Origin of the sequence: Burkholderia pseudomultivorans (assembly GCF_902499075.1) — a bacterium.
Taxonomy (GTDB): Bacteria; Pseudomonadota; Gammaproteobacteria; order Burkholderiales; family Burkholderiaceae; genus Burkholderia; species Burkholderia pseudomultivorans.
Window position 1 is genome coordinate 1 of the sequence record NZ_CABVPP010000028.1, and the last position, 86,212, is coordinate 86,212.

At 67.4% G+C, this 86,212-nt stretch carries 80 protein-coding genes and 2 pseudogenes; 32 read left to right on the plus strand and 50 right to left on the minus strand.

Annotation, left to right across the window (positions count from 1 at the left end; genetic code table 11):
• From BST28156_RS18830 to BST28156_RS18850, 5 genes and pseudogenes are all read left to right on the plus strand, one after another.
• Positions 1 to 206: pseudogene (locus BST28156_RS18830) on the plus strand (urea transporter); the annotation flags it as partial.
• Positions 181 to 957 (plus strand): class II aldolase/adducin family protein, encoded by a 777-nt coding sequence (locus BST28156_RS18835; protein ID WP_174903052.1) that lies wholly within the window; start codon positions 181 to 183, stop codon positions 955 to 957. The pseudogene BST28156_RS18830 and the gene BST28156_RS18835, both read left to right, overlap by 26 nt.
• A 60-nt stretch (positions 958 to 1,017) precedes the next feature.
• Complete coding sequence (locus tag BST28156_RS18840) at positions 1,018 to 1,206, plus strand: 4-oxalocrotonate tautomerase (RefSeq protein WP_048804610.1); 189 nt, start codon at positions 1,018 to 1,020, stop codon at positions 1,204 to 1,206.
• A gap of 455 nt (positions 1,207 to 1,661) precedes the next feature.
• Entirely contained in the window at positions 1,662 to 1,883 is a 222-nt protein-coding gene (locus BST28156_RS35085; protein WP_174903105.1) for a hypothetical protein, read from the plus strand.
• A gap of 195 nt (positions 1,884 to 2,078) precedes the next feature.
• Positions 2,079 to 6,920, plus strand: coding sequence for an NAD-glutamate dehydrogenase (locus BST28156_RS18850; RefSeq protein ID WP_174903053.1), 4,842 nt, complete (start codon positions 2,079 to 2,081; stop codon positions 6,918 to 6,920).
• A 10-nt stretch (positions 6,921 to 6,930) separates the two neighbouring features.
• Here the strand turns inward: BST28156_RS18850 and BST28156_RS18855 are convergent, their stop codons facing one another.
• The 6 genes from BST28156_RS18855 to BST28156_RS18880 form a co-directional block, all read right to left on the minus strand.
• A complete protein-coding gene (locus BST28156_RS18855; RefSeq protein ID WP_174903054.1) occupies positions 6,931 to 7,806 on the minus strand; it encodes a class I SAM-dependent methyltransferase in 876 nt (291 codons plus the stop codon).
• A 7-nt stretch (positions 7,807 to 7,813) separates the two neighbouring features.
• Positions 7,814 to 8,164: a VOC family protein gene (locus BST28156_RS18860; protein WP_174903055.1), complete on the minus strand. Its 351-nt coding sequence runs from the start codon at positions 8,162 to 8,164 to the stop codon at positions 7,814 to 7,816.
• Between the two features lies 1 nt (position 8,165).
• A complete protein-coding gene (locus BST28156_RS18865; RefSeq protein ID WP_060236987.1) occupies positions 8,166 to 8,342 on the minus strand; it encodes a ribbon-helix-helix domain-containing protein in 177 nt (58 codons plus the stop codon).
• Positions 8,343 to 8,456: 114 nt separating this feature from the next.
• Positions 8,457 to 9,287: an arylamine N-acetyltransferase family protein gene (locus BST28156_RS18870; protein ID WP_174903056.1), complete on the minus strand. Its 831-nt coding sequence runs from the start codon at positions 9,285 to 9,287 to the stop codon at positions 8,457 to 8,459.
• A gap of 127 nt (positions 9,288 to 9,414) precedes the next feature.
• A complete protein-coding gene (locus BST28156_RS18875) occupies positions 9,415 to 10,101 on the minus strand; it encodes a hypothetical protein (RefSeq protein ID WP_174903057.1) in 687 nt (228 codons plus the stop codon).
• A gap of 225 nt (positions 10,102 to 10,326) precedes the next feature.
• Complete coding sequence (locus BST28156_RS18880) at positions 10,327 to 11,811, minus strand: amidase (RefSeq protein WP_174903058.1); 1,485 nt, start codon at positions 11,809 to 11,811, stop codon at positions 10,327 to 10,329.
• A gap of 391 nt (positions 11,812 to 12,202) precedes the next feature.
• On the opposite strand from BST28156_RS18880, the gene BST28156_RS18885 reads away from it, so the two are divergent.
• Positions 12,203 to 12,637, plus strand: coding sequence for a universal stress protein (locus tag BST28156_RS18885; protein WP_060236975.1), 435 nt, complete (start codon positions 12,203 to 12,205; stop codon positions 12,635 to 12,637).
• Between the two features lie 657 nt (positions 12,638 to 13,294).
• Positions 13,295 to 13,543 carry an adhesin gene (locus BST28156_RS18890; protein ID WP_174903106.1) on the plus strand — a complete coding sequence of 83 codons (249 nt, stop codon included), beginning with the start codon at positions 13,295 to 13,297 and terminating at the stop codon, positions 13,541 to 13,543.
• Between the two features lie 18 nt (positions 13,544 to 13,561).
• Here BST28156_RS18890 and BST28156_RS18895 read toward each other — a convergent pair whose 3' ends face one another.
• Entirely contained in the window at positions 13,562 to 13,699 is a 138-nt protein-coding gene (locus BST28156_RS18895) for a hypothetical protein (protein WP_174903059.1), read from the minus strand.
• A 108-nt stretch (positions 13,700 to 13,807) separates the two neighbouring features.
• Positions 13,808 to 14,221, minus strand: coding sequence for a PPC domain-containing DNA-binding protein (locus tag BST28156_RS18900; RefSeq protein WP_174903060.1), 414 nt, complete (start codon positions 14,219 to 14,221; stop codon positions 13,808 to 13,810).
• A 374-nt stretch (positions 14,222 to 14,595) separates the two neighbouring features.
• Here BST28156_RS18900 and BST28156_RS18905 point away from each other — a divergent pair, with 374 nt between their 5' ends.
• Positions 14,596 to 15,522, plus strand: coding sequence for an ADP-ribosylglycohydrolase family protein (locus BST28156_RS18905; protein WP_174903061.1), 927 nt, complete (start codon positions 14,596 to 14,598; stop codon positions 15,520 to 15,522).
• A 121-nt stretch (positions 15,523 to 15,643) separates the two neighbouring features.
• Here BST28156_RS18905 and BST28156_RS18910 read toward each other — a convergent pair whose 3' ends face one another.
• The 14 genes from BST28156_RS18910 to BST28156_RS18975 form a co-directional block, all read right to left on the minus strand.
• A complete protein-coding gene (locus BST28156_RS18910) occupies positions 15,644 to 17,044 on the minus strand; it encodes an MFS transporter (RefSeq protein ID WP_174903062.1) in 1,401 nt (466 codons plus the stop codon).
• Positions 17,045 to 17,071: 27 nt separating this feature from the next.
• The gene (locus BST28156_RS18915) at positions 17,072 to 18,316 is read right to left on the minus strand and encodes an NAD(P)/FAD-dependent oxidoreductase (RefSeq protein ID WP_174903063.1); all 1,245 of its coding nucleotides are present in this window, start codon (positions 18,314 to 18,316) and stop codon (positions 17,072 to 17,074) included.
• Entirely contained in the window at positions 18,313 to 19,275 is a 963-nt protein-coding gene (locus tag BST28156_RS18920) for a VOC family protein (RefSeq protein ID WP_174903064.1), read from the minus strand. The genes BST28156_RS18915 and BST28156_RS18920 overlap by 4 nt, the downstream gene beginning before the upstream one ends.
• An 18-nt stretch (positions 19,276 to 19,293) precedes the next feature.
• Complete coding sequence (locus BST28156_RS18925; RefSeq protein ID WP_174903065.1) at positions 19,294 to 20,784, minus strand: aldehyde dehydrogenase; 1,491 nt, start codon at positions 20,782 to 20,784, stop codon at positions 19,294 to 19,296.
• Between the two features lie 78 nt (positions 20,785 to 20,862).
• The gene (locus tag BST28156_RS18930; RefSeq protein ID WP_060236926.1) at positions 20,863 to 21,690 is read right to left on the minus strand and encodes an aspartate dehydrogenase; all 828 of its coding nucleotides are present in this window, start codon (positions 21,688 to 21,690) and stop codon (positions 20,863 to 20,865) included.
• Positions 21,683 to 23,350, minus strand: a complete 1,668-nt coding sequence (locus BST28156_RS18935; protein WP_174903066.1) for a thiamine pyrophosphate-binding protein — start codon at positions 23,348 to 23,350, stop codon at positions 21,683 to 21,685. Before BST28156_RS18935 ends, BST28156_RS18930 begins: the two co-directional genes overlap by 8 nt.
• Positions 23,343 to 24,140: an SDR family oxidoreductase gene (locus tag BST28156_RS18940; RefSeq protein ID WP_174903067.1), complete on the minus strand. Its 798-nt coding sequence runs from the start codon at positions 24,138 to 24,140 to the stop codon at positions 23,343 to 23,345. Before BST28156_RS18940 ends, BST28156_RS18935 begins: the two co-directional genes overlap by 8 nt.
• Positions 24,137 to 24,991 carry an IclR family transcriptional regulator gene (locus tag BST28156_RS18945; protein ID WP_060236916.1) on the minus strand — a complete coding sequence of 285 codons (855 nt, stop codon included), beginning with the start codon at positions 24,989 to 24,991 and terminating at the stop codon, positions 24,137 to 24,139. Before BST28156_RS18945 ends, BST28156_RS18940 begins: the two co-directional genes overlap by 4 nt.
• Entirely contained in the window at positions 24,988 to 25,875 is an 888-nt protein-coding gene (locus tag BST28156_RS18950) for an alpha/beta fold hydrolase (RefSeq protein WP_174903068.1), read from the minus strand. The genes BST28156_RS18945 and BST28156_RS18950 overlap by 4 nt, the downstream gene beginning before the upstream one ends.
• Before the next feature lie 18 nt (positions 25,876 to 25,893).
• Positions 25,894 to 26,421, minus strand: a complete 528-nt coding sequence (locus tag BST28156_RS18955) for a cupin domain-containing protein (RefSeq protein WP_009692519.1) — start codon at positions 26,419 to 26,421, stop codon at positions 25,894 to 25,896.
• A 28-nt stretch (positions 26,422 to 26,449) separates the two neighbouring features.
• On the minus strand, positions 26,450 to 27,220 hold the full coding sequence (locus tag BST28156_RS18960) for an SDR family oxidoreductase (protein ID WP_174903069.1): 771 nt from the start codon (positions 27,218 to 27,220) through the stop codon (positions 26,450 to 26,452).
• Complete coding sequence (locus tag BST28156_RS18965) at positions 27,213 to 28,283, minus strand: aromatic ring-hydroxylating dioxygenase subunit alpha (RefSeq protein WP_060236908.1); 1,071 nt, start codon at positions 28,281 to 28,283, stop codon at positions 27,213 to 27,215. Before BST28156_RS18965 ends, BST28156_RS18960 begins: the two co-directional genes overlap by 8 nt.
• 46 nt (positions 28,284 to 28,329) lie before the next feature.
• Positions 28,330 to 28,641, minus strand: coding sequence for a recombinase-like helix-turn-helix domain-containing protein (locus BST28156_RS18970; RefSeq protein WP_009692515.1), 312 nt, complete (start codon positions 28,639 to 28,641; stop codon positions 28,330 to 28,332).
• 1 nt (position 28,642) lies between these two features.
• Positions 28,643 to 28,960, minus strand: a complete 318-nt coding sequence (locus tag BST28156_RS18975; RefSeq protein WP_011354710.1) for a non-heme iron oxygenase ferredoxin subunit — start codon at positions 28,958 to 28,960, stop codon at positions 28,643 to 28,645.
• A 434-nt stretch (positions 28,961 to 29,394) separates the two neighbouring features.
• Between BST28156_RS18975 and BST28156_RS18980 the strand changes: the two genes are divergently transcribed.
• The gene (locus BST28156_RS18980; RefSeq protein WP_174903070.1) at positions 29,395 to 30,474 is read left to right on the plus strand and encodes a porin; all 1,080 of its coding nucleotides are present in this window, start codon (positions 29,395 to 29,397) and stop codon (positions 30,472 to 30,474) included.
• A 221-nt stretch (positions 30,475 to 30,695) separates the two neighbouring features.
• Here the strand turns inward: BST28156_RS18980 and BST28156_RS18985 are convergent, their stop codons facing one another.
• From BST28156_RS18985 to BST28156_RS18995, 3 genes are all read right to left on the minus strand, one after another.
• Positions 30,696 to 31,637, minus strand: coding sequence for an IclR family transcriptional regulator (locus BST28156_RS18985; protein ID WP_060236901.1), 942 nt, complete (start codon positions 31,635 to 31,637; stop codon positions 30,696 to 30,698).
• A 316-nt stretch (positions 31,638 to 31,953) separates the two neighbouring features.
• Positions 31,954 to 32,160 (minus strand): hypothetical protein, encoded by a 207-nt coding sequence (locus tag BST28156_RS18990; RefSeq protein ID WP_060236898.1) that lies wholly within the window; start codon positions 32,158 to 32,160, stop codon positions 31,954 to 31,956.
• Positions 32,161 to 32,473: 313 nt separating this feature from the next.
• Positions 32,474 to 33,079 (minus strand): alpha-ketoglutarate-dependent dioxygenase AlkB family protein, encoded by a 606-nt coding sequence (locus tag BST28156_RS18995; protein ID WP_174903071.1) that lies wholly within the window; start codon positions 33,077 to 33,079, stop codon positions 32,474 to 32,476.
• Between the two features lie 245 nt (positions 33,080 to 33,324).
• Here BST28156_RS18995 and BST28156_RS19000 point away from each other — a divergent pair, with 245 nt between their 5' ends.
• The gene (locus tag BST28156_RS19000) at positions 33,325 to 33,909 is read left to right on the plus strand and encodes a malonic semialdehyde reductase (protein WP_174903072.1); all 585 of its coding nucleotides are present in this window, start codon (positions 33,325 to 33,327) and stop codon (positions 33,907 to 33,909) included.
• 8 nt (positions 33,910 to 33,917) lie between these two features.
• Here the strand turns inward: BST28156_RS19000 and BST28156_RS19005 are convergent, their stop codons facing one another.
• Positions 33,918 to 35,066 (minus strand): metallophosphoesterase, encoded by a 1,149-nt coding sequence (locus tag BST28156_RS19005; RefSeq protein WP_174903073.1) that lies wholly within the window; start codon positions 35,064 to 35,066, stop codon positions 33,918 to 33,920.
• A 549-nt stretch (positions 35,067 to 35,615) separates the two neighbouring features.
• Between BST28156_RS19005 and BST28156_RS19010 the strand changes: the two genes are divergently transcribed.
• From BST28156_RS19010 to BST28156_RS19030, 5 genes are all read left to right on the plus strand, one after another.
• Positions 35,616 to 35,900 (plus strand): hypothetical protein, encoded by a 285-nt coding sequence (locus tag BST28156_RS19010; protein ID WP_174903074.1) that lies wholly within the window; start codon positions 35,616 to 35,618, stop codon positions 35,898 to 35,900.
• Positions 35,897 to 36,946, plus strand: a complete 1,050-nt coding sequence (gene mdtN, locus BST28156_RS19015) for a multidrug transporter subunit MdtN (RefSeq protein WP_174903075.1) — start codon at positions 35,897 to 35,899, stop codon at positions 36,944 to 36,946. The genes BST28156_RS19010 and mdtN overlap by 4 nt, the downstream gene beginning before the upstream one ends.
• Positions 36,927 to 39,053 (plus strand): FUSC family protein, encoded by a 2,127-nt coding sequence (locus BST28156_RS19020; protein WP_174903076.1) that lies wholly within the window; start codon positions 36,927 to 36,929, stop codon positions 39,051 to 39,053. The genes mdtN and BST28156_RS19020 overlap by 20 nt, the downstream gene beginning before the upstream one ends.
• Positions 39,040 to 40,581: a TolC family protein gene (locus BST28156_RS19025; RefSeq protein ID WP_174903077.1), complete on the plus strand. Its 1,542-nt coding sequence runs from the start codon at positions 39,040 to 39,042 to the stop codon at positions 40,579 to 40,581. Before BST28156_RS19020 ends, BST28156_RS19025 begins: the two co-directional genes overlap by 14 nt.
• Positions 40,582 to 40,915: 334 nt before the next feature.
• Complete coding sequence (locus tag BST28156_RS19030) at positions 40,916 to 41,623, plus strand: MgtC/SapB family protein (RefSeq protein ID WP_060236863.1); 708 nt, start codon at positions 40,916 to 40,918, stop codon at positions 41,621 to 41,623.
• 100 nt (positions 41,624 to 41,723) lie between these two features.
• Here the strand turns inward: BST28156_RS19030 and BST28156_RS19035 are convergent, their stop codons facing one another.
• A complete protein-coding gene (locus BST28156_RS19035; RefSeq protein WP_174903078.1) occupies positions 41,724 to 42,443 on the minus strand; it encodes an autoinducer binding domain-containing protein in 720 nt (239 codons plus the stop codon).
• A gap of 73 nt (positions 42,444 to 42,516) precedes the next feature.
• Here BST28156_RS19035 and BST28156_RS19040 point away from each other — a divergent pair, with 73 nt between their 5' ends.
• The 3 genes from BST28156_RS19040 to BST28156_RS19050 all read left to right on the plus strand — a co-directional run bounded on the left by BST28156_RS19040 (position 42,517) and on the right by BST28156_RS19050 (position 44,599).
• Positions 42,517 to 42,960 (plus strand): DUF4902 domain-containing protein, encoded by a 444-nt coding sequence (locus tag BST28156_RS19040; protein WP_174903079.1) that lies wholly within the window; start codon positions 42,517 to 42,519, stop codon positions 42,958 to 42,960.
• Positions 42,961 to 43,171: 211 nt separating this feature from the next.
• Entirely contained in the window at positions 43,172 to 43,780 is a 609-nt protein-coding gene (locus BST28156_RS19045) for an acyl-homoserine-lactone synthase (protein WP_174903080.1), read from the plus strand.
• 51 nt (positions 43,781 to 43,831) lie between these two features.
• On the plus strand, positions 43,832 to 44,599 hold the full coding sequence (locus BST28156_RS19050) for a hypothetical protein (RefSeq protein WP_060236856.1): 768 nt from the start codon (positions 43,832 to 43,834) through the stop codon (positions 44,597 to 44,599).
• 223 nt (positions 44,600 to 44,822) lie between these two features.
• Here the strand turns inward: BST28156_RS19050 and BST28156_RS19055 are convergent, their stop codons facing one another.
• The 3 genes from BST28156_RS19055 to BST28156_RS19065 all read right to left on the minus strand — a co-directional run bounded on the left by BST28156_RS19055 (position 44,823) and on the right by BST28156_RS19065 (position 47,506).
• Entirely contained in the window at positions 44,823 to 45,113 is a 291-nt protein-coding gene (locus tag BST28156_RS19055; protein WP_174903081.1) for a hypothetical protein, read from the minus strand.
• A 276-nt stretch (positions 45,114 to 45,389) separates the two neighbouring features.
• A complete protein-coding gene (locus tag BST28156_RS19060) occupies positions 45,390 to 46,286 on the minus strand; it encodes an oxidoreductase (RefSeq protein ID WP_174903082.1) in 897 nt (298 codons plus the stop codon).
• Positions 46,283 to 47,506 (minus strand): MFS transporter, encoded by a 1,224-nt coding sequence (locus BST28156_RS19065; protein WP_174903083.1) that lies wholly within the window; start codon positions 47,504 to 47,506, stop codon positions 46,283 to 46,285. The genes BST28156_RS19060 and BST28156_RS19065 overlap by 4 nt, the downstream gene beginning before the upstream one ends.
• Before the next feature lie 138 nt (positions 47,507 to 47,644).
• On the opposite strand from BST28156_RS19065, the gene BST28156_RS19070 reads away from it, so the two are divergent.
• Positions 47,645 to 48,577, plus strand: a complete 933-nt coding sequence (locus BST28156_RS19070; protein WP_174903084.1) for a LysR substrate-binding domain-containing protein — start codon at positions 47,645 to 47,647, stop codon at positions 48,575 to 48,577.
• 297 nt (positions 48,578 to 48,874) lie between these two features.
• On the opposite strand, the gene ribA is transcribed toward BST28156_RS19070, so the two are convergent.
• Positions 48,875 to 49,525: a GTP cyclohydrolase II gene (gene ribA, locus BST28156_RS19075; protein ID WP_060236834.1), complete on the minus strand. Its 651-nt coding sequence runs from the start codon at positions 49,523 to 49,525 to the stop codon at positions 48,875 to 48,877.
• Between the two features lie 176 nt (positions 49,526 to 49,701).
• Between ribA and BST28156_RS19080 the strand changes: the two genes are divergently transcribed.
• Positions 49,702 to 50,163: a CBS domain-containing protein gene (locus tag BST28156_RS19080; protein WP_060236831.1), complete on the plus strand. Its 462-nt coding sequence runs from the start codon at positions 49,702 to 49,704 to the stop codon at positions 50,161 to 50,163.
• Between the two features lie 155 nt (positions 50,164 to 50,318).
• Here the strand turns inward: BST28156_RS19080 and BST28156_RS19085 are convergent, their stop codons facing one another.
• A complete protein-coding gene (locus BST28156_RS19085; RefSeq protein WP_174903085.1) occupies positions 50,319 to 50,648 on the minus strand; it encodes a DUF4148 domain-containing protein in 330 nt (109 codons plus the stop codon).
• A 510-nt stretch (positions 50,649 to 51,158) separates the two neighbouring features.
• Between BST28156_RS19085 and BST28156_RS19090 the strand changes: the two genes are divergently transcribed.
• Positions 51,159 to 51,557 (plus strand): GreA/GreB family elongation factor, encoded by a 399-nt coding sequence (locus tag BST28156_RS19090; RefSeq protein WP_174903086.1) that lies wholly within the window; start codon positions 51,159 to 51,161, stop codon positions 51,555 to 51,557.
• A gap of 186 nt (positions 51,558 to 51,743) precedes the next feature.
• Here the strand turns inward: BST28156_RS19090 and BST28156_RS19095 are convergent, their stop codons facing one another.
• Positions 51,744 to 52,847, minus strand: a complete 1,104-nt coding sequence (locus BST28156_RS19095) for a porin (protein ID WP_174903087.1) — start codon at positions 52,845 to 52,847, stop codon at positions 51,744 to 51,746.
• A gap of 590 nt (positions 52,848 to 53,437) precedes the next feature.
• On the opposite strand from BST28156_RS19095, the gene BST28156_RS19100 reads away from it, so the two are divergent.
• Positions 53,438 to 53,812 carry a YXWGXW repeat-containing protein gene (locus tag BST28156_RS19100; protein ID WP_060236821.1) on the plus strand — a complete coding sequence of 125 codons (375 nt, stop codon included), beginning with the start codon at positions 53,438 to 53,440 and terminating at the stop codon, positions 53,810 to 53,812.
• A 516-nt stretch (positions 53,813 to 54,328) separates the two neighbouring features.
• Here the strand turns inward: BST28156_RS19100 and BST28156_RS19105 are convergent.
• Entirely contained in the window at positions 54,329 to 54,715 is a 387-nt protein-coding gene (locus BST28156_RS19105; RefSeq protein WP_060236816.1) for a winged helix-turn-helix transcriptional regulator, read from the minus strand.
• A gap of 305 nt (positions 54,716 to 55,020) precedes the next feature.
• On the opposite strand from BST28156_RS19105, the gene BST28156_RS19110 reads away from it, so the two are divergent.
• From BST28156_RS19110 to BST28156_RS19120, 3 genes are all read left to right on the plus strand, one after another.
• Complete coding sequence (locus BST28156_RS19110; protein WP_174903088.1) at positions 55,021 to 55,497, plus strand: nuclear transport factor 2 family protein; 477 nt, start codon at positions 55,021 to 55,023, stop codon at positions 55,495 to 55,497.
• A gap of 273 nt (positions 55,498 to 55,770) precedes the next feature.
• Positions 55,771 to 56,583 (plus strand): helix-turn-helix transcriptional regulator, encoded by an 813-nt coding sequence (locus BST28156_RS19115; protein WP_254596395.1) that lies wholly within the window; start codon positions 55,771 to 55,773, stop codon positions 56,581 to 56,583.
• A gap of 400 nt (positions 56,584 to 56,983) precedes the next feature.
• A complete protein-coding gene (locus BST28156_RS19120; RefSeq protein ID WP_174903090.1) occupies positions 56,984 to 58,609 on the plus strand; it encodes an amidohydrolase in 1,626 nt (541 codons plus the stop codon).
• Positions 58,610 to 58,665: 56 nt separating this feature from the next.
• Here BST28156_RS19120 and BST28156_RS19125 read toward each other — a convergent pair whose 3' ends face one another.
• The 3 genes from BST28156_RS19125 to BST28156_RS19135 form a co-directional block, all read right to left on the minus strand.
• Positions 58,666 to 59,277 carry a cysteine hydrolase family protein gene (locus BST28156_RS19125; RefSeq protein ID WP_060236803.1) on the minus strand — a complete coding sequence of 204 codons (612 nt, stop codon included), beginning with the start codon at positions 59,275 to 59,277 and terminating at the stop codon, positions 58,666 to 58,668.
• An 80-nt stretch (positions 59,278 to 59,357) separates the two neighbouring features.
• The gene (locus BST28156_RS19130) at positions 59,358 to 59,585 is read right to left on the minus strand and encodes a hypothetical protein (protein WP_174903091.1); all 228 of its coding nucleotides are present in this window, start codon (positions 59,583 to 59,585) and stop codon (positions 59,358 to 59,360) included.
• 65 nt (positions 59,586 to 59,650) lie between these two features.
• Complete coding sequence (locus tag BST28156_RS19135) at positions 59,651 to 60,994, minus strand: MFS transporter (RefSeq protein ID WP_437341297.1); 1,344 nt, start codon at positions 60,992 to 60,994, stop codon at positions 59,651 to 59,653.
• 311 nt (positions 60,995 to 61,305) lie between these two features.
• Between BST28156_RS19135 and BST28156_RS19140 the strand changes: the two genes are divergently transcribed.
• The 3 genes from BST28156_RS19140 to BST28156_RS19150 all read left to right on the plus strand — a co-directional run bounded on the left by BST28156_RS19140 (position 61,306) and on the right by BST28156_RS19150 (position 63,404).
• A complete protein-coding gene (locus BST28156_RS19140) occupies positions 61,306 to 62,223 on the plus strand; it encodes a LysR family transcriptional regulator (protein WP_174903092.1) in 918 nt (305 codons plus the stop codon).
• A gap of 241 nt (positions 62,224 to 62,464) precedes the next feature.
• Positions 62,465 to 62,602 carry a hypothetical protein gene (locus tag BST28156_RS34780; RefSeq protein ID WP_254596396.1) on the plus strand — a complete coding sequence of 46 codons (138 nt, stop codon included), beginning with the start codon at positions 62,465 to 62,467 and terminating at the stop codon, positions 62,600 to 62,602.
• Between the two features lie 43 nt (positions 62,603 to 62,645).
• Complete coding sequence (locus BST28156_RS19150; RefSeq protein WP_174903094.1) at positions 62,646 to 63,404, plus strand: glucose 1-dehydrogenase; 759 nt, start codon at positions 62,646 to 62,648, stop codon at positions 63,402 to 63,404.
• 83 nt (positions 63,405 to 63,487) lie between these two features.
• Here BST28156_RS19150 and BST28156_RS19155 read toward each other — a convergent pair whose 3' ends face one another.
• The 4 genes from BST28156_RS19155 to BST28156_RS19170 form a co-directional block, all read right to left on the minus strand.
• Positions 63,488 to 65,005, minus strand: a complete 1,518-nt coding sequence (locus tag BST28156_RS19155; protein WP_174903095.1) for a purine-cytosine permease family protein — start codon at positions 65,003 to 65,005, stop codon at positions 63,488 to 63,490.
• 342 nt (positions 65,006 to 65,347) lie between these two features.
• Positions 65,348 to 66,820 carry an efflux transporter outer membrane subunit gene (locus tag BST28156_RS19160; RefSeq protein ID WP_174903096.1) on the minus strand — a complete coding sequence of 491 codons (1,473 nt, stop codon included), beginning with the start codon at positions 66,818 to 66,820 and terminating at the stop codon, positions 65,348 to 65,350.
• Positions 66,817 to 69,990 (minus strand): efflux RND transporter permease subunit, encoded by a 3,174-nt coding sequence (locus BST28156_RS19165; RefSeq protein WP_174903097.1) that lies wholly within the window; start codon positions 69,988 to 69,990, stop codon positions 66,817 to 66,819. Before BST28156_RS19165 ends, BST28156_RS19160 begins: the two co-directional genes overlap by 4 nt.
• Before the next feature lie 13 nt (positions 69,991 to 70,003).
• Positions 70,004 to 71,206, minus strand: a complete 1,203-nt coding sequence (locus tag BST28156_RS19170) for an efflux RND transporter periplasmic adaptor subunit (RefSeq protein WP_174903098.1) — start codon at positions 71,204 to 71,206, stop codon at positions 70,004 to 70,006.
• Between the two features lie 79 nt (positions 71,207 to 71,285).
• On the opposite strand from BST28156_RS19170, the gene soxR reads away from it, so the two are divergent.
• On the plus strand, positions 71,286 to 71,765 hold the full coding sequence (gene soxR / locus BST28156_RS19175) for a redox-sensitive transcriptional activator SoxR (protein WP_009695655.1): 480 nt from the start codon (positions 71,286 to 71,288) through the stop codon (positions 71,763 to 71,765).
• Between the two features lie 27 nt (positions 71,766 to 71,792).
• On the opposite strand, the gene BST28156_RS19180 is transcribed toward soxR, so the two are convergent.
• Positions 71,793 to 72,554 carry an SDR family NAD(P)-dependent oxidoreductase gene (locus tag BST28156_RS19180; protein WP_174903099.1) on the minus strand — a complete coding sequence of 254 codons (762 nt, stop codon included), beginning with the start codon at positions 72,552 to 72,554 and terminating at the stop codon, positions 71,793 to 71,795.
• 108 nt (positions 72,555 to 72,662) lie between these two features.
• Here BST28156_RS19180 and BST28156_RS19185 point away from each other — a divergent pair, with 108 nt between their 5' ends.
• Positions 72,663 to 73,574, plus strand: coding sequence for a LysR family transcriptional regulator (locus BST28156_RS19185; RefSeq protein ID WP_060236778.1), 912 nt, complete (start codon positions 72,663 to 72,665; stop codon positions 73,572 to 73,574).
• Positions 73,575 to 73,598: 24 nt separating this feature from the next.
• Here BST28156_RS19185 and BST28156_RS19190 read toward each other — a convergent pair whose 3' ends face one another.
• Positions 73,599 to 74,252, minus strand: coding sequence for a TetR/AcrR family transcriptional regulator (locus BST28156_RS19190; protein ID WP_060236776.1), 654 nt, complete (start codon positions 74,250 to 74,252; stop codon positions 73,599 to 73,601).
• Between the two features lie 149 nt (positions 74,253 to 74,401).
• Between BST28156_RS19190 and BST28156_RS19195 the strand changes: the two genes are divergently transcribed.
• Positions 74,402 to 75,694: an NAD(P)/FAD-dependent oxidoreductase gene (locus BST28156_RS19195; protein WP_060236772.1), complete on the plus strand. Its 1,293-nt coding sequence runs from the start codon at positions 74,402 to 74,404 to the stop codon at positions 75,692 to 75,694.
• A gap of 45 nt (positions 75,695 to 75,739) precedes the next feature.
• Positions 75,740 to 76,138, plus strand: a complete 399-nt coding sequence (locus tag BST28156_RS19200) for a DUF3331 domain-containing protein (protein WP_174903100.1) — start codon at positions 75,740 to 75,742, stop codon at positions 76,136 to 76,138.
• 291 nt (positions 76,139 to 76,429) lie between these two features.
• Here the strand turns inward: BST28156_RS19200 and icmH are convergent, their stop codons facing one another.
• The 7 genes and pseudogenes from icmH to BST28156_RS35090 all read right to left on the minus strand — a co-directional run.
• On the minus strand, positions 76,430 to 77,647 hold the full coding sequence (gene icmH / locus BST28156_RS19205; protein ID WP_174903101.1) for a type IVB secretion system protein IcmH/DotU: 1,218 nt from the start codon (positions 77,645 to 77,647) through the stop codon (positions 76,430 to 76,432).
• Positions 77,648 to 77,666: 19 nt separating this feature from the next.
• A complete protein-coding gene (gene tssM, locus BST28156_RS19210; protein WP_174903102.1) occupies positions 77,667 to 81,767 on the minus strand; it encodes a type VI secretion system membrane subunit TssM in 4,101 nt (1,366 codons plus the stop codon).
• 25 nt (positions 81,768 to 81,792) lie between these two features.
• Positions 81,793 to 83,097, minus strand: a complete 1,305-nt coding sequence (tssL, locus tag BST28156_RS19215; RefSeq protein ID WP_174903103.1) for a type VI secretion system protein TssL, long form — start codon at positions 83,095 to 83,097, stop codon at positions 81,793 to 81,795.
• A gap of 2 nt (positions 83,098 to 83,099) precedes the next feature.
• On the minus strand, positions 83,100 to 83,381 hold the full coding sequence (locus BST28156_RS19220; protein WP_105757250.1) for a PAAR domain-containing protein: 282 nt from the start codon (positions 83,379 to 83,381) through the stop codon (positions 83,100 to 83,102).
• Positions 83,382 to 83,405: 24 nt separating this feature from the next.
• Positions 83,406 to 85,781: a T6SS phospholipase effector Tle1-like catalytic domain-containing protein gene (locus BST28156_RS19225; protein ID WP_174903104.1), complete on the minus strand. Its 2,376-nt coding sequence runs from the start codon at positions 85,779 to 85,781 to the stop codon at positions 83,406 to 83,408.
• The gene (locus BST28156_RS19230; RefSeq protein ID WP_367651233.1) at positions 85,759 to 86,076 is read right to left on the minus strand and encodes a DUF3304 domain-containing protein; all 318 of its coding nucleotides are present in this window, start codon (positions 86,074 to 86,076) and stop codon (positions 85,759 to 85,761) included. Before BST28156_RS19230 ends, BST28156_RS19225 begins: the two co-directional genes overlap by 23 nt.
• A pseudogene (locus BST28156_RS35090) lies at positions 85,994 to 86,212 on the minus strand (hypothetical protein); the annotation flags it as partial. The pseudogene BST28156_RS35090 and the gene BST28156_RS19230, both read right to left, overlap by 83 nt.

Consider the following 86,212-nt stretch of genomic DNA (forward strand, 5'->3'; position numbering starts at 1 on the left):
CGCTCGCCGCCCTCGCGCTGCTGCCGCGCGGCACGCGCGCGGCGCTCGCGGCCGCCGCGCTGGCCGCGCTGATCCAGTGGCTCGCGATGCGCGCCGGCCTCACCGCACTCACCGCGCCGTTCGCGCTCGCGTCGTGGATCACGGTGGCCGTCGCGCGGCGCTTTACTCTCGGAGAACCCGATGTCGTCATTCGCACACCGTCCTGATGCCGTGAAGCCCGGCGGCCCGATCTCGGACGCCGAACGCCGGCTGCGCGTCGATCTCGCCGCCGCGTACCGGCTCGTCGCGCTGAACGGCTGGGACGACCTGATCTATACGCACCTGTCCGCGACCGTGCCGGGCGAGCCCGGCCATTTCCTGATCAACCCGTTCGGTCTGACGTTCGACGAAGTCTGCGCGTCGAATCTCGTGAAGATCGACCTCGCCGGCAACCGGATCGGCGACGGCGAGCACGCGGTCAACGTGACCGGTTTCGCGCTGCACGCGGCAGTTCATGCCGCGAGGCCCGACGCCGTCTGCGTGATGCACCTGCACAACACGGCCGGCATCGCCGTGTCGATCCAGCGCGACGGGCTGCTGCCCGCATCGCAGCATGCGCTGCGGTTTCACGGCGACCTCGCCTACCACGACTACGAAGCGCTCGCGTTCTCGCCGGCCGAAGGCGCGCGGCTGACCGCGAGCCTCGGCGCGAAATCCGCGATGCTGCTGCGCAACCACGGGACGCTGACGGTCGGCCGCACGGTCGCCGAGGCGTATGTGCTGATGGACACGCTGATCAAGGCCTGCGACATCCAGGTGCGCGCGCAGGCGGGCGGCGGCCCGCTCGTGCTGCCGGAGCCGGCCGTCGCGGACCGTACCGCCGAGCAGTTGCGCGACGGCGGCGCGATCGAAGGCGAACTCGAATGGCCGGCGCTGCTGCGCCGGCTCGACCGGATCGACCGGTCGTATCGCGACTGAGCGCCGCCGCACCGGCATCCCGCCGAATCGATTTTTCCAAACCAACCCGGAGGTTTTGTCATGCCGACTTTCAATATCCAGTTGTTCGAAGGCCGCACCGTCGAGCAGAAACGCCAGTTCGTCGAAGCGATCACGCGTGTGACGTGCGAAACGCTCGGCTGCGAGCCGGGCTCCGTGGATATCATCCTGACCGACGTGAAAAAGGAAAACTGGGCGACGGGCGGCAAGCTGTGGAGTGAAGCGCGCTGAGCAGTGCTCCGGGATCTGCGTGTGTCCAGTCCCTTGGACACACGCTACCCGGATACCCGTTTTTCCTCTCGGAAATGTCACCGGCAATTCGAATAGGCTGAGGTCAGCAGCTATCTCGATATATTCCCGTTGACAACTAATCTCTCAGCAATTAGCTTTCTTAAGCGTTTGCGCATCCACGTTCTTTCGGTCATAAATTTGCATAACGAATCGAATGCGCCGCATCGGAATCCGCAAGAATTCAGCCAGCTGATCACCGTCTCTTGGTGCCAACGCCAGCAATGAAGTCCGGCAAGCAGAACCATGCCGACATTCCACTCATCATTGCAAATGGCCGCCATGAAACTCAAAAGCTATTTTGTCACCCTGCTGCTTTTCTTGATCTCCTTCTCGAGCGCCGGTTTCGGCAATCCACTGTCGACGAAAACCGTGTCGGCATGGGAAGCCGCGAACAAATGATCTCCGACAAGCAAATCGCAAGTGCTCTGAACGATATGATCCTGCACATGGGAGCCGAACTGGATCGGTCCCTTTTGATGGTCAAGGCGTCATGTCCAGATTCGGAATTCGTCGCGTATCGCGAATTCGTGTCGCAAATATTGACCACGATGCTGGTCGACTTCATGAACCCGCTCTACGCGCGGCACCCCGACCTCAAGCCACCGGACCTGGCGTGATTTTCGCTGGCCTGCCGCCCACCGCCGCGCGCAAGAAATCGAAAGCATGCCCACCCTGCGTGACGCCGGCACGATCGCCCCCGTCCGCCATATGCCTGGCGCCCCGTTGTGCACCCGCACATCGCACCGTCACGCAATCGGCGCATAATGCCGGACAGACGCAGCAGCCGATGGCCACCCGACGAGGAAACCGCCATGGAAGCGAAGAACGAAGAAGTCGTCGCACACCTGCTCTCCGATGTCGTCGAATTCGCGCGCGCGCGGCTGCCCGAGGCGACCTTCCGGATCGTCGAACCGTTCCTGCACCACTACTACGATTTCGTCGACGCCGACGACCTGCAAAGCCGCGGCATCGCCGACCTGTACGGCGCCGCGATGGCGCACTGGCAGACCGCGCAGAAATTCGTGCCGGGTAGCGAGCGGCTGCGCGTGTACAACCCGATCCTCGAACAGCACGGCTGGCACTCGGACCACACGGTCATCGAGATCGTCAACGACGACATGCCGTTCCTGGTCGATTCGGTGACGATGGCCGTCAACCGGCTCGGGCTGGCGCTGCATTCGGCGCTGCATCCGGTATTCCGCATCTGGCGCGGCGGCGACGGCACAATCGAGCGCGTCGACGCCGGCGGCGCGACGCCCGACGACGGCCATTCGCAGCTCGCATCGTTCATCCATTTCGAAGTCGATCGCTGCGGCGACGCGGCGCTGCTGCATACGCTGCGCGACGACATCGCGCGCGTGCTCGGCGACGTGCGCGCGTCCGTCGAGGACTGGCCGAAGATCGTCGACATCGCGCGCGCGACGATCAAGGAAATGAAGGCGCGCGAATCGACCGCCGAGGACATCGAGGCGCGCGCATTCCTCGAATGGATGGTCGCCGACCACTTCACGTTCCTCGGCCATCGCGACTACGCGCTCGTGTCGGACGGCTCGGCCTTCGGGCTGCGCGGCATCGCGGGCTCGGGTGCCGGCATCCTGCGCGAATCGCTGCGCGCGCCCGGCACGCCGGACGTGACGCCGCTGCCGCCCGCCGCCGCCGAGATCATCACGGGCCCCTGGCCGATCTTCCTGACCAAGGCGAATTCGCGCGCGACCGTGCACCGGCCCGGCTATCTCGACTATGTCGGCGTGAAGCTGGTCGGCGCCGACGGCAAGGTGACCGGCGAGCGGCGCTTCATCGGGCTCTACACGTCGACCGCGTACATGGTGTCGAGCGCCGAGATTCCGATCGTGCGCCGCAAGTGCGCGAACATCGTGCGGCGCGCCGGCTTCTTGCCGAAAGGCCATCTCGGCAAGTCGCTCGTGACGGTGCTCGAAACCTATCCGCGCGACGAACTGTTCCAGGCCGACGAAGACCAGCTCTACGACATCGCGCTCGGCATCCTGCGGCTGCAGGAACACCAGCGCACGCGGCTGTTCGTGCGGCGCGACCGCTTCGACCGCTTCGTGTCGTGCCTCGCGTTCGTGCCGCGCGACAAGTACAACACCGACCTGCGCCGGCGCATCGCGAAACTGCTCGTCGATGCCTACAACGGCGTGAACGTCGAATTCACGCCGCTGCTGTCCGAATCGGCGATCGCGCGCATTCATTTCGTCGTGCACGCCGAGCCCGGCACGATGCCCGACGTCGATACGCGCGAGCTGGAAGCGCGGCTCGTGCAGGTCACGCGCCGCTGGCAGGACGATCTCGCCGACGCGCTGCTCGATGCGTTCGGCGAGGAACAAGGCAATCGCCTGCTGCAGCGCTACGCGGACTCGTTCCCGGCCGGCTATCGCGACGACTACCCGGCGCGCACCGCCGTGCGCGACATCGAGCTGATCGAACGCGTGAAGGACTCCGGCCAGCTCGCGATGAACCTGTACCGGCCGATCGAGGCCGCGCCGCGCGCGTTCCGCTTCAAGGTCTATCGCGCGGGCGAGCCGATCGCGCTGTCGCGCAGCCTGCCGATGCTCGAGCATCTCGGCGTGCGCGTCGACGAGGAACGGCCGTACCGGATCCAGACGCAGGGCGCCGCGCCCGCGTGGGTGCACGACTTCGGACTCGAACTCGCGGACGATGCGGAATTCGACATCGAGCGCGTGAAAGGCCTGTTCGAGGACGCGTTCGACCGGATCTGGAACGGCCGGATCGAGAACGACGATTTCAACCGGCTCGTGCTGCGTGCGCACCTGAGCGCGCGCGAAGTCACGATCCTGCGTGCGTATGCGAAATATCTGCGGCAGGTCGGCTCCACCTTCAGCGACGCGTATATCGAACGCGCGCTGACCGGCAATCCGGCCATCGCGCGGCAGCTCGTCGAACTGTTCGTCGTGCGCTTCGATCCGCGCATCGGAGATGTGCGCGACGTGCAGGCGGAGCACCTGCTGAAGGGCATCGAGACCGCACTCGACCAGGTCCCGAACCTCGACGAAGACCGCATCCTGCGCCAGTTCCTCGGCGTGATCAATGCGACCGAGCGCACCAACTACTTCCTGCACGACGCGAACGGCGAGCCGAAGCCGTACCTGTCGTTCAAGTTCAATCCGTCGAAGGTGCCCGGCCTGCCCGAGCCGAAGCCGATGTTCGAGATCTGGGTGTATTCGCCGCGCGTCGAGGGCGTGCACCTGCGCGGCGGGCGCGTCGCGCGCGGCGGGCTGCGCTGGTCCGACCGGCGCGAGGATTTCCGCACCGAGGTGCTCGGGCTGATGAAGGCGCAGATGGTCAAGAACGTCGTCATCGTGCCGGTCGGCTCGAAGGGCGGCTTCGTCGTGAAGAACCCGCCGCCGCCGAGCGATCGCGAAGCATGGATGCGCGAAGGCATCGCGTGCTACCAGACCTTCCTGCGCGGGCTGCTCGACCTGACCGACAACCGCGTCGGCAACGCGATCGTGCCGCCGCGCGACGTCGTGCGGCACGACGCCGACGATCCGTATCTGGTCGTCGCGGCCGACAAGGGGACGGCCACCTTCTCCGACTACGCGAACGCGATCTCGCACGAATACGGCTTCTGGCTCGACGACGCGTTCGCGTCCGGCGGCTCGGTCGGCTACGACCACAAGAAGATGGCGATTACCGCGCGCGGTGCGTGGGAGTCGGTGAAGCGGCACTTCCGCGAGATGGGCGTCGATACGCAGACGACCGACTTCACGGTGGTCGGCATCGGCGACATGTCGGGCGACGTGTTCGGCAACGGCATGCTGCTGTCGCCGCATATCCGGCTCGTCGCCGCGTTCGACCACCGGCACGTGTTCCTCGATCCGAACCCCGACCCTGCCACGAGCTTCGCGGAGCGCCAGCGCCTGTTCGCGCTCGAACGCTCAAGCTGGGCCGACTACGATACGAGCGCGATCTCGCCGGGCGGCGGCGTCTATCCGCGCACCGCGAAGACGATCCCGCTGTCGCCGGCCGCGCAGGCCGCGCTCGGCGTCGACGCGCACGCGCTGCCGCCGACCGAGCTGATCCGCGCGATCCTGCAGGCGCCGGTCGACCTGCTGTACAACGGCGGCATCGGCACCTACGTGAAGGCCGCGCACGAAACCCACCAGCAGGTCGGCGACCGCGCCAACGACGCGGTGCGCGTCAATGGCGCGGACCTGCGCTGCAAGGTCGTCGGCGAAGGCGGCAATCTCGGCTGCACGCAGTTCGGGCGCATCGAGTTCGCGCAGCGCGGCGGCCGCATCAACACCGACGCGATCGACAACTCGGCCGGCGTCGATTGTTCGGATCACGAAGTCAATATCAAGATCCTGCTCGGGCTCGTCGTCGCCGACGGCGAGATGACCGAGAAGCAGCGCAACGCGTTGCTCGCGGAGATGACCGACGAAGTCGGGCTGCTCGTGCTGCGCGACAACTACTACCAGACGCAGGCGCTGTCGATCGCGGGCCGCTACAGCGTCGAGCTGCTCGACGCGGAGGCGCGGCTGATGCGCTGGCTCGAACGCGCGGGCCGCCTGAACCGCGTGATCGAATTCCTGCCGACCGACGACGAGATCGCCGAGCGCCACGCCGCAAAGCTCGGGCTCACGTCGCCGGAGCGCGCGGTGCTGCTCGCGTACAGCAAGATGTGGCTGTACGACGCGCTGCTCGAATCCGACGTGCCGGAAGACCCGCTGGTCGCCGCGATGCTCGTCGACTATTTTCCGAAGCCGCTGCAACAGCGCTTCAACGAGCCGATGCGCCGCCATCCGCTGCGTCGCGAGATTCTTGCGACACACCTGACCAACGCGCTCGTGAACCGCGTCGGCTGCGCATTCGTGCATCGGCTGATGGAGGAGACCGACGCCAGGCCGGGCGACATCGTGCGCGCATGCCTCATCGCGCGCGACGTGTTCGGCCTCGACGCGGTATGGCGCGACATCGACGCGCTCGACAATCGCGTCGCCGACGACGTGCAGGCGCGCATGTTCGTCGACGTCGCGCGGCTGCTAGAACGCGCGGCGCTGTGGTTCCTGCGACATCTGCAGGCCGGCGCGGTGGCCGACGGCGGCGTCGCCGGGCTGCTCGCGCGCTGCCGCGACGCGGTCGAACGGCTCGCGCCGCAACTGCCCGCGCTGCTGCCGGCCGACGATCTCGATGCGCTGTCTGCACGGCAGCGCGTGCTGGTCGACGCCGGCGTCGACAGCGCGCTCGCGGTGCGCGTCGCGAGCGGCGAGATCTCGGCCGCGCTGCTCGATATCGCCGAGGTGGCCGCGACCTGCAACCGCAGCCTCGAACTCGTCGCGGGCGTCTACTTCTCGCTCGGCACGCTGCTCAACTATGGATGGATCGGCGAGCGCGCGGCGACGCTGCCGACGCCCACGCACTGGGACATGATGGCGCGCGCCGCCGCGCTCGCGGAAGTCGCGCGGCTCAAGCGCACGCTCGCGACGAGCGCGCTCGCGGAGTCGCCGGATTCGACGACGCCCGAAACGATCGTCGCCGCGTGGCGCGAACGCCGCGAGGCCGCGCTCGAACGGTATGCGCAACTGCTCGCGGACCTGCGCGCGTCGGGCGGCGCAAGCCTCGCGGTGCTGCTCGTGGTGGTGCGCGAGATGGCCGTGCTCGAACGGTCGTGACGGCCCGGGTTCAGACCGTCGCGACCAGCAGTTCCTCGGCGTTGCGCGGCGGCCTGAGGCCGTCCGTGCGATCGGCGAAGTAGCGCCGCGTCAATTCGGCAGCCGACACATGCTCGGCCTTCGAAAAACCGGCTTCTTTCGCGAGCGCCTGCATCTGCGCCGGCATGAAGAAGCTGATGAACGGCGTACCGCTCGCGCGTGCGCCCTTCTCGGCCATGTCGAGTCCCGGGCGCACGTCGGGGTCGGCCTGCTCCAGCGGCAGCAGGAACGTCATCGCGAGCGTCGAGCCCGGCGCGAGCGACGCGACTTCGCGCAGCGCGGCCGCGTTCGCTGCGCGCGTCAGGTACATGCTGACGCCCGTCGATACGACCACGGCCGGCTTGCCCGCGTCGAAACCGGCGCCGACCAGCGCATCGCGCCACGATCCGCCCGCCTCGAAATCGACCGGCACGAACCGCAGCCAGTCGGGCACGCCGAAGCCGAGTTCGACGAGCCGGCGCTGCTTCCACGCCTGCGGCGCCGGCTGGTCGACTTCGAAGACCGTCACGCGCGACGCCATCTCCGGGCGGCGCTGCACGAAGCTGTCGAGTCCCGCGCCGAGGATCACGTACTGGCTCACGCCGCACGCAGCCTGCTCGACGACAAGATCCTCGATGAAACGCGCACGCGCGACGATCGACGCGCGAAACGGCCGCGTGAACTGCGGATCCATGTCGCCGCGCTGCTGCCAGCCGGGCGCCGGCGCGAGCAGTCGCAGCCCGATTTCGTCGGCGAGCACGTGCGGCGGTGCATCGAGTTCGACGTGCAGCGCGCGCCACAGCGCGACGCGCGCGGCGGTGCTGTCCGGGCCGGCTTCGGACGTATCGGGCGTCTCGGTCGTCGTCATGCCGACCTCACGCGTTCGACTTGCCGGGTGCCTGCAATCGCCACACGCGCCCGTCCGGATCGCGCACGGTCATTTCGCGCGTGCCCCAGTGCGTATCCTCGAACGGCGCGACGACATCGACGATCGGCTGCGGCCGCACCGCATGCTCGTCCGCGACCTTCAGCACGACCTGCATGTCCGGCGTCTCGCCGGGCGGCACTTCCGCGATGAACAGATACGGGCCGTCGCCTTTGCGCAACTGGCCCGAGTGGTGGTCGGTTTCGAATTCCAGCGTGAAGCCCAGCGCCTGGAAGAACTTCGCCGACTTGCCCCAGTTGTGCGTCGTCAGGAACACGGCTTCGATTCGCTCGGATGACATGTCATTCCTCCTTGGTGGAAGCGCCCTGCCCGGACGGCGGCATGGCGAGGTACGCGCGCAGCGCATCGGCGACCAGCGCGGACAGCGATTGCTCCGTTTCGATCGCACGATGCTTGACCTGCCGGATCAGGCTCAGCGGCAGGTAGATGTTGAACTGCTTGACTTCTTCGTCGCTCATGAGCGCTAGTATGCTAGCAAAATAGCAAATGTCAATCTGCGGGATCGCGGGCTGAATCGAATGTGCGCGAGGCGCGAAGGTTGGCGGCCGATGCGGGCGACCGCCCGCCGCACGCTACCGTTCCGGCCGCGCCGCCACCTGCGCAAACAGCGCGTCGAGATCGAACCCGGTCGTATCGATGCCGATCGTGTCGCGCAGACACGCGCCCCAGTCGGCCGCATTGTCGAGCGTGACGGTGCGCCCCGCGCCGCTCGCGTCGCGCAGCGTCAACGCGGTGTTGAACAGCGCCGCGCGGCTGCCGGGCAGCACGCGGCACGCGATCAGGTCGTTCACGAAGATCGACTCGGGATAGGTCGACGTGAACCAGTTCGCGGCCTCGTAATCGATCCATTCGGCCGGCTTCAGCGAGAAGCGGTAGGTCGTCAGCCAGCCGTCGGGCGCCTCGCACTGCATGTCGAATTCGTCCGCGACGGGCGCGGCGACCACGCGGAACGCGCCGTGCGGCGTCAGTTGCCGCTCGCCCGGTGCGAAGCGCAGCGGCGCGGTCAGCGTCGCGCTGCCGAAGCCGATGTCGGCGAGCCAGACCGCGCCGTCGAGATCGATGCGCAGCAGCATGTGCGTCTGCGCGGTGACGACCTCCGGCGGACGCATCCAGCGCACGCGCGCAATCAGCGGCGTCACGCGGAAGCCGATCCGCGTGAGCGCGACGTAGAACAGCTTGTTCAGTTCGAAGCAGTAGCCGCCGCGCCGCCGCGCGACCAGCTTGTCGACGACGGCGGGCAGATCGAGCGCGACGCGCGCGCCGGTCAGCGGATTGAGGTTTTCGAATGGAATCGCCTGCGGATGCAGCAGATGCAGCCGGCGCAGCACGTCGAGGGTCGGCTCGGCCGGGCCGTCGTAGCCGATGCGGGCGAAATAGCGCGAGAGGTCGAACGAATCAGTCATGAAGCGGCACCATTACGGGGATACGCGACGATAGCATCGGGCGAAATCCCCATGTTGCGCGAGACGATCGTCCGGCGTGTCGCGCGGAAAGCGGACACCGCATCCCGCGCGGCGCGTTCGCGCACTGCTACGGCAGCAGTTTCAGCGCCGACGACGCGACCGGCGGCACCGAAATGCCCTGGCGCGTCGCGAACTGCACGGCCTGGCCGAGCGTCGACGCGAGCGACTGCAGCTGGCCGGGCGCGCTCTGCGCGATATACGACGCGGCCTGCAGGTTCTGCGGATTCAGGCCCGATTGCAGCAGCGACGCGGGGCTCGCCGAACCGAGGCTGCCGAGCCCCGATTGCAGTTGCGTGTACTGCGTGAGCCCCTGGCCGAGCGATGCGAGGCCGTTGCTGAACGCCTGCTTGTCGACCGGACCCTGCGTGGCGCCGCCGCTCGCGAACGCCTGGTCGAGCGCCTGCGACACCGACTGTTGCGCGCCGCCCATCTGCGACAGCGTCGCCGGCGACAGTGCATCGCCGCCGCCCAGCATGCTCGCCGCCTGCTGCGCCTGCCCGGCCGCGCCGGTGAGCCCCATCGCCGACGCCAGCGACGACTGGCCGGCCAGCACCTGCTGATTCGCGCCCACATAGGCCTGCAGCAACTGCGCGGCGCCGCCCTGCGCGGGCGCGGACGACGATTGCGCGCCGCCGAGCAGCGACGAACCGATCGTCTGGAGATCGAGTTGCGCATGGGCAGCGCCGCTCAGCAGGACGCCGAACGCGATGCCCGCCGCGGCCACGCGCTTGCCCGTCGCGCGAATGTGCTTCATCTGTGTTCCCCCGTGCCGGAATGGTGAGCCGGGTATTGTCGAAGCGCGTCGCGCGCCGCCGCAACGACTGAAACACATCGATACGAAATCGCCCGGCGCCGTCGCTTGCCATCCCGCCGGATTCACGGCCCGCCACGCGCATTCGCGTGCATCGACGATGCGATCGCGCGCGGGCGCGTCAATTCTTTCCGCGGCGGCGTCAATCGCCGGACGCGCGCGGGCGCGTCACGCCGCCATCCACGCCGGCGTGCGCCGGCCGACCCAGTCGGCCGCCCGCTCGTAACCGCGCGCCAGTTGCAACACGTCCAGATCCGCGCGCGGACGGCCGATCAGTTGCATCCCCATCGGCAGCCCCGCTTCGTTGAACCCGACCGGCACGCTGATCACCGGGCAGCCGGCGAGCGTCCACGGCACGACCGTCTCCATCCAACGGTGATAGGTGTCCATCGGACGGCCCGCGATCTCCTTCGGCCAGCGCTGCTCGACGTCGAACGGGAACACCTGCGCGGTCGGCGCTGCGATGAAGTCGTAGCGGTCGAAGAAACTCAGCACGGCCTGATGCCATGCGGTGCGTTCGACGCTCGCATCGAACACCGCGTCGCCCGTCATCGCGAGCAGCCCCTCGATCTCGTAGATCGCCTCGGGCTTCAGCAGCGCGCGGCGCGCCGGGTCGCGATAGTGCGCGAGCAGCCCGCCGCCGGACAGCAGGTGCCGGTGCGTGAGCCACAAGCGCCAGATCCGCTCGGGCGCGAACGCCGGCAGCGCGGCATCGACGTCGCAGCCGATCTCGCGCAGCGTCGCGAGCCCCTTCTCGCACTGCGCGAGCACGCCCGGCTCGGTCGCCAGGTAGCCGTTCCAGTCGCCGACCCACGCGATGCGCGTGCCGCGCAGGTCGGTGTCGAGCGGCTGCGCGAACACGGCCGGATCTTCGGCGAGCGACAGCGGATCGTTCGGATCGTAGCCGGCCTGGATCGCCAGCAGCTGCGCGACGTCGCCGACCGTGCGCCCCATCGGCCCCTCGATGCCGAGCTGCTGGACGAACACGTCGACGCCCGGCCAGCGCGGCACGCGCCCCTGCGACGGCCGGAAGCCGTAGATGTTGCAGAACGCGGCCGGATTGCGCAGCGAGCCGCCGAAGTCGCTGCCGTCCGCGACCGGCAGCATCCGCGCGGCAAGCGCCGCCGCCGTGCCGCCGCTGCTGCCGCCCGCGCTCTTCGTCAGGTCGTAGGGGTTGCGGGTCGCGCCGTACACCTCGTTGAACGTGTGCGAGCCGAGGCCGAACTCCGGCGTATTGGTCTTGCCGATGAAGATCGCGCCCGCCGCGCGCATCCGCGCGACGCCGACCGAATCGGCCTGCGGCACGTTATCGCGGAAGATCGGCGAGCCGTAGGTCGTGCGCAGCCCCTTCGTCATCGCGAGATCCTTCGGCGCCTGCGGGATCCCGTGCAGCCAGCCGTGATACTCGCCGCGCGCAAGCGCCGCGTCCTTTTCGGCGGCTTCGGCGAGCAGCGTGTCGCGGTCGCGCAGCACGACGATCGCATTGATCGAACCGTTCACGCGCTCGATGTGATCGAGATACGCGCGCATCGTCTCGACGCAGGACACGGCCTTCGAGCGGATCGCCGACGCCAGTTCGCCCGCCGGCAGGCGCACGATCGGATCGACGGGAATGGAAGCGGGAGCGAGAAGCGACGGGGCGCCGTGCGACATGCGGGGTCTCCTGGAAAACGCGATGGAATGGCGGGCCGCGCGCGGACGGCGATCGGTTCCGACCTTGCCGGGAAGCATCGTGCGGCGCGCCGATGCTCTACTCTACGCGACGCCGCTCGGGCGACCTCCGATATTTTCCGGCGCGATTCATTGCGGATTCGACTAAATCGGACGCGCGGGATGCAACGACGCGGATGCGCGCCCATCGCGGCCCGGCGCACCGGGCGATGAAATCGTTTATGCGCATAAACTTAAAATTCTTATATTTTTTATCGACGCGCTTCGACAAGATGCGCGTTAACGACTTTTTTACGCGGACGCCCGATCTCTTTAGGGCATTCGGCCCGGCCGCGCGCTACGCTTCAGGCATCTCGTTCCTGGGACATCGTCCATGCTCAAGCTGCTGGTTCCGGTCGGTCACTCGCCCCGCTCGCTCCAGGCGGTTCGCCACGCGACATTCCTGTATCGCGAACGCTGCGCGTCCGAGATCGTGCTGATCAATGTGCAGGCGCCGCTCGAATCGACGCGACTCGAGGCGTATCACCCGCTATCGCGGCTACGCTCGATCGAGGACAAGTTCGCGTGCGACGACCTGGCGACCGCCGAACGGATTCTGCAGGAAGCCGGCGTCGAGTACAGCGTCGTGAAGAAGGTCGGGCCGGTGGCCGATACGATCGCGGCAGCGGCGGCGGAGATCGGCTGCGACGAGATCGTCGTGGCCGCGCCGAGGCATGATCCGCTGCACGCGCTGCTGTCGATGTTCCGGCGCGGCGTGATGGACCGGCTGGTGCGGATTTCGAATGTGCCGGTGACGGCGGTGCAATAGACGACGCAGTACACCGCGTTACCGTTCAGGCATGCGTACGCGCCGGCATCGACCGGCGCTTGCGCGTGCTTACTTGAGCACCTTGCGCCAGAACACGAGATAGGCGGCGACGGAAGATGCGACCAGCAGGATCGCCCACATCGGAGCCAGACTGACGAGCACGGCGGAGACGGGTAACATTTGGATTCCTCACGACTTGGGTAGCGATTTCGATACGTGGCTGTTTCGTCCGGAACCGAAGATCCAACCGCACTTCGTGTTCCGACGAAAGATGTACTCATGCTATCGCCCCGAGCCGCGGCGCAACCGCGGCCGCCCTCGCGTCTCCTGACATTCGTCAAACTCGCGTCAATCACGTCATCCGGCGAGCATTCGTCGTGCGGTTGCCACGCCGGCAAACGCGTTCCGGTCGCGTCTTGCACGCCGCCATTCGCGTACCGCCCCGCCCGGTTCTTGCGTGCCGGCTGTCAGGAAATAGCCGAAGAAATAGCCGGCCACACGCGTTCGAACCCCGTTTCCCTTTGCCGTCTGCGCAAAAAAAACAGGGCAGGACTAACCTGCCGCGCACCCATTTCAGCAGACGTTTACCGGGGGAAGCCCCAAGTGCTTCGCGAAACCCGTCCGCGATACGCTAGGGCAACGAGGAGACGAACCATGATGAGACGCACCGTACATATCGCCGTTTTCGCGCTGCTGGCCTATCTGATCGCCGATCGCGCGATCCTGCACGCGCAGGGCCGCGACACCAGCCCGCTCGCGTGCGAGCAGGGTGCGCAGCGCGTGAAATACGACGCGCTGAGCCGCGGCTTCGGCGAAGCCGCCGCCGGCAGCCAGAGCGAGGCGTTCATGTCCGGTTGCCTGGTGACGGGCCGCGGCGACGCCGACGTATCGCTCGCGAAGAACTAACGCGGAACGGCAGGCGCTTCATCGGGGCTGCGCCAGCGCCGCCTCGAGCAGCGCGCGGGCTTCCCGAAGCGACGCGTCGTACGCACCCGGCTTCGTCATCGCCTGAATGACGAGCGCCTTCGCCGACGCGATGCGCATGTCGTTCCGATCGGTCATATCTCGCTCGCTGGCCGTCTCGTGACGCGTTGAAGGCGCACGGTCTGGCCGAATCATCCGTTGATCGCGCCGTAGTCCGGCGAACGCGCGCCGCCATCGTCGCGTCGCTCATGTCGCATCGGCGCCCGGTTCAGGGCGAATCACCAGCTCGTCGAATCCGGTGGCCGCGTCGAACTCGCGGGAAAAGCGATGGGCGGGAAGCAGCGCGAGCAGGATTTCGGCGGTCGTGCGCACCTCGCAGCCTCGCGCGACGTGACCGCCCGACACGCGCCCGTGCGCGTCGGACACCGACATATGCAGATGCGCGCCATTCGGCGACACCGAACCGGCCAGCGTCAGGATTTCGAGGTCGCCGCGCAACGTGGTCGGCGCGTCCACCCCGGCAAACCGCAGCTCGGCAACACGAAGACTCCCGATCCCCTGAATGACGAACGCCGCGCGCCAGCCGTGCCGGCGCAGCGCGTCCTCGATCGACGCGCGCAGGTCATCGCCGGGGGAAAGGCGCAGAGGATGGGCTTGCATGATCGATCACCTGTTGGCGGGCCGTTGTATCGGCAAAGAGTACGGTCGGCCATGGCATACGGCAAGCCCGGTCGTCGCACGCGTGCGTGCCGGGCGGAGTTAATCGGCAGCGAAATCGCAGAATACGGGCATGCCCGCGCGAGGCGGCGCCCTATCGGGGCACGCAACGTCGTTGTTGAAACAACTTGTCGCGACAACCCATGCGCACCCGCCTCCCGCTGCCGTTGCATCGCCCCCGGCGGGCTCCAGTTCACGACCACACGCCATCGACCCGGAACGCTGCCGTCCTAACCTGCCGCCCATCAGCTAGGCACGCGCAGTCGATTGCTCTAGTCTTCATGCTGATCCATACCGCAAGCCACGCCCCGCATCCGATGACCACCCTTCCGAACCGAACGACCCGCCTGCGCGGCGGCCTGCTTGGCCTGCTGATCGGCGACGCGCTTGGCGTCCCGTACGAATTCCACGACGCCGCGTCGATTCCGCCGTCCGCGCTGATCGACATGATGCCGCCGCCGGGCTTCGCCCGCGCGCACGCGGGCGTGCCGGCCGGCACGTGGAGCGACGACGGCGCGCAGGCGCTCGCACTGCTCGACGCGCTGCTGCACGACCGCGAACTGAATCTCGACACGTTCGCCCGCAACCTGCTGGACTGGTTTCATCGCGGCGCATTCACGCCGGACGGCCGGGTGTTCGACGTCGGCCTGCAGACCCGCCGCGCCTTCGACGCACTCGCGGCCGGCGCCGCGCCGGCGGCGGCCGGCCCCGCCGGCGAGCGCGACAACGGCAACGGCGCGCTGATGCGCTGCTTTCCGGTGGTCATGATCGCCGCGTCACGCGACGATGCGATCCGCATCGCGCGCAAGCAGAACCTCGTCACACACGGCCATGTGCGTTCGCAACTCTGCTGCGCGCTCTATGCGCTGACGGCGATGGGCATCCTCGAAGGCCAGTCCGCGCCCGACGCCGTGCGCGCCGCCGAAGACGAACTGCTGGCCCGCCATGAAGGCACGGCCGACCTCCTCGAATTGAAGATCGTACTGGACGGCCGCTTCGATGCGCCGCGGGGATCAGGGTATGTGGTCGACAGCTTCTGGTCGGCGATCCATTGCCTGCTGTCGACCGGCAGCTACGAGGACTGCGTGAAGCGCGCGGTCGCACTCGGAAACGATACGGACACGACCGCGGCGATCGCCGGCAGCCTCGCCGGCGTGCTGTATGGCGAATCCGCGTTGCCCGCACGCTGGGTCGCGGCCCTGCACGGCAAAGCGATGGTCGAAGACCTGCTCGCGACATGCTGAACGGCGGGCCGCCCGCGCCCCCTGCACTGGCGCAGTCAGCGGCCCTCGCCGCTTCCCGTCGCGCGCCGGTCGCTGCCGGGCAGTCCGTACAGCACGCTGCCCGACACGCCGTCGCCGACGCTCAAGCCTCCAGCGCCTCCAACACCTTGCCCTTCGTCTCGATCCCGACCCAGTGCACGGTCACGGCCGCGATCAGCGGCACGACGCCGATCAGGTAGAACGCCGGCGCGAGATTCCCGCCGATGATTGCGTGCGGCACGACCATCGGCGCGACGAACGACGCGATCTTCAGCCATGCGCTGCCGAGCCCGCAGCCCAGCGCGCGGATGCTCGTCGGATACTGCTCGGGCGTATACACATACGCGGTGATGAACCCCGACGCCATCAAGCCGAGCGACAGCGAGCAGAAGATCGACACGACGTACACCGATTCCGCGTGATAGATGCCCGCGAGCAGCAGCGATACCGCGCACAACACGAACGACCACACGATCACCGGCTTGCGGCCGAGCTTGTCGACCAGCAGCGCGGACGCCAGCGACCCGAGCACGCCCATCACCGAGCCGATCACCGCGAGGTTCAGCGCAAGCTGCAGCGGTGCGTGATAGAAGTTCTTGTAGAGCGTCGGCAGCCACGTCGACAACCCGTACTGGATGAACCCGCAGGTCGCCCACAGCGTCGCGACGGCGATCGTGCGCTTGCGATACGCGACGCTGAACAGGTCGCGCATCCTGCGCTTCGGATGCTGGCGCACCATCTCGTCGAACGCGGCCGTCTGCGTGACGGGCGGCAGTTCGCCGCGCACCGACGCTTCGAACTCGCCCACCGCACGACCGGCTTCCGCGAGCCGCCCGCGCGACGCGAGCCAGCGCGGCGATTCCGGCACGAGACGCGTGAGCACCAGCGCGAGCAGCAGCGGCAAGCCGCCGACGAAGTACATGATCTCCCAGCCGAAACGCGGCACCAGCCATGCGCCGAGCGCCATCGACACGAGCAGGCCGATCGGGAACACGACTTCGTACAGCAGCACGAACCGGCCGCGACCATGCGCGCGCGTGATCTCGTTGATGTACGTCGCCGCCACCGGCAGCTCGCCGCCGAGCCCGAGCCCCTGCAGGATGCGCAGCAGCACGAAGATCTCGAAGGTCGGTGCGAAGCCGCACGCGATGCTCGTGATGCCGATCACGGCCGAGCTCCATGCGATCGACTTCACGCGGCCGTGCTTTTCCGACAGCGCGGGAAACAGGAACGCGCCGATCAGCTGGCCGATCGCGCCGGACGCGATCAGCATGCCGATCTGCGTCGGCGACAGCCCCCACTTGTGAATCAGCAACGGCAGCGTCGCCGCGATCGTGATCACGTCGAAGCCGTCGAAGAACGTCGCGGTGCCGATCAGCACGCGCGCGCGAATCTGCATCCCATTGGCCGGAAGCCGCTCGAGCCGCGCGATGATCGCGCCGGGCGTGGAGGCGGCAGCTTCCATCGTGGCCCGACCGGCCACGACGTTGTCGAAAGTGCTCATGCGGGGTGTCTCCTGGTCAGTCGCCGGTCAGGCCAGCGCTTTGCTCGTGTCTGCCAGGGCTTCCGTATCCACCGCCCGGCCCTGGTTCATCCACTTGCGCGCGAGCTTCAGCTCGCGCGCGTTGTTGATGGCGATCACACCTCTCACATGCGCATCGCCAACGAAAAACAGCGTCGCGCGTCGCGCGGCGAGATCGCCGCGCACGACGAGCCGCGCATCGGCCGGCAGATCGCCGAGGATCTGCAGGTTCACGTCGTACTGATCGGACCAGAACCACGGAATCTCCGCATACGGCGCGCGCACGCCGAGCACCGCCCTGGCGGCCGCGATCGCCTGGTTCTGCGCGTTCGCCCACGATTCGAGCCGCACGCGCCGCTTCAGCCAGCCGTTGTGATGGTTCGCGACGTCGCCGCACGCGAAGATCGCCGGGTCGCTCGTCGCACCGAATTCGTCGACGACGATGCCGTCGTCGACGGCCAGCCCCGCATCGCTCGCGAGCGACGCGTTCAGCGCGAGACCGATCCCCGCCACCGCGAAATCGGCGTCGATCGTCGTGCCGTCGGCGAGCGTCGCGCGCACCTTCGACGCGTCGTCCGGCTGCGCATCGAGCGACGCAAGCGCCGCGCCGAGCCGCACGTCGACGCCGTTCGCGCGATGCAGGTCGAGCAGGAAATCCGACACGATCTGCGGCACCGACCGCCCGCACAGCCGCGGCGCGCCTTCGACGACCACCGCCTCGACGCCGAGCTTGCGCGCGGTCGCCGCGACTTCGAGCCCGATCCAGCCGCCGCCGATCACGAGCACGCGCCGGCTGGCGCGCAGCTTCTCGCCGAGCGCGGCCGCCTCGTCGAGCGTGCGCAGGTAATGCAGGTTCGGCGTGTTGACGATCGCATCGGGCAAGCGGCGCGACGTGCCGCCGGTCGCGATCACGAGCCGGTCGTATTCGATCTCGCGGCCGCTCGCGGTCTTCACCACGCGGCGCGCGCGATCGATCGACGCTGCGCGTTCCGGCTGCCATGCCTCGACGTTCAGCGCATCGAATTCGTCGGGACGCACCACGCGCACGGTCTCGATGTCGGCGTCGCCGGCCAGCACGGCCTTCGACAGCGGCGGACGCTCGTACGGCAGATGCGGCTCGTCGGCGATCATCACGAGGCGGCCCGCGTAGCCTTCCGCGCGCAGCGTCTTCAGCACCCAGCCGGCGGCCTGCCCGCCGCCGATCACGACGACCGTGCCCGGTACGGCCGGTTCCTGCGGGTTCGCGTCACTCATGATTTGCGCTCCGTCATGAACTTGCCTTCCGGCGCCTTCGCTTGCTTCTGCCGGCGCGTGTTGCCGTCGAGGCCGCCGTCTACCGCCCATTCGGCGAACACGGTCGGGCCCGGCTCGAATTCGCGCGGCTGCCAGTCGGGCGTCAGCACGTCTTCGTCCGCGTAGTACTCGATCAGGCCGCCGGCCGGATTCTGGAAGTACCAGAAGTACGCGGACGACACCGGATGACGGCCCGGGCCGAGCTGCGTTTCCCAGCCGCAGCGGTCGATATGCAGGCCGCCGCCGAATACCTCGTGGATATCGCGCACGGTGAACGCGACGTGGTTCAGGCCGCGCTTGCCGTTCGGCAGCGCGAGCAGGAACAGGTCGTGATGGCCGCCGTGCGGCGCGCAGCGCATGAACGCGCCGCGGCCCGGGTAACGATCCGACGTCTCGAAGCCGAGCAGGTCGTGATAGAAGCGTTCCTGCGCGTCGAGGCAATTCGTGAAGAACACCACGTGGCCGACCTCGACCGGTTCCGCGCGCGGATAGATCGGGCTCGGCTGGTCGACGCGCAGCGTGCGACCCCACACGTTCGACGGCGAGCCGGTGATGTCGAGCGCGCGCTTGCGCGTGACTTCGATGCGGATCGCCATTCCGTTCGGATCGATGCAGCCGAGCGCGTCGTCGTGTGCGTAATAGCCGGGCTGGCCGGCGAGCTTGTCGCGCAGCGCGTCGAGCTCCTGCTGCGTGGCGACGCCCCACGTCACTTCGCGCAGCGTCGGGCCCGCTTCGAACGCGGGCGGCAGCGCCGGATCGTCGGCCTTGACGACCAGCACGGTGCAGCCGTTCATCGTCTCGAAGCGCGCGCGCGTGTCGTCGTGCGCGACTTCCTTCAAGCCCCAGTCGGCGAAAAAGCGCCGGCACGTGTCAAGATCGTCGACGCCGTACGTGATCTGCTCGATACCCAAAATGCTCATTGCGTGATTCCCCTTCGCTCAGTTCGCCCACGGCAGCGGCGCGTCGTTCAAGCCCCAGTAGAGGCTCTTCTGCTGCATGTATTCGCGGATGCCGAGACGGCCCTTCTCGCGGCCCATCCCGCTCTCCTTCCAGCCCGAGAACGGCGTGGAGATCGAGAACAGCTTGTAGGTGTTGATCCACACGGTGCCGGTTTCGAGCGCGCGCGCGGTGCGCCATGCGCGCTTGTAGTCGCGCGTCCAGATGCCGGCGGCCAGGCCGAACACGCTGTCGTTCGCCTGCGCGATCAGCGACGCTTCGTCGTCGAACGGCATCGCGACCAGCACCGGCCCGAAGATCTCTTCCTGGCAGATGCGCGCGCTGTTCGGCAAGCCTTCGAGTATCGTCGGCTGGTAGAAGAAGCCGTGCTCGCGCCCGTCGCCCGACGGCCGCTCGCCGCCGCACAGCAGCCGGCCGCCTTCCTCGAGGCCGAGCGCCACGTAGCGCTCCACCGATTCGCGATGCTTCGCGGTGATCAGCGGCCCCATCTGCGTGTCGGGCCGCGACGGGTCGCCCACGCGCAGCCGGCGCGCACCTTCGACGAGACGCTGCATGAACGCGTCGTAGATCGAGCGCTGCACGAACAACCGCGAACCCGCGATGCAGGCCTCGCCCGACGAGCTGAAGATGCCGTACAGCACGCCGTTGACCGCGTGGTCGAGATCGGCGTCGTCGAACACGATCGTCGGCGACTTGCCGCCGAGTTCGAGCGACACCGGCATCAGCTTCTCCGCCGCGATGCGCGCGATGCCGCGGCCTACTTCGGTGCCGCCCGTAAACGACACCTTCTTCACGCGCGGATGGCGCACCAGCACGTCGCCGATCACCGAGCCCTTGCCCGGCAGCACGCTGAGCACGCCCTTCGGCACGCCGGCTTCCTCGCAGATGCGCGCGAGCGCGAGCGACGCGAGCGGCGTGACTTCGGCCGGCTTCAGCACCACCGCGTTGCCGCCCGCGAGCGCCGGCGCAAGCTTCTGCGCGTCGGACGCGATCGGCGAATTCCACGGCGTGATCGCGGCGATCACGCCGATCGGCTCGTACACGCTCATCGTCAGATAGTCGCCGCGCGACGGCGTCAGGTCTTCGTCGAGCGTTTCGAGGCACGCCGCGTAATAGCGGAACGTGTTCGCCGCGCTCGCCACCAGCACGCGCGTCTCGCCGATCGGCTTGCCGTTGTCGCGGCGCTGCAGGTTCGCGAGCGCCTCGTGGCGCTGCATGATCAGATCGGCGATGCGGTACAGCACCAGCGCGCGCTGATGCGGCTTCAGCCCAGCCCAGTCGGCGCGGCGCCACGCGGCATCGGCCGCCTCGACGGCTTCGGCCGCGTCCTGCGCGTCGGCCGTCGACACTTCCATGTTCAGCGACTGGTCGGCCGGATAAACGCTCGCGTAAGGCGCGCCACGGCCGCGCCGCCACTCGCCGCCGATCAGGATGTCGCCGTTGGGCACGAGGCTCGTATCGAATGGAGTCATTTCACAAGTCCCACAAGTCTGTCTGTGCGCACCCGCCGTCGCCGTGGCGAGGACGGAGCGCGCGGTTCGATCGCCCGGTCAGATCACGCAGCGGGCCGCGCGGTTGCGCAGCGCGCGGATCGCGCTGAACGCGGTCAGCGCGGACGTCTTCGGGTTGTCCGGCAGCGGCTTGCCGCTCATTTCGAGCGACATCTCGCCGAACGCGCCGCGCGCGGCGATGCGGTGCACGTTGCGCGTGACGGCCGGATCGGCGATCAGGCGCACGCGCGTCGCATCGAGGCCGACGCCCGCGAGCGCGACGGTCGCCGCGACGTTCGCGTTCTTCGGATACAGCCGCGCGGCGTCGCGCGCGGTGCCTTCGAAGATCACCTTCTCTTCGGTCATCGCGCGCAGGTCGCACAGTTCTTCGGCCGGCGTGCCGAGCCAGCCGAGCGGCGGCTTGCGGCCGACGTACAGCACCTCGTCGAGGCCGCCCTGCCGCGCGGCGGCCAGCGCGTCGATGCCGCCGATCGCGCCGGACAGCAGCGTCACCGTCGCGTCGCCTTCGTCGGCGGCCTGCGACAGCGCGTCGAGCAGCGCGAGATCGGACAGCGCGCCGATCGACGCGACCGCGCAATCGGTGCCGGCCTTCAGCAGCGGCACGACGTGGTCGACCAGCGCGCCGTGGCCCGCGCATTCGAGCGCGAACTCGGGACGGCGGGCCAGCGCGTCGACCGACGACACGACCTCCACCGCCTCGCCCAGCTCGCGCTGCACGGCGCTGCGCTGGTGTTCGGGCACGATCACGTGCGCGACGCGCAGCGACGCGTCGTGCTCGACCGCCCGGTACACGGCCGCGCCGATCGCGCCGAAGCCGATCATCGCGACGTCGACGGGCGCATGCCCGTGTGCGTGTCCGTTACGCATACTGGCGCTCCTCGGGCGCTTCCTTCTTGACCGGCGGGCCCGCGAACGCGGACGCGAACGAGCCGACCGACAGCATGTCGACTTCGACCATCACCGGGCCTTCCTTCGCAAGACCTTCGCGCACGATCTGCTCGGCCTGGTCGAGCGACGTGATCCGGTAGTGCGTGAGACCGAAGCTCGCGCAGAACTGCGCGAAATCGGGCTGGTGCAGCTGCACGAAGCAGCGGCGGCCGCCGTATTGCGCGTCCTGAATGTTGCGGATCACGCCGTAGCACTGATCGTTCATCAGCACGATCATCACGTTCGCGTTTTCCTGCACGGCCGTCACGAGCTCGCCGACGTTGACCATCAGGCCGCCGTCGCCGACCAGGCAGACCGTCTTCGCCGCCGCGCCCGCGAGCGCCGCGCCGATACCCATCTGCATCCCCTGGCCGATGCCGCCGCCGAGCGCATGCACGCCCGCGCGCGGTTCGAAGATCCTCAGCAGGCGGTTGCCCCACGTGCTGTTCGAGATCGTCACGTCGCGCACCCAGTTGTAGTCGCGGCCGACGGCGGCCTGCAGCGTGTCGACCAGCGTCTTGTACGGACCGAGGCCTTCCGCCACGTCGGCGACGGCCTGCTCGCGCGCGGCGGCCAGGTCGGCCGCGAACTGCGGATCGACCGACAGGCGGCCTTCGAGGCGGTCGGCCAGCTCGGCCAGCACACGCTTCGAATCGCCATGCACGAACAGTTCGTTGCGATAGCCGCGGTTATCGGCGAGTGCGTCGGCATCGACGCGGAACAGCGGCTGCGGCAGCGCGAGCTTGTACTTCAGCGTTTCGTTGCCGCGCAGACGCGAGCCGACCACGACCAGCGCGTCGCAGGTCTTGTAGAACGCTTCGACCGCCGCATGCACGTTGAATGCGCCGAGCGTCGCCGGATGATCTTCGGGCAGCACGCCGCGGCCCTGCACGCTGGTCACGACGCCGAAGCCGAGCTTGACGAGGCGTTCGACTTCGGCGCGCGCGTGGCGCGCGCCGCCGCCGAGCCACAGCAGCGGGCGGCGCTTCGCGGCCAGCGCGTCGGCGAGCTTCGCGACGCGTGCGCTGTCGTGCTCGCGCACCGCGACGTGCGCGGGCGCCAGGTCTTCCGGCCATTCGATTTCGGCCGCCTGGATGTCGATCGGGATCTCGACCGACACGGGGCCGGTCGGCGCGGTCTGCGCGACGCGCACCGCTTCGCGAATCGTCGGCAGCACGGTCTCGACCGTACGCACGCGGAACGCGGCCTTCGAGATCGCGTCGAGCATCGTCAGCTGGTCCGGCGCTTCGTGGATGTACGCGAGATCCTGGTCGAGGTACGGCGTCTCGATCTGGCCGGTGATGTGCAGCAGCGCGGTGCCGGCGGTCAGCGCCTCGACCATCGCGCCGGCCGCGTTGCCCGCCGCCGTGCCGGTGCTCGTGAACGCGACGCCGAGGCCGCCCGACACGCGGGCCAGCCCGTCGGCCATGTTGACCGCGCCCGCTTCGCCGCGCGCGCCGACGTAGCGGATATTGCCGCGCGAGTTGATCGCGTCGAGGATCGGCATGTTGTGAATCGAGATGACGCCGAATGCGGTCTTCACGCCGCACTGCTCGAGAAAGGCGGCAATCAGCTCGCCAACCGTGGTTTTTTTAGACATGGCGTGCAAAGCCTCCAGAAACGTCGATATGGCTGCCCGTCGTATAGGACGACAGATGCGTTGCGAGATAAAAGAGCGCCCAGGCGGCCTCGTCGGGCCGGCCGAAGCGGTTCAGCGGTATGTTCTTGTTGCGCGCGAGCGCGCCCGTCCAGTCCTCCCAGCTTTCGCCGGGCTGCGCCTGCGCCTCGTAGCGACGGCGCCACTGCCCCGACTCGACGATGCCGATCAGGATCGAGTTCACGCGGATGCGCTGCGGCGCGAGTTCGTTCGCGAGCGACTTCACGAGGCTCAGCACGCCGGCGCGCGCCGACGATGTCGCGACCATGTGCGGTTCCGGCTGCAGCGCGAGCAGCGAGTTCACGCAGGTGATCGTCGGCGCGGCCGCGTCGCGCAGCATCGGCAGGAACGCGCGCGTCGGCCGGATGATGCTGAAGTACTTCAGCTCCAGCTCGTCGCGCCATGCGTCGTCGGTCGTGTCGGCGAAGGTCGACACGCGGCCCTGGCCGGCGTTGTTGACCAGCATGTCGGTGCGGCCGAAGCGCGCCGACACGGCCTGCGCGAACGCGGCGACATCGGCTTCGTCGAGCACGTTGCAGCGCACCGCGAGCAGCGGCGCGCCCGGATATTTCTCGCCGAGCATCGCCTCGGCGCGTGCGAGACGTTCGCCGTCGCGGCCGCAGATCGCGACCGACGCGCCCGCCTGCAGAAAGCGTTCGGCGGTCGCGAGGCCGATCCCGGACGAGCCGCCCGTCACCACCGCCACCTGCCCGCTCAGATCGATCTGGATCATCGGAGTCCTAAAGCCTTGAGAAACGTGTGCTCGTCATCCGAGCGATAATTGAGCCTTCGCGACAGTTCCGCCGCCGCGCGCTGCACCTTGTCGATCAATCCGTCCGCGATCAGCGCGTCGTCGATCTCCGGACGCGGCACCGTCACCGTGATGCACGCGACGATCTTCTGCGTGTCGTTGCGCACCGGCGCCGTGACGACCGAGATGCCGCGCTCGAACGACGAATTGCTGACGCCGTAGCCGCGCAGCGCATCCTCGCGGATCACTTCGTACAGCGCGTCGACCGTTTCGGGCGTCGCGCTCGTCATCCGCGGCAGCATGCCTTCCGGATACAGCGCGCGCAGTTCCTTCAGCGACAGGTCGCCCATCAGCACGTGCCCGTGCGTCGTCGCATGCGCGGGCAGCCGCGTGCCGACGTTCACGCGAATCGAGCTGAACACCGCCGCCTGGCTCTGCGCCTTTGCGACGAACACCACGTCGCGGCCGTCGCGGATCACGATATGCGTCGTGAAGCCGGTCGCGTCGCGCAGGCTTTCGAGCACCGGCAGGCCGAGATCGGTCAGCTCCAGCGAGCTCAGGTATTCGAAGCCGAGCCGCAGCACCGCGATGCCGAGCTTGTAGTTGCGATCCTTGTCCGCGCGTTCGAGAAAGCCGAGCGATTCCAGCGTCTGCAACAGACGGAACACCGTCGTGCGCGGAATGCCGAGCCGCCTCGACAGTTCCGGCGCGCCGAGCACCGGCTCGCGCGGCGAGAATTCGGCGAGGATCCGCAAGCCGCGCTCGAGGCCCGGCACCACGTAGTTGGCTTCGCTCTTCGCGCCTTCCGCTTCCTTTTGCAGCGGTTCGCTCATGCCAGCCCCCACTGCCGGTAGCACTGACGACAGAACGCGTCGATCAGCGCCGAATAGACGGCCGGCGCTTCCACATAGCCGGCGTGGCCGGCCTGCGGAATCACCTGCAGGCCGACCCGCGCGGCCGCGGCGATCCGCTCGCACGCGGCGGGCGGCGTGATCGCGTCGTTCGCGCCGACGGCCACCGCCGTGCGGCCGCGAAAGCCGGCGAGATCGGTCGCGAGATCCGCGTTCGCGAGCAGGTGCGTGGCCTGCGCATAGCCGGCCGGCACGATGCGCGCCATGTTCCAGCGCACCCATGCACGTGCATCCTCGCTCGCGAAGCCCGACAGCATGTTGCCGCTGCGCTGCGCTGCAAGCCCTTCCGGGCCGAGCTCCGCGAGCATCGCGAGGCGCGCGTCGCGGCGCGATTCGCGCGTTTCGGCGGGCGCGCTGCCGTAACCGCCCGCGGGCGAGATCAGCAGCAGGCCCGCGATCCGCGCGGGCATCGCGCGGGCCAGGCCGCCCGCGACGATCGCGCCGAGTGAATGCCCGACCAGCACGCAGCGTTCGATGCCGAGTGCGTCGAGCCACGCGTTCAGCGACGCCGCGTAGTCGGCGGCGGCCGGCGACGCGCCGTTCACGGGCGTCGATACGCCGTAGCCGGGCGCATCCCACGCGAGCACGCGGCGCGACGCGCCGAGCGCATCGAGCTGGCACACCCACGACGCGGCGCCCGAGCCGATCCCGTGCAGCAGCACGACCGGCAGCGTGCGGCCGGCCTGTTGCGCGCCGGCCTCGCGGTATCCGATCGTGCCCGCCGCGCCGGCCGCGCAGCGCTGCTCGGGAAACTGCCCGAGCAGCGCTGCGAACCGGTCGCGTTCACGTTTTTCGACGACACTCATCGCTTCGCTCGCTCCGTGTCAACGCTTGATCTTCGCGAGCGGCGAATCCGGCGGATAGGTCGGCGTGATCGGCTTCGGCGAGCCGAGCATCACGCACATCAGCGCATCTTCCTCGCCGATGTTGATCTCCGTGCGGTACACGCCCGGCGGCACCGAAATCAGGTCGCGCTCGCCGAGGATCGCTTCCCACGTCTCGCCGTCGCGCTCGCAGATCACCTTCATCTTGCCGCGCAGCACGAAGAAGATTTCCTCGACGTCGATATGGATGTGGCTCGGGCCGATGTTGCCGGCCGGAATCACCATCGTCGAGAACGTGAAGTTGCCCGCCGGCACCGTGTTGACGTCCTTCGCGACGCCCGTACCGCCGGTGCCGACATAGCGCATCTGCGCGCGGCGGTACTTCGGGTCGTAGTCGGCCTGGAACTTCAGCGCGTCCCAGTCGTAGCGACGCGTCGCATAGCGCGCGACGCGCCCTTCCATCCAGTCGCCAAAGCTTGCGCCTTCCGGCTGGTCCCACGACTTGCGTTCGAGATCGGCGTCCGCCATCGTCCTCTCCTTCATCAGAGTGAAAACATCAATTCATTACGAAGCCGCCGTTCACCGGCAGCAGTTGACCCGTCACGAAACGCGCGGCGTCGGACAGCAGGAACAGCACGGGGCCCGTCACGTCGCCGGGCACCTGCGCGCGCGTCAGCGCGCGGCCCTGCAGGTAGTAAGCGTGGCGATCGGCCGGCACGTAGGCGGTCGCCTCGACCTCGGTCAGCCCCGGCGCGATCGCGTTGACCGTCACGCCGTGCGCGCCGAACTCGCGCGCCTGCGCATGCGTCATCGCGATCACCGCGCCCTTGCTCGCGACATACGCGAGCAGCTTCGGCGCGCCCCACAGCGCGGTGTCCGACGCGAGGTTCACGATCGCGCCGCGCCCCGACTGCGCGAGGTACGGCAGCGCGGCATTGCTGACGAGCCACAGGCCGCGCACGTTGACGTTCATCACCGCGTCCCAGGTCGGCACGTCGAGTTCCGTCGACAGCCTGCCGCCGGAGTTCGTGATCGCCGCGTTGTTGATCAGCCCGTCGATGCCGCCGAGCGCGGCCGCGCCCTGCTCGACGAAGGCCGCGACGCTGGCCGGGTCGGCAAGATCGAGCGCGACGAAATGCGCGGCATGGCCCGCCTGCGCGAGCTGCGCGGCGAGCGCGCGACCTTCGTCGGCCAGCACGTCGCCGAACGCGACCTGCGCGCCCGCTTCGACGAGCGCCTTCACGAACGCCGCGCCCAGACCGCGCGCGCCGCCGGTGACGAGCACGCGGCGCCCCGCGAGCGACACGACCGGTGCATGCTCAGCCATTCGCCGGCTCCGATGCGGCCTGCGCCGCGCGATGCGCGTCGAGCGCAGACAGATGTTCCTGCGCGCGCTGGCGCAGCATCCGGCGCACGCGCGTGATGCCGACGTCGTGCTGGTACAGGTATTCGTGATCGCGCGCGTTCGGCGCGAGGCTTTCGAGGACGTAGCGGTCCTGTTCGAGCACGTCCCAGTGCAGACCTTCGAGGCGGTTGCGATACATGAAGCGCCACACGTCGCGCTGCCAGCCGCTGACCTTGCGGGTGCGCCAGAAATAGACCTGGCAGTGGTCGCCGTCGACCGGCGTCGCGAAACCGATGATCCCGAAGCTGCCGCCCGGGCCGAATTTCTGCTTGTACGGAATCGCGAGGCGCATCCACAGGCAGCCCGTGTCGCCGAGCTCGACCCAGTCGAAGTTCACGTCGCGCTGGCCGATCTTCTCGAACATCAGGCCCGTTTCCGTCTTGCGCACGCGCATCTCGGCCTGCTTGTCGCCTTCGGCCATCGAGTGCGAGGTCGCGTGCAGGTACGCGCCGTGCATCGGGTCCATCACGTTGTCGATTGCGTACTGGTAATTGCACTTCCAGTTCGACACGCACAGGAAGTGCGCGTATTCGTCGGCGACCAGTTCTTCCGGCAGGTTCAGCGGCGCCGGCTCCGCATGCGCTTCGTCGCCGAACCACAGGAAGATCGCGCCGGCCTTCTCCTCGACCGGGTACGACTTCACGCACCGGGTGCCTTCGAGCGGGCAGTTCGCGACGGCCGGCACCTTGTTGACCGTGCCGCTGCCGTCGACTTCGATGCCGTGATACCAGCAGGCGAGATTGCCGCCGAGATTCCAGCCGAGCGACAGGCGCGCGCCGCGGTGCGGACAGCGATCCTCGAGCGCGTGAACCTTGCCGTCCTGGTCGCGCCACAGCACGATCTGCTCGGACAGGCGCGTGAGGCCCACCGGCGCGTTCGACACCTGCCAGCTCGGCGCGACGGGATACCAGAAGTTCTTGATGCCGCGGTCGAGATACGCGCGGACCGGGTCGTGTTGGGAAGCGTGTTGTGCGGGGGACGTCATCAGTGTGCTCCGGATGCGGTTGTCGTCGGGTCGGCGCTCGGCGCGGTCATTCCGCGAGCGAGGCCATTTCGGCGCGGAAGCGCTCGGCGGTCCACGGCGCGCCGTCCGGCGTGCGGAAGCCGATGCGGTTCAGGCCCGCGACGACATCGTCCAGCTCGGTCGCGCCGGACTCGAACACGCGTTCGAGCGCGTCGCCGAGGTCGTTCTCGTACTGCGTCGGCTCGGCCTTGCGGGTCTGCCAGACGCGGTTCTCGACCTGACCGGGGATCTCGATCTGCCCCTTGCCCGCGACGTTGTTCGGCTGCGGCGCCACCCAGGGCTTCAGGAACGGGTTGAAGTTGACGGTCGCTTCTTTCATGTCATTCCACCTTGATCTGGATTTCCTCGCCGGCGAGGCGCACCGCGTACTGCTTCAGCGCGCGCCCGCCCGGCCCCTTCAGGCACTCGCCCGTCTTGATGTCGAACACGGCCTCGTGCAGCGGGCATTCGACCGTGCCCTCGTCGACGAAGCCCTGCGTCAGCAGCGCGTACGCATGCGGGCACACGTTCTCGAGCGCATACACGTCGTCGCCGACGCGATAGATCCCGATCTCGACGCCGTCGGTCCGCTTGAACTCGATCGGCGTGTCTTCCGACAGCGCGCCGGCGTGTCCGGCGCAAACCCATTGTTCAGACATCTCACACCCTTCCTTCTGATCGATTCTCGATTTGTTCCATATCAGGAACGTCAGTTTATGGATGGTGATTATAGGAGCGACTTTCCATGAGCAAAACAAAAAGCTGCTCGTCCTAGGGAAAACACCGAGCGGTGCGCCAGGGATGGTTCGAACGCGGTTTATCGATCGGGCTTTTTTCTTGTATTACGCGGATTTATGCCCATTCTGAGGGCGTGCGGCACCGTCGGCTTGCATCGCTTTCGAATGCATCCGACCCGAAAAATTTATTTTTTTCCAACCAACCGCCGCCTCTATACTGCATTCCATCAGAGGCACATCGTTCCTTATATGGAACAAAAAAGCGCCCATCCGGCAGTGGAACCGCGTGACGGCTGGTCGTCCTTTCGCGTGCCGCCACGGCCCGTTTTCATTCGGTTGGAGAGTCAGGAGATCACATGGTCAAGCATGCGGTAGCAGCAGCAGTCATCGGGATGGGCGCCGCGTCGGGCGCGTGGGCGCAGAGCAGCGTGGTGCTGTACGGCAGCCTCGATGCGGGCGTCGCGTACATCAACAACGCCGGCGGCCACGCAAAATGGGCGATGATCCAGGGCAATACGCAGCCCGATCGCTGGGGCCTGAAAGGCAAGGAAGACCTGGGCGGCGGCCTGTCGGCGATCTTCCAGCTCGAAAACGGCTTCTATACGAACAACGGCCAGTTCGCGACCGCGAACACGATCTGGAACCGCGCGGCGTTCGTCGGCCTCAGCTCGGACCGTTACGGCACGCTGACGCTCGGCCGCCAGACGCCGCTGTCGTTCGACTATCTCGATCCGCTCAGCACCGCCTATCTCGCGATGAGCTGGTATGCGTTCCACCCCGGCAACATCGACGGGCTCGCCGCGACCGGCAACGTGCCGTACAACAATTCGGTCAAGTACCGCTCGCCGAGCTTCGCCGGTTTCTCGGCCGCGGCGACGATGGCGCTCGGCAACACGACGAACTTCTCGACCGGGAAATCGGTCGGCGTCGCGCTGAACTATGCGAACGGCCCGTTCAAGGCGTCGGCCGTCTACTCGAACGAGCACGACCGCTCGATCCTGATCAGCCAGACGGGGATCGCCTCGTTCCAGGGGCAGAACACCGCGAACGGCTATATCGCGAACAAGGTCGAGAACATCGGCGCGGGCGCGTCGTACCAGTTCGGCGACTTCCTCGTGCACGGCCTCTACACGCGCACGAAGATGCAGTCGAACGGCTATTCCGACACGTTCCAGAGCTACGACGCGGGCGTGAACTATCGCAGCAGCGCGTTCAACACGATCGCCGGCGGCGCCGCGACGACGACGCTGTCGGGCCGCCGCTGGACGCAGTTCGAGCTGGGCGACATCTATGCGCTGTCCAAGCGCACGCAGCTCTATGCGAACGTGCTGTACGAGCATGCGTCGGGCGGCGCCCAAGCGGCGTTCTTCACGGCCGGCGTGTCGAGCACCGCGAACCAGGTCGTCGTGCTGGCCGGGATCCATCACTCGTTCTGACGGCGCGCGGGCACGCGCCGTGGCCGGCGGCGAGCCGGGTCCGGCCGGTCACGCGCGTGTGCCGCATCGATCGAGCGGCCCCGTGCCGGATGACGAAAACAAAAGGCCGGATCCTGTACAAGACAGGACCCGGCCTTCGTCGACTCGGTTCACGCAAGCCGTTGTTCGTTCATCGCCCGATGCAGGCGCGCCGGAACCGCAACAGCACGGCAACAGCACCGTCAGAACATCGCGACCTTGTGGCGCGCATGCGCGAAAGTCGGATCGCTCTCGAGCGGACGATAGTTCAGCCGCTGCGACAGGTCGACCGCCGCGCCGCACACGAGCTCGACGAGCCGCTCCTTCTCGCCCGCCTCGCCGATCTCCGAGCGCGGCACCGTCGCGGTAATCGCCGCGACGATCGAACCCGAATGGTCGCGCACCGGCGCGGTGACGGCCGAGATGCCGCTTTCGAACGCGGCCTCGCTGACCGCGTAGCCGAGCCGCGCATAGTGGCGCACGCGTTCGTACAGTTCGTCGACGGTGCCCGGCGTGCGCTCGGTGAACTGTTCGAGCCGTTTTTCCGGATAGAGCTGGCGCAGTGCGTCGCGCGTCAGGTCGCCCATCAGCACGTGGCCGTGGACGGTCGCATGCGCGGGCAGCCGCGTGCCGACATGCACCTTCACCGAGCCGAACATCGACGTATTGCTCTGCGCTTTCGCGACGAACACGACATCGCGCTGGTCGCGGATCAGCAGATGCGTCGAGAAACCGGTCGTATCACGCAGCCGTTCGAGCACGGGCGTGCCGAGATCGGTCAGTTCGAGCGAGTTCAGGTATTCGAAGCCGAGACGCAGCACGCCGACGCCGAGCCGGAAATAACGGTCGCCGTTCACGCGTTCGAGAAAGCCGAGCGCCTCGAGCGTCTGCAGCAGCCGGAACGTCGTGGTGCGCGGGATGCCGATCCGCTTCGACAGTTCGGGCGCGCCGAGCACCGGCTCGCGCGCGGAGAATTCCGCGAGAATCCGCAGCCCGCGCTCGAGCCCCGGCACCAGATAGGACGATGCGCCGCCGGACGACTCGTCGTCGCCCGCCGCATGCGACGGCGCGGCGCTCGCGGCGGCGCCGGCTGTGGCGCGCGATGCGCTGGCCGGTCGTGCCGGCGGTTTCGGTGCGCCGCTCATCGTAGTGTTGCCCCAGTGCACATGGACGAAATGGACTCGCTCAAGAGATATCCGCGATGAAGGATTATGGAATGCCGCTCCGGCCGGATCAACACGATCCGGCTCGCAGGCCGGTCGCGCCGACCGCCGGTGTGCGGGGCGGCGCCGGCCACATAGACTGACGCGATTGAAAGGATATCAGCGATAGACGGGGCTGCCCACCGCGGGTCGCATCGAACGCGCACCGTCGGGCGCGGTGCGCCGGCAGTCGCTTCGTGCTGGATACCGGAAGCCCGGCGCGTCCCGCTTGCGCCGCAGCCCGGAGCGAGCGCCGCGATCAGGCGATCACGGCGGCGCCGTACTCGGCGCGGGCGCGCTGGCCCGCCGCGTACGCTTCGGCTTCGCCACGGAAGCCTTCCCGGCTGAACGCAACGACCTTGACGCCAACCCCGGCCGCCCGCTTCACCGTCAGCGCCCATTGCCATCCACCGTCTTGTTCGAAGACGTGCAGCGAGGGTTCGAAGGATGAGTCCAGTACGGTCACGCGTTATGCTCCTGCCCGTCCGCATTGCATCGGCAACGCACGGGGCATGTCGAAAAGGTTTGCGCCGGACGTCGGCGCGCTTCAGCCATTCGATAGTCTAGTCAAGAAATGTTGCGACGCACCATCAGAGGTTTCACTCATCTATCGGAACCGGGCGGTCGATGAATCCGGTTGCAAGCCTTATGGCACGGGCCTCGGACGGGCATGCGACGGTATGACGGCGCGCTCGTGCGGCAACGTGCCGCATGCCCGGCCGGTTGCCCTCATTGGCCGTCCGTGGACCTCGAAACCGGGCAGTAGTCGGCGAGATACGCTACCGCCCCGTTCCCGCCGCTATCACCCGCCGGAACGTCAGGTTGACGCGCTCGCCCTGCACGGCCGGCGCCTTCGGCACGCGATGCTGCCATTCGGCCTGCGTACGGCCGCGCATCACGAGCAGGCTGCCGTGCGTGAGGCGATACGCGTGCGTGACGCCGGTCGCGCGATGCCGGAGATCGAACACGCGCATCGCGCCGAGGCTCACCGAGGCGATCACCGGCGCGTCGCCGAGCTCGGGCTCGTTGTCCGCATGCCAGCCGAGGCTGTCCTGCCCGTTGCGGTAGCGGTTGAGCAGCACGCTGTTGAAACGCGCGCCGCAGGTCGCCTCGACCGCGCGCTTCAGGTCGAGCACGGCGGGCGTCCACGGCGCCGGCACGTTGCGGATCCCCGAGTACAGGTAGACGGCATCGGGCTCGCCCTGCCATGCGGTGAGCCGCGGCAGCGGGATGCGGCCGCGCGGCGTGCGGATCGCGTCCTGGCGCCACGCGACCTCGCCGATCAGCGCGGCCAGCAGACGGTCGGCGTCCGGCGGCGCGAGCCAGTCCGGATACCAGTCCACGTCGGGAACGGGTGTATCGGCGAAAAGATCGGGCGTCGACATGGGGATGTGGACAGCGAACGGGCGGAAACGCCATGCCTGCATACTAGCCAACGGCGCGCGGCGCTGCCATGCGATCTCGTTCGCGCTGGCCGTTGGCCGCTCACCGTTTGCCGTTGCCGCCGGCGGCAAACCGCCATGCGTCACGCTATCATCGCGGCATGTCGCAACGCGCCGCCCGCCGGCGCGCCGCTTTCGTTCACCACGCCCGCCGGCGCGAGCCGGCCGGCCGCTTCCCGGATCCCATCATGACGCTCTCCGATTCCGCGCTCGACCAGTTGTTCCTCACGGCACGCACGCACAACGCGTGGCAGGACAAGCTGGTCGACGACGCGCTGCTGCACCGGTTGATCGACCTGACGAAATTCGGCCCGACCTCCGCGAACTCGAGCCCTGCCCGCTTCGTGTTCGTCAAGTCGCCCGACGCGAAGGCGCGCCTGAAACCCGCGCTGTCCGAAGGCAATCTCGCGAAGACGATGGCCGCGCCCGTCACCGTGATCGTCGGCATGGACCTCGCGTTCCACGATCATCTGCCGCGGCTGTTCCCGCACGCCGACGCGCGCAGCTGGTTCGCCGGCAACGATGCGCTGATCGAGGCCACCGCGTTCCGCAATTCGTCGCTGCAGGGCGCTTACCTGATCCTCGCCGCACGCGCGCTCGGCCTCGACGCGGGCCCGATGTCGGGCTTCGACGCCGCGAAGGTCGACGCCGCGTTCTTCGCGGGCACCACGATCCGGACCAACTTCCTCGTGAATCTCGGCTACGGCGATCCGGCCGGCCTGTTCCCGCGCAGCCCGCGCTTCGATTTCGACGATATCGCGCGCATCGAATGACCGGGCGCCTACGCCCCGCGCGTGAGCCGGATCAGCGTGATCTCGGAGCGCACGCCGAAGCGGTTCGGCGGCCCCCAGTAGCCGGTTCCGCGGCTCGTATAGAGCCACATGCCGCCGACGCGGCTCAGCCCGCCGATCACGGGCTGCTGCAGACGCACGAACGGCGGCCACGGCAGGAACTGGCCGCCGTGCGTGTGCCCCGACAGTTGCACTGAAAAACCGGCGCGGCTCGCATGTTCCGCGCTGCGCGGCTGATGCGCGAGCAGGATCCGCGTGCCGACCTCGGCCGGCGCACCCGCCAGCGCGCGCGCCGGATCGCTGCGATGCGCCGGGTCGAAACCGCCCGCGGTGAAATCGGTCACGCCCGCGAGCACCGCACGCGCGCCGTCGTGCTCGATCAGCACGTGCTCGTTCAGCAGCACCGTCAGGCCGATGCGCCGGAATTCGTCGATCCACGCATGCGCACCCGCGTAATACTCGTGGTTGCCCGTCACGAGAAAGCTGCCGTGGCGCGATCGCATCGTGCCGAGCGGCGCCGTATGCGCACGCAGGCGCTCGACCGAGCCGTCGACCACGTCGCCCGTCACCACGACGCAGTCGGCGTCGAGCGCGTTCACCGCGCGCACGATCCGCTCGACGTAAGGCCGCTTGATCGTCGGCCCGACGTGGATGTCGGACAGCTGCACGATCTTCAGGCCGTCGAGCGCGGCCGGCAGCCCCGCCACCGGAATCGACACGTACTTGACCGCCGCGGTGCGCCGCGCGCCGAAGAAGCCGATCGCCGTGACCAGCAGCGCACCGACCAGCACGCCGAGCGCCGTGTCGGACGCGGCGCCGTTCCATGCGCCCGCACCCGGCAGATGCCGCCACAGGAACGCGCCGAGCAATACGAACTCGCGCAGGAAGGTCAGCACCAGCAGCGACGAGAAGAAGCCCATCGCGAGCGCGCCGGCCCAGCCGAACAAAGTCGCGGCCCAGCCTTCGTCGAAGCGGCGCGAGAACATGCCGACCGGGATCAGCACGCAGAAGCTGGCCAGCACGAGCGCCGCAAGGGTCCGCGCGCCCGGTGAAGCGAATGCGTCGGGAATGATCCGCAACCCGACGTACAGATGGAACAGCACACCGATTGCAATGAACCGGACAAAGAAACTTCGCATGGAGCACTCACCCTCGTGGCGATACCGCTTTCGCGATGCGCGTCGGGCGGGATCGCCGCGCTTCGCGCCGTACGCAGGATGGTACACATATCCATGACGTCCGCTCGTCCGGCCCGGACGGTGCGACGCTGCGGTGTCGTCGCCGGCCCCGGCACGATCGATTCGCGCCCGTTCGCGCGGCAACCCGCCGTTTTCGCGTCGATTCCGTCCGGTTCGCATGCCAATGCATCGCCCGCCCTTTCGTCTGACGATGTTTTACGGTCCGTTGGCAAACCTGCACGCCCCCATGCCGGCCGGCGCGCAGACAGCCGGGCCAGCGCTGCCGCAATGCACCGCCGAACCGGCATCGACGCGGATATCGCGCCGCAGGCGGCCGCCTCGCGCCATACTGCGCGCGCCTTCCCGGCCCGCCATCCACGCACGCCGGACCGCTAGCCGCCGGCATCGCGCTGATTTATTATCGGCCCCATATCGCGCAACCGCCGTCGCGGCGACGGTTCGCGTTGCGCCGCGCCCGGCCTCCACTCCCATCGTCGAGCTCGTCACATCATGAGAAAAACAGCGCCGCTGCGCGTCGCCGCCATCCTGGTCCCTGCCATGCCGCTTGCCGGCTGTACCTCGCGCGGCGCCCCGTCGTTCGCGCTGTTCGGCGCGTACTTCCCGCTCTGGCTCGTCAGCGCGATCGTCGGCGTCATCGGCGCGATCGTCGCGCACCGCGTGTTCGTCGCGACTGGCTGGGCCGCCGTCGTGCCCTACCAGCTCGCCGTCTGCACCGCGATCGGGCTCGTGGTTGCCGTGATCGTGTGGCTCGCCGGCACGGGGCCGTTCGCATGAAGGCCGCCGGACTCTCCCGCCCGTCCGCGAAAGGCCGCGTGATCGCGCTGGCGATCGTCGCGCTCGGCATCGCGGCCCTCGCGTACGCGTATCACCGCACCACCGCCTACCCGTCCACCGACGACGCGTCGATCGACGCGGACGTCGTGCACGTCGCGTCGCCCGTCGGCGGGCGCATCGTGCGGCTCGCGGTGCACGAGAACCAGCGTGTCGCGAAAGGCGACCTGCTGTATGAAATCGATCCGGTGCCGTACCGGCTGACGGTCGCGCAGGCGCAGGCCGACGTCGAGCTCGCGCGCGCGTCGCTCGACACGCGCCGCCGCTCGCTGATCGGCGAGCGCTCGAATGCGGCGGTCGCCGCCGAGCAGGTCAAGCGCGCGACGCAGAATCACGATCTCGCGACGCGCGACGTCGAGCGGCTCGCGCCGCTCGCCGCGCAGGGCTACGTGAGCGCGCAGCAGTTCGACCAGGCGAAGGTCCGGCAGCGCGACGCGGCCGTCTCGCTCGCGCAGGCGCAGGAGCAGCAGCGCGCGTCCGCGCAGACGATCGGCGACGAAGCCGACGCGATCGCGACGCTGCATGCGCGCGAAGCCGCACTGGCCCGCGCACAGCACGCGCTCGAAGACACCGTCGTGCGCGCGCCGCACGACGGGCTCGTGACGGGCCTGACCGTGCTGGCCGGCGAAACCCTCGCGCCGAATCAGTCGATCTTCACGCTGATCGACGCCAGCGAATGGTTCGCCGTCGGCAACTTCCGCGAGACGTCGCTGAACCGCATCGCCGTCGGCGACTGCGCGACCGTCTATTCGATGATCGACCGCGGCCGCCCGATGACGGGCAAGGTCGTCGGCATCGGCGCCGGCATCGCCGACAGCGATCGCATCAACCTGCCGCGCTCGCTGCCGATCGTGCAGCGTTCGGTGAACTGGGTGCATGTCGCGCAGCGCTTCCCGGTGCGCGTGAAGCTCGACGAACCCGACGCCGGACTCGTGCGGGTCGGCGCCAGCGCGATCGTCGAGGTCCGGCATGGCTCGGCCTGCCGCTGAGGTCCGCTCGCCCGGCCTGCGCGAAGTCCTGCGACTGCTCGCGCCGTTTCCGGGACGCACGGCGATCGCCGTGCGGGTCGCGCTGATCTGCACGCTGACCGTGCTCGTGACGAGCGCGTATGGCACGCCCGAGGCCGCGCTGTCCGCGTACGTCGTGTTCTTCATGATCCGCGCCGACCGCGTGACGAGCATCGTGCTCGAAGCCGCGCTGCTGCTGATCGTCACGATCGTGATCGGGCTCGTGCTCGGCATCGCGATCTTCAGCATCGACTATTCGATCCTGCGGGTCGCATGCATGGTCGTGATGTCGGTCGGGCTGCTGTACCTGACGTCGGCGAGCAAGCTGCGCCCGGTCGGCGCGATTCTCGCGATGATCGTCGGCTTCGGGCTCGACGAGCTCGGCCTTGCGCCGTTCGGCGAAGCGGCGACGCGCGCGCTGCTCTATATCTGGCTGACGATCGCGATCCCGGTGGGCGTCGCGATCGTCGTCAACCTGCTGATCGCACCGTCGCCGCGCAAGCTCGCGCTCGCGCAGCTCGCCACGCGGCTGCGGCTCGCCGCGCGGCGACTGCGCGGCGACGACGGCGCGCGCGCCGGCTTCGACGCCAGCCTGCGCGAAGGCGACAAGCAATTGCTGACCTGGCTCAAGCTGTCGAAGCTCGAAGGCGCGTCGTCCGCCGCCGACATCGTCGCGCTGCGGCAGGCCGTTGCATCGAGCACCGCGCTGCTCGTCGCGGTCGCGCTCGCCGATCGCGAAGCGGATGCGCGGCTGCCCGACACGTTCGCGGCGCCGATCGCGGCCACGCTCGACGAGATAGCCGCCATCCTCGAACGCGGCGGCTATCCGGTCGACATCACGCTCGCCTTGCCGCCGGCGGACACGCTGCCGCCGCTCGCGCGCATCGCGGCAGCGGACCTGCACGCGGCGATCACGCGCTTCGCGCAGCCCGATGCGATTGCCGGCTCGCCGGCGACCGACGCGGCAAAGCCGGCCGCCCCGTCCGGCGAACCGGCCGCATCGCCGACGCCGCCAACCGCACCACGCGGCGGCTTCTTCCTGCCGGACGCGCGCACCAATCCCGACCACATCCGCTACGCACTGAAAACGACAGCCGCGGCGATGTTCTGCTACCTGCTGTACTCGCAGCTCGACTGGTCGGGCATCCATACGTGCTTCATCACCTGCTACATCGTGTCGCTCGGCTCGACGGCCGAGACGGTCGAGAAGCTGACGCTGCGGATCGCCGGCTGCATCGTCGGCGCGCTGCTCGGCACCGCCGCGCTCGTGTTCGTCGTGCCGTCGCTGACGTCGATCGGTCAACTGATGGCGCTCGTGTTCGTCGGCGCGTGGCTGTCCGCGTGGGTGTCGTTCGGCTCGCCGCGCATCGCCTATGCGGGCTTCCAGATCGCGTTCGCGTTCTTCCTGTGCGTGATCCAGGGCGCCGGCCCCGGCTTCGACCTGACGATCGCGCGCGATCGCACGATCGGCATCCTGCTCGGCAACGTCGTCGTGTATCTCGTGTTCACGCGCATCTGGCCCGTCAGCATCGGCAAGCAGATCGACGTCGCGCTCACGGCGCTGCGCGAGCAGTGGCGGCGGCTCGCGCAGATCGCGCAGCCGGCCGAACGGCGCGCACTCGCGGCCGAAGCGTTCGCGCGCCACGGCGCGATCGCGCAGGAACTCGGCCTCGTCCACTACGAACCGTCGTGGGTGCGGCCGACCGCGGCCTGGCTCGCCACGCGACGGCGCGCGCTGGCCGAACTCGGCGCGCTCGAAGGCCCGCTGTTCCTGCTCGCCGAACGTGCGCCGGGCGACGCGGCGATCGATGCGCGACTCGCACGCGTGGCCGAACTGCGCGACGACGAAGCGATGCCGGACGCGCACAATGCGCGTGACGACGAAACCGCGGCGCCGGTCGGCATGCCGCCTTCATCGCGACCGGCCGCGCAGCCGGTGCCGAACGCCCCGCCTGCGCCGCGCCCCGCCGCACCGCCCGACCCCGCGCGCGATGCGCTGCTGAACCTGATCGACGCGCGACTCGCCGCCATCGCCGATGCCGCGCGTCAAGCCACTTCGAAGGAGTCTGCCGCTCATGCGCCGACCTGAACCGCCGGCCGCGTCGATCGTCGCAGCCGCCCTCGCAAGCGCCGTCGCGCTGGCCGGCTGCGCGACCTCGTCGATCGATCTCGCCCCCGACGCATCCGACCGCCCGTGGCAGCCGCAGACGTCGGCCGCGGGCGAGATCCTGCCGGCGCCGCCGCGCGCATCCGCGGAGACGCACGACTACACGCTGCCCGCCACGCCCGCGCTCGCGTCGGTGTCGCCGCCGGCCGTGCTCGATCCCGCGCACGCGTACACGCTGCCCGAGCTGATCGACCTCGCCGAATCGACCAACCCGCTGACCCGCATCGCGTGGAACGACGCGCGCAACGCGGCGCTCGCGGTCGGTATCGCGAAGGCTGCCTACCTGCCGCAACTGTCGGCGACCGCGATGGGCGCGTACCAGGCCGGCCACGGCTCGACGTCGACGATCCTCGGCGACGCGTCGAGCGACACGACCGTGCACGGCACGATCTCCGCACTGTCGCTGCAATGGCTGCTGTTCGACTTCGGCGGCCGCGCGGCACGCGTCGAGGCGGCCGAACAGGCATCGATCGCGTCGAACGTCGCATTCACGGCCGTGCACCAGCAGGTGATCCACGATGTGACCGTCGGCTACTACCGGTACGAAGCCGCACGCTCGCGCGCGCTCAGCGCGGAGCAGGGACTCGCGAACGCCGATGCGATCCTCGCGGCGTCGCGCGCGCGACTCAGGCACGGCGTCGGCACCGTCGTCGAGCTCGCACAGGCAACGCAGAACCGCGCGCAGGCGAACCTCGCGCTCGTGCAGGCGCGCGGCGCGGAAAGCGACGCCTACCTCGGCCTCGTCTCCGCACTCGGCATCTCGCCGCTGTCGAAGCCGACCATCGCCGCGCTGCCCGTACGGCCGCTGCCGGCTACGCTCGGCTCGTCGGTCGATGCGATCGTGGCGGACGCGATCGCGCGCCGCCCCGACCTGCAGGGCGCGTATGCGCTCGAGAAGGCCAACCGCGCGAAGATCAAGGCCGCGGAGGCCGCCTTCATGCCGAGGGTGTTCCTGTCCGCGTCGACGTCGTATGCGAGCGGCCACACGGCCATCTCCGCGCTGCCCGCGATCGGCGACCAGGCGCCGACCGTCAACCTGAACGGCAGCCGCTATGGCGGCGGCGTGTTCCTCGGCGTGACGATTCCGCTGTACGACGGCGGCCTGCGCTCGGCCGTGCTGATGCAGGCGCGCAACGATGCGCAGAGCGCAACCGAACGCCTGACGCGCACGAAAGAGGAAGCCGTGCGCCAGGTCGTCGCCGCGCAGAACGCGGTGCAGACGAGCCTCGCGTCGCACGATGCCGCGAAGGCGCTCGTCGATGCCGCACAGACGAGCTACGACGCGGCGCTGACCGCGTACCGCAGCGGCGTCGGCTCGATCACCGATGCGACGCTCGCGCAGAGCCAGCTGCTCGCGGCGCGCAATGCCGAAGTCGACAGCTATGCCGGCGCGCTGTCGGCGGCCGCCGCGCTCGCGCTCGCGACCGGGACGATCGGTTCGGCGCGGTGACGCCTGCGGAAGGCGACGGCCTGCCCGCCTTCCGCTGTCGCCGCGGTTGACGCCCGCGTGCGCCGCCCACTAGAATGCCGCGCATTCTCCCTTCAGGAACCATCGTGGACAGTTGCAGCACTCCGTTGCGTGCGCCGCTTGCCGCCTGAACGCCTGTCCGCCGCAGTTCCCTGCTCCGGCTCGCGTTCCGCGAGCCTCGCACGCCTCCCGTTTCACACTGAATGACGCATTCGCGCGGTACAGTACCGCGCGATGACGGCCTTCGTCGCGCCGCCGCCGGCATTGCGCCGCAGCGGCGCCGGCCGGCATGCGCCTCTTGCACGGCAGGACAACCATGACTTTCGATTTCGCACTCCGACTTTTCACCGCGTTCGCCTGCGGCGTCGCGATCGGCCTTGAACGCCAAATGCGCCAGCGCACGGCGGGCCTGCGCACGATCACGCTGGTCGCGAGCGGCGCCTGCCTGTTCGTCACGCTCGGCGTGCTGACCGGCAACGGCGTCGCGGGCGTCACGCAGATCGCCGCGTACGTCGTATCGGGCGTCGGCTTCCTCGGCGGCGGCGTGATCATGCGCGACAAGGGCTCGATCCAGGGCATCAATACGGCCGCGACGCTCTGGTGTTCGGCCGCCGTCGGCGTGCTGTCGGGCTCCGGCCATTACGTGCCCGCGCTGGCCGGCACGGGCGTCGTGCTGCTCACCAACACGGTGCTGCGCGGCGTCAGCCAGGCGATCAACGCGACGCCCGTGTCGAACGCCGACCTCGTGCGCGAATACCAGATCACCGTGATCTGCCTCGCCGCCGACGAGGTGCATATCCGCACGCTGCTGTCGAATTCGATGTATGCGAAGCCGCTGTCGTTCCAGAGCCTGACGAGCGAGGACGTGCCCGATCAGCCGGACCGGCTGAAGGTGACCGCGACGCTGAAGCTGCATCCGAAGGATCAGCAGAAGCTCGAGCAGATCGCGAGCCGGATCAGCATGGAGAAGAGCATTTCAAGCGTGAGCTGGACCGCGAAGGAAGCGGAACCGATGATGGAGTGACCGGTGCCGGGCGCGCGACGTGCCCGATCTGCCACTGGGCGCTTGCCCGGTGCAGGCCCGTCCGACTCGCCGCCGGTGCCGTGCCTGCCGCCCGGCCGCGTCAGGGCGTTTCGATGAGTCCCGCCGAAATCGCCTTGACGACCGCCTGGACCTTGTTCGTCGCGCCGAGCTTCTCGAGGATGTTGTTGACGTGGAAGTTGACCGTCCGCTCCGAGATGCTGAGGATCTGGCCGATCTCGCAGGCGGTCTTGCCTTCGGCGGTCCAGCACAGCACCTCGCGCTCGCGTGCGGTCAGCGTGACCCGCGCCTCGGGCGACAGCTTCGGCACCATGAAGCGGCTCATCAGCGAATGCGACAGGTTCGCCAGCCAGTTCGTCTGCAGCGTCAGCATGTTGATCTCGGCGGGCGTCAGCGGATCGGCGTGGCGCGCGATGCTGAGCAGCCCGAATGCGCCGCGCGCCGCCCAGCTCGACTGCGCGACGCCGACCGACAGCCCGCAATCGCGCGCGTCCCGCCAGAGCGGGCACGGCTCGATCTTGTCGACGTCCGGCCAGACGATCATGTTCGTGCTCATCGCGCCGTCGCGGACCGTCGAATCGATCTCGATATAGTTCTGCGCCTGGTAGTGCGCCATCCAGCCGTCCGGATAGGTATCGAAGATCGCGACGGCCGGCTTCGACACGGGCAGCGGCACGCGGATGCCGTAGCTGCAATATTCGAAGCCGAGCCGCCTCGAATAGGCGGCGATCCGCTGGAAGAGCTGCTGCTCGTCTTCCGCGGCGCTGAATTGATCGTAGGCATCCTGCCAGCGCAGTTCCATTGGTTCTCCGACAACGTCACGCTGTCATACTTGTCAGGTTTCAGCGCCCGTTCGGTGCTGATACATTCCACGCATGACTTCCCCCTTGCTTCACCCGGCCGCCGGCCCGTCTCCGGACGGCTACGTGCGCCTGCCCGCAAGCGCACTGGCCGGGCTTGCGCTCGACCATGTCGCGAGCGGCCTCGACGCATCGCTGCTGGCCGAACTGCGCGACAACGCGATCGACGCACGCGTCGCCGGCTACACGGAATGGCAGCGGCCGGCCAGCCCCGGCGTCGCCTACGTAACCGTCGGCTGGGACTGGTACCTCGAACGCGCTACGGGCGCGTTCATGCTGGCGGGCCACGACGTCCGCAGCAACCTGATGGCCATCGACGCCACCGGCGCCGACATCGGCATGTCCGGCACCGCCGCCGCGCTCGCAGCGCGGCTTGCGCACCTCGACTGGGCCGCCGCGGTCGCATCGGCCATCCTCGGGCACGACGCCGCCCATCATGCCGGCCCGACGCTTCAGTGACAACTGCCGGCCGCGCATTCCTCTGACATTTCCGCATGGCTGGCGCTCTTTATAAGCAAAACCGGCCCGGTTTTCAATCCCGCCGGTCAGGAACGCGTTACCGTCTGCCAAGCAGCGGCCCCGCGTTCGTACCCTGTAAGAGTTGCCAGTTACGGCCCGGTCGGAACGCGCGCTGTAATGCATGCATACCAAGGCCAGATCCGAGGACACCATGCAGACCTTCGTTCACGAGGGCGGGCGGTTGCCACCCGAACATGCGGCGGAACTCGGGCGCTACCGACGCCGCGTGTTCGTCGAGCAGCTCGGCTGGGCGCTCCCGGCGGCGAACGATGGTGTCGAACGCGACCAGTTCGATCGCGACGATACGGTCTACGTGTCCGCGCGCAGCGGCGGCGGTCGGATGTGCGGATGCGCGCGCCTGCTGCCGACGACGCGCCCGTATCTGCTGATGTCGCTGTTCGCGGACCTGATCGCGGCCGACATGCCGCTGCCGCAGTCGGCTGCCGTATGGGAACTGTCGCGGTTCGCCGCGACCGGCGACGAAAACGGCGCGGACCGCGCGGAATGGGCGGTGCGTCCGATGCTGGCGGCGGTCGTGTCGTGCGCGGCGCAGCTCGGCGCGCGGCAGTTGATCGGCGTGACGTTCGCGAGCTTGGAGCGGCTCTTTCGCCGGATCGGCATACACGCGCACCGCGCCGGCCCGCCGAAACAGGTGGATGGACGTCTGGTGGTCGCGTGCTGGATCGACATCGATCCGCAAACGTTTGCAGCACTTGGAATCGAGCCGGGATTGGCTGCCCGGCCGGCCATCGCCGCCTGAACCGGAACGCGCGTATTCCGGCGGGCGGCATCGTAACGAAGGAGAAACAACGTGGACCAGCCTCAGGTCTTTCGCGCGATGATGCCCGGCTTGACGAGCGCCGACGGCGCGCGCATCGCGATCGCCTATCCGTCGTATGCCCGGCCGCTGCCGCTCGCTCGGCTCGACCGGCGCGGGCTGGTGTTCCGCGCCGCCGGCGCGGCGCCGCTCGTCTGCGGGCTGCCGCGCGCGGCGACTTTGCTGGTCGCGGACGAGCCGCTTTGCGCGCTGCGCGTCGTGATCCGCGACGTCGCGCCGACCGGCGACGGCCGGCACGACCTGACGATGCAGCCGTCCGGCGCCGCCGGCGACGAATTGCTGTGGCACGCGCTGCGCGACCGCGCGCCTTACGGACGGATCCAGCGTCCGCTCGCACCGGTCGATACGACGGTACTCGCGCCGGACAGCGAGCCGTACGCCGCGCCTGGCGACGCCGCTCGCCCGTCGCGCAGCGCGGCGTTCCGGCTGCAGTCCCGTGGCGATGCACTGTTCTTCGCGGACTGGATCGAATATCACTTCGACGAACTGCGTGCGCTGTCGCAACGGCATGGGCCGCAGTTGCAGCTCAACGAGCTCGAACGGCAGGTTTCCGACGACGAGGTCGACGTGCGCTTCGTGTACGACATCCACGGGCATGCGACGCGGCATGTGCTGAACGACTGCGCGCGCGAGGCCTGCGCGTGGATCGAGACGGAGATGCGCGACAAATTCGCGCTGCCGGTCGCGCAGGGGCGATTCGGCGGCGGGCATCCGGCGCATGCGCGAACCGCCGGTGGGTAGCGGGACAGGCTTGCAGCGGACGGATGGCGGGACTGCCGTTGCTGCGGCACTGCATCTTGTTGCATCGATACAACAGGCGACTCGACCGATACAACAAAGGGTTGCTTCTTACAGGGTTTTCCCTTAAATTAACACCTGTCTCCTCCATGTCTCCAAACATGGATTCGGCCCGCTCACGTAGCGGGCTTTTTTATTGTCCGTACGATCCGTCGAACCACCGACGCTAGAGGCGCGCAGCCATGCCCGCCGCGTGTTTCTGCCACCAGTACAGCGCCGCGATCAGCGCGACGCACGCGACGAATACCAGCCGCCCGCGCCAACGTCCCTCTTTCGTGGCCGGCGCCCCCGAAAAGCCGGCACTGCCGCCCATCGCGGCCACCAGGATCTCGAACGCCAGCATCGCCACGATCATCATGCCCTTGGATACCGCGCCGAAGATACGCGCCAGCGCGGTCGACCAGCGGGACTGGCGGTAAGGTCCGGAAACCGGACGACGCAGATCGGGTTCGCTCATTGTTGTCTCTCGCAAGGCGGGACGTCGGCAAAGCCGGCCTCCAACGACACCACCGCCGATCACGGCTATCAGGCGCGCACGTCTTCGAATGTGCGAGCGACTGGATCACGCTTGTGCCGGGACGTCGCGGCAACGCGGCTCGTTGATGTGAAACCGAAGCCGACCACGACAATACTCACACGATAGCCGCGCCCGCAAGCGTCCACGCGCGTCCCTCGTCGAAGTATCCGCGGCGAAGGTTCACGCGGGTCGGGCGGGATACCGGTTTCCCAGCTATCAACCCGGACCGTCGCTGGCGGCAGCGAGCAGCGGCACGATCAGATCGCTGATCGGCGTCGAAATGCCATGCGAACGTCCGTAGCGCTGCACCACCCCATTCCGGCAGTCCCATTCGAGGGGGCGATTGCCCTGCCGGTCCGCCAGGATCGACGTGCCCAAATCGGATGGGAGACGCTGGAATCCGTCGACGATCTCGCGAGGCACTTCATCGCCGAGCGTCGCCCCCGCCGCACGCGCAACCTCGAGACATTCCCGCAGGTAGGCCAGTGACAGTTCGGCGATGTCGCTTCGCGAGAACATGCCGACGCGGCGACCGGTCAGCACCATGAGTCCCGCCACCGCATTCTGCAAGAGCTTGCGCCATGCGAGCGAGATGAAATCCTGCGCAACCTCGACCGAGCATCGCGTGCCGTGCAACGCCGAGACCACCACGTCGCTCGTCGGCGTATCGGGCAGGGTGAGCCGAGGCTCGCCGCGCAGCCACACGGAAGCGCCCGATTCGCGTTGCGCAGGAAACCAGACCACCGATGGCACGACCGCAGCGTCGGCCGCATACGGTGCAAACGCGGCTTTTTGCTCGACGCCATTTTGCAGCACGCAAACAACGGTCTTCGCATCGCACAGCGCGGCGATCCAGGGTGCCGCGCTGGCCACCTGCGTCGACTTGACCGCCACGAACACAAGATCGAACCGCTCCTTGACCGCTTGCGGATCGGTCAGTACGGGGCCAGGCACGACGATCTCGCCGCCGTCGAAGCGCAGCGCGAGCTGCGCGTGCGCCGAGCGGCCGCAGATCAGCGGCGTGCGGCCGGCCTCATGAAGGGCCGCGGCCACGGTCGTTCCGATTGCTCCCGGGCCGACAATGGCGACGCGCGGGTAGTCAGACTTCGTCATGGTGTTCGTCCTGTTGAGCCATCGGCCAGAAGATGCGGGCGCAATGCGAGCGCGAGCGGAAAGATCGCCAGGGCGGTCAACGCGGTGGCGTACGTGGCGCCCTGCACACCGATCCCGTCGCCCAGCAAACCGTAGAGCACCGGCGATATCGAGCCCGATGCGATCGTCCCGGTGTAGAAAATCGCGAACGAGCGCTCGGTGCGCTCGGGCGCGGACAGTTCCGGAACGGTTCCGTACAGCACGGAGGACGTGCCGTTGAGCATCATGCCGAGAATCGGCAACAGCACCATGGTAAGCGACAACGGGAGATACATCACCGCGACGATGCACGCAGCGGTCCCGCCTTCCGTGAGCAGCACCGTGCTCACCACCCCCATGCGTGCACCGAGCCAGCCGCACACGAACTTGCCGGCCGCACCGCCGATGAAAACGAGCGCGAGAGCCGTCCCCACCAGTGGAGGCGAAATGCCCTTTGCGTTGAGCAGGAAAGGCAGAAAGGTAAGCAGTCCCATGCGTACGGCCGTATCGAGCACGCCAATCGAGAACAGCGCGGAGAATCCGCTTCCGCCGGTGCCGCTGTGTCGAGCGGACGCTTGCCCTGTTGCCGTCGCGCTTGCGGCGCCCCGCGGCACTGACGGAAACCGCAGCGCGACGACCGCGGCAACGACGCAGCCGAACCCGGAGACGATCCATAGCGCGTGACGCCATGGCATCACGGTCACGAGCAGCGAAATGGCTGCCGGCAACGCGGATTTCCCCAGATCACCGGAAAAGTTGTAGATGCCCAGCGGCCCTCTCGCGTCACGCCCGTAGGTGCGGGAGATGGCGCCCGATGCGATCGGATGCTGCGTGCTGGATCCCCCGCCCGAAATCGCCAGCGCCACGCACAGACCGACCAGGCCGCCCGAGATGCCCGCGATCGCATAGCCGAGCGCAGCGAGCAGCGTGCCAACGGCGAGCGTGGCGCGACTGCCCAGACGTTGTGCGAGACGCCCGGCAGGCAGTTGCAGCGCCGCCATCGTGCCGGCATAGACGCCGCGCAGGATGGCCAGCGCCGCAAAGTCGAGTCCGAACTCCGACTGCCACACGGGTAGCAGCGCATAAATCATGTCCGTATAGCCGTCGTGGAGGGCGTGCGCAACACACGACAGCCACAGCACGCGCGGCCGCGACGGCGCAGTCTCCCGCATGGCGGGAAGGGAAAAAACCGGCAAGCTCATCGTGATTCCCTCCATACACGTGGCCAGCGGAAGCCGCTCGCAGTGCGGCCTTCAGGCTCGACGTGTCGATTCTATGGTCGAGATGCCGGCCATTTCAATTGAGCTAAAATCGCGTCAACCGAGAAAAAAAGTCACGTCATGAGCGACAGCCAGGGTACTGTGAAAATCCGGGACGCGTTGCCTCCACTCAATGCGCTGCGCGCTTTCGACGCGGTCGCGAGGCACGGCAGCTTCGCGGGCGCTGCGGTGGAACTGCATGTCACCCACTGGGCCGTCGGAAAGCAGATCAGGTTGCTGGAGGACTGGTTCGGCCGGCCGTTGTTCGACCGTCGTCCGCGCGGCGTCGTGCTGACCGACGAAGGGGCCGCCCTGCTGAACGACGTCAGCAACGCGTTCGAGCGCCTCGGTACCGCGGCGGTGCGGCTGCGCCACAACACCGTGCCGCACCGGATTTCGGGCATCGTGCGCGTGAATGTGCCGATGAGCTTTGCGCTGTGCTGGCTGCTGCCGCGGCTTGCCGACTTCCATTCGCGATACCCCGACATCGACGTGCGCGTGTCGACGACCTCGCGCAAGCTGCGCTATGTCGCCGATGCTTTCGATATCGGCGTTCGGTCCGGTCCCGAGGAAAGCGCGAGTATCATATCGCGCCCGTTGATGCCCGACCTGCGCGCGCCCACGTGCAATCCCGCGTTGCTGCGGCGGCAGCCGATACAGAGCGTCGCCGACCTGCGCCATCACACCCTGCTGCATTCGGCCACGACACGCTCAGCGTGGGCGCACTGGTTGAAGGAAGCGGGCGCTTCCGGTCTGCGTCCGGCGCGCCATGTCGAATTCGATCACGTGAATCTCCAGCTCGGCGCGGCCATCGAGGGCCTCGGCGTCGCCCTGGCATCGCTGCCGCTGATCAGGCGCGATCTCGCCGAGGGGCGCCTCGTGTGTCCGATCGCATCGCCTGTCTGGCGCGCCGACGATTACATGCTCGTGACGAACGGCGATCGCGCCGACGATGCCGCGGTGTCCGCGTTCGAGCAATGGATGGAAAGCATGGCGAGCCCGGAAGCCGGCTAGGTCGCAGGCCAGGCCGGGCGACCCGACCTTCAGGCTTACGCGCTGACGCTACGGCTCCGCGCATGAAACTCCGCCGCGTGAACAGGCTGGTTGGCCTTCTTGAAGGAAGGACAATTGGCGCGGGTTTTCTGCACAACACAAAAACCTACGCCGAGGCGGCACATTCGGACGGGCGCAGACAAGCGTCGATACAGCACGCCAGGGACAGGAAATTCCGGCGTTTTCGTTTTAATTCATCGAATTGCGGAATTTCCCCGGACCTTCGTGACCCCGTCCCGGACACGGCTGAATTTACCGCTATTCGTTTTCTTCGAAGTAGTGCCCGAACTTCACCTGCTTCGTGCGGATATAGCGCTCGTTCTCCTCGCGCACCGGCACCGCCAGCGCCACCCGCTCGCACACCGGGATGCCGTGCTTCACGAGCGTGTCGAATTTCTTCGGATTGTTGCTCATCAGGCGCACCGACGTCACGCCGAGGATCCGGAGGATCGCCGCGGCCGAATCGTATTCGCGCGCATCGTCGGGCAGCCCGAGGTCGAGATTCGCCTCGACGGTGTCGCGCCCCTGCTCCTGCAGCGCGTACGCGCGGATCTTGTTGCTCAGGCCGATGCCACGCCCTTCATGGCCGCGCAGATACAGCAGCACGCCGCGGTCTTCGGCCGCGATGTAGCGCAGCGCCAGATCCAGCTGCTCGCCGCAGTCGCAGCGGTACGAGCCGAACACGTCGCCGGTCAGACATTCGGAATGCAGCCGCGTCAGCACGGACTGCTCGCCGGACACATCGCCCATCACGAGCGCAAGGTGTTCGGCATCGCTGCCCGATACGCGGAAGGCGTACGACGTGAACGTGCCGTAGCGCGTGGGCAGCGACGCGGTAGCGACGAGCGTCACGCACTCGTCGGCCTGGCCATTGCCCGGCGTGGGCGATTGGGGACGCGAAGACATCATGAATTCAATCGAAACGAACGGTATGTAGGAATTTTCTGGATAGTGCGTGACCGGAGTTTACCGCTAATCTGGAAACGTCATGCGACTGCCACCGCCTGCCCGGCTATACTGGTTCCATCGGGTGACGCGCATCACGCCCTGCCTTTCCAGCATTGTCCCGCACACGGAGAAAGCGAATGAGCACGACTGTCGCGCAGATTCTCAAGGCCAAGCCGGACTCCGGCCGCACCATCTATACCGTCACGAAGGCCGACCTCGTCTACGACGCCATCAAGCTGATGGCGGAAAAAGGCATCGGCGCGTTGCTGGTCGTGGACGGCGACGACATCGCGGGCATCGTCACCGAGCGCGATTACGCGCGCAAGGTCGTGCTGCAGGACCGGTCGTCGAAAGCCACCCGCGTCGAGGAAATCATGACGGCCAAGGTGCGCTACGTCGAACCGTCGCAAACCACCGATGAATGCATGGCGCTGATGACCGAGCACCGGATGCGCCACCTGCCCGTGCTCGACGACGGCAAGCTGGTCGGCCTCATCTCGATCGGCGACCTCGTGAAAAGCGTGATTGCCGATCAGCAGTTCACGATCAGCCAGCTCGAACACTACATCCACGGCACGCCTGCAGTTACGTCCGCCTGACCGCCCCCAGCAAAAAAGGCCCAAACGCGCGAGCGTCTGGGCTGAAAGCCGCCGGAATGCGGCGACGGAGGTTCTGCTCCTGCGGGCGAACGACGCGCGCGGATCGCGCGCGTCTCGTCGGTCGAATGGTGCGCTCGGGCAGACCCGGGGGATGTTCAGTTACCGAAATACACGGAGTTCACGGGATTCGGCGCTTCGCGCGTCATGCGGCGGCCCGATTGTTCGGCGCCCGTCGCCACCGCACCATAGCCGCTCGTATCGGCATGGGCGAGCATCGGCTGGTTCGGCTGGATCCGCTGTTCGGCCGCCTGGATGTCGCTCGGGTATTGCGAATCGCTCGCCAGCGGCTTGTAGCCGTTCTGTTCGAGCTGCACGAGTTCGGCCTTGACCTGATCGCGAGTCAAGCCCTGTTCGGACTGTGCGAACGATGCAACCGGGGTCGCGATAACGGTAGCGGCAATCGCTGCGTAGATAATCGACTTCATGATTTACCTCCGGAATATGTTCTGTTTTGGCATCGCCTCCGGCAGAACTGTCTGAAGCGAATGAAACCAGTTTAGTACCCGAAAAACCAAGGGGAAACCCTTGGTTTGAACATACAGCGTTGCGATTTTGGAAAATATCGGCCGGTAATCGCCGACACATCTCCACGCACTTGCTTCATCAGCACAACAATCCATGACGGAACGCTGACAGCGCAGTCGCCCGTTCGGAAGGTTGTGTTGTAGAATCGAAAGGTTTTGTTCATCAGCCGATATTTACCCGCCATGCACGCGCTCACGCCCTTTTCGGTTTCGCTGTCCGGCCCGGCCGGCGCGCGCCCGTGCAACGGCCATCCGGCGCACCCTCTCGCTCGACGCACGGCCCAGGCGCCGCTCGACCCTGCCCGGCGCCTGATCTGACCGCGCGGTCTCCACCCGGAGCCGGTCAGACAGGCTCCGGGCGATCCCATAGGCACGTCACGCCTGCCCCTGCCGATCATTTGGAGAACTGCCATGAAACAACGTCTTTACCAGCTGACCGAACTCGACGTCGCTCGTCTCGAGAAGCACGCCGAACACAACCCGCGCTTTCAGACGATGCTCGACACGCTGCTCGAACGCGCCGACATCGTCCGACCGGACGCGATCAAGGCAAACGTCGTCACGATGAACTCGCAGATCACGCTGCTCGATGAAACGACCCGGGAACAGGCGACCTGGACAATTGTTTATCCGGACGCCGCCAATCTCGAGCTGGGGCGCCTGAACGTCTTCTCGCCGGTCGGGATGGCGCTGCTGGGCACGCAGCGCGGCCAGTTGGTGAAGGTGATGCAGCCGAGCGGCGCGGAAAAGTTGATGAAGGTCGCGGAAATCGTGTTCCAGCCGGAAGCGAACGGCGAATACACGCGCTGACACCACCGCGGCCGGCATCGCGCCACCCGCAGCCGCCAAACAAAAAGCGAGGCAAAGACCTCGCTTTTTTGCGTCCGGACGGCGCGAACGTCCGCCGGATCCAGCCTGTCGCATTCGGCAGGCGAAAAAAAGGCGCCCGAAGGCGCCTTTTTCGATGCTGCGAAGCGGGTTACCCCGCCGTCACGCTTAGAAGCGGTGACGCAGACCAACCGTTGCTGCGGTTTGGTTGATCGACGAGCTCGATGCCGTGCCCAGATCGCCGTTGTAGATCGATGCGTTCAGGCCGCTACCACGTTGGTACACTGCTTGAGCGTACACGTCGGTGCGCTTCGACAGAGCGTAGTCAGCCTGCACACCAACTTGGTGGAAGTGCGCGCTGTTCACACCGTCGATCACGTTCGCCAGGCGAGCGTTCGTGTACGTATAAGCAACACCCAGACCCAGAGCCGGCGTCAGGTTGTACTTTGCGTTGACTTCGTAGTTGTCTGCGCGGATCGACTGACCAGCAACAACCGTGTTGTCGACGCGCGATTGCGTCCATGCTGCGCCAACTTGCGCCGGGCCGAATGCGTAGCCAACTGCTGCACCGAACGTGCGCAGACGTTGCTGGTTGCCCAGAACTGCTGCGTAGCTACCTGCGTCAGCGCCCGTAGCGTTGTTGTTCGGGTTGTTCGCTTGCGAGTATGCTGCACCCAGCTTCAGACCTTGGAACTGGTACGAAGCACCGCCGCTGTATGCGCGGTTGTTGCCGAAGTTCGCGTCGTTCGAGAACGAGTACGTGCCGCCGAATTGCAGGCCAGCGTAGTTCGCGCTCGTGAACTTGATCGAGTTGTTAGCCGCGAAGCCGCCGTTCGTGCTCAGGTTGTCGTTGTTGAACGGGTGAGCGAAGTACGTGCCGCCCCAGCTGCCCGTTGCGGTCAGCGGTGCCAGGTAGTCCTGGACCGAGTCGTACTGACGGCCCAGCGTGACCGTGCCGTACTGGCTCGACAGACCGACGAATGCTTGACGGTTGAACATGCCGCCGTTGTTAGCCAGACGGCCGTTGCCGATGCCGAAGCCGCTTTCCAACGTGAAGATTGCCTTCAGGCCGCCGCCGAGGTCTTCCGAACCACGCAGGCCGAAACGGCTTTGGTCGATGCCCGAGCCCATCGACCACAGCGACTTGCTGGCGACGTTGCTTTGATAGGTGATGCCTGCGTCCAGCACGCCGTACAGCGTGACGCTGCTTTGCGCGTGAGCGACGGTTGCGAACGATGCTGCAGCTGCTGCAACGATCAGAGTCTTGTTCATTCGTGGAGCTCCCTTCTAAAAAGAGGCAGGTCTCGCGACCTTGTTTCATAAACGGTCTCAACCGCCCGGGAGCGCCATCGATCCTGCTGGCTGCGCCCGGATAGTTGCCCGTTTGGGAACCGTGAGTTTAGGGGTGTACCCTAGGGGAGCGATCCGCAAATAAAGAAATAAGCTTTTCCAGAACTAGAAATAATGAAAGTGGGGCCGCGTTATAAGTATTTGTTTTGTCGGCTTTTTTTGACTTCTTGACGGCAGCTTTTTGGCATCATTCATCCCACCATTCTTTCATGTCATCGTCTTGACGGTTGCATAGAAACAACAGACGGATCCCGCCAAACCCCACGAAATCGGTAACTTTTACCCAAACAAATCTCAAATACAGGGTGCCGGCCGCTAAAACACGTCGGCCGACCGATAAACATCCGATCCGGTCCCCGCCATATCCGCCGCGTGGACCTCGGGAAACGAAACAATCGGCCCGCGCGGCGCCGTCCGCGTGACACGCCGTAACAGCCTTAACCGGGCGCGTAACCCGACCGGCGGACTGGCAGGTTAATGTAAGGTCACTCGACATCAGAACAGGACATGCAATGAATCGACGCTCGTTGTTGCGCGCCCTCGGATTGACCGCGGTCTTCGCCAGCGCCGGCGGCTGGCTGCGTACGGCCTCCGCCCAGCCCGCGCCGCCGGGCCGCCGGCCGCCCGATCCGCATCGCCGGCCCGGCAAGCCGCCTCATTCGAACCGCCCCGGTTTCGGGCCGCCGCCGCCGCGGCACGACCGCCGTCCGCCGCCGCCGCGAGCGCATGGCTATCTGTGGACCGACGGCTACTGGCGCTGGCAGCACGGCCGCTATATATGGGTGCCCGGCCGCTGGGTCGCACGGCGCCCCGGTCATCGCTGGATTCCGGGCTACTGGCGCCGCCAGGGGCACGTGTGGGTCTACGTCGACGGTTACTGGCGATAGACGGTCGATCGCGTGGGCCGGCGCCGGGGGCGGAGACACCGCGCACCGGCCGGCGCGCGGTCCCGTGGCGTGCGGCGGTAAAACAGGAGGCTGCGCGAGGGCTGCCGGCCCGCGTCGCGATCGGCGACGGATCCGGCCAGCGCCGAAGCATCGCTTCCCGACGCAGACTGTTCCGGTGCCGATACGGAAGCCGCTTCGCTCGGACAGATGGACTCGCGTTAATTGCCCCGCCTTTCGCGAATCGCTTGCTCGCCCGACAATCGCTGCCGCGTAATCGCAAGCGCACCTGCTCGAGTCGCCTCCGTCTCAGCTTGTTCGTCCAGCGACGGCCCACGGTACGCCCCCCATCCGTCATCCAGGCCCATCATGCATCGCAGGTCGGCATGATGAAATGCGTCCGGGCGTCCGCTTCCGCAAAATGCTTTGGACAACAAAGCTGAATCGATGCCGCCACGAACAGTCGTGCCGATCCGGCGCGACGTCTCCTGCACATCGACCAACGACCGACCCGCCCGCTCAACGACCGCCCCCGTCCTGCATTCGCGCATGGCGTCGCGCGGCACAGATCGCGCGGTGATGATCGTCGGCCCAGCGGATCATCGCCTGCATCGGCGTCATGAACGAGCGCCCGAGATCGGTCAGCGCGTATTCGACGCGCGGCGGCACTTCGGCGTACAGCGTGCGGCTGACGAAACCATCCTGCTCCAGTCGCTTGAGCGTACGCGACAGCATCTGGTTCGACACGTCGCCGATTGCGCGGCCAAGCTCGTTGAATCGCATCGTTCCGCCGGACAGCGCTTCGAGCACGAGCAGGCTCCACTGGTCGCCGATGCGGTCGAGCACATCGCGAATCGGACAAGGCTGATCGAGTTCGACGGCGTCGTCGGCGGACGGAAGCGGCATGACGGGATTCTCTTTCACGGGCAACACACGGTCATCGCGGCGTGACCTGTTCACACCGCGATGACTTCTTGTGACGGGTTCGCGGCAACTGTACCATTCGAGCCACCCGACGCCCGCACGACTTCACGGGTTCAACGAAGCATGCGGGCGCGATCCGCCACGCCGTCGCCGGATGCGTCAGGCCGCCGCCATCTCGACGCGATGCGCACACGATCGCCTCCGTCACGAGCCGATCGTCGCGACCGGATCGACCCGCGACCGCGCATCGCGCCGACCACCGATTCGTCCTGCAAGGAAAACGCCACATGTCATCGCTCCACTCTTCCGCTCGCGCCGTTGCTGCCTGCGTCCTGCTCGCCGCATCGGCCGCCGCGCCGGCCGCCGGCCCGACCACGCGCGACGTGGCCGCCGAAGCCGCGAACCGCCAGCTCGTGCTGACCTTCTACGACCGCTTCTTCAACAAGCACGAAGCAGTCGAAGCCGCCGCCGTGGTCGCCGACGACTACAAGCAGCACAACCCGCACGTGCCCGACGGCAAGCAGCCGTTCGTGTCGTACTTCGTCGGCGCGTTCAAGAAGAATCCGGAATCGCGCGCGCGCATCGTGCGCAGCGCGGCCGACGGCGATCTCGTTTACCTGCATGTGCACGCGACCGAGCATCCGGGCGATCGCGGCGAAGCGGTCGTCGACATCTTCCGCGTGAAGGACGGCAAGATCGTCGAACACTGGGACGTGATCCAGCCGGTACCCGAACAGGCGGCGAACGCGAACACGATGTTCTGACGCAACGGAGACGGCCGCGCGTCGCACTCGACACCCCGACGGCCCGCAACGACCACCGCCGCCGCACCTCTCCTCCGGCGACCCCGCGCCACAGCCGATTCCGCCAGCGCAAAGCGCCGACGCCAGGCGCAGCCCCCGCTGTCCCGCCAAGACGAAGTCCCCTACAATCGGGGCTTCGCCGCCGCACCGGCTGCGGTTCGCGTGTCCGCACCGCGCGCCGCACCCGCTGCGCACGGCCGGCGCCCGCAGCCGATCGCGCAGATGACGTCAACGATGCCCCCCGCCCACCTATCCCTGAGCCGCGCCGGCGATCTGGTCGCCAGCCTCGGCAGTCCGCAGTTCCCCGCCCGGCTGTGGGCCTGGCTGCGCGAAACGGTCGATCCGCAGTCCCATTACAGCGTCGCGACGCGCTACCGCCGCGGCGCGACGCCGCAATCGGTCGACGGCGTCGACGTGCTGTTCTTCGCGGGCGGCGACGATCCCGACGGCACGCGCCACGCGCTCGACCTGTATACACAGGGCGACTGGCGCTCCGACACGCTGCTCCCGCATATCGAACGCCTGACCGATTCGCAGCTCGTGTTCTCGTGCAACCAGGACATCGACACGGCCACCGAATACGGCCGCTATTTCGCGCTCGGCGAACTCGGCGAAGACTGCACGCTGCTCGGCAGCGAGCGCGACTACGTCTACGCGTTCTCGCTGTTCCGCCGGCGCGGCCAGCCGTCCTATACGCTGGCCGAACTGAACCTGCTGCGGCAGCTCGGCGATTTCGTGCTGCCGCTGCTGATCCAGCACGCGCGGCTCGCGCGACTGGCGCCGCGGCCGGACGAAGGCGCGCTGCTGCAGCGCTTCGAGCAGCGGCTGTCGGCGAGCGGCGCGGCGCTGTCGCAACGCGAGCGGCTCGTCTGCCGCGCGGTACTGCAGGGCTGCCCGATCCCGCAGATCGCCGACACGCTCGCGCTCAAGCCGAGCAGCGTGCGCACCTATCTCGGCCGCGCACTCGCGAAGCTCGGCGTCGCGAACCGGGCCGGACTGTTCGCCTGGTGCGTGACCGACGAGGAACCGCCCGCGCAGCGGGTATGACGGTGCCTCGCGTCCACCGCCATCACCTTTGTCGCGGCTTGTCCTCAAAACGATGACAGACAGACAGCCGCCCCGCTCCTAGTATCTGACTCGTCCGACGACACGAACCTGTCGGATGCCACGGAGATACGGAATGCCGAAGTCCCGATCGATGCCGGCCTACATGGCCGGCCACGCATCGCCTGCCGAGGTGCCGACCGGCACCCATCGGCGGAACCGGCATCCCGCACCGCCGGCTTTAGCCGGCCTCCGCCGCGGCGCGGCGCCGCCCGCCCCCGCCGTGACGTAACGCCCCGCCTTTCATTCCAACCCGCCCGGGTCCACGCGACCGGACGAGCCCGCCGGCCCGTCCGGCGGCTTCGTGCACCCGTCGCACTCCCACCCCGATCCGGAGGAGACAATGCAATACGCCGATACCGTCTATCTGAACGGCCTGCTTTACACGGGCGACGCGCAGCGCCGCTTCGCCCAGGCGCTCGCCGCGAAAGACGGCAAGATCGTCGCCGTCGGTCGCGACGACGATATCCGCCCGCTGGCCGGCCCCGCGACGCGAACGGTCGACCTGGCCGGCAGGCTGATGCTGCCGGGCCTCATCGACGGCCACGTACACCCGCTCGAAGGCCATCAGATCCTCGGCGACTTCGACCTGTCCGGCGTCAACGATCCCGACGCGATCCTGCAGCGGATCCGCGCATGCGCCGACGCGACGCCGAACGAGCCGTGGGTGTATCTCGGCGGCGCCAACCTCGCCGCATTCGGCGCGTATCCGACGCGCGAGCTGCTCGACCGCATCGTGCCAGACCGGCCGCTGCTGGTGGTCGGCTTCGACGTGCACAGCGGCTGTCTGAACACAAAGGGGCTCGAGGCGGCCGGCATCACGGCCGACATGCCGGACCCGGCGGGCGGCGTCTACGAACGCGATGCGTCGGGTGCGCCCAACGGCGTCGTGCACGAAGCGGCGTTCTACCGCGTGTGCCCGACCATTCCGCAACTGAGCCCGGCCGGCTATCCGAAATCGCTCGCGAAAGCGCATGCGATGGCGCATGGCTACGGCATCACGGGCTGGTTCGACGCGCGCGTCGAGGAAGCCGAGCTGAAGGCGTACGCGGAGGCCCAGCACGCCGGCAAGCTGAAGGCCTACATGAGTGCGGGCCTCTATGCGAACCCGCGCCGCGATCCGCGCGAGCAGATCGAACGCTTCGTCGCGTGGCGTCGCGAATATGAGCGCGACAACCTGCGCCTGCATACCGTGAAGATCTTCGTCGACGGCGTGCCCGAATCGAAAACCGCCGCACTGCTCGAACCGTATGCCGGCACCGACGACTGCGGCCTCGCGCTGTGGAGCCAGGATGCGCTCGACGAGATCTGCCTGCTCGCCGATGCGGCCGGCTTCGACCTGCACTTCCATACGCTCGCCGACCGCGCGGTACGGATGACGCTCGACGCGCTCGAATACGTGCAGCGCCGCAACGGCATGCGCGACCGCCGCGCGCAGCTCGCGCACCTGCAGATCGTCGACCCGGCCGACATGGGCCGCTTCAACCGGCTCGGCGCGATCGCCAGCGTGCAGACGCTGTGGACCGCCGCGCGCGCCGAACAGCAGCAGCTCTATCGCGACCTGCTCGGCGACGAGCGCACCGCGCGCAACTATCCGTTCCGCAGCATGCGCAACGCGGGCGTGATGCTCGCGGCCGGTTCGGACTGGTCGGTCAGCACGATGGATCCGATGCAGATCATCCAGACGGGCGTCACGCACCGCTTGATCGACCAGCCCGACAGCCCGCCGTGGAACCCGCACGAGTGCCTCGACCTGCTGACGATGCTCGAGGCCTATACGGTGAACACCGCGTACGCGCTGCGCTTCGACGACTGCACGGGCTCGCTCGAAGCGGGCAAGGACGCGAGCTTCGCGATCCTCGACCGCAATCCGTTCCTGCACCCGGTCGAGACCTTCGCGCAGGCACGCGTGCTCGAAACCTGCTTCCGCGGCGAGATCGTGCACGCCGTGCCGGGCTGGGCCGACTGAACTGCAGACTGAGCGGCCGACTGCATGACCGCCCCGGCGGCCGGCCGCGCCGCCCGTCAGGCGACGTGCAGCGCCAGCACCTGCTCGGTCGTCAGCACGTCGCCGAACACGTCCGTCAACGCGGCCAGCGTCGCGCGGTGGAGCGCGTCGTGCGGCACCGTGCCGCCAGCCGCGATGTCGAGGTCGCGCGTCGCGCAGGCGTCGTCGACGACGATCACCGCATAGCCGAGCGGCACCGCGTCGCGCGCCGCGCCGGCGACGCACGCATGCGTCATCAGGCCGGTGACGATCAGCGTGTCGATGCCGGCCGCCTTCAGGCGCGCATCGATGTCGGTAGTCGGAAACACGCTGACCGAGGTCTTTTGCACGACCGTGTGATGCGGCGCCGGCTGCAGGTCGGCATGGAACCGGAAGGCGTCGCTGCCGTCGGCGAACAGCGGGCTGTCGGCCGGGCCGACATGCTGCACGTGAAATACCGGAATGCCAGCGCGATCGGCGAACGCGATCACGCGCTGCGCATTGCCGAGCGCGCGTGCGCCGTCCGGAATCGGCAGCCGGCCGCTGAAATATTCGTTCTGGAAATCGATCACCAGCAGCGCGGTGCGCGCCGCGTCGATCGACGTCGGCGCCGTTGCGCCGGCCAGGGTGCGGATGGTCGGATGTTGCATGGGTCGTTCTCTCGGTTGGCACATCGTACGGAGCGGCGAGCCGGCGCTGCCGGCGCCGCCGGGCGCGGCCCGCGAGCCGTTCACGCCGGGAACGGGCTCGCGTCGACCGCGAGGCGCCAGTGTCGGTCCGCGCGGCGCGGCGCAACAGCGGCGCGCAGGACAACCTCCGACAGGATCGGGCCAAGCTGTGCGGCAGGCGTCGGCGCTACGACAGCGCGGCCGTTCTCGCCGAATACCGGCAGCAGGCTCGTCGGCGCGCCCGTCACGACCCACGCGACAGCCAGCGCCGAGCCCGCGATGCTAACCATCGAACGATTCGACAGTCACCCTGCGGCCCGCGCCGATGTGCCGCCCGCGCGGGCGGGGCATCGGGTTACTCGGCGCTGGTCAGCGGCTCGCCGCGAAACTGCCGGCGCGCGAGCACGCACGGCGCGCCGTCGCGCATGAACACGCTCGCAGCCAGCCCGAACGACGCCGCGAACAGCACGTACCACGCGGGCGCGACGGGCGAACCGCTCGCACGCGTGAGCCAGGTGACGATGAACGGTGCGAAGCCGCCGAAGATCATCACCGCGATGTTGTACGCGAGCGCGATGCCGGTGGACCGCGTGCGCGTCGCGAACTGCTCGGCGAGCGCGGTCGGTGCAGGGCCGTAGGTCACGCCGATGATCGTGCAGATCACCAGTTGCATCACGAGCAGTCGGCCGACGCTCGGCGCGGCAGCCAGCCATGAGAACAGCGGATAAGTAACCGTCAGCAGCGCCAGCATGCCGGCGAGCAGCACGGGCCGGCGGCCGATGCGGTCGGACACCATCGCCGCCAGCGGGATCGTCAACGTCAGCAGCGCGACCGCCGCCATCTGCGCCTCGAACACCTGGTCGAGCGGCAGCCCGAAGGTCCGGTTCGCGAACGTCGGCATGTTGACGAGCATCACGTAGAACACGGCCGTGCCCGTGATCGTCTGCCCCATCGACACCAGCACGCCGCGCAGGTTGTCGCGCAGCACGCGCGCGACGCTGGCCGGCGGCTCGGCCGGCGACTGGCTGGCTTCGACGAACGCGTCGGTCTCTTCCATATGGCGGCGGATCCACAGCCCGACCGGCCCGATCAGCAGCCCGACCGCGAACGGCACGCGCCAGCCCCAGCTGTCGAGCGCGCCGGCCGACAGCGACTGCGTGGCCCACGCGCCGATCGCGGCGCCCGAGAACACCGCGAGACACTGACCGATCAGCTGCCACGATCCGTACAGCCCGCGCCGGTGCGCGGGCGCGCTTTCGACGAGGAACGACGTCGCGCTCGCGTATTCGCCGCCGGTCGCGAAGCCCTGCAGCAGCCGGGCGATCACGATCAGGATCGGCGCCGCAGGGCCGATCGCCGCATAGGGCGGCGCGAACGTGATCAGCGCGATCGACAGCGTCATCAGCAGGATGATCAGCTGCATCGCGGCCTTGCGGCCCTTGCGGTCCGCATAGAGCCCGAGCAGGATGCCGCCCACCGGGCGCATGAAGAAGCCGACGCCGAACGTCGCCAGCGACATCAGCAGCGACGCGTACTGGCTGTCGGCCGGAAAGAACAGCCTCGCGATGATGCCGGAGAAAAACCCGTAAACGATGAAGTCGTACCACTCGAGGGTATTGCCGACGACAGCGGCAACCACTTGCCGATGCCGCGTGTTCCGAGCTGAATCAGCGCGCATGCGTGTCTCCTGCAGTCTCATGGGGCCGCGCCGCCCGATGCGTCGCGCCATGCCTCCGGCACGACGCATGCGGCCTGCCTGTTGGTGTGCGCCGGCCCGCACGGCACAGCGGACGCCGGCATCCAGCCGCCCGCCTGCCGGCACGGGGCCGACGTGAACCGATGATAGGCACGCAGAAAATACGCATCAATTAAGCCGGGTGGCGAAGCATTAGCCGCAGACTAAATGTCCGGACCGGCCGTCGCCCGCGCCGTTCGCCCGGCTTTTCGCGCATTGTGACGGCCGCGGTTCTCGGGCAGAATTTTCGGCCGACCTGCTTTCGCCGCCCGACCATGCGCAATCGCATCAACGAAGAGATCACCTTCCGCAAGCTCGAGGTGCTCCTCGCGTTCATGGAAGCCGGCAGCCTCGCGAAAGCGGCCGAAGCGCTCGGCGTCAGTACGGTCAGCGTGCACCGCGCACTGCATACGCTGGAAGAAGGCATGCATTGCGCGCTGTTCCGCCACGAAGGCCGCAACCTGATCCCGACCGAAGCCGCGCAAGTGCTGGCCGAAGTCGCCGGCGAAGTGATCAAGACGATGACCGACGGGATTCGCGCGACGCGCGAGGCGGCCGGCTACGGCGCGGGCCAGTTGAAGATCGGCTCGCTCTACTCGCTGACGATCCGCACCGTCCCCGAAGTCGTGATCGCGCTGAAGGAGCGCCGCCCGGAGCTGCAGGCCGAGCTCGTGCTCGGTTCGAACGCGGACCTGCTCGACAAGCTCAGGCAGGGCGCGATCGACGCGACGCTGATGGCGCTGCCCGAGCCCGATGCGGAAATCGAATCGATCGCGCTGTTCGAGGACGAGATGTTCTTCGCCGCGCCGATCGATTCGCCGTATGCGCGCTGCGATGCGATCGATCTCGGCGCCTGCCGCGACGAGCCGTTCGTGTCGCTCGGCGACGGCTTCGCGACGCACCAGGGTTTCACGGAAGCGTTCCGCGCCGCCGGCATCACGCCGAACGTCGCGATGCGGGTCGGCGACATCTTCTCGCTGATCAACCTCGTGTCGGGCGGCGTCGGCTATTCGCTGCTGCCCGGCCGCGTACGCGACCTGTTCGCGCACAAGATCGCGCTCGTGCCGCTCGCCGCGCACACGATCCGCCAGACGATCGGCCTGAGCTTCCTGCATCGTCGCGAACGCGACCCGAACCTGCTCGCGCTCGCGACCGTCTGCCGGCTGACGGTCAAGGCGTCGAATCCGGGCTGACGCGCGCGCCGGCCGTTCATCGCGACGGCACGCCGCCGGTTCCCCGTCCGCCGCCGCTTGCGCAACGGCGCGCCCCTCGCCAGCACGCTGCGCCGCACCGCGTCGCGTCGCCGCACGAAGTCCGCGCTCTAGTCCGTTCGGACGGCACGCAGCGCGTCCTTTGTTGCCATCATGGCCGTCACCGCTTCCCGCGCCGCATCGCACGGCGCAGCGCTTTCGCGCGCCCCGCCACGGAGACAGGATGAACGACCCGGTTCTCGGCCCCATCGACCAGCTCGGCTATGTCGTTGCCGACCTCGGGCGCAGCATCGCCGCTGCGCACGCGTGGAACGGTACCGATCCGGTTCGCATCATCGACGTGTCCGCCGCCTCCGTATAAGCGGCAGTGCACGCGTCCCTTCTCACACTCACAGGAGCAAAGCATGACGAAACGACTCGAAGGCAAGGTGGCGCTGATCACGGGCGGCGCCCGCGGCCAGGGCGAAGCGGAGGCGCGCCGGTTCGTCGCCGAAGGCGCGCGCGTGGTGATCGCCGACGTGCTGGACGACGCAGGCCGGCGCGTCGCCGCCGAACTCGGCGACGCTGCGCGCTACCAGCATCTGGACGTCACGCGCGAGGACGACTGGCAGACCGCCGTGCACGCGACGCTCGCGCATTTCGGCCGGCTGGACATCCTCGTCAACAACGCGGCGATCCTGAAGCTGATCCCGATCGAAGCGTGTTCGCTCGACGATTACCGCAAGGTCATCGAAGTCAACCAGGTCGGCTGCTGGCTCGGCATGAAGTCGGCGCTGTCCGCGCTGAAGGACGCGGGCGGCGGCGCGATCGTCAACGTGTCGTCGACGGCCGGGATGGAAGGCGTCGCGGGCGGCAGCGCATACGTGTCGAGCAAGTTCGCGGTGCGCGGGATGACCAAGGCCGCCGCACTCGAATTCGGCCGTTACGGCATTCGCGTGAACTCCGTGCATCCGGGCGGCATCGACACGGTAATGGCGCGCCCGCCCGAATATGCGGACTTCGATCCGTCGTCGGTCTACGGCGGCCTGCCGATCGCGCGCATCGGCAAGCCGGACGAAGTGGCGAGCCTCGTGCTGTTTCTCGCGTCCGACGAGTCCGCATATTGCACCGGCGCCGAATTCATCGTCGATGGCGGCCTGCTCGCCGGCACCGCGTTCCACTGACACGCGCGGAAACGGCAACGCCGCCGGCGGGTTGCCCGGCGCGGCGGCGTCGTCTGCGAGCGTCGCGTCGCGAAACGCGGCGCTCAGTACCCCTTCGGCTGGATCGCCGGCGCGCCGCCGCTGCGTGCGGACGCCCTGCCGCCGCGCACGAAGCGGCGTCCGTGCGGCCCGTACACGCCGTCCGGTTCCGGATACAGCGTCAGCAGCACGAAATACAGCATCCCGCCGACCACCAGCGACACCGGCACACTGAGATCGAGCCCGCCGGCGAGATTGCCGAGCGGCCCGACGAACTGGCCCGGCAGGTTCACGAACGACAACCCGACGAACGCGGCCGGCAGCCACGCGCCCATCGCGCGCAGGTTCCAGCCGTGCGCGAACCAGTAGTGTCCGCCGCGCAGCCCGCGATTGAACACCTGCAGGTCGTCGGCGAGATAGTGGCCGCGGCGCGTCACGTAGCCGATCACCATGATCGCCATCCACGGGCAGCTGAACGTGTCGATCAGCGTCGAGAACGTCGCGACGCTTTCGACGAGGTTGAACCAGAAGCGGCCGACGAAGATGAACGCGATCGCGATCGTGCCGATCAGCAGCGTCGCGCGCACGCGGTTCAGCAGGCGCGGGAACATGCTCGACACGTCGAGGCCGGTGCCGTACAGCGCGGTCGTGCCGGTCGACATCCCGCCGATGATCGCGATCAGGCACATCGGCAGCAGGAACCAGCGCGGCGAGATCGCGAGCAGCCCGCCGACGTAGTCGTTCGACGCGATGAACGCGGGCGCCTTCGACGCGATGATGGTCGCGGTCGCGAGACCGAAGAAGAACGGCACGAAGGTCGCAATCTGCGCGGCGAACACCGCGCCGATCACGCGATGCTTCGGCGTGTGCTGCGGGATGTAGCGCGCCCAGTCGCCGAGCGTCGACGCGAACGACACCGGGTTGCTCAGCGCGACCAGCACCGCGCCGACGAACGCGGCCCAGAAGCCCGCGCTGCCCTGCTGCAGCGTGCCCGCATAGCCCGCGTCGAACATCCCCGCGAACGCGAACAGCCCGGCGACGAACAGCACGCTCGCGGCCCACACTGCGATCTTGTTGACCCACAGCATGAAGCGAAAGCCGTAGATGCAGACGATCAGCACCAGCACCGCGAACACCAGGTACGCCGCGCCGAGCGTGAAGCCGTTGACGGGCACGCCGACCATGTTGTGCGCGCCGCCGACGAGCGCGTCGCCCGAGCTCCACACGGCGAGCGAAAAGAACGCGATCGACGTGAGCAGCGCAAGGAACGAGCCGACGATCCGGCCGTGGATGCCGAAGTGCGCGCCGGACGATACGGGGTCGCTCGTGCCGTTGCGCGGACCGAACAGGCTCATCGGCGCGAGGATGCAGGTGCCGGCGAGCACGCCGAGCACGATCGCGCAGACGCCCGCCTTGAACGACAGCCCGACCAGCACGGGGAAGCTGCCGAGCACCGATGTGGAAAACGTGTTGCAGCCGCCGAACAGCAAGCGGAACAGATCGATCGGCCGCGCATAGCGCGACGCGTCGGGAATGCGCTCGAAACCGAACGACTCGACTTGCGTAATCCTGCCTTCAGCCATTTGTCTCCAACTCCTCTGGTGCGTCGGCACGGCGGGAGGCGGCGGCCGTACGACGCATCGTCATCAATTCGCGGCCACTCTAAACCAGTTCGAGGGGCGCAAATATCGCGCATTTGAGACGTTTACGACGATGGAGAGCGATGTTTTCCGGCGGGAATGCGACAGGTTCCGACGCGACACCCTCCGCGCGAACGATGCGACGTCGGCGCGCCGCGGCGGCAGGCGGCGCGCGGCAGGCGATCAGGCCCCGTTGTACGGCCCGCCGCGCTTCGATCTCGGCGATCCGGCGCCGACGGTGTGACGCATACGCGGCCGGCCTCCGGCCGCGCCGCGCCGCCCGCGCTACCGCACCGATTCCGCGAGCGGCCCCGACGCGCCCGGCCCGTCACCCGACGGCCATCCGCCCGCGAGCGCCTTGTACAGCGCGACCGTCGCCGTCGCGCTGCGCATCCGCGCATCGGCTGCCGCGTCCTGTGCCTGCAGCAGCGTGCGTTGCGCGTCGAGCACCTCGTAGTAGTCGATCGCCCCGGCCGAGAAGCGCACCTGCGCGAGTTGCGCGGCGCGCGCGCTGTCGCTCGCGGCCTGCACCAGATGCGCGGTCTCGTCGCGGCTGCGCGCGACGCGCAGCAGTGCATTCTCCGTTTCCTCGAGCGCGCCGAGCACGGTCTGCCGGTACTGCGCGAGCTGGCCGGCCGCCTCCGCGTCGCTCGCGGCGATCCGTGCGCGCACGCGGCCGACATCGAGGAACGACCAGTCGATGCCGAGCGCGATCAGGTTCGTGTCGCTGCCCGCCCGGAAGAACCCGTAGCTGTTCGTCGCGCTGCCGAGCAGCCCCGACAGCGTGAAGCGCGGAAACAGGTCGGCCGTCGCGACGCCGACGCGCGCAGTCGCCGCATGCAGCCGCGCCTCGGCCGCCGCAACATCGGGACGCCGGCGCAGCAGGTCGCCGGGCGTGCCCGGATCGACGTCGGCGGCCAGCACCGGCAGCGGCGCCGGCGCATCGAACCGGCCGATCAGCGCATCGGGCGTCTGCCCGGTCAGCACCGCGAGCCGATGCTCGTCGACGCCGATCGCGGCCTCGTAGACGGCGATCCGCGAGGTCGTCGCTTCGTACTGCGCGCGCGCCCGCGCCGCATCGAGCTCGGAGCCTCGCCCCGCGCCGACGCGCGCATTGATCAGCGCGAGCGTCTGCTGCTGGTTCGCGGCGTTGTCGCGCGCGATCCGCAGCCGTGCCTGCGAGCCGCGCAGGTCGACATAGGTGCTCGCGACCTCGCCCGCGATCGCGACGCGCACCGCGCGCAGGTCCGCCGCGCTCGCGGCCGTTTCCGCGCGCTGCGATTCGATCGAGCGTCGTACTCTGCCGAACAGGTCGAGCTCCCACGCCGCGTTGATCCCGACGCTGGAGACCGGCGTATCGCGCACGCTGCGCGGCGCGCCGAACGCCTGGTCCTTGCTCGACAACTGATGGCCGATCTGGCCGCTCGCCGTGATGGTCGGATAGCGGTCGAACGCGGCCTGCGACAGCAGCGCGTTCGACGCGTCGTAGCGCGACACCGCGGCCTGCAGATCCTGGTTCGCCGCGAGCGCCGCGTCGATCAGCCGCGTCAACGCCGGATCGCCGAAGCCGCGCCAGAACGCGGCATCGGCCTCGGCCGACGCGTCCGGCGGCGCTGCGTCGTACTGCATCGACGGATGCGCGTCGCGCGCGAAACGCGCGGCCGTGACCGTGTCGGGCCGCTTGAAGTCGGGACCGACCGCGCAGGCGGCCAGCATCGCCGACATCGCGAGCGCGGAAAGACGGAAAGCGGCGCTCATCGGTTTTCTCCTTCCAGCGTGCCGTGCTGTTCGCTCCATACGGCCGGCGTGCCGCCCGCGAGCTTGCGGATCGCTACATAGAACACGGGCGTCAGGAACAGCCCGAACAGCGTGACGCCGAGCATCCCCGCAAACACGGTGACGCCGGTCGCCGCACGCACTTCGCTGCCCGCGCCGCTGCCGATCAGCAGCGGCACCGAGCCCGCGATGAACGCGACCGACGTCATCACGATCGGACGCAACCGCAGCCGGCACGCATCGAGCGCGGCCTCGATCACGCCCTTGCCCTGGATCTCGAGCTCGCGCGCGAACTCGACGATCAGGATCGCGTTCTTGCACGCGAGCCCCATCAGCACGACGAGACCGACCTGCACGAACACGTTGTTGTCGCCGCCGGACAGCCACACGCCGAACAGCGCCGCGCACATGCAGACGGGCACGATCAGGATCACCGCGAGCGGCAGCGTCCAGCTCTCGTACAGCGACGCAAGCACGAGGAACACCAGCATCACCGCGAGCGGGAACACGACGATCGCCGCGTTGCTCTGCGTGACCTGCTGGTAGCTGAGGTCGGTCCATTCGAGCGTGATGCCCGGCGGCAGCACGTCCTTCGCGATCTGCTGCAGCTTCGCGATCGCCTGCGACGACGACATCAGCTTCGGATCGGCGTCGCCGATCAGGTCCGCGGCCGGATAGCCGTTGTAGCGAACCACCGGGTCGGGGCCGTACGCGGGCCCCACCGTCACCATCGAGCCGATCGGCACCATCTCGCCCTTCGCGTTGCGCGTGCGCAGGTTCGCGATGTCGGCGGCCGTCTGGCGGTGGCCGGCGTCGGCCTGCGCCATCACGCGGTACACGCGGCCGAACGCGTTGAAGTCGTTCACGTACATTGAGCCGAGATAGACCTGCAGCGTATTGAACAGATCGGTCAGCGCGACGCCCTGCGCCTTCGCCTTCAGCCGGTCGACCTTCACCTCGAGCTGCGGGATGTTGGCCTGGTACGAGCTGACCGGATAACTCATCCCCGGCGTCTTCGCGACCGCGGCCTGGAACGCAACGAGCGCGTTCTGCAACGCGCCGTAGCCGAGCCCGCCGCGATCCTCGAGATACAGCGAGTAACCGGAGCCGTTGCCGAGGCCCTGGATCGGCGGCGGCATCAGCGCATAGGTGATGCCGCCGCCGATCGCCGCGAAGCGCCGGTTCAGGTCCGCGTTGATCTGCGCGGCGCTGCGATGACGCTGGTCGAACGGCTTCAGGATCACGTACGAATTCGTGATGTTCGGCGTGTTCACGCCCTGCAGCGCATTGAGCCCGGCAAACGCCGGCACCATCTCGACGCCGTCGGTGCCGAGCGCGATCTTCGTCATCTGCTCGGTCACCGCGCTGGTGCGCGCGAGCGACGCGCCTTCCGGGAGCTTCGCGCCCGCGAACAGGTACAGCTTGTCCTGCACCGGAATGAAGCCGCCCGGCACCGCGTCGAACAGCAGTGCGGTCGCCGCGAGCAACGCCGCATAGACGGCGAACACCGCGCCGCGCCGCTTCAGCGTGCGTGCGACGACGCCGTGATAGCGATCGGAGCCGCGTTCGAAGAAGCGGTTGAACGGATGAAACAGCCAGCCGAACGCGCGATCCAGCGCGCGCGTCAGCGCATCCTTCGGCGCGCCGTGCGGACGCAGCAGCTTCGCGGCAAGTGCGGGCGACAGCGTCAGCGAATTGATCGCCGAGATCACCGTCGAGATCGCGATCGTCACCGCAAACTGCTTGTAGAACTGCCCCGTCACGCCCGACATGAACGCCATCGGCACGAACACCGCGCACAGCACCAGCGCGATCGCGACGATCGGCCCCGACACCTCGCGCATCGCCTGGTGCGCGGCATCGCGCGGGCTCAGCCCCTGCGCGATATTGCGCTCGACGTTCTCGACCACGACGATCGCATCGTCGACGACGATGCCGATCGCGAGCACGAGCCCGAACAGCGTCAGCGTGTTGATCGAATAGCCGAGCAGATAGAGCCACGCGAAGGTGCCGACCACCGACACCGGCACCGCGACGAGCGGAATGATCGACGCGCGCCACGTCTGCAGGAACAGGATCACCACCAGCACCACCAGCACGACCGCCTCGATCAGCGTGTGCTGCACCGCGCGGATCGATTCGCGCACGAACACGGTCGGGTCCCACACCGGCCGGTATGCGACGCCGGGCGGGAAGCGCTTCGACAGTTCGTCGAGCTTCGCGTACACGGCCTTCGCGACATCGAGCGCGTTCGCGCCCGGCGACAGGAAGATGCCGACCACCGCCGAATGCCGGTCGTTGAAATACGAGCGCAGCGTGTAGTCGCCGGCGCCGAGCTCGATGCGCGCGACGTCGGACAGCTTCACGACCTGCCCGTCGTCGCCGTTGCGCAGCACGATGTCGCCGAACTCCTGCACGGTGCGCAGCCGGCCGCGCACGTTGATCGACACGAGGAAGTCGTTCGCCTTCGGCGACGGCTCCGCGCCAAGCTGGCCGGCCGACACCTGCACGTTCTGCTCGCGCACGGCCGCGATCACGTCGCTTGCGGTCAGCCCGCGCGACGCGAGGCGGTTCGGATCGAGCCAGAGCCGCATCGCATAGTCGCCGGAGCCGTACACGCCGACGTCGCCGATACCCGTGAGCCGCGACAGCTCGTCCTTCACGTGCAGCGTCAGATAGTTGCGCAGATACAGCGAATCGCGGCTGTTGTCCGGCGAATAGAGGCTCACGTACATCAGCGGTGTCGGCGACTGCTTCTGCGTGGTCACGCCGTATTGCCGCACCTCGTCGGGCAGACGCGACAGCGCCTGGCTCACGCGGTTCTGCACGCGCACGGCCGCCGTGTCGGGATCGACGCCCGGCAGGAACGTGACGACGACCTGCAGGCTGCCGTCCGACCCGGCAACCGACTTCATGTACATGATCCCTTCGACGCCGTTGATCGCTTCCTCGAGCGGCTCGGCCACCGATTCGGCGATCTCCTTCGGGTTCGCGCCCGGATAGGTCGCGCGCACGACGACGCTCGGCGGCACGACTTCCGGATACTCGCCGGCCGGCAGCATCGGGATCGCGATCAGGCCGATCGCGAAGATCACGATCGACAGCACGACCGCGAAGATCGGCCGGTCGATGAAGAATCGGGAGAAATCCATCGCATGCCTCCCGTTATTGCGCGGCCGGCGCGCCGGCGTCGGCCACGGCCTGCGTGCCGGCACCCGGTTCCGCATCGGCGCGCGCCGGTTGCGGCTTCGGTTTCACCGGCGCGCCCGGGTAGTAGATCCGCTGCACGCCGTCGACGACCACGCGGTCGCCGGCGTTCAACCCCTTCTCGACGATCCGCTGCCCGTCCAGCTCGCGGCCGATCGTCACGTCGCGGCGCAGCGCCTTGTCGCCAGGGCCGATCACGTACACGTACTTGCGGTCCTGGTCGGTCAGCACGGCCTTGTCGTCGACCAGCAGCGCAGCCTGGTCGCGACCGCTGACGAGCTGCACGCGCGCATAGAGCCCCGGCGTGAACGTGTGGTCCGCATTCGACAGCCGCACGCGCGCGCGGATCGTGCCGGTTTGCGGGTCGAGCCGGTTGTCGAGGAAGTCGACCGTGCCCGCGTGCGGGAAGCCGGTTTCGTTCGCAAGGCCGACGCGTACCGGATCGGCGCCGATCGCGCGATGCGCCGGATCGGCGCGCTGAGCGTTGTAGCGCAGATAGCTCTGCTCGTCGCAATCGAAATACACGTAGACCGGATCCTGCGACACGACGGTCGTCAGCAGCGTGTCGTCGGCGCGCGCGAGGTTGCCGGCCGTCGCGATCGCGCGGCCGACGCGCCCGGCGATCGGCGCGCGCACCTCGGTGAAGCCGAGATTGAGCTTCGCGTCGGCGACGGCCGCGTCGGCGGCCTGCAGGTCCGCGCGCGCCTGTTCGACGGTCGCGCGTGCGTTGTCGAGTTCTTCCTGCGACGTCGCATGCGCGTCGATCAGCGTCTGCACGCGCTTGAGCTGCACCTGCGCGAGGCTCGCGGCCGCGCGCGCACGTTGCTGCTGCGCGTTTGCGCGGTCGAGCGCGATCCGGTAAGGACGCGGATCGATCTCGAACAGCACCGCGCCCTGCGCGACGAGATCGCCCTCCTTGTAGGCAACCCTTTGCAGGTAGCCGCTCACGCGCGGCCGCAGTTCGACTGCGTCGACCGCTTCGACGCGGCCGTTGAATTCGTCCGCGAGACGGATCGTGCGCGGCGCGACAGTCGCGACGCCGACCTCCGGAAGCGGTTGGGCGGACGCGCCGCCTTTGCCGTCGTGACAGCCCGACAGCGCCAGCAGCAGCGCGCAGGCCGCGCCCAAAGGCGAGGTCCTGCGTAGGGATAAGGAGAGCATGATGCCTCGCGACGAGTTAAACTGCCGCGCAGGATAAAAGTTGAAGTTAACTTCAAGTCAAGCTTTCCCGGAGGGCATCATGGGTATCCAGGAAGTCCCGCAATGGCCGCTGATGTCGATTCGCGAAGTCGCCGCGCGCAGCGGCGTGCCGGCATCGACGCTGCGCTTCTACGAGGCGCGCGGACTCATCAAGTCGCATCGGAACGGGTCGAGCCACCGCCACTATTCGCGCGCCGTGCTGCGGCTGATCGCGTTCATCGTGTTTGCGCAGCGGATCGGCTATTCGCTCGACGAGATCGCCGAGCAGCTCGTCAGCCTGCCGGAAGACTCGGCACCGACCAACAAGGACTGGCAGCGGCTGTCGCGCGGATGGAAGCAGCGCGTCGCAAGCCGGATCGAGGAACTGCAGCGGCTCTACATCAACCTCGACGAATGCATCGGCTGCGGCTGCCTGTCGCTGAAGCGCTGCAAGCTGACCAACCCGGAGGATCGCGCGGGCCGCAACGGGCCCGGCGCGCGGCGCTGGCTCGGCGATCCTCCGCCCACCGATCTGGAATGACGTCTGCTCTGGATGACGGCTGGCGTGTCACCCGACCCGCCAGCCGCCGTTCACCGCGATCGTCGCGCCCGTGACGAACGCCGCGCGCGGGCTCGCGAGCCAGGCGACGGCATCCGCGATATCGGCAGGGTGCCCGGCCCGGCCGAGCGGCGTCTGATCGCGGATGGTCGCCGCGATGTCCGGTGCGACGCCGTCGTCGCCGAAAAAGCGCGTATCCGCGATATAGCCCGGCGCGACCGTATTGACCGTGACGCCGCGCGGCCCCAGTTCGCGCGCGAGCGCGACGGTCAACCCTTCGACGCCGGCCTTCGCCGCCGCGTACGCGAGGCCGCCTGGCAGCAGGCTGCCCGCGCGCGCGGCGATCGAGCCGACATTGACGATGCGCGCATCAGGCGCGGCCAGATGCGGCAGCACGGCCAGCGTCGTGACGAACGCGCTCTTCAGGTTCGCGTCGATCACCGCGTCCCACGCGGCCTCGGCGTCGTCGGCCGGCGTATCGGCGCCGACACGGCGCGTCAGCCCCGCGTTGTTGACCAGCACGTCGATGCGTGCCCAGCGCGCGACGATCGCGGCGACGGCCGCTTCCGCTTCGCGCCGCACGCTCAGGTCCGCCGCATGCCCGCACGCCGCGTCGCCGAACTGCGCGACCGACGCTGCCAGCCGCTGTGCATCGCGCGCCACGATCGCGACGCGATAGCCGTCGTCGATCAAGCGCCGCGCGATCGCGAAACCGATGCCGCTCGACCCGCCCGTCACCAGCGCCGTGCGCTGCGATTCGTTGCCTGTCATGACCTGCCCTCCCGAATGTCGACAATGAATGACACCGGAAGTCTGGTCGACGCCGTGCGATAGATAAAATACGAATTCGATGATCAACTGATACATGGAAGGTATCGCATGATCGATCTGCGCCAGTTCCGGCAATTCATCGCCGTCGCCGAGACGCTGAGCTTCCGGCGCGCCGCCGAGCGCCTGCACATGGCGCAGCCGCCGCTCAGCGCGGCGATCCGCAAACTCGAGGACGAACTGGGCGTCATACTCTTCGCCCGGGACAATCGCGGCACGACGCTCACGCCGGCCGGCGACGCGTTCCTGCTCGAAGCGCGGCGCGCGCTGGAACAGGCCGAGCGCGCGATGACCGCGGCCCGCCGCGCGGGCGCGGGCCTCGGCGGCACGCTGCGGCTGCGGTTCGTCGACAGCACGGTCAACGCGCTGCTGCCACCGATCCTGCGCGCGTTCCAGGAGCGGCATCCGGATGTCGATTTCCAGCTCGAGGAAGGCACGACCGCCGAGCAGGTGCGGGCGCTGCGACAGGACCGCACCGATGTCGGCCTCGTCGTGCTGCCGGTGCCGGATGCCGGCGACGTCCGCATCGAACCGCTGCTGCGCGACCGCATGGTCGCCGCGCTGCCCGACGGGCATCGGCTCGCGCGCCGCCGGCGCATCGCGCTCGCAGAACTGGCGGACGAACCGTGGGTGCTGTTTGCCGCGCATCACGGCCCCGGCATGCACGCGCGGATCGTCACCGCGTGCGCGCAGGCCGGCTTCACGCCGCGCGTCGTGCAGCAGCCGCGTCAGATGCAGACGACGGCCGGGCTCGTCGCCGGCGGCATCGGCATCGCGCTGATGCCGCGCCTGTTCGTGCCGATGCAGCCGCCAGGCATTACGTTCTGCGAATTGAAGGGTGCCGGATGCCCGCTCGCGTACGAACTGGCGCTCGCCTATCGCACGCCTTCGCCGCGCGTCGATGCACTGCGCGACACCGCGCGACACGCGGTGCGCGAACTGGGGCTCAACGCGGCGACGTGAACGCGCGCCTTGCGCGCGTGACGCTCAATCGCCGAGCTGGTTAAGCGCGACGTCGAGCACGGTCCGTTTGAAATCGGCCTGTCGCGTCGGCAGCGACGTGTACTCCAGCATCATGTGGCTGTACGACACGGTCATGCCGATCGCGCTTGCAATCATGAAGAACAGCACGTTCGGATCGGTCCGGCGGATCGCGCCGGCCTGCATCGCCTCGTCGAGCAACGGCACCATCGCGTCGTGATACGGGCGCACCAGCCGCTCCTGCAGCCGGTCGAGCCGCGCGCCCTCTTCGGTCGCCGCCGTGGAAAAGAACATGCCCATGTCGGGCTCGTCGAACTCGTGATCGACGCAGAGCTCGATCGCGCGCCGCACGCGCTCGCGATGCGGCAGCGACGACGTGCGCAATGCGCGCAGCGCATCGAACATCGGCTCGGCCAGTTCGACGATCTGCTCGACGACGGCCAGCCAAAGCGTTTCCTTCGAGCCGAAATGATGGGCGATCAGCGCCGCGTCGACGCCCAGTTCGCGCGCGACTTCGCGCACGCTCGTCGCGTCGTAGCCGCGCTTCGCGAAGGTGCGGCGCGCGCTGCGCAAGATCACGTCCGGCCCGACGGTCTCGCCCGCCAACGGCCGCCCGCGCGTGCGCCGCTTCGATGGCGCGCGCTCAGTAACTTCAACCACGTGTTGCTGCTCCTGTCGAGTGGTTCGATCGCCGGTGTTCCGCCCCCGTTTCATGCGATCAGAAAAACGGGCGCCCTGCCCGACTCCGTTGACACCCGGAGCCGGAAAGCGCTACGATCATACATTATTCATCACGTGATGATTTATACATGACAACCCCTACTCGCATCGTCATCGTCGGCGGCGGGATCGCCGGATTGCAGCTCGCGACCCGCCTGGGCGAGCGGCTCGGCAAGTCCGGCCGCGCGCAGGTCACCGTCGTCGACCGCAGCCCGACCCACGTGTGGAAGCCGATGCTGCACACGATCGCGGCCGGCACGCGCGACGTGCAGCAACAGCAAGTGATCTTCGTCGCGCATGCGTGCGAGCACGGCTACACGTACCAGCCGGGCGAGCTTCAAGGGCTCGATCGCGCACGCCGGCGCGTGCGGCTCGGCGAGATCCGCTCGCAGGACGGCGCGCTGGTGCTCGAAGCGCGTGAACTCGAGTACGACGTGCTGATCCTCGCGCTCGGCAGCCAGGCCAACGACTTCGGCGTGCCGGGCGTGCGCGAGCACTGTTACTTCATCGACAGCCAGCCGCAGGCCGAGGCCTTCAACGAGGCGCTGCGGATGCGCGTGTTTCGCAGCGTCGCACGCGACGAGGCGCTGCGCGTCGCGATCGTCGGCGCGGGCGCGACCGGCGTCGAACTCGCGGCGGAACTGAGCCGGCTGCTGGAAGTCGCGCAGGCGTACGGCGATGCAACGGTGCGCGAGCGGCTGCAGCTCACGCTGCTCGAAAGCGGGCCGCGCATCCTCGCCGCGTTTCCGCCGAAGATTTCCGCGTCGGCGCAGCAACAGCTCGAACGGATCGGCTTTCGGGTGCTGACGTCGACGCGCGTGACGTCGGCCGCCCCGAACGGCTTCCACTACGGCGACGATTCGTTCGCCGAAGCGGACCTGATGGTGTGGGCGGCCGGCGTGAAAGCGCCCGAGTTCATGCAGGCGCTCGGCGGCCTCGACACGAATCGCGCGAACCAGATCGTCGTCGGCCCGACGCTGCAGGCAACGGCGGACGAGCACATCTTCGCGATCGGCGATTGCGCGAGCCTGCTGCCCGACGGCCAGGAGCGGCCGCTGCCGCCGACCGCACAGGTCGCGACGCAGCAGGCCGAACACCTGGCGAAGCATCTGCCGGCGTGGCTCGACGGCAAGTCGATGCCCGCGTTCGCGTTCCACGACTTCGGTGCGCTCGTATCGCTGAGCGACTACGACGCGTTCGGCACGCTCGGGCAGTTCGGGTTCTTTCGCGGCGGCTTCATTCGCGGCCGGTTTGCGCAGCTCAGTCATCTGATGCTGTACCGGCGACATCAGCAGGCGCTGCACGGGTTCCGCAAGGCCACGATGCTGTGGATCGCCGAACGCATCAACGGCTGCGTGCAGCCGCGCATCCGCCTGTCCTGATGCCGCGCGCCGCGGCATCGCGTAGTGTTTCGAGGGAAAACAGACATGGACGACAGTGCAGCATCCTGGATCAGAACCGTCGCCGAGATCGGCAGCTTCGACATGCCACCCGCCTCCTGGCAGGCGCCGCGGCGACGCACAGTGACGCGCGACCGGCTGCCGCCTTGGGATCCGGCGAGCCGGCCGACGATCAGCGTACTCGAGCGGCCGACGCCGGACACCGCGATAATTTCGTGGCGAGACGCCTGTACCGGGCATTACGGGTATCAGAAGTGGCGGTTGTTTACGACGCGGCGGCGTGGGGTCTGCGCGCTGTCGGGGCAGCCGATCGAGATTGGCGATAGCGTCTATGCACCGCAACTGCTTGGGTCGACGCCGGGGAATGCGGCTGCGATGGTGCTGGCGACGTGCCTCGACGCGACGCGCGCCGCGGAAGCGGCGTGAAGGCGTGAAGCCTTGAAGGTCTGATTGCCTGATTGCCCGTGCTCGGCGGCCGTGACGCGATCCGCGCGATGGACCAGTTCCTCCCAGCACGCGTCGGCTTGGCAACCAACGGCGCTGCTTTGGCTTCGGCTTCCCGCATCATCTCGCATTCGCGGTCACCGCGCCCGCGATCGAGTGGCCCATAACGTTCATATCCTGCCGACTCGTGTCGACGAGTGTATCGACGACGACAATCAATAGCATGCGATACGGGATCGACCGCGGATAACCGCCAGCGCGACATTTCCCGCGTTATTCCGCGACGATGACTTCGACGCGCCGATTCCTCGCCCTTCCCGACTCAGTACCGTTGTCCGCCAACGCGTCGGCATCCCCACGCCCTTCCACGCGGAGGCCATGTGCCGGTATGCCGGCCGCGACAAGAATCCGGGCGACATTTTCGGCACGTGCTTCGGAAAGTGCCTGGTTGGAAACCTGACGCGCGGACCCGGCGGGCGCGCTGTCCGCGTATCCGACTACCCGGACGACCGTACCTTCAGCGATCGACGCAATTTCCCGTCCGGCCGACGCCACGACGGAAGCCCCCCACGGGGCCACAGTCACCGCGCCCGGTACGAACATGCCGACAAAGCGAAGCGTCAAGGCATGGCGTCCGGGATCCCGGATCAGTTCGACATTCCCTGCTGCGACCTCGTCACGCAGCCGCTGTTCCAGATCCCGAGCCAGCGAGTCGAACGGCGACATGCGTTGCGCCTGTCTCGATACGAGCCAATAGTCCACCGAGGCATATCCCGCCGCGCCTAGCAGCAACGCCCCGGTTATGCCGACAACAACCCCGATGCGCGACGAACGACGCATCGCCAACGGACGCACCCACGGGTCGACCGTCCGTCGCCTTTGTCGAAGCGACTCCCTTGCGAAATTCACGCCCACCCCGCCCGTCACGACCACGTCGTGCACGCGCTCGCGAACGCGCTTCAAGCGCTTCTGTCCGTCGCGCTCGAATCGGTAACGCCCGCGAAACCCGAGATCGAGGATGTTCTGGTACAACTCGATCAGATCGAGGTTCTCGCGCGGGCTGCACAATGCCTCGTCGATCAGCCGGAAAACACGGTCGCCGCCCTGACGATCGTGACCCATCGCGGCAGCCAGCCCGTCGACCTCCCATTCGACACCGGTGGTCTCTCCTTTTCCCCAGCGCGTCTGCATCGCAGACTCATCGAGCGCCGAACACAGGCAATAGGTTGCGCTCCGGACATGGTCCGGCCGGAGGTCGAGTTCAGCGCCGAGGCGCGTAAACAGCCGGAGTTCCTGCTCCAGCCACCGTCGCCGCCGGCCTACCGAATCGGCATCGAGAATGTCGGGCGTATCTGCCAACGCACCCAGCAAGACGCGCGCGGCTTCGAGCAGCGGGTTGATCGACTGCTCCGCCCGCTTGAGCCTCGTCGCGACGGACAGCGACGCCAGGCTCCCGCCGTGGCTTTGCAGATCGGCTGTTAACAGACTCATCTTGATCGCCCCTTCCGATTCAACGGGAAACGCTTCCCGCGTTTATCGGCAACATGCCCTGTGGCAAACCGGGCGGCGGACCGCTGTCCGGCAAACTGAACATCGCCATCGAGGTCGGGCACCGGAACGTCTTCAACACGTCGCTCGTCAACGGATTCGCGACACTGCCGGCGCTTGCGATGTCGAGCACCGCTTCGCGACCGTCGAAACCGAACGCGACGCGCGTGCGGCCCGGCGTGGCCGTTCCGATCACCTTGCCTTTCTGAAGCAGCCTCATCAACGCCCAAGGCCCATTGGTTGAAATCGTCGACGTGTCCGGCCGGATGCGCGGGCTGGCCGTGATCTCGGCGTGCGCGCCGCCGCGCGGCCCCGGCCACGCAATCGTGAAGGGCGCAACCGGACCGTGCTGGTAAAGCGTCGTCTGCCCGTCGATGTCGAGCGACAGGCTCATGATCGTCGGCGCGAGCTCCGGGACCCGGATGTCGGCCTTCCACGTCATCTGCTTGTGGCCCGGATCGTTGAAGAAGATGTCGCGAATCGCCTTCGCATGCTCGAACGGTTCGAGATCCGGCCCCTGCACGGGCTCCGTCGCGCCCGGCAGCGTTCGATAGCGCCACGGCTTCGCGGACGTATCGACAAACGGCGCCAGCGTCTTCACGAAGAAATCGTCGATCACGCCGCCCAGCGCGAACACGCGCGTGAAGTCGTCGATACCGACGTCGCGCTTGCTGTCGGGAGCGAACGGATAGTTTCCTTCGATCGTCAACCGACAGGTGTCGCCGACTACCGCCTGCATCTGGCGCGACAACAGTTGACCGATCCCATGGTTGACCTCGCGCGACCCGTCGGCCGCGAGCTTGAGCAATATCGCGCGGAACGGCGCAGGCATCGTGTCGGCGGCCATTTTCAGCTTCGCAGCCGTGTCGCTCGCCGGCGGCATGCTGTTGTTCGACAGCGCGTTATCGGCGACGGTCAGCGCCGTGTAATAGTCGTTCAGCAGGTTGGCGACGCCGTCGAGTCCCGTCTTGTCCGCCTGGGTGCCGGCCGAGTGCGCGTCAGGCAGTGCATCGACGTTTCCCGTCACGACCTCGCGCAACGCCGCGAAACGATTGTCGACGAGTTCCCGCTCGACACGCTCCGAGGCCCGAATGCCGAGCGCCTTGTCGGCTTTCTGATTCAGTTGGTCGGCCGCCTTCTGCAGCAGTGAACCGTTCGACGCAACGGGTTGCTGCGTGAGCGTCGTCTCGCGCACTGCGGCGCGGGCAAGGCGCGCGAGCGGCGAATCCGGCGCTGCAAAGCTGCGCAGCACCTTCAGATTGAATGCGAGACTCGTGCCGCTCACGGTGCGGATGTCGTCGAGAAACGCCGTCCACTGTTGCGCGTACTCCATCAGATATTCGCGGCGGACGGCGTCGGTCAACGCATCATCCGCGCCATTGATCATCTCAGCCGTTTTTTTTTGAGCCTCGCCCAGGTATGAGCGCCCCATCACCCATGCGTCGTCGTCGCGCGCGAGTTGCACGAACTCGCGCAGTCGCTTGTCGAACAGATTCCGGTAGCCGTCGAACGTGAAGAGACCCGACACGCCGCGCGACAACGGCGCGTCGCTCGCTCGCGTAAATACCGTTCCGGCCTGCGGGCCGACGGCGCGCAGCAACGTGAACTCGTCCGGTGCTTCCGTGAGCATCGCGGCCTTCGCGCGCTGATAAAGACGGTCGGTCGCGTTGCTGCCGTCAAGGAACGCGCGCGTCTGCCGTACCAGCGCGTCGTTGCGGATCAGCGAAGACTGCACGACACGCTCCCCGGAGAACAGCTGTTGCACGTGCTCGATCATCGACGCCCTGCCGCCGAAAGCGGCGGCGCTGTCGGTCTTCGCCCAGTCGTCGAGCACCCATGCCTTCACGTCGCCGGCATTGAACTTCGCCTTGTCGTACAGCATCAGGTACACGCGAAGCGCATCGTAGGCGGCTTTTGAATCCCTGCTGGCAATGGCCCCGGACATGACGTCCTCCAGGCGATGCACGATGTGCGGCAGCAGCAGGCTGTCTTCGAGCGCATCGTAGGTGCGGCGGCTTTCGGTGGCAATGTCCGTCGGTATGTAGAGACCGTAGCGCCATGCGCCGTCCGGATCGGACAGGTCGAGCCCCGGAAACGTGGGCAGATTGCGCGCCTCGGTCAGCGTGTCGGGCACGGCTTGCAGTTCGGGCGTCTTGTACAACGCCGTGACGCGGGCGGCAAGCGCCTGCGCCTTGCGGCCCATCGCGTCGAGATAATCGCTGTTGTTGCCGTAGCTCACGCGCAAGCCGATCGCCAGCCAGACGAACAGCAGCAGCGCCAGTGTGTGGCCGATCAGGCGCAACAGCCTGTAGCGATATTCCCAACGCAGGTTGGGAGCCACGAGATGCGCCTCCGGGAACACGACGCGGGTCAGGAGATCGTGCAGGAAGAATCCCTGGTTCCCCTCGGCACGCGACGATGCAACCGGGGCGCGGTCCTGAGCGCGGTCCTGGGTCGACAGAATGCGTTGAACGACCGTATGGCGTTCCGCCACGATCTCGTTGCCCTGTTGCCGGGCACTCGTGAAGTACACGCCGCGCAACGTCGAATGGAGTTGCGTATTGTCGTAGCGGGAATCGAGGAATATGCGGTCGATCAGGTCGAGCAGCGGTTCGAGCAGCGCGGAAAACGCCTCAGGCAACGCGGCAAACTTTCGACGCTTGTTCAGGTCGTATTCGTCCTGCAGGTGCGTATCGATCGAGCCCGTCAACCGTGCCGCCAGTTGGCCGAGTTCGTGATGACAACGCGCACGCAGCCCTTCCTTCGCAACCGTCTCCTTGCCATAGGGAAGCGTGAAACCCCAGACTTGCGCCCGCCCCTCGGACGTGAGCGTTCCGAAATACTCGGCAAAACCGGCGAGGCGGTCCATCTTCGTGATCGTCAGGTAAACGGGGAAGCGAATGCCCAGTTCCTCTCTCAGCTCGGCCAGCCTTGCGCGCAATGCAGCAGCCTCGGCGACGCGCGCCTGTTCATCGGCGCTTGCCAGCGTCGCAAGATCGACCGTCAGCAATGCGCCGTTGATCGGCGCGCGGGGGCGGTTTCGGCGCAACAGGCCGAGAAACCCGAGCCATTCCGCGCGATCGATCTCCTGCGGAAGGTCACGCTCGGCGGCAGCATGCGGCACGACATCGACACTCGACTTCGAGCCAGCCGCCGCCTCCGATTTCGCGGGTGCATCCTGTTGCGTGCCATCGGCGGAACGTTCCGTGTTCGCCTGCACGTTGGTGGCATCCTTGTCGGATACGTCAGCTGCCGGCTTGTCCGGTTCTGCGACGCGTGTATCGGCGGCCTCGGCCTTCGACATGCCATGACGCGTGTAGTAGCCGATTGTGTCGATCAGCACCGCGTCGTTCGTCAGCCACCAGTCCACAGCGGCAGCGTCCGCAGCCGGTTTCCCAGCTGCGCGCTGCATCTGCTCGGCAACGGGAAACGCGAGCCCGCCGTTCATCAGGATGCTGGTCTTGCCGGACCCTTGCGAACCGAGTGTGATGTACCACGGCAACTCGTACAAATAGCGCTTGCCCTGGAACAGCTTGCCGAGGCCGCGTGCGCCGGTACGCATCGATTTCAGGCGCGCGAGCGCGCTCGTCACGCCGCCTTCGACTTTCTCAAGACGTGAAGCCGCGAGCGGGTCCGCCTTCTTGCGATCCAGACGCAGCATCTTCTTCATGAACGCAGCGTCTTCGCGCATTTTTTGCCAAATACGGAACATGCCGACGACGACGAAAACGGCTGCCACCACGGCGATCGCGCCGAGACGTGCCGACACCGATTCAAGCGGCGCCGTGCGACCCAGCGCGAGTAGCGGACCCGCGTACCAGATCAGCAAGCAAAGCAATGCGGCGAACACGATGCTGATCGACCATCCGACGAGCCAGAGCAGCACGCCGGCGAGCAACAACGCGATCAGCAGCGCACGCATGCCGGCCTCGGCGAGCGGCTTGAGCCCGCCGAACGCGAAGAACGGACCGACGAACCAGATCACCAGTGCGACGACGACCAGTGCGAGGAACGCGAGGAACTGGCGCGAGGCCAGAAACGGCAGGAACGGGAACTTCTTCATGGATTATTCCGGAAACGGATCTGGCTTATCGTGCGACGTCGATCTCGACGCGGCGGTTCTGCGCGCGGCCCTGCGCGGTGCGGTTGTCGCCGACCGGATCGGCATCGCCTTTGCCGACGGCTTCCAGGCGGTTCGCCGGTACGCCGGCGGCTTGCAGCATCTGCATGACCTGGGTGGCCCGCTCTTCCGACAGCGCCTGATTCGACGCGAACTGGCGGCTGCGAATCGGCACGTTGTCCGTGTAGCCGATGATCGTTACCTTGCCGGGGACCTTGGCGATCTCTGCCGCGATCTTCGCGATCAACGGATTCATCGAGGCCTGGACCGAAGCGCCACCGGGGAGGAACATCGCGTCGCCGCGAAACGTGACGGCGCTGCGGCGAGCGTCTTCGTCGACGCTGACGGTGCCGGCGGCGATTTCATCCTTGAGCAGTTGCCTGAGGTGCAGTTGCACCGGCGGCGCAGGCGGCGGCGTCATGCGGGCGATCTCGGCAATCCGTTTCTGAACGTCCGCGCTGTGATTGGACAGTTCGTACTTGAACCATCCGAATAGTCCGAGCAGGATCACCGACAGAAGCGTTGCTGTAATCCACACGGGGAAATCGTAGAACGACGGACGCTTGCCTTTTGTGCTGGGTTGCCAGTGGGGAGACAAAGTCAACGGCGCGGGGTCGCGTTGCGATGTGATGACGTTGTAGAGCCTCTGGCGAATCGCGTCGTGCTTGCGCGTGCCGTCGGCGCCTCCGCGGTAACGTCCTTCGAAGCCGAGACTGAGCGTCCGATAAATCACTTCGAGCAAGTCTCGATGCTCGTGCGGATCTTCGAGCAAACGGCCGATCAGCAGGTAAACCTTGTCGCCTCCGTCGAGATCGCCGTGGAACGTGGTGGCCAGCCCCCCTTTGATCCATGCAATCCCCGCCGAACCGGCTTTGCCCCATGCGGTTTGCGTGACCGTCTCGTCCAGCGCCGTGCACAGGCAATATCGGGCGCCGATCATATGGTCGCGACGGACGTTGGCCTGCTCGCATAGCTTCTCGAATATCCGAACCTCCTGCTCGAGAAGCGCGCGTAGCGACGCGACCGCATGCTTCGATGCGAATTTCTCCGGCATGTCGGCCTGTGCGCGCAGCAGGACGCGCGAAGCTTCGAGCAATGGATTTGACGCCGTCTTCACGTGGATCAGGCGCTGCTCAAAAGCCTCGGGAGGTGCCATGTCCTCGTTAAGCGACGTATCGTCTTCCCGGCTCAGCGCAGTAGCCAGCGTCTCCGGCTCGTCCGCCGACGTGTGCACGGAATCGATCGGTACACTGGATTTCCTTGGAGTCGACATGATTAGCGTCCTACCTTCGCCGTTGACGTGGCAATCAGCCGGCAACCACATTCGGTCCGGTGACCATGCAGTGCCACGTGACGGCCACCGACGCTGAGCGTCGGATGTGCTTCGATGATCTTGTTGACGCCGTGCGGACGCCCGTCCGGATAGGTTTCCGGGCAATCGACCAGATCATGCAGGCGGGCAATCTTCCTGCCGCCGATCGTGTGCGTATCCGAGCCGGTAATGATCCGGCCGCCATGGTCGGTTGCGTCTCCGACGACTGCGATGCTGATTGACATGGTGCTATCCGTAGGCTGGCGCGCTCAAAGGCGCGGAAACGTGCTGAAGTCGACCTTCACCGGCGGCGGCAATCTTCCGGACTGCTCGGCGAGGTAGTTGCCGCGATCCGCCGCCGCAACCCTGGCACGCTCGGCGGCAATGTGCGCAGCATCGTTCTTCAGGCCGAGCGACCGAACGCGCCTGTCGTTGCCGACGAAGAACGTCCGCGCCCAGCCGTAGCCACCCGGTGCATATTCATGGAAATAGGGCACGCGGAACCATGCGCGGCTGTCGTGTACGAAATCGTCGAGCAAACGGATCACGGCACGAGGCAGCTTTCGCACCGCTGCCTCAGACGTGTGTTCGAGCAGGAACGGCAGCATTTCCTGGGGCGGCGCGAGAACATAATCCAGGACTGGTTGATACGGGGCCAGGGCACCAAGCACCTGCAGCACGCGATCACGCCCCCCCATCCAGACGGTCGTCGACCCTTGCCGACGGCGCATGGCAACGTCCTTCCGTTCAACCGTCAGGTAATAGGCATTGACGTCCTGTTCCAACGCAAACGGCCCGCTGGCCCTTCCCATCTTCACGTTCACCTTTTCCGCCGGCGGGTGAGCCCAGTACACCTGCCAGCGCCAGCGCTGATCGGGATACAGGTAGGCCAACAAGAGGCGGAATTCCTCCGCAGCTTCGAGCAGGTCGGTCTTGTCGTTGGTCGTTATGTCCGTCGTACCCTCGCCGGGCCGCGGCGGCTTGCCTGCTGCAGCCGTCATGATCTCGGCGTCCTTCTTCTTGATCTGTTCGCCAAGTTCGGCCGCGCTTTTCCTGAAGGGATTCGCCAGTGCTGGAATCGCAAGCATGCTGAGCGCAGCGGCCTCGAGGCCCGCCCTTTTTTTCTCGAGCTCGCTCTTCTCGCGCTTCAGGTTATCAAGCCGCGAATTCGATGCTGCCTTGCTCGCGACTCGCGTCTCGAGTCCGTAGGGCGTGACCTCATCCTCAGGCGCATGACGGAAGAAGGCCTGCGACGTCACGTAGGCCTGCGGATTTCCATAGTCCGCCCGTAAGGTACGCCATGCGAGCGACTGGCCCATGCCTATGCGAAGTGCCGATTCGATGCTGTCGAGGGGTTTTTGATTGACGGTTGAGAGCCAGTCGTTGAAGGCACGGGCGACGGATGACGAGATTCTGAAATCATCTTCCATGATTTTCGGAAGCGGTGATTCCTCGGCCTGCACAGATAATGGCACGCCGGCTTTCAATGCTTCGATATACATGTTGTGCAAGGGGATCTGACTAAGCTTGCTACCGTCACCGTCTCGAGATTTGCCCTCTTCATTGAACGCGTAACCGCCGCCCACGTCCGAATGCACGCCCGGATAAGCGATCTCAATTCTGCGCGGCGCGCCGACAGGATAGGCATGCCGCTCGCGAATGGAATCGAGCGGGAAGCTCATCCGTTGTTCGTGAATCGAGAAAAAATGCACACACTTCTTCACCGAAGCGGGAACATTAAGCGCACCGTTAGCCGTCCATACCCAATGCCCGTCCAGATCTGCGATATCGATTGCCGCAGTGACGGTATCCGGCAACCCAACCGACGCAACTGTATCGAAAATTCCGAGAAAATTGACCTCGTATGGAATCGCACCCGCGATCATGCCGCCCGGTGCCCAGGTATTGATGAGACGGTTAACGAATACGCGCGCGCCTGCCGCACCGCGCGAGAATCCGAATACGTTCACCCATACCTTTTTGATCGAACGATTCAACTGACCACCCGGTCCGCCATGCTTCTTCTGCAGGGCGAACAGTGCCCCGTGAAGACGCTCCAGCTGCGCCCGAGACTTGTATCCGTAGTACACCTGCGACGCCGTTACTACAGGAGCCGTCATGGGGAACGCCTTGGACGCCGCTCCTACAATTTGTGGCAGCTTGCCGTTCGAGGCCGTGACGTCTGCATCAATCAACGCACAAAGAGCACGAGCATCATGGTCATCGAGCAAGATGTCAGCCGTCATCGCCTCATGCAGCGCGTTCAGCAAACGGGTGTATCCCCAAGCGACACGCATGCCGAAACCAAGGGCGAATGCCTTGCCTTCCGACGTAAACTTCAATTCGCCAATTTCACGGAACGGAGTGCCAACGCCGGCCAAGTAGAACCGATATTCGCCCGCCGTACGGTTGTCGCTGCATGCGTTGAACAACCTTGCAACATTGCTATGCGTCGGCCCGTCCAAATTCTTGGAATCCCATTCCAGGTTGTTATTCGTACCGTCGAAAAACAGATTAACGTGGAGCACTTGCCGGCAGTCCGATGGCTCACCTGCTAATGCACTCTTGCCCATTGCTCGAGCTGCTTCGCCCTCACCCAAACGCCCCTGTTCGTTGAATTGCTCAGGCCATCGAATGGCGCTCATCGCCCTCTCCTCGTTTCTTGTTCAACTCCGGGTCCAGCACGCCCTGCACGATATAGGGATCGTCATCATCAATTTTCGGGAGAATTCCTTTCTCATCTCTGATCTGAATTCGAATCCGATCGCCCGACAGAAAATGCACCACAAAACCTGCTGTGCGCGGCCCATACGGCGGCACCTCGGTGGTCGCCGTGTACCAAGTACCAAGATGCTTTTCATCCAACACTTTGTCGACATTCCATTTGACAACCAGCTTCATGCCCGGACGCCAGTGGGCGGGAATGCTGATACAGCACACGAATCCCCCCCCCTCCCGAACGCATCTGACCGTCCTTTTTAGGAAAAATATTCGGCCCGCCCGCGGGGAACTCATCGCCTTCACTTCCGACGCGGAATTCTGCGATGTAATAGTCGGTATAGTTGTAACCGCTCAC

Bases quoted from the DNA above. Each gene is read 5' to 3' on its own strand.
- BST28156_RS18835 (WP_174903052.1), top strand. From the start codon at position 181: ATGTCGTCATTCGCACACCGTCCTGATGCCGTGAAGCCCGGCGGCCCG.
- BST28156_RS18840 (WP_048804610.1), top strand. From the start codon at position 1,018: ATGCCGACTTTCAATATCCAGTTGTTCGAAGGCCGCACCGTCGAGCAG.
- BST28156_RS35085 (WP_174903105.1), top strand. From the start codon at position 1,662: ATGATCTCCGACAAGCAAATCGCAAGTGCTCTGAACGATATGATCCTG.
- BST28156_RS18850 (WP_174903053.1), top strand. From the start codon at position 2,079: ATGGAAGCGAAGAACGAAGAAGTCGTCGCACACCTGCTCTCCGATGTC.
- BST28156_RS18855 (WP_174903054.1), bottom strand. From the start codon at position 7,806: ATGACGACGACCGAGACGCCCGATACGTCCGAAGCCGGCCCGGACAGC.
- BST28156_RS18860 (WP_174903055.1), bottom strand. From the start codon at position 8,164: ATGTCATCCGAGCGAATCGAAGCCGTGTTCCTGACGACGCACAACTGG.
- BST28156_RS18865 (WP_060236987.1), bottom strand. From the start codon at position 8,342: ATGAGCGACGAAGAAGTCAAGCAGTTCAACATCTACCTGCCGCTGAGC.
- BST28156_RS18870 (WP_174903056.1), bottom strand. From the start codon at position 9,287: ATGACTGATTCGTTCGACCTCTCGCGCTATTTCGCCCGCATCGGCTAC.
- BST28156_RS18875 (WP_174903057.1), bottom strand. From the start codon at position 10,101: ATGAAGCACATTCGCGCGACGGGCAAGCGCGTGGCCGCGGCGGGCATC.
- BST28156_RS18880 (WP_174903058.1), bottom strand. From the start codon at position 11,811: ATGTCGCACGGCGCCCCGTCGCTTCTCGCTCCCGCTTCCATTCCCGTC.
- BST28156_RS18885 (WP_060236975.1), top strand. From the start codon at position 12,203: ATGCTCAAGCTGCTGGTTCCGGTCGGTCACTCGCCCCGCTCGCTCCAG.
- BST28156_RS18890 (WP_174903106.1), top strand. From the start codon at position 13,295: ATGAGACGCACCGTACATATCGCCGTTTTCGCGCTGCTGGCCTATCTG.
- BST28156_RS18895 (WP_174903059.1), bottom strand. From the start codon at position 13,699: ATGACCGATCGGAACGACATGCGCATCGCGTCGGCGAAGGCGCTCGTC.
- BST28156_RS18900 (WP_174903060.1), bottom strand. From the start codon at position 14,221: ATGCAAGCCCATCCTCTGCGCCTTTCCCCCGGCGATGACCTGCGCGCG.
- BST28156_RS18905 (WP_174903061.1), top strand. From the start codon at position 14,596: ATGACCACCCTTCCGAACCGAACGACCCGCCTGCGCGGCGGCCTGCTT.
- BST28156_RS18910 (WP_174903062.1), bottom strand. From the start codon at position 17,044: ATGAGCACTTTCGACAACGTCGTGGCCGGTCGGGCCACGATGGAAGCT.
- BST28156_RS18915 (WP_174903063.1), bottom strand. From the start codon at position 18,316: ATGAGTGACGCGAACCCGCAGGAACCGGCCGTACCGGGCACGGTCGTC.
- BST28156_RS18920 (WP_174903064.1), bottom strand. From the start codon at position 19,275: ATGAGCATTTTGGGTATCGAGCAGATCACGTACGGCGTCGACGATCTT.
- BST28156_RS18925 (WP_174903065.1), bottom strand. From the start codon at position 20,784: ATGACTCCATTCGATACGAGCCTCGTGCCCAACGGCGACATCCTGATC.
- BST28156_RS18930 (WP_060236926.1), bottom strand. From the start codon at position 21,690: ATGCGTAACGGACACGCACACGGGCATGCGCCCGTCGACGTCGCGATG.
- BST28156_RS18935 (WP_174903066.1), bottom strand. From the start codon at position 23,350: ATGTCTAAAAAAACCACGGTTGGCGAGCTGATTGCCGCCTTTCTCGAG.
- BST28156_RS18940 (WP_174903067.1), bottom strand. From the start codon at position 24,140: ATGATCCAGATCGATCTGAGCGGGCAGGTGGCGGTGGTGACGGGCGGC.
- BST28156_RS18945 (WP_060236916.1), bottom strand. From the start codon at position 24,991: ATGAGCGAACCGCTGCAAAAGGAAGCGGAAGGCGCGAAGAGCGAAGCC.
- BST28156_RS18950 (WP_174903068.1), bottom strand. From the start codon at position 25,875: ATGAGTGTCGTCGAAAAACGTGAACGCGACCGGTTCGCAGCGCTGCTC.
- BST28156_RS18955 (WP_009692519.1), bottom strand. From the start codon at position 26,421: ATGGCGGACGCCGATCTCGAACGCAAGTCGTGGGACCAGCCGGAAGGC.
- BST28156_RS18960 (WP_174903069.1), bottom strand. From the start codon at position 27,220: ATGGCTGAGCATGCACCGGTCGTGTCGCTCGCGGGGCGCCGCGTGCTC.
- BST28156_RS18965 (WP_060236908.1), bottom strand. From the start codon at position 28,283: ATGACGTCCCCCGCACAACACGCTTCCCAACACGACCCGGTCCGCGCG.
- BST28156_RS18970 (WP_009692515.1), bottom strand. From the start codon at position 28,641: ATGAAAGAAGCGACCGTCAACTTCAACCCGTTCCTGAAGCCCTGGGTG.
- BST28156_RS18975 (WP_011354710.1), bottom strand. From the start codon at position 28,960: ATGTCTGAACAATGGGTTTGCGCCGGACACGCCGGCGCGCTGTCGGAA.
- BST28156_RS18980 (WP_174903070.1), top strand. From the start codon at position 29,395: ATGGTCAAGCATGCGGTAGCAGCAGCAGTCATCGGGATGGGCGCCGCG.
- BST28156_RS18985 (WP_060236901.1), bottom strand. From the start codon at position 31,637: ATGAGCGGCGCACCGAAACCGCCGGCACGACCGGCCAGCGCATCGCGC.
- BST28156_RS18995 (WP_174903071.1), bottom strand. From the start codon at position 33,079: ATGTCGACGCCCGATCTTTTCGCCGATACACCCGTTCCCGACGTGGAC.
- BST28156_RS19000 (WP_174903072.1), top strand. From the start codon at position 33,325: ATGACGCTCTCCGATTCCGCGCTCGACCAGTTGTTCCTCACGGCACGC.
- BST28156_RS19005 (WP_174903073.1), bottom strand. From the start codon at position 35,066: ATGCGAAGTTTCTTTGTCCGGTTCATTGCAATCGGTGTGCTGTTCCAT.
- BST28156_RS19010 (WP_174903074.1), top strand. From the start codon at position 35,616: ATGAGAAAAACAGCGCCGCTGCGCGTCGCCGCCATCCTGGTCCCTGCC.
- mdtN (WP_174903075.1), top strand. From the start codon at position 35,897: ATGAAGGCCGCCGGACTCTCCCGCCCGTCCGCGAAAGGCCGCGTGATC.
- BST28156_RS19020 (WP_174903076.1), top strand. From the start codon at position 36,927: ATGGCTCGGCCTGCCGCTGAGGTCCGCTCGCCCGGCCTGCGCGAAGTC.
- BST28156_RS19025 (WP_174903077.1), top strand. From the start codon at position 39,040: ATGCGCCGACCTGAACCGCCGGCCGCGTCGATCGTCGCAGCCGCCCTC.
- BST28156_RS19030 (WP_060236863.1), top strand. From the start codon at position 40,916: ATGACTTTCGATTTCGCACTCCGACTTTTCACCGCGTTCGCCTGCGGC.
- BST28156_RS19035 (WP_174903078.1), bottom strand. From the start codon at position 42,443: ATGGAACTGCGCTGGCAGGATGCCTACGATCAATTCAGCGCCGCGGAA.
- BST28156_RS19040 (WP_174903079.1), top strand. From the start codon at position 42,517: ATGACTTCCCCCTTGCTTCACCCGGCCGCCGGCCCGTCTCCGGACGGC.
- BST28156_RS19045 (WP_174903080.1), top strand. From the start codon at position 43,172: ATGCAGACCTTCGTTCACGAGGGCGGGCGGTTGCCACCCGAACATGCG.
- BST28156_RS19055 (WP_174903081.1), bottom strand. From the start codon at position 45,113: ATGAGCGAACCCGATCTGCGTCGTCCGGTTTCCGGACCTTACCGCCAG.
- BST28156_RS19060 (WP_174903082.1), bottom strand. From the start codon at position 46,286: ATGACGAAGTCTGACTACCCGCGCGTCGCCATTGTCGGCCCGGGAGCA.
- BST28156_RS19065 (WP_174903083.1), bottom strand. From the start codon at position 47,506: ATGAGCTTGCCGGTTTTTTCCCTTCCCGCCATGCGGGAGACTGCGCCG.
- BST28156_RS19070 (WP_174903084.1), top strand. From the start codon at position 47,645: ATGAGCGACAGCCAGGGTACTGTGAAAATCCGGGACGCGTTGCCTCCA.
- ribA (WP_060236834.1), bottom strand. From the start codon at position 49,525: ATGATGTCTTCGCGTCCCCAATCGCCCACGCCGGGCAATGGCCAGGCC.
- BST28156_RS19080 (WP_060236831.1), top strand. From the start codon at position 49,702: ATGAGCACGACTGTCGCGCAGATTCTCAAGGCCAAGCCGGACTCCGGC.
- BST28156_RS19085 (WP_174903085.1), bottom strand. From the start codon at position 50,648: ATGAAGTCGATTATCTACGCAGCGATTGCCGCTACCGTTATCGCGACC.
- BST28156_RS19090 (WP_174903086.1), top strand. From the start codon at position 51,159: ATGAAACAACGTCTTTACCAGCTGACCGAACTCGACGTCGCTCGTCTC.
- BST28156_RS19095 (WP_174903087.1), bottom strand. From the start codon at position 52,847: ATGAACAAGACTCTGATCGTTGCAGCAGCTGCAGCATCGTTCGCAACC.
- BST28156_RS19100 (WP_060236821.1), top strand. From the start codon at position 53,438: ATGAATCGACGCTCGTTGTTGCGCGCCCTCGGATTGACCGCGGTCTTC.
- BST28156_RS19105 (WP_060236816.1), bottom strand. From the start codon at position 54,715: ATGCCGCTTCCGTCCGCCGACGACGCCGTCGAACTCGATCAGCCTTGT.
- BST28156_RS19110 (WP_174903088.1), top strand. From the start codon at position 55,021: ATGTCATCGCTCCACTCTTCCGCTCGCGCCGTTGCTGCCTGCGTCCTG.
- BST28156_RS19115 (WP_254596395.1), top strand. From the start codon at position 55,771: ATGCCCCCCGCCCACCTATCCCTGAGCCGCGCCGGCGATCTGGTCGCC.
- BST28156_RS19120 (WP_174903090.1), top strand. From the start codon at position 56,984: ATGCAATACGCCGATACCGTCTATCTGAACGGCCTGCTTTACACGGGC.
- BST28156_RS19125 (WP_060236803.1), bottom strand. From the start codon at position 59,277: ATGCAACATCCGACCATCCGCACCCTGGCCGGCGCAACGGCGCCGACG.
- BST28156_RS19130 (WP_174903091.1), bottom strand. From the start codon at position 59,585: ATGGTTAGCATCGCGGGCTCGGCGCTGGCTGTCGCGTGGGTCGTGACG.
- BST28156_RS19135 (WP_437341297.1), bottom strand. From the start codon at position 60,994: ATGAGACTGCAGGAGACACGCATGCGCGCTGATTCAGCTCGGAACACG.
- BST28156_RS19140 (WP_174903092.1), top strand. From the start codon at position 61,306: ATGCGCAATCGCATCAACGAAGAGATCACCTTCCGCAAGCTCGAGGTG.
- BST28156_RS34780 (WP_254596396.1), top strand. From the start codon at position 62,465: ATGAACGACCCGGTTCTCGGCCCCATCGACCAGCTCGGCTATGTCGTT.
- BST28156_RS19150 (WP_174903094.1), top strand. From the start codon at position 62,646: ATGACGAAACGACTCGAAGGCAAGGTGGCGCTGATCACGGGCGGCGCC.
- BST28156_RS19155 (WP_174903095.1), bottom strand. From the start codon at position 65,005: ATGGCTGAAGGCAGGATTACGCAAGTCGAGTCGTTCGGTTTCGAGCGC.
- BST28156_RS19160 (WP_174903096.1), bottom strand. From the start codon at position 66,820: ATGAGCGCCGCTTTCCGTCTTTCCGCGCTCGCGATGTCGGCGATGCTG.
- BST28156_RS19165 (WP_174903097.1), bottom strand. From the start codon at position 69,990: ATGGATTTCTCCCGATTCTTCATCGACCGGCCGATCTTCGCGGTCGTG.
- BST28156_RS19170 (WP_174903098.1), bottom strand. From the start codon at position 71,206: ATGCTCTCCTTATCCCTACGCAGGACCTCGCCTTTGGGCGCGGCCTGC.
- soxR (WP_009695655.1), top strand. From the start codon at position 71,286: ATGGGTATCCAGGAAGTCCCGCAATGGCCGCTGATGTCGATTCGCGAA.
- BST28156_RS19180 (WP_174903099.1), bottom strand. From the start codon at position 72,554: ATGACAGGCAACGAATCGCAGCGCACGGCGCTGGTGACGGGCGGGTCG.
- BST28156_RS19185 (WP_060236778.1), top strand. From the start codon at position 72,663: ATGATCGATCTGCGCCAGTTCCGGCAATTCATCGCCGTCGCCGAGACG.
- BST28156_RS19195 (WP_060236772.1), top strand. From the start codon at position 74,402: ATGACAACCCCTACTCGCATCGTCATCGTCGGCGGCGGGATCGCCGGA.
- BST28156_RS19200 (WP_174903100.1), top strand. From the start codon at position 75,740: ATGGACGACAGTGCAGCATCCTGGATCAGAACCGTCGCCGAGATCGGC.
- icmH (WP_174903101.1), bottom strand. From the start codon at position 77,647: ATGAGTCTGTTAACAGCCGATCTGCAAAGCCACGGCGGGAGCCTGGCG.
- tssM (WP_174903102.1), bottom strand. From the start codon at position 81,767: ATGAAGAAGTTCCCGTTCCTGCCGTTTCTGGCCTCGCGCCAGTTCCTC.
- tssL (WP_174903103.1), bottom strand. From the start codon at position 83,097: ATGTCGACTCCAAGGAAATCCAGTGTACCGATCGATTCCGTGCACACG.
- BST28156_RS19220 (WP_105757250.1), bottom strand. From the start codon at position 83,381: ATGTCAATCAGCATCGCAGTCGTCGGAGACGCAACCGACCATGGCGGC.
- BST28156_RS19225 (WP_174903104.1), bottom strand. From the start codon at position 85,781: ATGAGCGCCATTCGATGGCCTGAGCAATTCAACGAACAGGGGCGTTTG.